The sequence below is a fragment of the Pseudomonas sp. LABIM340 genome (assembly GCF_040017195.2).
Classification (GTDB): domain Bacteria; phylum Pseudomonadota; class Gammaproteobacteria; order Pseudomonadales; family Pseudomonadaceae; genus Pseudomonas.
The window spans coordinates 4,907,980-5,015,351 of record NZ_CM200227.1; the positions used below are offsets into that span (position 1 = coordinate 4,907,980).

The 107,372-nt window shown below is 64.6% G+C and carries 117 protein-coding genes, 4 tRNA genes and 2 pseudogenes (2 of these 123 only partly in view); 53 read left to right on the plus strand and 70 right to left on the minus strand.

Going from position 1 to position 107,372, the window contains the following annotated elements:
* The 9 genes from ABKS89_RS22440 to ABKS89_RS22480 form a co-directional block, all read right to left on the minus strand.
* Positions 1-110, minus strand: partial view of an SDR family oxidoreductase gene (locus ABKS89_RS22440; RefSeq protein WP_348587132.1) — the 5' portion only. It extends 703 nt beyond the left edge of the window; the window shows 110 of its 813 coding nt (coding positions 1-110); the start codon lies at positions 108-110; its stop codon lies off the left edge, out of view.
* 167 nt (positions 111-277) lie between these two features.
* Positions 278-577, minus strand: coding sequence for a hypothetical protein (locus tag ABKS89_RS22445; RefSeq protein WP_138215221.1), 300 nt, complete (start codon positions 575-577; stop codon positions 278-280).
* A 198-nt stretch (positions 578-775) separates the two neighbouring features.
* On the minus strand, positions 776-934 hold the full coding sequence (locus ABKS89_RS22450; protein WP_138215222.1) for a DUF3309 family protein: 159 nt from the start codon (positions 932-934) through the stop codon (positions 776-778).
* Positions 935-1,068: 134 nt separating this feature from the next.
* The gene (locus ABKS89_RS22455) at positions 1,069-1,695 is read right to left on the minus strand and encodes a 3'-5' exonuclease (protein ID WP_138215223.1); all 627 of its coding nucleotides are present in this window, start codon (positions 1,693-1,695) and stop codon (positions 1,069-1,071) included.
* A complete protein-coding gene (locus ABKS89_RS22460; protein ID WP_348587134.1) occupies positions 1,692-3,482 on the minus strand; it encodes a DUF294 nucleotidyltransferase-like domain-containing protein in 1,791 nt (596 codons plus the stop codon). Before ABKS89_RS22460 ends, ABKS89_RS22455 begins: the two co-directional genes overlap by 4 nt.
* A 75-nt stretch (positions 3,483-3,557) precedes the next feature.
* Complete coding sequence (locus ABKS89_RS22465) at positions 3,558-5,213, minus strand: cation acetate symporter (RefSeq protein WP_138215225.1); 1,656 nt, start codon at positions 5,211-5,213, stop codon at positions 3,558-3,560.
* Positions 5,210-5,521: a DUF485 domain-containing protein gene (locus ABKS89_RS22470; protein WP_045210285.1), complete on the minus strand. Its 312-nt coding sequence runs from the start codon at positions 5,519-5,521 to the stop codon at positions 5,210-5,212. The genes ABKS89_RS22465 and ABKS89_RS22470 overlap by 4 nt, the downstream gene beginning before the upstream one ends.
* Before the next feature lie 213 nt (positions 5,522-5,734).
* Positions 5,735-6,676 (minus strand): WaaS/CpsH family glycosyltransferase, encoded by a 942-nt coding sequence (locus ABKS89_RS22475; RefSeq protein ID WP_138215226.1) that lies wholly within the window; start codon positions 6,674-6,676, stop codon positions 5,735-5,737.
* Positions 6,677-6,954: 278 nt separating this feature from the next.
* Complete coding sequence (locus tag ABKS89_RS22480; RefSeq protein ID WP_138215227.1) at positions 6,955-7,809, minus strand: glycine betaine ABC transporter substrate-binding protein; 855 nt, start codon at positions 7,807-7,809, stop codon at positions 6,955-6,957.
* A 284-nt stretch (positions 7,810-8,093) separates the two neighbouring features.
* Here ABKS89_RS22480 and ABKS89_RS22485 point away from each other — a divergent pair, with 284 nt between their 5' ends.
* Together ABKS89_RS22485 and ABKS89_RS22490 are read left to right on the plus strand one after the other, a co-directional pair.
* A complete protein-coding gene (locus ABKS89_RS22485) occupies positions 8,094-8,315 on the plus strand; it encodes a DUF2061 domain-containing protein (protein WP_348587135.1) in 222 nt (73 codons plus the stop codon).
* 74 nt (positions 8,316-8,389) lie between these two features.
* Positions 8,390-9,949 carry a glycoside hydrolase family 17 protein gene (locus tag ABKS89_RS22490; RefSeq protein ID WP_348587137.1) on the plus strand — a complete coding sequence of 520 codons (1,560 nt, stop codon included), beginning with the start codon at positions 8,390-8,392 and terminating at the stop codon, positions 9,947-9,949.
* Between the two features lies 1 nt (position 9,950).
* Here the strand turns inward: ABKS89_RS22490 and ABKS89_RS22495 are convergent, their stop codons facing one another.
* Positions 9,951-10,316, minus strand: a complete 366-nt coding sequence (locus tag ABKS89_RS22495) for a hypothetical protein (RefSeq protein ID WP_348587138.1) — start codon at positions 10,314-10,316, stop codon at positions 9,951-9,953.
* 110 nt (positions 10,317-10,426) lie between these two features.
* Here ABKS89_RS22495 and ABKS89_RS22500 point away from each other — a divergent pair, with 110 nt between their 5' ends.
* The 5 genes from ABKS89_RS22500 to ABKS89_RS22520 all read left to right on the plus strand — a co-directional run bounded on the left by ABKS89_RS22500 (position 10,427) and on the right by ABKS89_RS22520 (position 14,801).
* The gene (locus tag ABKS89_RS22500; protein WP_348587139.1) at positions 10,427-10,993 is read left to right on the plus strand and encodes a hypothetical protein; all 567 of its coding nucleotides are present in this window, start codon (positions 10,427-10,429) and stop codon (positions 10,991-10,993) included.
* Between the two features lie 69 nt (positions 10,994-11,062).
* Positions 11,063-11,548 (plus strand): GNAT family N-acetyltransferase, encoded by a 486-nt coding sequence (locus ABKS89_RS22505; protein WP_138215232.1) that lies wholly within the window; start codon positions 11,063-11,065, stop codon positions 11,546-11,548.
* A gap of 85 nt (positions 11,549-11,633) precedes the next feature.
* The gene (mlaY, locus tag ABKS89_RS22510) at positions 11,634-12,983 is read left to right on the plus strand and encodes a lipid asymmetry maintenance lipase MlaY (RefSeq protein WP_348587141.1); all 1,350 of its coding nucleotides are present in this window, start codon (positions 11,634-11,636) and stop codon (positions 12,981-12,983) included.
* Positions 12,984-12,987: 4 nt separating this feature from the next.
* Positions 12,988-13,800, plus strand: coding sequence for an MlaA family lipoprotein (locus ABKS89_RS22515; RefSeq protein WP_138215234.1), 813 nt, complete (start codon positions 12,988-12,990; stop codon positions 13,798-13,800).
* A 140-nt stretch (positions 13,801-13,940) separates the two neighbouring features.
* Positions 13,941-14,801: a pirin family protein gene (locus ABKS89_RS22520; RefSeq protein ID WP_348587142.1), complete on the plus strand. Its 861-nt coding sequence runs from the start codon at positions 13,941-13,943 to the stop codon at positions 14,799-14,801.
* 216 nt (positions 14,802-15,017) lie between these two features.
* Here the strand turns inward: ABKS89_RS22520 and ABKS89_RS22525 are convergent, their stop codons facing one another.
* Positions 15,018-16,166, minus strand: coding sequence for a patatin-like phospholipase family protein (locus ABKS89_RS22525; protein ID WP_138215471.1), 1,149 nt, complete (start codon positions 16,164-16,166; stop codon positions 15,018-15,020).
* Between the two features lie 94 nt (positions 16,167-16,260).
* Complete coding sequence (locus tag ABKS89_RS22530) at positions 16,261-17,193, minus strand: lipid A biosynthesis lauroyl acyltransferase (protein WP_138215236.1); 933 nt, start codon at positions 17,191-17,193, stop codon at positions 16,261-16,263.
* Positions 17,194-17,337: 144 nt separating this feature from the next.
* Between ABKS89_RS22530 and minC the strand changes: the two genes are divergently transcribed.
* The 5 genes from minC (at position 17,338) to ABKS89_RS22555 (ending at position 21,530) form a co-directional block, all read left to right on the plus strand.
* The gene (minC, locus tag ABKS89_RS22535; protein WP_348587144.1) at positions 17,338-18,285 is read left to right on the plus strand and encodes a septum site-determining protein MinC; all 948 of its coding nucleotides are present in this window, start codon (positions 17,338-17,340) and stop codon (positions 18,283-18,285) included.
* A 61-nt stretch (positions 18,286-18,346) separates the two neighbouring features.
* The gene (minD, locus tag ABKS89_RS22540) at positions 18,347-19,162 is read left to right on the plus strand and encodes a septum site-determining protein MinD (protein WP_017522034.1); all 816 of its coding nucleotides are present in this window, start codon (positions 18,347-18,349) and stop codon (positions 19,160-19,162) included.
* Complete coding sequence (minE, locus tag ABKS89_RS22545; RefSeq protein ID WP_045210300.1) at positions 19,159-19,413, plus strand: cell division topological specificity factor MinE; 255 nt, start codon at positions 19,159-19,161, stop codon at positions 19,411-19,413. The genes minD and minE overlap by 4 nt, the downstream gene beginning before the upstream one ends.
* Positions 19,414-19,490: 77 nt before the next feature.
* Complete coding sequence (locus ABKS89_RS22550) at positions 19,491-20,126, plus strand: RluA family pseudouridine synthase (RefSeq protein WP_192430442.1); 636 nt, start codon at positions 19,491-19,493, stop codon at positions 20,124-20,126.
* 114 nt (positions 20,127-20,240) lie between these two features.
* Positions 20,241-21,530: a M18 family aminopeptidase gene (locus ABKS89_RS22555; protein WP_348587145.1), complete on the plus strand. Its 1,290-nt coding sequence runs from the start codon at positions 20,241-20,243 to the stop codon at positions 21,528-21,530.
* 54 nt (positions 21,531-21,584) lie between these two features.
* Here ABKS89_RS22555 and ABKS89_RS22560 read toward each other — a convergent pair whose 3' ends face one another.
* A complete protein-coding gene (locus ABKS89_RS22560; RefSeq protein WP_138215239.1) occupies positions 21,585-22,301 on the minus strand; it encodes a UTRA domain-containing protein in 717 nt (238 codons plus the stop codon).
* A 329-nt stretch (positions 22,302-22,630) separates the two neighbouring features.
* Here ABKS89_RS22560 and ABKS89_RS22565 point away from each other — a divergent pair, with 329 nt between their 5' ends.
* The 6 genes from ABKS89_RS22565 to ABKS89_RS22590 are packed head-to-tail and all read left to right on the plus strand — an operon-like array spanning position 22,631 to position 27,827.
* Positions 22,631-23,689 (plus strand): ABC transporter substrate-binding protein, encoded by a 1,059-nt coding sequence (locus ABKS89_RS22565; RefSeq protein WP_348587146.1) that lies wholly within the window; start codon positions 22,631-22,633, stop codon positions 23,687-23,689.
* A gap of 57 nt (positions 23,690-23,746) precedes the next feature.
* A complete protein-coding gene (locus ABKS89_RS22570) occupies positions 23,747-24,556 on the plus strand; it encodes an alkaline phosphatase family protein (protein WP_138215241.1) in 810 nt (269 codons plus the stop codon).
* On the plus strand, positions 24,553-25,395 hold the full coding sequence (locus ABKS89_RS22575) for an ABC transporter permease (RefSeq protein ID WP_348587148.1): 843 nt from the start codon (positions 24,553-24,555) through the stop codon (positions 25,393-25,395). Before ABKS89_RS22570 ends, ABKS89_RS22575 begins: the two co-directional genes overlap by 4 nt.
* Positions 25,379-26,182 carry an ABC transporter permease gene (locus ABKS89_RS22580; protein WP_138215243.1) on the plus strand — a complete coding sequence of 268 codons (804 nt, stop codon included), beginning with the start codon at positions 25,379-25,381 and terminating at the stop codon, positions 26,180-26,182. The genes ABKS89_RS22575 and ABKS89_RS22580 overlap by 17 nt, the downstream gene beginning before the upstream one ends.
* Entirely contained in the window at positions 26,179-27,174 is a 996-nt protein-coding gene (locus ABKS89_RS22585; protein WP_348587149.1) for an ABC transporter ATP-binding protein, read from the plus strand. The genes ABKS89_RS22580 and ABKS89_RS22585 overlap by 4 nt, the downstream gene beginning before the upstream one ends.
* Positions 27,174-27,827, plus strand: a complete 654-nt coding sequence (locus ABKS89_RS22590) for an HAD family hydrolase (protein WP_348587151.1) — start codon at positions 27,174-27,176, stop codon at positions 27,825-27,827. The genes ABKS89_RS22585 and ABKS89_RS22590 overlap by 1 nt, the downstream gene beginning before the upstream one ends.
* Positions 27,828-27,854: 27 nt before the next feature.
* Here the strand turns inward: ABKS89_RS22590 and ABKS89_RS22595 are convergent, their stop codons facing one another.
* Together ABKS89_RS22595 and ABKS89_RS22600 are read right to left on the minus strand one after the other, a co-directional pair.
* The gene (locus ABKS89_RS22595) at positions 27,855-29,006 is read right to left on the minus strand and encodes a site-2 protease family protein (RefSeq protein WP_348587152.1); all 1,152 of its coding nucleotides are present in this window, start codon (positions 29,004-29,006) and stop codon (positions 27,855-27,857) included.
* A gap of 40 nt (positions 29,007-29,046) precedes the next feature.
* Positions 29,047-30,009 (minus strand): NAD(P)H-quinone oxidoreductase, encoded by a 963-nt coding sequence (locus ABKS89_RS22600; RefSeq protein ID WP_138215247.1) that lies wholly within the window; start codon positions 30,007-30,009, stop codon positions 29,047-29,049.
* A gap of 138 nt (positions 30,010-30,147) precedes the next feature.
* On the opposite strand from ABKS89_RS22600, the gene ABKS89_RS22605 reads away from it, so the two are divergent.
* Positions 30,148-32,226: a carboxy terminal-processing peptidase gene (locus ABKS89_RS22605; RefSeq protein WP_348587154.1), complete on the plus strand. Its 2,079-nt coding sequence runs from the start codon at positions 30,148-30,150 to the stop codon at positions 32,224-32,226.
* 91 nt (positions 32,227-32,317) lie between these two features.
* Positions 32,318-34,066, plus strand: a complete 1,749-nt coding sequence (locus ABKS89_RS22610; protein WP_138215249.1) for a bifunctional diguanylate cyclase/phosphodiesterase — start codon at positions 32,318-32,320, stop codon at positions 34,064-34,066.
* 1 nt (position 34,067) lies between these two features.
* Here the strand turns inward: ABKS89_RS22610 and ABKS89_RS22615 are convergent, their stop codons facing one another.
* The 3 genes from ABKS89_RS22615 to ABKS89_RS22625 form a co-directional block, all read right to left on the minus strand.
* Entirely contained in the window at positions 34,068-34,484 is a 417-nt protein-coding gene (locus ABKS89_RS22615; RefSeq protein ID WP_242015393.1) for an SEL1-like repeat protein, read from the minus strand.
* A gap of 70 nt (positions 34,485-34,554) precedes the next feature.
* Positions 34,555-34,920 carry a hypothetical protein gene (locus ABKS89_RS22620; protein ID WP_081520209.1) on the minus strand — a complete coding sequence of 122 codons (366 nt, stop codon included), beginning with the start codon at positions 34,918-34,920 and terminating at the stop codon, positions 34,555-34,557.
* Complete coding sequence (locus ABKS89_RS22625) at positions 34,917-35,234, minus strand: helix-turn-helix domain-containing protein (RefSeq protein ID WP_138215250.1); 318 nt, start codon at positions 35,232-35,234, stop codon at positions 34,917-34,919. The genes ABKS89_RS22620 and ABKS89_RS22625 overlap by 4 nt, the downstream gene beginning before the upstream one ends.
* 85 nt (positions 35,235-35,319) lie before the next feature.
* On the opposite strand from ABKS89_RS22625, the gene ABKS89_RS22630 reads away from it, so the two are divergent.
* On the plus strand, positions 35,320-36,078 hold the full coding sequence (locus ABKS89_RS22630; RefSeq protein WP_518300961.1) for a substrate-binding periplasmic protein: 759 nt from the start codon (positions 35,320-35,322) through the stop codon (positions 36,076-36,078).
* Here the strand turns inward: ABKS89_RS22630 and ABKS89_RS22635 are convergent.
* From ABKS89_RS22635 to ABKS89_RS22650, 4 genes are all read right to left on the minus strand, one after another.
* Positions 36,066-36,491, minus strand: a complete 426-nt coding sequence (locus ABKS89_RS22635; protein ID WP_045210318.1) for a YkvA family protein — start codon at positions 36,489-36,491, stop codon at positions 36,066-36,068. The genes ABKS89_RS22630 and ABKS89_RS22635 overlap by 13 nt on opposite strands.
* 374 nt (positions 36,492-36,865) lie before the next feature.
* Positions 36,866-37,612: an FKBP-type peptidyl-prolyl cis-trans isomerase gene (locus tag ABKS89_RS22640; protein ID WP_081520206.1), complete on the minus strand. Its 747-nt coding sequence runs from the start codon at positions 37,610-37,612 to the stop codon at positions 36,866-36,868.
* 285 nt (positions 37,613-37,897) lie between these two features.
* Positions 37,898-37,974: transfer RNA gene (locus ABKS89_RS22645), tRNA-Asp, on the minus strand.
* A gap of 13 nt (positions 37,975-37,987) precedes the next feature.
* Positions 37,988-38,063 (minus strand) — tRNA-Val (locus tag ABKS89_RS22650).
* Positions 38,064-38,240: 177 nt separating this feature from the next.
* Between ABKS89_RS22650 and rdgC the strand changes: the two genes are divergently transcribed.
* From rdgC to ABKS89_RS22670, 4 genes are all read left to right on the plus strand, one after another.
* Positions 38,241-39,161, plus strand: a complete 921-nt coding sequence (gene rdgC / locus ABKS89_RS22655; protein ID WP_348587157.1) for a recombination-associated protein RdgC — start codon at positions 38,241-38,243, stop codon at positions 39,159-39,161.
* 71 nt (positions 39,162-39,232) lie between these two features.
* The gene (locus ABKS89_RS22660) at positions 39,233-40,189 is read left to right on the plus strand and encodes a bile acid:sodium symporter family protein (RefSeq protein ID WP_348587159.1); all 957 of its coding nucleotides are present in this window, start codon (positions 39,233-39,235) and stop codon (positions 40,187-40,189) included.
* A gap of 134 nt (positions 40,190-40,323) precedes the next feature.
* Entirely contained in the window at positions 40,324-40,638 is a 315-nt protein-coding gene (gene sugE, locus ABKS89_RS22665; RefSeq protein WP_017522056.1) for a quaternary ammonium compound efflux SMR transporter SugE, read from the plus strand.
* Between the two features lie 205 nt (positions 40,639-40,843).
* Positions 40,844-41,053, plus strand: a complete 210-nt coding sequence (locus ABKS89_RS22670; protein WP_138215253.1) for a cold-shock protein — start codon at positions 40,844-40,846, stop codon at positions 41,051-41,053.
* Between the two features lie 63 nt (positions 41,054-41,116).
* On the opposite strand, the gene ABKS89_RS22675 is transcribed toward ABKS89_RS22670, so the two are convergent.
* The 4 genes and pseudogenes from ABKS89_RS22675 to ABKS89_RS22690 form a co-directional block, all read right to left on the minus strand.
* Positions 41,117-42,991 carry an MFS transporter gene (locus tag ABKS89_RS22675; protein ID WP_348587161.1) on the minus strand — a complete coding sequence of 625 codons (1,875 nt, stop codon included), beginning with the start codon at positions 42,989-42,991 and terminating at the stop codon, positions 41,117-41,119.
* Between the two features lie 168 nt (positions 42,992-43,159).
* Entirely contained in the window at positions 43,160-45,331 is a 2,172-nt protein-coding gene (locus tag ABKS89_RS22680) for a TonB-dependent receptor family protein (RefSeq protein WP_348587162.1), read from the minus strand.
* A gap of 205 nt (positions 45,332-45,536) precedes the next feature.
* Positions 45,537-46,388: a helix-turn-helix transcriptional regulator gene (locus ABKS89_RS22685; RefSeq protein WP_348587164.1), complete on the minus strand. Its 852-nt coding sequence runs from the start codon at positions 46,386-46,388 to the stop codon at positions 45,537-45,539.
* Between the two features lie 206 nt (positions 46,389-46,594).
* Positions 46,595-47,196, minus strand: a pseudogene (locus ABKS89_RS22690) (GNAT family N-acetyltransferase).
* A gap of 229 nt (positions 47,197-47,425) precedes the next feature.
* Here ABKS89_RS22690 and ABKS89_RS22695 point away from each other — a divergent pair.
* Positions 47,426-50,902 carry a PAS domain-containing hybrid sensor histidine kinase/response regulator gene (locus tag ABKS89_RS22695; protein ID WP_348587166.1) on the plus strand — a complete coding sequence of 1,159 codons (3,477 nt, stop codon included), beginning with the start codon at positions 47,426-47,428 and terminating at the stop codon, positions 50,900-50,902.
* A gap of 94 nt (positions 50,903-50,996) precedes the next feature.
* Here ABKS89_RS22695 and ABKS89_RS22700 read toward each other — a convergent pair whose 3' ends face one another.
* Positions 50,997-51,455, minus strand: a complete 459-nt coding sequence (locus tag ABKS89_RS22700; RefSeq protein WP_138215259.1) for a DMT family transporter — start codon at positions 51,453-51,455, stop codon at positions 50,997-50,999.
* Positions 51,456-51,537: 82 nt separating this feature from the next.
* On the opposite strand from ABKS89_RS22700, the gene ABKS89_RS22705 reads away from it, so the two are divergent.
* A complete protein-coding gene (locus ABKS89_RS22705) occupies positions 51,538-52,452 on the plus strand; it encodes a LysR family transcriptional regulator (protein ID WP_348587614.1) in 915 nt (304 codons plus the stop codon).
* Positions 52,453-52,456: 4 nt separating this feature from the next.
* On the opposite strand, the gene ABKS89_RS22710 is transcribed toward ABKS89_RS22705, so the two are convergent.
* Entirely contained in the window at positions 52,457-53,155 is a 699-nt protein-coding gene (locus ABKS89_RS22710) for a MerR family transcriptional regulator (RefSeq protein ID WP_242015394.1), read from the minus strand.
* A 392-nt stretch (positions 53,156-53,547) separates the two neighbouring features.
* Between ABKS89_RS22710 and ABKS89_RS22715 the strand changes: the two genes are divergently transcribed.
* The 4 genes from ABKS89_RS22715 to ABKS89_RS22730 all read left to right on the plus strand — a co-directional run bounded on the left by ABKS89_RS22715 (position 53,548) and on the right by ABKS89_RS22730 (position 58,535).
* Positions 53,548-54,432: a M24 family metallopeptidase gene (locus tag ABKS89_RS22715; protein ID WP_348587167.1), complete on the plus strand. Its 885-nt coding sequence runs from the start codon at positions 53,548-53,550 to the stop codon at positions 54,430-54,432.
* Positions 54,429-56,201 carry an SDR family oxidoreductase gene (locus ABKS89_RS22720; RefSeq protein WP_348587168.1) on the plus strand — a complete coding sequence of 591 codons (1,773 nt, stop codon included), beginning with the start codon at positions 54,429-54,431 and terminating at the stop codon, positions 56,199-56,201. Before ABKS89_RS22715 ends, ABKS89_RS22720 begins: the two co-directional genes overlap by 4 nt.
* An 8-nt stretch (positions 56,202-56,209) precedes the next feature.
* Positions 56,210-57,100: a metal-dependent hydrolase gene (locus ABKS89_RS22725; RefSeq protein ID WP_138215262.1), complete on the plus strand. Its 891-nt coding sequence runs from the start codon at positions 56,210-56,212 to the stop codon at positions 57,098-57,100.
* Between the two features lie 88 nt (positions 57,101-57,188).
* Entirely contained in the window at positions 57,189-58,535 is a 1,347-nt protein-coding gene (locus ABKS89_RS22730; RefSeq protein ID WP_138215263.1) for an NAD(P)/FAD-dependent oxidoreductase, read from the plus strand.
* A gap of 123 nt (positions 58,536-58,658) precedes the next feature.
* Here ABKS89_RS22730 and ABKS89_RS22735 read toward each other — a convergent pair whose 3' ends face one another.
* From ABKS89_RS22735 to ABKS89_RS22750, 4 genes are all read right to left on the minus strand, one after another.
* Positions 58,659-60,023: a DNA recombination protein RmuC gene (locus ABKS89_RS22735; RefSeq protein ID WP_171039433.1), complete on the minus strand. Its 1,365-nt coding sequence runs from the start codon at positions 60,021-60,023 to the stop codon at positions 58,659-58,661.
* Between the two features lie 569 nt (positions 60,024-60,592).
* Positions 60,593-60,802, minus strand: coding sequence for a hypothetical protein (locus tag ABKS89_RS22740; protein WP_139791670.1), 210 nt, complete (start codon positions 60,800-60,802; stop codon positions 60,593-60,595).
* Positions 60,803-60,879: 77 nt separating this feature from the next.
* The gene (locus ABKS89_RS22745) at positions 60,880-61,644 is read right to left on the minus strand and encodes an RES family NAD+ phosphorylase (RefSeq protein ID WP_138215266.1); all 765 of its coding nucleotides are present in this window, start codon (positions 61,642-61,644) and stop codon (positions 60,880-60,882) included.
* Positions 61,645-62,013 (minus strand): MbcA/ParS/Xre antitoxin family protein, encoded by a 369-nt coding sequence (locus ABKS89_RS22750; RefSeq protein ID WP_138215267.1) that lies wholly within the window; start codon positions 62,011-62,013, stop codon positions 61,645-61,647.
* A 265-nt stretch (positions 62,014-62,278) separates the two neighbouring features.
* On the opposite strand from ABKS89_RS22750, the gene ABKS89_RS22755 reads away from it, so the two are divergent.
* Entirely contained in the window at positions 62,279-62,731 is a 453-nt protein-coding gene (locus tag ABKS89_RS22755; RefSeq protein WP_138215268.1) for an RcnB family protein, read from the plus strand.
* 6 nt (positions 62,732-62,737) lie between these two features.
* On the opposite strand, the gene ABKS89_RS22760 is transcribed toward ABKS89_RS22755, so the two are convergent.
* On the minus strand, positions 62,738-63,181 hold the full coding sequence (locus tag ABKS89_RS22760; protein ID WP_348587169.1) for a hypothetical protein: 444 nt from the start codon (positions 63,179-63,181) through the stop codon (positions 62,738-62,740).
* Between the two features lie 124 nt (positions 63,182-63,305).
* Here ABKS89_RS22760 and ABKS89_RS22765 point away from each other — a divergent pair, with 124 nt between their 5' ends.
* The 3 genes from ABKS89_RS22765 to ABKS89_RS22775 all read left to right on the plus strand — a co-directional run bounded on the left by ABKS89_RS22765 (position 63,306) and on the right by ABKS89_RS22775 (position 64,742).
* Positions 63,306-63,788 carry a GreA/GreB family elongation factor gene (locus tag ABKS89_RS22765; protein ID WP_348587170.1) on the plus strand — a complete coding sequence of 161 codons (483 nt, stop codon included), beginning with the start codon at positions 63,306-63,308 and terminating at the stop codon, positions 63,786-63,788.
* A gap of 139 nt (positions 63,789-63,927) precedes the next feature.
* Positions 63,928-64,275 carry a carboxymuconolactone decarboxylase family protein gene (locus ABKS89_RS22770; protein WP_017522075.1) on the plus strand — a complete coding sequence of 116 codons (348 nt, stop codon included), beginning with the start codon at positions 63,928-63,930 and terminating at the stop codon, positions 64,273-64,275.
* A 98-nt stretch (positions 64,276-64,373) separates the two neighbouring features.
* Complete coding sequence (locus ABKS89_RS22775; protein WP_348587172.1) at positions 64,374-64,742, plus strand: hypothetical protein; 369 nt, start codon at positions 64,374-64,376, stop codon at positions 64,740-64,742.
* 43 nt (positions 64,743-64,785) lie between these two features.
* On the opposite strand, the gene ABKS89_RS22780 is transcribed toward ABKS89_RS22775, so the two are convergent.
* From ABKS89_RS22780 to dapA, 7 genes are all read right to left on the minus strand, one after another.
* Entirely contained in the window at positions 64,786-65,157 is a 372-nt protein-coding gene (locus tag ABKS89_RS22780; protein ID WP_348587173.1) for a HEAT repeat domain-containing protein, read from the minus strand.
* Positions 65,158-65,187: 30 nt separating this feature from the next.
* Positions 65,188-65,358, minus strand: a complete 171-nt coding sequence (locus ABKS89_RS22785) for a Com family DNA-binding transcriptional regulator (RefSeq protein ID WP_348587616.1) — start codon at positions 65,356-65,358, stop codon at positions 65,188-65,190.
* A gap of 303 nt (positions 65,359-65,661) precedes the next feature.
* A tRNA-Ser gene (locus ABKS89_RS22790) sits at positions 65,662-65,751 on the minus strand.
* 95 nt (positions 65,752-65,846) lie between these two features.
* Complete coding sequence (purC, locus tag ABKS89_RS22795) at positions 65,847-66,557, minus strand: phosphoribosylaminoimidazolesuccinocarboxamide synthase (RefSeq protein ID WP_045210340.1); 711 nt, start codon at positions 66,555-66,557, stop codon at positions 65,847-65,849.
* A 29-nt stretch (positions 66,558-66,586) separates the two neighbouring features.
* The gene (locus tag ABKS89_RS22800; RefSeq protein WP_081520173.1) at positions 66,587-67,345 is read right to left on the minus strand and encodes an MBL fold metallo-hydrolase; all 759 of its coding nucleotides are present in this window, start codon (positions 67,343-67,345) and stop codon (positions 66,587-66,589) included.
* Positions 67,284-68,474: an NlpB/DapX family lipoprotein gene (gene bamC / locus ABKS89_RS22805; protein WP_081520172.1), complete on the minus strand. Its 1,191-nt coding sequence runs from the start codon at positions 68,472-68,474 to the stop codon at positions 67,284-67,286. Before bamC ends, ABKS89_RS22800 begins: the two co-directional genes overlap by 62 nt.
* Positions 68,475-68,487: 13 nt before the next feature.
* Entirely contained in the window at positions 68,488-69,366 is an 879-nt protein-coding gene (gene dapA / locus ABKS89_RS22810; protein WP_045210343.1) for a 4-hydroxy-tetrahydrodipicolinate synthase, read from the minus strand.
* A 171-nt stretch (positions 69,367-69,537) separates the two neighbouring features.
* Here dapA and ABKS89_RS22815 point away from each other — a divergent pair, with 171 nt between their 5' ends.
* The gene (locus ABKS89_RS22815) at positions 69,538-70,095 is read left to right on the plus strand and encodes a glycine cleavage system transcriptional repressor (RefSeq protein WP_138215279.1); all 558 of its coding nucleotides are present in this window, start codon (positions 69,538-69,540) and stop codon (positions 70,093-70,095) included.
* A 25-nt stretch (positions 70,096-70,120) separates the two neighbouring features.
* Positions 70,121-70,591 carry a peroxiredoxin gene (locus tag ABKS89_RS22820; RefSeq protein WP_348587174.1) on the plus strand — a complete coding sequence of 157 codons (471 nt, stop codon included), beginning with the start codon at positions 70,121-70,123 and terminating at the stop codon, positions 70,589-70,591.
* A gap of 51 nt (positions 70,592-70,642) precedes the next feature.
* Here the strand turns inward: ABKS89_RS22820 and ABKS89_RS22825 are convergent, their stop codons facing one another.
* Together ABKS89_RS22825 and ABKS89_RS22830 are read right to left on the minus strand one after the other, a co-directional pair.
* Entirely contained in the window at positions 70,643-71,722 is a 1,080-nt protein-coding gene (locus ABKS89_RS22825) for an AI-2E family transporter (RefSeq protein ID WP_138215281.1), read from the minus strand.
* Between the two features lie 54 nt (positions 71,723-71,776).
* On the minus strand, positions 71,777-72,028 hold the full coding sequence (locus tag ABKS89_RS22830) for a sulfurtransferase TusA family protein (RefSeq protein ID WP_017522093.1): 252 nt from the start codon (positions 72,026-72,028) through the stop codon (positions 71,777-71,779).
* Positions 72,029-72,254: 226 nt separating this feature from the next.
* On the opposite strand from ABKS89_RS22830, the gene ABKS89_RS22835 reads away from it, so the two are divergent.
* Positions 72,255-73,691: a M48 family metalloprotease gene (locus ABKS89_RS22835; protein WP_138215282.1), complete on the plus strand. Its 1,437-nt coding sequence runs from the start codon at positions 72,255-72,257 to the stop codon at positions 73,689-73,691.
* A 62-nt stretch (positions 73,692-73,753) separates the two neighbouring features.
* Here the strand turns inward: ABKS89_RS22835 and nadA are convergent, their stop codons facing one another.
* From nadA to queE, 4 genes are all read right to left on the minus strand, one after another.
* Positions 73,754-74,812: a quinolinate synthase NadA gene (gene nadA / locus ABKS89_RS22840; RefSeq protein WP_138215283.1), complete on the minus strand. Its 1,059-nt coding sequence runs from the start codon at positions 74,810-74,812 to the stop codon at positions 73,754-73,756.
* A gap of 158 nt (positions 74,813-74,970) precedes the next feature.
* Positions 74,971-75,046 (minus strand) — tRNA-Lys (locus ABKS89_RS22845).
* A 59-nt stretch (positions 75,047-75,105) separates the two neighbouring features.
* Positions 75,106-75,780 (minus strand): 7-cyano-7-deazaguanine synthase QueC, encoded by a 675-nt coding sequence (gene queC, locus ABKS89_RS22850; RefSeq protein ID WP_348587618.1) that lies wholly within the window; start codon positions 75,778-75,780, stop codon positions 75,106-75,108.
* 37 nt (positions 75,781-75,817) lie between these two features.
* Complete coding sequence (gene queE, locus ABKS89_RS22855) at positions 75,818-76,465, minus strand: 7-carboxy-7-deazaguanine synthase QueE (RefSeq protein WP_348587176.1); 648 nt, start codon at positions 76,463-76,465, stop codon at positions 75,818-75,820.
* A gap of 324 nt (positions 76,466-76,789) precedes the next feature.
* Between queE and ABKS89_RS22860 the strand changes: the two genes are divergently transcribed.
* Complete coding sequence (locus ABKS89_RS22860) at positions 76,790-77,011, plus strand: YegP family protein (protein WP_348587178.1); 222 nt, start codon at positions 76,790-76,792, stop codon at positions 77,009-77,011.
* A gap of 62 nt (positions 77,012-77,073) precedes the next feature.
* Here ABKS89_RS22860 and ybgF read toward each other — a convergent pair whose 3' ends face one another.
* The 13 genes from ybgF to ABKS89_RS22925 all read right to left on the minus strand — a co-directional run bounded on the left by ybgF (position 77,074) and on the right by ABKS89_RS22925 (position 87,772).
* Positions 77,074-77,916, minus strand: coding sequence for a tol-pal system protein YbgF (gene ybgF, locus ABKS89_RS22865; RefSeq protein ID WP_138215286.1), 843 nt, complete (start codon positions 77,914-77,916; stop codon positions 77,074-77,076).
* Positions 77,917-77,919: 3 nt separating this feature from the next.
* On the minus strand, positions 77,920-78,426 hold the full coding sequence (gene pal, locus ABKS89_RS22870) for a peptidoglycan-associated lipoprotein Pal (RefSeq protein WP_017522099.1): 507 nt from the start codon (positions 78,424-78,426) through the stop codon (positions 77,920-77,922).
* 52 nt (positions 78,427-78,478) lie between these two features.
* Positions 78,479-79,777 (minus strand): Tol-Pal system beta propeller repeat protein TolB, encoded by a 1,299-nt coding sequence (gene tolB / locus ABKS89_RS22875; RefSeq protein WP_138215287.1) that lies wholly within the window; start codon positions 79,775-79,777, stop codon positions 78,479-78,481.
* A complete protein-coding gene (gene tolA / locus ABKS89_RS22880) occupies positions 79,774-80,829 on the minus strand; it encodes a cell envelope integrity protein TolA (RefSeq protein WP_348587179.1) in 1,056 nt (351 codons plus the stop codon). Before tolA ends, tolB begins: the two co-directional genes overlap by 4 nt.
* On the minus strand, positions 80,826-81,290 hold the full coding sequence (gene tolR, locus ABKS89_RS22885; protein ID WP_081520162.1) for a protein TolR: 465 nt from the start codon (positions 81,288-81,290) through the stop codon (positions 80,826-80,828). The genes tolA and tolR overlap by 4 nt, the downstream gene beginning before the upstream one ends.
* A gap of 24 nt (positions 81,291-81,314) precedes the next feature.
* Positions 81,315-82,010, minus strand: coding sequence for a protein TolQ (gene tolQ, locus ABKS89_RS22890; RefSeq protein WP_045210353.1), 696 nt, complete (start codon positions 82,008-82,010; stop codon positions 81,315-81,317).
* Position 82,011: 1 nt separating this feature from the next.
* Positions 82,012-82,458 carry a tol-pal system-associated acyl-CoA thioesterase gene (gene ybgC / locus ABKS89_RS22895; RefSeq protein ID WP_081520161.1) on the minus strand — a complete coding sequence of 149 codons (447 nt, stop codon included), beginning with the start codon at positions 82,456-82,458 and terminating at the stop codon, positions 82,012-82,014.
* A 52-nt stretch (positions 82,459-82,510) separates the two neighbouring features.
* Positions 82,511-83,569, minus strand: coding sequence for a Holliday junction branch migration DNA helicase RuvB (gene ruvB, locus ABKS89_RS22900; protein ID WP_138215289.1), 1,059 nt, complete (start codon positions 83,567-83,569; stop codon positions 82,511-82,513).
* A gap of 10 nt (positions 83,570-83,579) precedes the next feature.
* Positions 83,580-84,185: a Holliday junction branch migration protein RuvA gene (gene ruvA / locus ABKS89_RS22905; protein ID WP_081520159.1), complete on the minus strand. Its 606-nt coding sequence runs from the start codon at positions 84,183-84,185 to the stop codon at positions 83,580-83,582.
* A gap of 34 nt (positions 84,186-84,219) precedes the next feature.
* Positions 84,220-84,744 (minus strand): crossover junction endodeoxyribonuclease RuvC, encoded by a 525-nt coding sequence (gene ruvC / locus ABKS89_RS22910; RefSeq protein WP_081520158.1) that lies wholly within the window; start codon positions 84,742-84,744, stop codon positions 84,220-84,222.
* 116 nt (positions 84,745-84,860) lie between these two features.
* A complete protein-coding gene (locus tag ABKS89_RS22915; RefSeq protein WP_192291378.1) occupies positions 84,861-85,607 on the minus strand; it encodes a YebC/PmpR family DNA-binding transcriptional regulator in 747 nt (248 codons plus the stop codon).
* Between the two features lie 73 nt (positions 85,608-85,680).
* Positions 85,681-87,459 carry an aspartate--tRNA ligase gene (aspS, locus tag ABKS89_RS22920; RefSeq protein WP_301532370.1) on the minus strand — a complete coding sequence of 593 codons (1,779 nt, stop codon included), beginning with the start codon at positions 87,457-87,459 and terminating at the stop codon, positions 85,681-85,683.
* Positions 87,460-87,502: 43 nt separating this feature from the next.
* Positions 87,503-87,772 (minus strand): FmdB family zinc ribbon protein, encoded by a 270-nt coding sequence (locus ABKS89_RS22925; RefSeq protein ID WP_348587181.1) that lies wholly within the window; start codon positions 87,770-87,772, stop codon positions 87,503-87,505.
* Positions 87,773-88,015: 243 nt separating this feature from the next.
* Here ABKS89_RS22925 and ABKS89_RS22930 point away from each other — a divergent pair, with 243 nt between their 5' ends.
* From ABKS89_RS22930 to ABKS89_RS22940, 3 genes and pseudogenes are all read left to right on the plus strand, one after another.
* Entirely contained in the window at positions 88,016-88,486 is a 471-nt protein-coding gene (locus tag ABKS89_RS22930; protein WP_301532368.1) for a Dps family protein, read from the plus strand.
* Positions 88,487-88,703: 217 nt separating this feature from the next.
* Positions 88,704-88,967: pseudogene (locus ABKS89_RS22935) on the plus strand (cold shock domain-containing protein membrane protein); the annotation flags it as partial.
* Positions 88,968-89,060: 93 nt separating this feature from the next.
* Entirely contained in the window at positions 89,061-89,300 is a 240-nt protein-coding gene (locus ABKS89_RS22940; RefSeq protein WP_192430913.1) for a cold-shock protein, read from the plus strand.
* Positions 89,301-89,369: 69 nt separating this feature from the next.
* On the opposite strand, the gene ABKS89_RS22945 is transcribed toward ABKS89_RS22940, so the two are convergent.
* Positions 89,370-89,576 (minus strand): SlyX family protein, encoded by a 207-nt coding sequence (locus tag ABKS89_RS22945; protein ID WP_045210356.1) that lies wholly within the window; start codon positions 89,574-89,576, stop codon positions 89,370-89,372.
* 3 nt (positions 89,577-89,579) lie between these two features.
* Positions 89,580-90,005, minus strand: coding sequence for an HIT family protein (locus tag ABKS89_RS22950; protein ID WP_138215296.1), 426 nt, complete (start codon positions 90,003-90,005; stop codon positions 89,580-89,582).
* A gap of 716 nt (positions 90,006-90,721) precedes the next feature.
* Between ABKS89_RS22950 and ABKS89_RS22955 the strand changes: the two genes are divergently transcribed.
* Positions 90,722-92,044, plus strand: a complete 1,323-nt coding sequence (locus ABKS89_RS22955; RefSeq protein ID WP_138215297.1) for an OprD family porin — start codon at positions 90,722-90,724, stop codon at positions 92,042-92,044.
* 85 nt (positions 92,045-92,129) lie between these two features.
* Here the strand turns inward: ABKS89_RS22955 and ABKS89_RS22960 are convergent, their stop codons facing one another.
* Positions 92,130-92,537, minus strand: a complete 408-nt coding sequence (locus ABKS89_RS22960) for a PaaI family thioesterase (RefSeq protein WP_138215478.1) — start codon at positions 92,535-92,537, stop codon at positions 92,130-92,132.
* Positions 92,538-92,648: 111 nt separating this feature from the next.
* On the opposite strand from ABKS89_RS22960, the gene ABKS89_RS22965 reads away from it, so the two are divergent.
* Together ABKS89_RS22965 and ABKS89_RS22970 are read left to right on the plus strand one after the other, a co-directional pair.
* Positions 92,649-94,364 (plus strand): proline--tRNA ligase, encoded by a 1,716-nt coding sequence (locus ABKS89_RS22965; RefSeq protein ID WP_348587182.1) that lies wholly within the window; start codon positions 92,649-92,651, stop codon positions 94,362-94,364.
* Between the two features lie 8 nt (positions 94,365-94,372).
* On the plus strand, positions 94,373-95,329 hold the full coding sequence (locus tag ABKS89_RS22970) for a YceB family lipoprotein (protein WP_138215299.1): 957 nt from the start codon (positions 94,373-94,375) through the stop codon (positions 95,327-95,329).
* Positions 95,330-95,332: 3 nt separating this feature from the next.
* On the opposite strand, the gene ABKS89_RS22975 is transcribed toward ABKS89_RS22970, so the two are convergent.
* Positions 95,333-95,608, minus strand: coding sequence for an acylphosphatase (locus tag ABKS89_RS22975; RefSeq protein ID WP_138215300.1), 276 nt, complete (start codon positions 95,606-95,608; stop codon positions 95,333-95,335).
* Positions 95,608-96,078, minus strand: a complete 471-nt coding sequence (locus ABKS89_RS22980) for a TlpA disulfide reductase family protein (protein ID WP_348587183.1) — start codon at positions 96,076-96,078, stop codon at positions 95,608-95,610. The genes ABKS89_RS22975 and ABKS89_RS22980 overlap by 1 nt, the downstream gene beginning before the upstream one ends.
* Positions 96,079-96,108: 30 nt before the next feature.
* Between ABKS89_RS22980 and ABKS89_RS22985 the strand changes: the two genes are divergently transcribed.
* Positions 96,109-97,518, plus strand: a complete 1,410-nt coding sequence (locus ABKS89_RS22985) for a PilZ domain-containing protein (protein ID WP_348587185.1) — start codon at positions 96,109-96,111, stop codon at positions 97,516-97,518.
* Between the two features lie 185 nt (positions 97,519-97,703).
* On the plus strand, positions 97,704-98,099 hold the full coding sequence (locus tag ABKS89_RS22990; RefSeq protein ID WP_138215303.1) for a hypothetical protein: 396 nt from the start codon (positions 97,704-97,706) through the stop codon (positions 98,097-98,099).
* A gap of 4 nt (positions 98,100-98,103) precedes the next feature.
* Here ABKS89_RS22990 and ABKS89_RS22995 read toward each other — a convergent pair whose 3' ends face one another.
* Positions 98,104-98,301, minus strand: coding sequence for a hypothetical protein (locus ABKS89_RS22995; RefSeq protein WP_138215304.1), 198 nt, complete (start codon positions 98,299-98,301; stop codon positions 98,104-98,106).
* 157 nt (positions 98,302-98,458) lie between these two features.
* On the minus strand, positions 98,459-99,688 hold the full coding sequence (locus ABKS89_RS23000) for a YihY family inner membrane protein (RefSeq protein ID WP_045210367.1): 1,230 nt from the start codon (positions 99,686-99,688) through the stop codon (positions 98,459-98,461).
* A 125-nt stretch (positions 99,689-99,813) separates the two neighbouring features.
* Between ABKS89_RS23000 and arsC the strand changes: the two genes are divergently transcribed.
* Genes arsC through ABKS89_RS23015 form a run of 3 tightly spaced genes read left to right on the plus strand, consistent with a single transcriptional unit; the run spans position 99,814 to position 101,210 of the window.
* A complete protein-coding gene (arsC, locus tag ABKS89_RS23005; RefSeq protein WP_138215305.1) occupies positions 99,814-100,167 on the plus strand; it encodes an arsenate reductase (glutaredoxin) in 354 nt (117 codons plus the stop codon).
* Complete coding sequence (gene wrbA, locus ABKS89_RS23010; RefSeq protein WP_138215306.1) at positions 100,164-100,760, plus strand: NAD(P)H:quinone oxidoreductase; 597 nt, start codon at positions 100,164-100,166, stop codon at positions 100,758-100,760. Before arsC ends, wrbA begins: the two co-directional genes overlap by 4 nt.
* Positions 100,761-101,210, plus strand: coding sequence for a DUF2069 domain-containing protein (locus tag ABKS89_RS23015; protein WP_151187994.1), 450 nt, complete (start codon positions 100,761-100,763; stop codon positions 101,208-101,210).
* 30 nt (positions 101,211-101,240) lie between these two features.
* Here the strand turns inward: ABKS89_RS23015 and hda are convergent, their stop codons facing one another.
* A complete protein-coding gene (hda, locus tag ABKS89_RS23020) occupies positions 101,241-101,945 on the minus strand; it encodes a DnaA regulatory inactivator Hda (protein ID WP_024764559.1) in 705 nt (234 codons plus the stop codon).
* A gap of 143 nt (positions 101,946-102,088) precedes the next feature.
* Positions 102,089-103,129: a DUF2066 domain-containing protein gene (locus ABKS89_RS23025; RefSeq protein WP_348587187.1), complete on the minus strand. Its 1,041-nt coding sequence runs from the start codon at positions 103,127-103,129 to the stop codon at positions 102,089-102,091.
* A 212-nt stretch (positions 103,130-103,341) separates the two neighbouring features.
* Between ABKS89_RS23025 and purM the strand changes: the two genes are divergently transcribed.
* The 3 genes from purM to ABKS89_RS23040 are packed head-to-tail and all read left to right on the plus strand — an operon-like array spanning position 103,342 to position 105,780.
* Positions 103,342-104,403, plus strand: coding sequence for a phosphoribosylformylglycinamidine cyclo-ligase (purM, locus tag ABKS89_RS23030; RefSeq protein ID WP_138215309.1), 1,062 nt, complete (start codon positions 103,342-103,344; stop codon positions 104,401-104,403).
* Positions 104,403-105,053, plus strand: coding sequence for a phosphoribosylglycinamide formyltransferase (gene purN / locus ABKS89_RS23035; RefSeq protein WP_348587188.1), 651 nt, complete (start codon positions 104,403-104,405; stop codon positions 105,051-105,053). The genes purM and purN overlap by 1 nt, the downstream gene beginning before the upstream one ends.
* A 10-nt stretch (positions 105,054-105,063) precedes the next feature.
* Positions 105,064-105,780, plus strand: coding sequence for a DUF3108 domain-containing protein (locus tag ABKS89_RS23040; protein ID WP_138215311.1), 717 nt, complete (start codon positions 105,064-105,066; stop codon positions 105,778-105,780).
* Between the two features lie 69 nt (positions 105,781-105,849).
* Here the strand turns inward: ABKS89_RS23040 and ABKS89_RS23045 are convergent, their stop codons facing one another.
* Both ABKS89_RS23045 and ABKS89_RS23050 read right to left on the minus strand, forming a co-directional pair.
* Entirely contained in the window at positions 105,850-106,788 is a 939-nt protein-coding gene (locus tag ABKS89_RS23045; RefSeq protein WP_138215312.1) for a DUF2167 domain-containing protein, read from the minus strand.
* A gap of 170 nt (positions 106,789-106,958) precedes the next feature.
* Positions 106,959-107,372, minus strand: the 3' portion of a protein-coding gene (locus ABKS89_RS23050; RefSeq protein WP_348587189.1) for a glutathione peroxidase. It continues 144 nt past the right edge of the window; only the last 414 of its 558 coding nucleotides appear in the window; its start codon lies beyond the right edge, outside the window; its stop codon occupies positions 106,959-106,961.

Consider the following 107,372-nt stretch of genomic DNA (forward strand, 5'->3'; position numbering starts at 1 on the left):
GCTTCGTTGACGTCGGCCAGCGCCAGCTTCCAGCCCTCGCGGGCCCAGCGCAGGGCGATTTCGCGTCCGAGGCCGGAACCGGCGCCGGTGATCATGATGCGATTTTGCATAGGGGAGGTCTGCCTTTTCTTGTCTTGTTCGGGACGGGTGATCGACAGGGTTTGTCGACGACTGTGGCCCGAAGTGTAACCAAGGCTTTCCGCTATCAGCGGCGAAATCAGGGCGCTGAATGCCCCTGGCAAACCGCCGGCGCACTAGCGCTTCGCGGGTTGCACGATCAGGCCTGGAGGAGCACGCAGAGCTTGCCCAGCACCAGGGCGATGCCGGCGGAGACAAGAAGGTGGGCAGCGCAGTTGATGCGCTCGCGCTTGAGCTGGGCGAATTGCCTGACGCGGTAGCGCAACAGGAAGATGCCCAGCGCCACGGGAAGGGCCGGGCCGAGGAAGGCGAACTGCCAATAGCGGTCCGGATTGACCACCGGGTCCAGGGTCATGGCTTCGGCCAACGGCGGCAGGCCCAGCCCGCACTGGACGAGCAACCACACCACGCCGAGCACAACCAGTACAACGCCCAGCATCCCTACATCCCCCTGATGGCAAAGGCCCAGTATGTTAGTACAGGTGCCCCACGAGGGCTGTGCGACGAATCACCCTGTGGCGTATCGGCGCTGTGACGAAAGCCGAGGGAATCGGGTTTTCCCCATGCCTCGACGCCAGGGTTTCCCCCCAGCCCCCGGCTCTCACCCTGAGGGCCGGGGGCTGGGGTTGCAACGGGTTCAGATCCGTCCGAGCAACAGCAATACCAGCAGCACGACCAGCACCACGCCGATCACACCGGACGGGCCGTAGCCCCAGCTGCGCGAGTGAGGGAAAACCGGCAGGCCGCCGATCAGCATCAAGATCAGGATGATCAACAGGATGGTCCCGAGTCCCATATCGTCTCTCCTCTTTCAGTCGACGAGGGGCGATGGCTCGCGGGTTGCGATTGGCCAGCGCTTGTAATTTCCGACCGGGAGGGTGCGCGGAAGATTCAAAGAATCTGCGTGCGCCAGGCTCAGCTCATTTCAGGTCAGCTCAGGTCGCGGGGCAGCGAGCCCTTGCGCAGGCGCAGGAACATCAGCGCGGCGGTGCGCGCATCGCCGATGGCGGTATGACGGCCTTCGATGGGGATATCCAGATTGCGCGCCAGGGTGTCGAAGCGCAGGTCCAGGTGCAGGTCGGGAAAGCGCCGGCTCATCTTGCGGTGGTAGATCTCCGAGACCTCCACGCGGGGGTTGTCCAGCCGTGCATCGAATTGCTCGCGCAGATGCCGGCGCAGCACCGCGACGTCGAACGACAGGTAGTAGCCCAGCAGTGGCCGCTCACCGATGAACGCCTGCACCTGGCGCAGCGCCTCCACCAGCGGCAACTGGCCTTCGAGGTCGGTGCGGCGCAGCTTGTGGATGCGGATCGATTCGCCGTCCAGCGACGGCGGCGGCTCCACCAGCAGTTCCAGGCGCTCGCCGAGAATCAGCTTGCCACGCCGGATCACCACCGCGCCGATACTGAGGATGTCGGCCTTGCGCGGATCGAGGCTGGTGGTCTCCAGGTCCAGCGACACCAGCTCTTCCGCCTCCGCCGGATCGTGCCGCCACCAGTAGAGGCGGCGGCGCCAGGCGGACCAGTGCGGATCGGGGGCAACGACGCAGGCGTTCATCGGGTCTCCAGGTGGAATTGGCGGGTCAGGCTCTGCTTGAACTTCTTCACCGTGTGCAACCCGAAGCGCAGCAGGTCGCGCTCGTGGCGGCTCAGGCGGGAAACATCGAGCCCCTGTTCGCGGCCGTCGCGCTGGCCGTCCAGCTGCTGGCGCAGGCGCAGCTGGAGGAACAGCTCGAAGGCTTCGGCCAGGTTGTCGACCAGCGATTCATCCAGCACGCCAAGCGCCTTCAGCGCGGCGAGGCGGCCGAGTGTGCCGCGCTCGTCCAGCCCTTCGCGCACGGCCAGCACGCGGGCGCCGTGGACGATGGGGAAGATGCCGCCACGCTTCACGTCCAGCTGCGCGTCCTGGGTTTTCAGTTGGCCGAGGTAGGTCAGCGGCGTGTCGAATTGCAGCGCCGGCAGGGCCAGGTCGCTCATCCAGCGGCTGCTGTCGCCAGCCAGCTCGTACAGGCATTCGCGCAGGCTGTCGAACAGCCTCCGGTTGCCCGCCACCGGCCAGGCATCGGCGAGGATCGACAGGCGCATCAGTTGTTCGGGGCGGCCTTGCAGCGGCAGCTCGCGCAACTCGCGCTGCCACTCGGACAAGGGTTTGCACCACTCCGGCCGACTGGCCATCACGCCGCCGGGACACGGCGGGTAACCGAACTCCAGCAACGCGGCGGAGAAGCGCTGCATCAGCAGCAGGCCCTGCTCCACCGGCAGGCCGTCGTCGAGGATCAGTGCGTTGTCCTGATCAGTCTTGAGCAGTTGCTCCGCGCGCCCTTCGCTGCCCATCACCAGCAGACAGCAACGGCCACGCAGCACCGGCGGCACCTGCAGTTCGAACAGGCGCTCGAGCAGTTGTTCGTTGAGCGCGCTGACCAGTTGCATGATGAAGCGCAGGCGGATGCCATTGCCCGCCAGGGTCGCGATCAGCGTGTGCAAGGTTTCCGCCGCTGCCCGCAGCTCGGCCTCGCTTTCAGCGCGGGCGATGCGCAGCGCCAGCACGTGGGAATGGGTGGAGAACAGGCTGAGCACCTGGGTCAGGTGCAACAGGCCGACCACCTTGCCCTCCTCGCACACCGCCACGCGTTCGATGCGCTGGCGGGTCATGAGAATCATCGCGTCGAAGAGGAAATCGCCCAGCTCGACATGGCTCAGCGGACGGTGCGCCAGCGGGCCGATGGGTTGCGCCTCGCTGAAGCCGTCGCGGAAGTGCGCGGTCATCAGGTCGGTGCGGGTGACGATGCCCAGCGCCCCATCCTCGCGCACCAGCAGCGCGTCCGCGCCACGGCTGAGTTGCAGGCGCGCTGCATCGCCCAGCGGCAGGCCGGGCTCGACTTCGATGGCGGGCAACAGGTGTTCTGGGGCGATGCGGGTGAGGATGAATTCGGCGAGGTTCTGCCCATCACGGCGCTCCAGCTGGCGTTTGCTGGCCAGGTCCGCGCGGAAGAAGCGGGCGAACTGCGGGTTGTCCGTGCACAGCTGATGGAACACCGCCGCCGGCAGTTCGTAGACGATGCTCTCTTCCACCGCCTGGTAGCGGTGCTTGCTGCTGCCGGAGAACAGCCCGCGCACGTCGAACAGGTCCTCGGCGCCGTACTGGGCGAACAGCTTGCCGTCCTCGCCGCGCTCCTCGATCACGCCCTTCATCAGCACGAAGAGGCAGGGCACCGGCGCGCCGGCTTCGAGCAGCACTTCGTCGACCGTGTAGTAACCCACGCTCAGCGCGTCGCGCAGTTGCTCGCGCTCCAGCGGGCGAAGCTGATCGAAGGGTGGCGAGGCGAAGTTGAAATCGTCGGACATCGGTCATCCATCCCTGTCAAAAAAGCGGGGCCGGAGGTGTTTCCACCCCCGGCCCCGGCAGGTTAGCTCAGGCTATCAGTGGGCAGCTGCGCCACTGGCACCCAGGCCGGTCTGCGAACGGATGAATTGCGGGAAGAAGCGCGCGCGCTCTTCGTCGGCAGCGGCCGACTTGTCGGTGATGGAGAAGAACCAGATACCGATGAAGGCCACGGCCATGGAGAACAGCGCCGGGTACTCGTACGGGTAGATGGCTTTCTCGTGGCCGAGGATCTGTACCCAGATGGTCGGGCCGAGGATCATCAGGGTCACGGCGGTGATCAGGCCGAGCCAGCCGCCGATCTTCGCGCCACGGGTGGTCAGCTTCTTCCAGTACATGGAGAGCAGCAGCACCGGGAAGTTGCAGCTGGCGGCGATGGAGAAGGCCAGGCCGACCATGAAGGCGATGTTCTGCTTCTCGAACAGGATGCCGAGCACGATCGCGACCACGCCCAGGCAGACGGTGGTGATCTTCGAGACGCGCAGCTCATCCTTCTCGTTGGCCTTGCCGCCCTTCAGCACGCTGGCGTACAGGTCGTGGGACACGGCCGAGGCACCGGCCAGGGTCAGGCCGGCAACCACCGCGAGGATGGTGGCGAAGGCTACGGCGGAGATGAAGCCCAGGAACAGGCTGCCGCCGACGGCATCGGCCAGGTGCACGGCCGCCATGTTGTTGCCACCCAGCAGGGCGCCGGTGGCGTCCTTGAAGTCCGGGTTGGTGCTGACCAGCAGGATCGCGCCGAAGCCGATGATGAAGGTCAGGATGTAGAAGTAGCCGATGAAGCCAGTGGCGAAGAACACCGACTTGCGGGCTTCCTTGGCGTCACTGACGGTGAAGAAGCGCATCAGGATGTGCGGCAGGCCAGCGGTGCCGAACATCAGCGCGAAGCCCAGGGAGAACGCGGAGATCGGGTCCTTCACCAGGCCGCCGGGGCTCATGATGGCCTCGCCCTTGGGATGGACCTTGATGGCTTCGGAGAACAGGGTGCTGATGTCGAAGTTGACGTGCTTGAGCACCATGATCGCCATGAAGGTGGCGCCCGAGAGCAGCAGCACTGCCTTGATGATCTGTACCCAGGTGGTGGCGAGCATGCCACCGAACAGTACGTACAGGACCATCAGGATGCCGACCAGCACGACCGCGACGTGGTAGTTCAGGCCGAACAGCAGCTCGATCAGCTTGCCGGCGCCGACCATCTGCGCGATCAGGTAGAAAGCCACGACCACCAGCGAACCGCAGGCGGACAGGGTGCGGATGTCCTTCTGCTTGAGGCGGTAGGACGCCACGTCGGCGAAGGTGTACTTGCCGAGGTTGCGCAGGCGTTCGGCGATCAGGAAGAGAATGATCGGCCAGCCGACGAGGAAGCCGATGGAGTAGATCAGGCCGTCGTAGCCCGAGGTGAACACCAGCGCGGAAATGCCGAGGAAGGACGCGGCGGACATGTAGTCGCCGGCAATTGCCAGGCCATTCTGGAAGCCGGTGATGCTGCCGCCGGCGGTGTAGAAGTCAGCAGCGGACTTGCTGCGCTTGGAGGCCCAGTAGGTAATGCACAGGGTCAGGCCGACGAAAGCGACGAACATGACGATGGCGGAGACGTTCAGCGGCTGGCGCTGTACCTCGCCAGTGAGGGCGTCAGCCCAGAGAGACGGTGCGAACGCGGCCAGAGCGAGGGCCGCAGAAATTCGGCCTTTCATTGCTGGGCCTCCTTGAGGATTTCCTGGTTCATACGGTCGAATTCACCGTTCGCGCGGCGCACGTAGATGCCGGTGAGCACGAAGGCCGAGAGGATCAGCCCGACGCCCATGGGGATGCCCCAGGTGACGGACGAATCGGCACTGATCTTCGCGCCGAGCAACTGCGGCTGGAAGGCGATGAGCAGGATGAAGAGCACGTACAGGCCCAACATGATCAGGGAGAGCAGCCAGGCGAAGCGCTCGCGCTTGGCCACCAGCTCTTTGAAGCGCGGATTGGTATCAATCCGCTGGTAGATGCTGTCGTTCATTTTGTTCTTGTCCTCACAGCGGGGATGACGCGGATGTCGTCGATCCCTAATTTATTTGAGCGCTGCAAGGGCTCCAGACGACTTTAGTCGTAGCGTTTAGCCAGACTTCGCGGACAAGCCCGGAATAGACGCTTTAAAATAAAAAAATCCCCCGCAAACCCGACAGTTCACGGAGGATTTTTCTACATCAGAACAGGCGATTCGGGGCTGGCGTCAGCGCTCGGCCACCAGGCGCTCCACCATTGCAGCAGGGGTGTAGCGGTACAGGGTTTCGGCGCTCACCGGTGCCGGACGGGCCTCAAGGAAGCGCGGTAGGTCGTCCGGCGAATCGACGCCCCAGATGAAGAAACGGCCCGGGTCGTAGAACGACTCCTGCTTCACCCGCGCGTTGGTGGTCAACAGCTTCTTGTCGAAGAACAGGGTCTCCAGCACCCGCAGGGTGTAGCCAGCCTGGCCGGTCTGGTTGACCTCCACCAGCACGTCGGCGCCCAGGGTCATCCGCAGGCTGTCGCGGTAGGGGTAGATGGCGCTGACGTGATACGGCGAAGCAACCTGGGTGGACTTGTCGCGCACGATGTGGAAATCAAGCTCGCAGCCCTGCTTGCGCAGAGCCTCGGCGATGGCCAGTACGGTAGCTGAACGCCCCTTGTCGCGGCCGAGGAACGTGCAGGTACGGCCGGTGCCAGTGCTGTTCGAGCTGCTTGCCAGCTGCCTCGCCGCCGCCTCATTGAAGGGGAAGAACTGGTCAAGCCGTTCGACGTCCAGCAGAGAACACTGCTCGGGATCGAAGCTGTAGACGCGGTCGAAGAGGCCGCGCACCGAATCGATGAACTGGCGGTCCACCAGGTCGCGTACCAGCAACACCTTGTGGCCATTGAAGGTGCTTGCGATGCCGGCGTTGATACCGTGCAGCAGCTCTCCTTCGTTGCAGACCAGGATGTCTCCGGGGCGTTCACCATGCCGAGCGTTGACCCTCCGGCCCAGCCACTCCAGCGGCATCGGCACCGGCAGGCGCTTGCCCAGTGATCGGAACAACCGATAGATGCGCCGAACGTAGCCGGGCACCTGGACGATACGGACGTCGAAGCTGTCCTTCAGCGACTCGATCATCGCCCGCTCGTACTCGGCCTTCCAGCCCAGGAAGAAGATTTTCACTCGATCAGAACACACGCACTGCAATACCCGTGGAAAGCGACGCAGGGCAACATCAAACCGACAGCCCAACGGGATGCCGACCACTTGCACCAGCGATCGAGGCTCGACGCGAGCCAGTCAAAGGAAGAGGTCGATTATCCCCCAGGAACCACAGCCGTGGAAACCAGGCGTCGCCCCCGTGCATGGCCACCGCGAAGGACGCGCAAAAAGAAAATCCCCCGCAGTCGCAATGCCTGCGGGGGATTGTCCCGTATAGCGCGAGGGTGCGACCTAGGCGATCACAGCCATTCCTTCACGCGATCGGGGTGCGCCTCGACCCATTTCTTGGCGGCCACTTCCGGTTTCTCGCCGTTCTGCACGGCGAGCATGACTTCGCCGATTTCCTGGCCGTCCTTCCACTGGAATTTCTTCAGGAAGGCCCAGACTTCCGGTGCCTTTTTCTCCAGCGCCGGGTTGGCGACGCTGTCGACGTGCTCCTCGTCGCCGTAGACCTTTTTCGGGTCTTCGAGGAACTTCAGTTTCCACTTGGCGAACATCCAGTGCGGAATCCAGCCGGTCACCGCCACGGCCTTCTTGTCGTTCTCCGCGCGGGTCAGCTCGGAGATCATGCCGCTGCCGGAACTGGCCACCAGCTTGTAGTCCAGGCCGTAGTCCTTGATCGCCTGGTCGGTCTTGAGCATCACCCCGGCGCCGGCGTCGATGCCGACGATGCGGCCGCCGAAGTCATCCTTCTGCGCCTTGAGGTCTTCGATGCTGTTGGCTTTCACGTACTCCGGGACGATCAGGCCGATCTTCGCGCCCGGGTAGTTCACGCCCAGGTTGACCACCTTGTCCTTCATCTTCTCGTAGTAGGCGCCGTGGGTGACCGGCAGCCAGGCCGAGAGCATGGCGTCGAGCTTGCCGCGCGCCACACCCTGCCACATGATCCCGGCGGCGACCGGCATCAGCTTGACCTGGTAGCCGAGCTTCTCGCGCATGATCTCGGCGGCGACGTGCGTGGTCGCCACGCTGTCCGACCAGCCGTCCACGTAACCGATGGTGATTTCCGGCTTGGCCGCCGCACCGGCCAGCCCGGCTGCCGCCGACAGCACCAGCCCTGCGCCCAGGCCCAACAGGCGTCGCATCATTCGCATGGTTTTCTCCCCGTGATTTTATCGGCGCGTCGGAGTGGAACCCGGCGCATTTCGCGGTCTTGGCCGCCCCTTCATGATCGGCGCACCCTGATGGCGAACTGCTCTGAGAGCGACGCCAAACGGTCCGATCCGCGACAGAACCCGTCCATCCACGACCGCGCCATTCCAACCACGACCCCGCTGCCGGCCTATCGCCTTCATACAGAGGCTCGATTACGCGACGGGGTTCCCCCGCAGTAGTCTTTCCGCAACGGAGAATCATTCTCGACTGGAGGATCGCCACCATGCTCAAGACCGTCACCTTCACCCTGATGCACTTCATGATCGCCTTCAGCGTCGCCTACGCGCTGACCGGCAGCATCACCGTGGGCGGGCTGGTCGCGGTGGTCGAGCCGCTGTGCAACGCGGTGGGCTTCCACTTCCACGAGAAGTTCTGGAAGCGCATCGAGGGCAGCACCGCAGGCGATTCGGCGCCGACGCCCCACTGGATTCACCGCCACGCCTGAGTCCCCCGCGCGGGCACTGACGGCGGCCGACGGCGTTGCTAAGATGCGCGCCTCGCCACGGTTCGCGTGCTCCCATGCCACAGTCCTCGCGCTTTCCGCTCCTCCCCTATTGCCTCGCCCTGCTGCTTGCCCTGATCGCCCTCTGCGGGCTCTGGTATGGCCTGGGCAAACCGCTGGTCCTGCCCGATGCGGCCACGCCCACGCACAAGCTGCAGTGCGCGTCCTACAGCCCGTTCGCCAAGGACCAGTCGCCCTTCGACCAGCCGTTCGTGCTGCGCCCGGAGCAGATGGACGCCGACCTGGCCCTGCTGGCGACGCGCTTCGACTGCGTGCGCACCTATTCCATGACCGGCCTGGAAGGCATCCCGGCGCTGGCCCGCAAGCACGGCCTGAAGCTGATGCTCGGCGCCTGGGTCAACGCCAACCCGGTGGACACCGAGCGTGAAGTCGAGGCGCTGATCAAGGCCGCCAACCAGTACCCGGACGTGGTGCAGGCGGTGATCGTCGGCAACGAGACCCTGCTGCGCAAGGAAGTCACCGGGCGCTACCTCGCCGGACTTATCCACAAGGTGAAGGCCCAGGTGCGCCAGCCGGTGACCTACGCCGACGTCTGGGAGTTCTGGCACCAGCACCCGGAAATCGCCCCGGCGGTGGACTTCGTCACCATCCACCTGCTGCCCTACTGGGAAGACAACCCCAGCGGCATCGACGATGCCCTCGCCCATGTGGCGAAGATCCGCGAGGACTTCGGTCGCGAGTTCGCCCCCAAGGACATCCTCATCGGCGAGACCGGCTGGCCCAGCGAAGGTCGTCAGCGCGAGACCGCCCTGCCCAGCCGGATCAACGAGGCGCGGTTCATCCGTGGCTTCGTGCACATGGCCGAGGAGAAAGGCTGGCACTACAACCTGATCGAAGCCTTCGACCAGCCCTGGAAGCGCCAGAGCGAAGGCGCGGTGGGCGGTTACTGGGGTCTGTTCAGCGCCGACCGCGAGGAAAAAGGCGTGCTCGCCGGGCCGGTCAGCAACCTGCCGGGCTGGCCGCTGTGGCTGGGGCTTTCCAGCGTGATCCTGCTCGGCGCGTTGCTGGTGGGCGGCCGCCCGGCCTCTCCCCGCAGTGCTTTCCTGCTGCCACTGGCCGGCGCGCTGGGTGCCGGCTGCATCGGCCTGTGGCTGGAGCTGTCGGTGATCACCAGCCGCTTCTGGGGCGAATGGCTCTGGGCGGCGGCGCTGGCCGGCCTCAACCTGCTGGTGCTGCTGCACATCAGCCTGGCGCTGTCGGCCCGCACGGGTTGGCGCTCGCAGGCATTCGACGCCCTGCAACGCCGCGCCGGCCTGTGGCTGGCGGCCGCCGGTTTCGCCGGCGCGGTGCTGATGCTCGGGATGGTCTTCGATGCGCGCTATCGCAGCTTCCCCAGCGCGGCCCTGCTGTTCCCGGCGCTGGCCTACCTGTGCCGCCCGGTTGCCGCCCCGCGCCGCGAAGCGCTGCTGCTGGCACTGATCATCGCCGTCGGGATTCCCGCACAGCTGGCACTGGAAGGTCTGAGCAATCTTCAGGCACTGGGCTGGGCGGCGGTAAGCCTGCTCCTGCTGGGCGCACTGTGGCGCGGGCGATGCCCGGCCGAACGAAAGGCCTGACTCAGCGGGCCGGCGCGCGCACCAGGCGCAGCCCGGCCAGCACCACGGCGAAGACGGCGAGCCCGGCGTTGTAGAGCACCAGCGCCGGCAGCGTGACCAGCATGGCCAGTACCGCCAGCCACCAGCCTGCCTGGCGCGGCACGAAGAAGGCCAGCAGCGAAAGCCCCAGCGCCAGCTTGCCGAACACCCCGAAATGAATCGCCCAGCCCAGTTGCGAGCGTGCGCTGCACTCCCAGCGCGTGGCTTCGTCGGCGCAGATACCCACCCAGCGACTGTCCTCCATCAGCCCGAAACGCAAGCCATAGCTGGCGGCCAGCCAGAGCGCCAGGGCGAGCAGCAGGAGGATCAAGGGCAAACGACGGGACATGGCGCCACTACTCCGGGAGGCGGGAAATCGGCGCCCAGCATAACCAGCGCCGGGGCCGATGCAAGAGGGGCCAAAGCCTGCTTAAACTTCCTTCACCCACGGAGCCTTCGATGAAGCGATCGACCCTGTTCCTGCTGGTCTGCGCGGCCTCCAGCTTCTGGTGGCTGTGGCCGACCGACCGCCCCCACGCACCGCAGCAGCACAGCCAGGCCCTGTCCGCTGGCGGCTTCCGCGTCGAGCGCTATTCCATCTATCCGCTACAGGACTTCAGCATCGAGGCCCGCGTGCTCGGCCGCGAGGATTACCGCCTGGGCCGCGAGGCCGAACTGTCGCCCACCGATCTCGCCCTCGGATGGGGACCGATGGATGATCCGCGGGTACTCGCCGAAATCCGCATCAGCCAGGGCAACCGCTGGTTCTACTGGCATGCCGACAAGCTGCCGATTCCCCGCCGCGAGCTGGAAACCCATGCCGCCAACATGCACATGATCCCGGCCAATGACGGCGTGGCGCGCACCCTGGCCCAGGTCAGCGCCGGGGAGCACGTGCGCCTGTCCGGCAAGCTGGTGCGGGTGGAAGGCGACGACGGCTGGCGCTGGGTCAGCTCGCTGACCCGCGAGGACACCGGCGCCGGCGCCTGCGAGCTGATCTGGCTGGAGAGTCTGGAGCGCTATTGAAGCGCATTGTTGCCAGCGGCACGGGGCTTTGGGCATGCTCCTGAGCATTCGCAGCACAAGGATATTTTCATGCCCCGCGTTACCCTGCGCCCCGCCGCCCCCGACGACATCCCGCTGATCCTCGAGCTGATCCGCGAACTGGCCGACTACGAAAAGCTGGTCCACGAAGTGAAGGCCGACGCCCAGCGCATGCACGATCACCTGTTCGGCCCGCGCCCCTATGCCGAGGTGCTGATCGGCGAAGTGGACGGCGAGCCCCAGGGCTTCGCGCTGTTCTTCCACAACTATTCCACCTGGCTGAGCCAGCCCGGCATCTACCTCGAAGACCTCTACGTGCGCCCCGCCGCCCGTGGCGCCGGCCTGGGCAAGGCATTGCTGACTGAACTGGCGCGACTGGCTGTGGAGCGCGACTGCGGACGCCTGGAGTGGTCGGTACTGGACTGGAACGAACCCGCCATCGGTTTCTACCGCAGCCTGGGCGCGCGCCCACAGGACGAATGGACCGTCTATCGTCTAACCGGCGATGCCCTGCGTGACCTGGCGCGCAAGGGCTGAAACGCATATCGCACTTGTAGGAAATGTGCTGGTCTTAATGCCCGGTCACCCTAGAGTTGGCCTCCTCTTGAAAGGACTCCGAACCATGACATTTCTTCGCCGCGTGGCCGCCCTGATCGGCGGCCTCGCACTGGGGCTCGCCGGGCCCGCTTTCGCCCGCGATGTGGATCAGGCCAGCTACGGCTATCCGTTGCTCAACCCGTTCGAGGCGACCATCGCCACCACCCCGCCGGAGCTGCGCCCGGAGTTGCCGACGGATGACGACATCCGCCAGTCGGACTACGCACTCAAGCTGCGCCCGGAGCGCGAGCATGAGCTGCCGAGCAACTTCTGGCCGGTGAAGAAACTGCACTACCGCCTGGCCTGGCAGAACCACGAAGCACCACTGGTGTTCATCATCGCCGGCACCGGCGCCAACTACTCCAGCACCACGCCGGAGTACCTCAAGCGCCTGTTCTACAACGCCGGCTACCACGTGGTGCAACTGTCCTCGCCGACCAGCTGGGACTTCATGGTCGGCGCCTCCCGCGTCGCCACGCCCGGCTACACACCCGACGACGCCGATGACCTGTACCGGGTGATGCAGGCCGTGCGCGCGCAGCATCCGGACCTGCCCGTCAGCGACTACTACCTGACCGGCTACAGCCTCGGCGCGCTGCACGCGGCCTTCGTCAGCAAGCTCGACGAAACCCGCCGCAGCTTCAACTTCAAGCGCGTGCTGCTGCTCAACCCGCCGGTGAACCTCTATACCTCGGTGAGCAACCTCGACAAGCTGGTGCAGACCCACGTCAAGGGCATCAACGACACCAACACCTTCTACCAGGTGGTCCTCGCCAAGCTGACCCGCTACTTCGAGCAGAAGGGCTATGTCGACCTCAACGACGCCTTCCTCTTCGACCTGCAACAGTCCAAGCAGCACCTCTCCAACGAAGAGATGGCCATGCTGATCGGCGCGGTATTCCGCTTCTCCTCCGCCGACATCGCCTTCACCTCGGACCTGATCAACCGCCGCGGCCTGATCACCCCGCCCAAGTACCCGATCACCGAAGGCACCAGCCTGACGCCCTTCTTCAAGCGCGCCATGCAGTGCGACTTCGAGTGCTACATGACCGACCAGCTGATGCCGCTGTGGCGCGCCAAGTACGACGGCGGCAGCCTGCCGCAGCTGATCGACCAGGTCAGCCTGTACGGCGTCCAGGATTACCTGAAGGAGAGCCCGAAGATCGCCGTCATGCACAACGCCGACGACGTCATCCTCGGCCCGGGCGACATCGGCTTCCTGCGCCGCACCTTCGGCGACCGCCTGACGCTCTACCCGCGCGGCGGCCACTGCGGCAACCTCAACTACCGCGTGAACGCCCAGGACATGCTCGACTTCTTCAAGGGACAGGATGCCACGGCTACCGGCATCGCCACCGCGCAGACAGGGAACTGACTCCATGCCACTTCGCCATTCCTGGACTCTCGCCCTGCTGCTGGCCTGCGGCCTCGCCCAGGCCGAGACGCCGCAACCCATAAAGACTCCGACCTCCACCGCCTTCGACATGGCGCCGGACGAAGACGGCTTCAAGCACCCGCTGGACGCGCTGAAGTTCAACCCCGGCCTCGACCAGCGCGAGTTCGAGCGCGCCACCTTCGACGCCCTCAACGTCTACGACCCCTGGGAGTCGTGGAACCGCCGGGTCTATCACTTCAACTACCGCTTCGACGAGTGGGTGTTCCTACCCGTGGTGAACGGCTACGAGTACGTCACCCCGCGCTTCGTGCGCAGCGGCGTGAGCAACTTCTTCAGCAACCTCGGCGAGGTGCCGACCCTGCTCAACAGCGTCGCCCAGCTCAAACCCGAGCGCGCGGCGAACAGCACGGCGCGACTGCTGTTCAACACCATCCTCGGCATCGGCGGCCTGTGGGACCCGGCCACGGCCATGGGCCTGCCCAAGGTCAGCGAGGACTTCGGCCAGACCCTGGGCTACTGGGGCGTGCCGGACGGCCCGTACCTGATGCTGCCGATCCTCGGCCCGTCCAACCTGCGCGACACCGGCGGCCTGGTCACCGACTTCATCGCCGCTCGCGAAGTGAACTACCTCGACTACTCCGACATCAGCCGCGAGTACTGGGAACTGCCGGTGCTGGAGATCGTCAACAAGCGCTACAGCAACAGCTTCCGCTACGGGCAGATGAACACGCCCTTCGAGTACGAGAAGCTGCGCTACTTCTACACCGAGGCCCGGCGCCTGCAGATTCAGGAGTAAGCAGGCACCGCCGCCTTCGGGCGGCGGTTTTCTTTCCGAAAAGCCATCGAATTCATCGATAGTTAGACTGAAAAACTCGCAACCATTTATCCATCAATTGGGACTAGGATGATCTCCATTCACAGATCAAGGAGGTCCCCATGACCCGCTTACGTACCGTGATCGACCAGCACATCGGCCACCCGGCCAGCGACGGCGCCGGCGTGCGCCTGACCCGCGTGATCGGCGGCGCCGGCATCGAACGCTTCGATCCGTTCCTGATGCTCGACCAGTTCGATACGCAGAATCCTGACGACTACATCGCCGGTTTCCCGGCCCACCCGCACCGTGGCTTCGAGACCGTCACCTACATGCTCGAAGGGCGCATGCGCCACGAAGACCACCTGGGCAATACCGGCCTGCTCAAGCCCGGCGGCGTGCAGTGGATGACCGCCGCCCACGGCATCATCCACAGCGAGATGCCCGAGCAGGTGGAAGGCGCCATGCGTGGTTTCCAGCTGTGGCTGAACCTGCCGGCGAAGGACAAGCTGTCCCCGGCTGGCTACCGCGACATCGAACCCGAAGACGTGCCCCGCGTGACCACCGCGCAAGGCGTTGGCGTGACCGTGATCGCCGGGCGCTTCGACGATGGCCAGACCGCCATCGAGGGTGCCGTGCAGCGTCCGGGCACCGAGCCGCACTACTACGACCTGGTGCTGCCGGCAGGCGCCTCCGTGACTCCGCACATTCCGGCGGGCCATCGGGTGATGCTGTACGTCTACGAAGGTTCGCTCAAGGTGCCTGGTGAGCGCGGTGACGAAACCGTCGCCACCAACCGCCTGGTGCGCCTCGGCCAGGGCGACGAGATCCAGCTGTCCAGCGACAAGGGCGCGCGCGTCCTGTTGCTGGCCGGCAAACCGCTCAATGAGCCCATCGTGCAGTACGGCCCGTTCGTGATGAACAGCCGCGACGAGATCGAGCAGGCCCTGCGCGATTACCGCGATGGTGTCTTCGCCGTCTAACCGCCGCGCTGGCCCTTATGTGGTATTTCAGCGCCAGGCCCAGCCCTCACCCTCTCCCAGGGGGAGAGGGGACCGTTCGGTGCAGGATGAAACCATGGCGTCAGCCGGCACAATCTGCCCCCTCTCCCTGAGGAGCGGGGCGCGCAGCCAGGGCTGGGGTGAGGGGGAAAGCGCAAAAACGGGACTTCGCGGGGAAAACAGACGGGAGCCTGCGGTCTACAGCGACCAGTCTTCCATCCCCAGAAAGCGCGCGATTTCCGCGCGCTTTTCCATGGCGTCGCGATACCCCAGTTCGATCAGAGCGTTGCAGTAGCCCGGCTCGAACAGCAGGTAGCTGAGCACACCCGCCCCGCTCGCCTTGGTCGCTCCCGGCCCACGCAGGAACAGGCGTAGCGGCTTGGGCAGTTCATGGCGGTACTGCGCGGCAATCTCGTCCAGCGGCCGACTCGGTGAAATCAGCAGCACATCCACTGGCGCCAGCCCCAGCGTTGCGCGGCGCGCCTCCTCGGGCACCAGCGAGCTGAGGAAGTTAATCCGGTGCAGCAGTTCGATATCACCTTCGAGGCTGTCGATGAAGGTGCTGTTCAACAGGTGAATGCCAACCTGCGCCAGGCTCGGCGGCTGGCCCGTCCGGTAGTTCGCTACCTGCTCGTTGGCGCTGCCCACCGTGGGGTTGCCGCTGACACCGATCACCAGCACACGATTGGCACCCAGGTGCAGCGCCGGGCTGATCGGCGCCTGCTGGCGTACCGCACCGTCGCCGAAGAACTCGCGGAGAATCTTCACCGGCCGGAACAGCAGTGGTATCGCCGAGCTGGCCAGCAGATGTTCGATCTGCAGCCGCGTCGGCACGCCGATGCGGCGGTGGCGCAGCCAGGGATCGATGGTCGCGCGACCCTGGTAGAAGGTCACTGCCTGGCCGGATTCATAGCCGAACGCGGTCACCGCCACTGCGCGCAGGTTACGCCGGCGCACGGCGGCGGCGATGCCGGAGAGATCCAGTTCACGCTCGAGGAGATAACGCAGCGGCGTGCTGTCCAGCAGCGCCACCGGCTCGCGCTTGCCCAGCCCCAGCAGGCTGTGGCCGAGGAACTTGAAGGCCTGGCTGAACACGCCGGGCCAGTCGGCGCGGTACACCTGCCCGGTGCGAAAACCCTTCCAGACCTTGGTCAGCCGCTCTACCGCGCCGGTGAAGGACAAAGCCCCGCAGGCCAGCCCGACGGCATTGATGGCGCCGGCAGAGGTGCCGACGATGACCGGAAAGGGATTCTCCGCGCCCTCGGGCAGCAGCTCGGCGATGGCGGCCAGCACGCCGACCTGGTAGGCCGCCCGCGCGCCGCCGCCGGAGAGAATCAGGCCGGTGATGGCATCCGATCTGGGGAGAGTGACGGGGGGAATGGCGGAGTCGGTCACGGCAGAAGTCCTTGTCGCGTCGTTTCCAGCGTAGCCCGCCGGAGCGTTACTTCTTCTTGTCGTAGAGCTTGGGCTCGCCCTCGGGGCGGCTCTTGAAGCGGCGGTGTGCCCAGAGGTACTGCTCGGGCTGGCGACGAATCTCGCTCTCGACCCACTGGTTGATGCGGATGCAGTCAGCCTCCTCGCTCTCGCCGGGGAAGTCTTCCAGCGGCGGGTGGATGGTCAGGCGGTAGCCGGAACCGTCGGCCAGACGCGACTGGGTGAACGGCAACACCAGCGCGCGGCCCAGGCGGGCGAACTTGGTGGTGGCGGTCACTGTGGCCGCCTGGATGCCGAACAGCGGCACGAACAGGCTCTGCTTGGCGCCATAGTCCTGGTCCGGCGCGTACCAGATGGCGCGACCGGCGCGCAGCACCTTGAGCATGGCGCGCACATCTTCGCGCTCGATGGCGGTGGCGTCGGCGTTATGCCGCTCGCGGCCGGTCCGCTGGACGAAATCGAACACCGGGTTGTCGTGCTCACGGTACATGCCGTCGATGGTCTGCACCTGGCCGAGCAATGCCGCGCCGATCTCCAGGGTGGTGAAGTGCATGGCCATGAGGATCACGCCCTTGCCGTCGGCCTCGGCCTTCTTCAGGTGCTCGATGCCTTCGATGTGGGCCAGTTTCGCCAGACGGGCCTGCGGCCACCACCAGCTCATGGCCATCTCGAAGAAGGCGATGCCGGTGGAAGCGAAATTCGCCTTGAGCAGGCGCTTGCGCTCGGCGGCGGAGAGTTCCGGGAAGCACAGCTGCAGATTGCGCGCGGCAATTGCCCGACGGCTGCCGACCACGCGATACATCAGCGCGCCCAGCGCACGGCCCAGAGTCAGCAGCGCCGGATACGGCAGCTGCACCACCAGCCAGAGCACGCCGAGGCCGAGCCAGAGCGGCCAATGGCGGGGATGGAGGAACTCACGGCGAAAGGTGGGGCGGTCCATGGAACTTTCCGGTCACGATCAAAGCCCGACATTCTACCTTGCCGACACGTCCTGTGCCTGCCGTGAGGCCTAGCAATCGGCCACGCTTGCGGCTGCCGGGGCGGTCCGCTATAAGTCCAACCATTTTGATGACGCAGTCCGACCATGAGCCAAGCTGACCTTCTCGACCACGATCCCGTATTCCAGCTCAAGGGCAGCATGCTGGCCGTCACCGTTCTGGAACTGGCCCACAATGACCTGCCGCGCCTGGACCGCCAGCTCGCCGACAAGGTCGCCCAGGCGCCCAACTTCTTCCGCGACACCCCTCTGGTGCTGGCGCTGGACAAGTTGCCCGACGGCGAAGGCCAGCTCGATCTGCAAGGCGTGCTGGACATCTGCCGCCGCCACGGCCTGCGCACCCTGGCCATCCGCGCCAGCCGCGAGGAAGACATCCGCCTGGCCACCATGTTCGACATCCCCGTGCTGCCGCCGTCGGGCTCCTCCCGCGAGCGTGCGGTCGAGCCAAAGGATGCCGTCCCGCAGGTGACTGGCGCCGCGCCAGTACGTCGCCCGCGTGGCGAGAAGCTCTCCGAGAAAGTCGTCGAGCAGGCCGCCGGCGCTGGCGTGCAGACCGACAAAAGCGTGGAGAAGCCGGCTGAGCAACCCGCCGAGGCCAAAACCGAGAAGCCGGTCGACGCCGCTGCCGAGGCAACCGCCGAAGCACAGGAAGCCGCAGCAGAAGCTGCCCCGGAAAAGCCTGCCGAGCCGCCGGCGCCGGTCGTCCGCCCGACCAAGCTGGTGACCACCCCGGTACGCGGCGGCGTGCAGATCTATGCCGCCGGCGGTGACCTGATCGTGCTCGCTCCCGTCAGCCCGGGTGCGGAACTTCTCGCCGACGGAAATATCCATGTGTACGGTCCGATGCGCGGTCGTGCCCTGGCCGGTGTCAAGGGCGACACCAGCGCGCGGATTTTCTGCCAGCAACTGGCCGCGGAACTCGTGTCCATCGCTGGTAATTACAAGGTCGCCGAAGACCTTCGACGCAGTCCGCAATGGGGGCAGGCGGTGCACGTCAGCCTGTCGGGTGACGTGTTGAACATCACCCGCCTTTAACGGATACTGCCGCGACTTTCAGGGACCAGAATTCTTCGTTTTTTCTTTGGGGTGAATCACCTTGGCCAAGATCCTCGTAGTCACTTCCGGTAAGGGTGGCGTCGGTAAAACCACCACCAGCGCAGCCATCGGCACCGGCCTGGCCCTGCGCGGCCACAAGACCGTCATCGTCGACTTCGACGTAGGCCTGCGTAACCTCGACCTGATCATGGGCTGCGAACGCCGCGTGGTTTACGACTTCGTCAACGTCATCAACGGCGAAGCGACCCTCACCCAGGCCCTGATCAAGGACAAGCGCCTCGAGAACCTGTTCGTGCTGGCCGCCAGCCAGACCCGCGACAAGGACGCACTCACCCAGGAAGGCGTCGGCAAGGTCATCGAAGAACTCAAGCAGTCCTTCGACTACGTGATCTGCGACTCCCCGGCCGGCATCGAGAAAGGTGCCCACCTGGCCATGTACTACGCCGATGAGGCGATCGTCGTGACCAACCCGGAAGTTTCCTCGGTCCGCGACTCCGACCGCATGCTCGGCCTGCTGGCCAGCAAATCCGCCCGCGCCGAGAAAGGCGAGGACGCGATCAAGGAACACCTGCTGCTGACCCGCTACAACCCCGAGCGTGTCACCAAGGGCGAAATGCTCGGCGTCGAAGACGTCGAGGAAATCCTGGCCATCCGTCTGCTCGGCGTGATCCCGGAATCCCAGGCGGTGCTCAAGGCATCCAACCAGGGCGTACCGGTCATCCTCGACGAAGAAAGTGATGCCGGCCAGGCGTACAGCGACGCCGTCGAGCGACTGCTGGGCAAAGAAATGCCCCACCGTTTCCTCGACGTGCAGAAGAAAGGATTCCTGCAACGACTGTTCGGAGGACGTGAATGAGCCTTTTAGATTTCTTCCGCAGCCGGAAGGCGCAAAACAGCGCATCCATCGCGAAAGAAAGACTCCAGATCATCGTCGCCCACGAGCGCGGCAACCGTTCGCAACCGGACTACCTCCCGCAGCTGCAGAAAGACCTGCTGGAAGTGATCCGCAAATACGTGCCCATCGACCAGGAACAAGTCCAGGTCGAGCTGGCCAACCAGGGCAGCTGTTCGATCCTGGAACTCAACATCACCCTGCCGGAGCGTTGATCCGGCCCGGGTGAATCTGCGGCGGCTTCGGCCGCCGCAGTCGTTTCTGTCTCACTTACTTTCGCGTACGAGCTTCCATGCCGCTTTCCCAGATCGAATTCGTCCATGAGGACGCCGCCCTCCTGGTGGTGAACAAGCCCACCCTGCTGCTCTCCGTGCCCGGCCGCGCGGACGACAACAAGGACTGCCTGATCACCCGCCTGCAGGAGAACGGCTACCCGGAAGCGCGCATCGTCCACCGCCTAGACTGGGAAACCTCCGGCCTGATCGTGCTGGCCCGCGACGCCGACAGCCACCGCGAGCTGTCCCGCCAGTTCCACGACCGCGAGACCGAGAAGGCCTACACCGCGTTGTGCTGGGGCGAACCTGCGCTGGACAGCGGCCGCATCGAAGCACCGCTGCGCTACGACCCTCCGACCAAGCCGCGCCACGTGGTGGACTTCGAGCAGGGCCGCCATGCGCTGACCTTCTGGCGCGTCATGGAGCGCCACGGCAACTGGAGCCGCGTCGAACTCACGCCGATTACCGGCCGTTCTCATCAGCTCCGCGTGCACATGCTGACCATCGGCCACCCGCTGCTGGGTGACCGTCTGTATGCCGAAGGCGAAGCCCTGGAACTGCGCGATCGTCTGTGCCTGCACGCCAGCATGCTGGCCCTGACCCACCCGCAGACCGGCGAGCGCCTGCGCTTCGAGTCGCCTGCGCCGTTCTGACCGCTTCTGATCGGCGTGCAACCGTGAACGGTTGTACGCCCGACACCCCGCCCCCAGGCCGCAGATTCGCGCATTTACGTTAAACTTCCGGCCATTCGCTGTCCGGAGTTACCCATGCGTACAGAACTCAACCAGGGCCTGATCGATTTCCTCGCGGCCTCCCCCACCCCCTTCCACGCCACCCAGGCCCTCGCCCTTCGTCTCGAAGAGGCCGGCTACCAGCGCCTGGACGAGCGCGACGCCTGGCGCACCGAAGCCGGTGGTCGCTATTACGTCACCCGCAACGACTCCTCGCTGATCGCCTTCAAGCTGGGCACAGCGCCCTTGCTGGAGAACGGCCTGCGCCTGGTCGGCGCGCACACCGACAGCCCCTGCCTGCGCGTCAAGCCGAACCCCGAGCTGGTGCGCAACGGCTACTGGCAGCTGGGCGTCGAAGTCTATGGCGGCGCGCTGTTCGCTCCCTGGTTCGACCGCGACCTGTCCCTGGCCGGCCGCGTCACCTTCCGCCTGGCCGGCAAGGTCGAGAGCAAGCTGATCGATTTCAAAGCGCCCATCGCGGTGATCCCGAACCTGGCGATCCACCTCAACCGCGAAGCCAACATGGGCTGGTCGATCAACGCGCAGACCGAACTGCCGCCGATCCTCGCCCAGGTCGCCGCTGGCGAGACCCGCGACTTCCGTGACCTGCTCGGCGAACAGCTGCAGCTGGAGCACGGCATCACCGCCGACGCCATCCTCGACTACGAGCTGAGCTTCTACGACACCCAGCGCGCCGCCGTGATCGGCCTCGACCAGGCCTTCATCGCTGGCGCCCGCCTGGACAACCTGCTGTCCTGCTTCGCCGGCTTGCAGGCCCTGCTGGGCAGCAGCGACGAGCAGAGCGGCGTGCTGGTCTGCACCGATCACGAAGAAGTGGGTTCCTGCTCCGCCTGCGGCGCCGACGGCCCATTCCTGGAGCAGGTGCTGCGCCGCCTGCTGCCCGAGGGCGATGCCTTCACCCGCACCGTGCAGCGCTCACTGCTGGTCTCCGCCGACAACGCCCACGGCGTGCACCCGAACTACGCCGACAAGCACGACGGCAACCACGGCCCGAAGCTCAACGGCGGCCCGGTGATCAAGATCAACAGCAACCAGCGCTACGCCACCAACAGCGAGACCGCCGGTTTCTTCCGCCACCTGTGCCTGGAAAACGAAGTGCCGGTGCAGAGCTTCGTGACCCGCAGCGACATGGGTTGCGGCTCGACCATCGGCCCGATCACCGCCAGCCAGATCGGCGTGCGCACGGTCGACATCGGCCTGCCAACCTTCGCCATGCACTCGATCCGCGAGCTGGCCGGCAGCCAGGACCTGCACTACCTGGCCAAGGTACTCAGCGCCTTCTACGACAGCGCCGACCTGCCCTGACCCGAACGCCCGGCAAAAGCCGGGCGTTTTTCTTCCAGCACTTCGCTCCTGTAATCAATCCGGCACTTCCACGCTAACGTGGATGGCATCGTGCCGCCAGAACTCCAGGTCGCAATCGATGATGCGCCCGTGCTGGTCGCCGTTGATGCGGGTGATGCGCAGCGCCGGGCTGCCCTCGGCGACGCGCAGCACGCTGGCCGCCTCGCCGTGCAGGGCAGTGGGCACCATGTCGAAGCGCACGCGGCCGTAGCGGATGTCATAGCGGCTGGCGTAAAGCTCAGTGAGCGAGCAGGTCAGGTCGCTGTCGAGGATGCCGGGGAAGTACGCCGGGTTGAGGTAATGCTCGACGTAGAGCACCAACCGCCCATCCACTCGCCGCAGCCGGCGAATCTGGTAGACGCTGGACAGCGCCGGCAGCTCCAGCAGCTCGCAGATCGCCGCGCTGGCCGGAATCTGCCGGGCCGACAGCACCTCGGTCGCCGGCACCCGGCCCTGCCCTTCCACCATGGCGTGGTAGTGGCTGCGCACCAGCGGGTTGTACAGCAGGCGCGGCGGCGAGACGAACCAGCCGCGGCGCTCCTCGCGGTAGATCAGCCCCTGGGCCTCCAGTTGCCCCAGCGCCTCGCGCAGGGTGATCCGCGTCGTGTCGAACAGTTCGCTCAGCTTGCGCTCGGCCGGCAGCTTGCCGCCGGCGCTGAGCAGCCCGCTGTCGATCTGCTCGATGAGTGCGCGGCAGATAGCCGTGACCGTGGGTAGCGCCGTATCGCGCATTCGATTCCCTCTTTTGGACTAGTCCAGCCCCAGAACAGGGCATTTCTTTCCCCCGACGGGGTGCGGTCATCCTAGGAAAGCCCGATGACCGTCCCGTGACAATGCCTTTGCAAGCAGCGCCCATGCCAGTTAACGACACCAGCGTAGACCAGGCGGATCAAGGCATTGGCGATGGTCTACGCTTTTCCCCGACGACCCGCCGGCAGCTCGAGGCCAGGCCGGCGCGCCTGGGGCTTACATCAAACTGTCATCCGCCCCGCTTAGATTGGCCTGCGTCTTGCTGATCTAGACCACGCTGAAAAACCGAACTTCATCCGAAGGAGCACCGAATGAAACGCTTGCTTGCTTCACTGCTGGGATCGGCCATTGCCTTGGGCAGCGGCCTCGCCATGGCGGCCAACGCCGATCTGCAATCGCTGGAAGCCGCCGCCCGCAAGGAAGGCCAGGTCAACAGCGTGGGCATGCCCGACAGCTGGGCGAACTGGAAGGACACCTGGAAGGACCTGGAAAGCAAGTACGGCCTCAAGCACATGGACACCGACATGAGCTCGGCCCAGGAACTGGCCAAGTTCAAGGCCGAGAAGGAAAACGCCAGCGCCGACATCGGCGACGTCGGCGCCGCCTTCGGCCCTATCGCCCAGCAGATGGACGTCAGCCAGCCCTACAAGCCCAGCACCTGGGACCAGGTCCCGGAATGGGCGAAGGACAAGGACGGCCACTGGGCGCTCGCCTACACCGGCACCATCGCCTTCATCGTCAACAAGCAGCTGGTGAAGGACGTGCCGCACAGCTGGGCCGACCTGCTCAAGGGCAAGTACAAGGTCACCATCGGTGACGTCAGCGCCGCGGCCCAGGCCGTGAACGGCGTACTGGCCGCGAGCATCGCCAACGGCGGCGACGAGAAGAACATCAAGCCGGGCCTGGAGTTCTTCGCCCAGTTGGCCAAGCAGGGTCGCCTGTCGCTGACCAACCCGGTGATCAACACCCTGGAAAAGGGTGAAGTGGAAGTCGGCATCGTCTGGGACTTCAACGGCCTGAGCTACCGCGACCAGATCGACCCGACTCGCTTCGAGGTACTGATCCCCTCCGATGGCTCGGTGATCTCCGGCTACACCACCATCATCAACAAATACGCGAAGAACCCGAGCGCCGCCAAGCTGGCTCGCGAGTACATCTTCAGCGACGCCGGGCAGATCAACCTGGCCAAGGGCAATGCCCGTCCGATCCGCGCCGAGCACCTGACCCTGCCGGATGACGTGAAGGCCAAGCTGCTGCCCAACGAGCAGTACGCCAAGGCCCAGCCGATCAAGGACCCCAAGGCCTGGGAAGAGACCTCCAAGCGTCTGCCGCGCCTGTGGCAGGAAAACGTCATCATCAACATGCAATGACGCCCAGCCGCCCCGGTTCGCGCCGGGGCGGCCGCGTTTCAACGAAGGCCCCGCCCCATGCGCCACGACGTCATCCTGGTCGTCCTCGACGGCCTCAACTACAGCGTCGCCCATGACTGCATGGGCCACCTGCAGGCCCTGTGCAACGCCGGCCGCGGCCAGCTCTATAGGCTCGAATGTGAGCTGCCTTCGCTGTCGCGCCCGTTGTACGAATGCATCCTCACCGGCGTGCGCCCCATCGACAGCGGCATCCTGCACAACGACGTGTCGCGCCTGTCCAACCAGCGCAGCCTGTTCCACTACGCCCGCGATGCCGGCCTGACGACCGCCGCAGCGGCCTACAACTGGGTCAGCGAGCTGTACAACCGCACGCCGTTCGACCCGGCGCGCGACCGTCACACCGACGACGAATCCCTGCCGATCCAGCACGGCCACTTCTACTGGACGGACCATTACCCCGACTCGCACCTGTTCACCGATGCCGAGTCGCTGCGCCGCCGGCATGCGCCGAACTGCCTGCTGGTGCACCCGATGAACATCGACGACGCCGGCCACAAGCACGGACTGGGCACGCCGCAGTACCGCAACAGCGCACGGCACGTCGACATCATCCTCTCCGAGTACCTGCACCAGTGGCTGGCCGCCGGCTACCAGGTGATGGTCACCGCCGACCACGGCATGAACGACGACCGCAGCCACGGCGGCATCCTCCCCGAGGAGCGCGAAGTGCCACTGTTCGTCTTTGGCGAGGCGTTCAGCCTCGATGACCAGGCGCGCCCGCGCCAGATCGAACTCTGCGGCACGCTGTGCGAGATCCTCGGCGCCACCCACGACAAACCGGTCTGCCGGGAGTTGCTCAAGGCATGAGATCGAACAGCGGAAAACTCTTCGCCCTGCTCTGCCTGCTGCCCTTCGCGCTGTTCTTCTTCGCCTTCCAGCTCGCACCATTGCTGTGGGTGATGATCAACAGCGTGCGCACCGGCGACGGCTGGGGCCTGGCCAATTTCAGCGAAATCTTCGGTTCGCCGTTCTACCTGCAGGCGATCCGCTACAGCCTGGAGATTTCTGTCTGGTCGAGCCTGATCGGGCTGACCATCGCCATCCTTGGCAGCTACTCGCTGCGCCAGGTGGACAGCAAGCTGCGCGACTTCGTGATGGCCTTCGCCAACATGACCAGCAACTTCGCCGGGGTGCCGCTGGCCTTCGCCTTCATCATCATCCTCGGCTTCAACGGCGCCATCACGCTGCTGCTGAAACAGGCGGGGCTGATCCAGGACTTCAACCTCTATTCGAAGACAGGCCTGATCATCCTCTACACCTACTTCCAGATTCCCCTGGGGGTGATGCTGCTCTACCCGGCCTTCGACGCCCTGCGCGAGGACTGGCGCGAGTCCGCCGCGCTGCTGGGCGCCAGCCAGTGGGCGTTCTGGCGGCACATCGGTATCCCGGTGCTGACGCCTGCGCTGCTGGGCACCTTCGTCATCCTGCTGGCCAACGCACTGGGCGCCTACGCCACGGTCTACTCGCTGACCACCGGCAACTTCAACGTGGTGCCGATCCGCATCGCCGGGCTGGTCTCGGGCGACGTGTTCCTCGACCCGAACATGGCCAGTGCGCTGGCGATGGTGCTGGTCGGCCTGATGAGCATCATTACCCTGGCCCACCAGTGGCTGCTGCGCCGGAGCTACCATGTCGAGAAACGCTAGCCCGCTGTACCACCGCGTGGTGGTCTATGCGCTGTTCCTGATCCTGCTGGTGCCACTGGCCGCCACCCTGCTCTACTCGCTGGCCACTTCGTGGAGCGCCAGCGTGCTGCCGGACGGGCTGACCCTGAAGTGGTTCCTGACCCTGTGGAGCGACCCGCGCTTCCTCGTCGCCTTCGGCCAGTCGCTGCTGGTGTGCTTCGGCGCGCTGATCCTCAGCGTGGTGCTGGTGCTGCCGCTGATGTTCGTCATCCACTACTACTTCCCGCGCCTGGACGCGCTGATGAACGTGCTGATCCTGCTGCCCTTCGCGGTACCACCGGTGGTGTCCTCGGTCGGCCTGCTGCAGCTCTACGCCTCGGGCCCGGTGCCTATCGTGGGCACGCCATGGATCCTCATCGGCTGCTACTTCACCATCGCCCTGCCCTTCATGTACCGGGCGATCAGCAACAACCTGCAGGCGATCAATCTGCACGACCTGATGGACGCCGCCCACCTGCTCGGCGCCAGCACCTGGCAGGCCGCCCTGCTGGTAGTGCTGCCGAACCTGCGCAAGGGTCTGATGGTGGCGCTGTTCCTGTCCTTCAGCTTCCTCATCGGCGAGTTCGTCTTCGCCAACCTGCTGGTGGGCACCCGCTACGAGACGCTGCAGGTGTTCCTCAACAACATGCGCAACAGCAGTGGCCACTACACCAGCGCGGTGGTGGTCTCCTACTTCCTCTTCGTCCTGCTGCTCACCTGGGCGGCGAATAGACTTGGCTCTGATAGCGAAAAGAAGGACAAGACATGAGCTTCCTCAGCGTCGAGACACTGAACAAGAGCTACGGCAGCACCACGGTATTCCAGGACATCGACTTTGCCGCCGAGCGCGGCGAATTCGTCACCCTGCTCGGCCCCAGCGGCTGCGGCAAGTCCACCCTGCTGCGCTGCATCGCCGGCCTCACTGCGGTGGACAGCGGGCGTATCCTGCTGGACGGCGAAGACATCGTGCCGAAAAGCCCGCAGAAGCGCGGCATCGCCATGGTGTTCCAGAGCTACGCGCTGTTCCCCAACATGACCGTGGAGCAGAACGTTGCCTTCGGCCTGCGCATGCAGAAGGTGCCCGCAGCAGAGTCCGCCCAGCGCGTGCGTGAAGCACTGGAAATGGTCGAGCTCGGCCCGCTGGCGGCGCGCTATCCGCACCAGCTGTCCGGCGGCCAGTGCCAGCGCGTCGCCCTCGCCCGCTCCCTGGTCACCCGCCCGCGCCTGCTGCTGCTCGACGAACCTCTGTCGGCGCTGGACGCGCGCATCCGCAAACACCTGCGTGAGCAGATCCGCCGCATCCAGCAGGAGCTGAAACTGACCACGGTGTTCGTCACCCACGACCAGGAAGAAGCCCTGACATTGTCCGACCGCATCGTGCTGATGAACGCCGGGCGCATCGTCCAGAGCGGCGACGCCGAGACGCTCTACACCGCGCCGGAGAACGCCTTCGCCGCCGGCTTCATCGGCAACTACAACCTGCTCGATGCGGCCCAGGCGACGAAGCTGCTGGACCGCCCGTTCCGCCAGCAGGTGGCGATTCGCCCCGAGTCCCTGCGCCTGAGCGTGGAGCCGGGCGAAGGCATCCCGGTTCGGGTACTCTCCCACAGCCTGCTGGGCAACGTGATCCGCTACCGGGTCGACGCCAGTGGCGTCGAGCTGACCGTGGACGTCCTCAATCGCAGCGCCGAGCGCCTGTACCCGGCCGGCACCCAGCTTGGCCTGCAAATCGACCTTGAAAGCATTCGGGAGGTGGCCTGATGGCCCTGGTGATATTCGACCTCGACGACACCCTGATCGACGGCGACTGCGCGAGCCTGTGGAGCCAGCGCATGGCCGATCTGGGCTGGGTGGACGCGGAGTCGTTCCTCAAGCGTGACGCCGAACTGATGGCGCAGTACGCGCTGGGCAAACTGCCCATGGAGGACTACATGGCCTTCGCCCTGGAGCCGATGGCCGGGCGCAGCGTGGATGAGATCGAGCGGGAAGTCGGAACCTTCGTCGAGGACGTGATCGAGCCCCTGATCCACACCGACGCCTGCGCCACCCTCGCCCGCCACCGCGAGGCCGGCGACCGCCCGCTGGTGATCTCCGCCTCGGGCGTGCACCTGGTCCAGCCCATCGCCGAACGCATCGGCATTGACGAAGTGCTGGCCATCGACCTGGAAGTTCTCAACGGCCACTACACCGGCCGCACCGAGGGCGTGCTGACCTACCGCGAAGGCAAGGTGCTGCGCCTGCTCGACCTGCTGGAGGGCGACGACAGCCCGCTGGCCGAAGCACACTTCTACTCCGACTCGCGCAACGACCTGCCGCTGCTCAAGCTGGTGGGCAAGCCGCACGTGGTGAACGCTGATCCGGTGCTGCTGGAGCACGCGCAGAAGATGGGTTGGGACGTTCTGAACTGGAAGTGAGCCCGACGTGCCGGCCTGCCTGAATCGTCAGGCCGGCAACAGCTCCAGCAGATGCTGCTGCATGCGCAGCTCTTCGGTCTCCTGGGAGAGGTCCGGTGATTGCCGGGCAAACGCTACCGCGAGATCGAGCTGGCGGCGAAACTCCTGCTGATCTCCCGTCGCCGCGGCGCGCATCGCCAGGCAGCGCGCCCAGATGCTCGTGTACTCGCGCTGCAGGCGCTGCGGCAGCAACTCGTCGAACAGCCCGAGGGCACTTCGGGACGCCACGGCCTGAGCGAACGCCAGCTCGGCGCCGATCAACCTGAGCATGTCGTACAGCACCTTCTGCAGCGCTTCAGGAAGTGCGTTGCGCTGTGTCTGGAAGGATGAATCCAGCGCAGCAGCTTCCTGCCAGCGGCCCTGGATCTGCAGCGCGCGCAGGCGGATGTACAGCGCCACCAGCGGCATCGGTGATTCCTGGGATTCCAGCAGCTGCAGGTCCGCCTCGGGCACCTGATCCGCGCACAGCCCCGAGCAGGACAGCCCCATCAAGCGGGCAAAGGCCAGTTGCGGGTGTGCCGCATCCATCCCGCGCCACCAGCGCAGCAGCCACAAGCCATCGCTGACCTGCTTGAGCTTGCCCTGTACCGGCAACAGATTGGCGACGCCCATGCAGGCATTGGTCGCCGCCACCGCGAGCAGGAGACCCTGCACCGGGCCGTCCTCCAGCGTCAGCGAAAGCAGTCCCGCGAGCCCTGCCACCAGCTGGTTCGCCAACGGCCCGCCAGCATTGAACCAGACATGCTGGCGCCGCCAGGGACCCCGCGGGTCGGCGAACGCCATCACATAGCCTGCGAGCTTCTGCGGGTGCTTCGGCTGCCGGCTGACAATCCAGCCCCGGCGCCGCATGCGGAAATCCCAGCGGCCGACGCGCAGGCGCATCACCGTCATCCCCCCCAGGCGCGCGCCCAGGAGATGCCCGAATTCATGCACGAAGATCGACTGGTAGATGGCCACGAAGCCGAGCAGCAGGCCGGGGACGATCCACACCGGCTCGGCGGGCATCGAGAGCATGCTCAGGGCTATGCCCAGCGCGCCTGTCGCGCCGCCGAGGAAGATCGTCAGCATCCGCAGTGGCGTGTTGAGCCACTCCGGCAGTGACCAGAGGCCGGCAGCATTGCCGATTCTGCTTTGCGACATCCCTGTCTCGCTCATGGCCGCTCCTGCGCCCAGCGCCTGATCAGCTCAGGCTTTCGTCGATCAGCACCACCACCTTGCCCTGCACCTGGTTGCTGGCCAGGGCGTCGAACGCGCTCTGCGCGTCGCGGACCGGGAAGGTGCGCTCCAGTTGCGGGCTGAGTTTGCCGGACTCGAACAGCGGCCAGACCTTCTGTCCCAGCTCGGCGATCAGCTGCGCCTTGTAGTCGGCGTCACGCGAACGCAGGGTCGAGCCGATCAGCTGGATGCGCTTGCCCAGCAGCAGGGCAAGGTCCAGTTCGGCCTTGCGACCGCCCATCAGGCCAATGACCACCCATCGACCGTCACGGCCGAGAATTTCCAGGTCCAGCTTGGCGTAGTTCGCGCCCACCGGATCGAGGATCACATCGTAGGGAGCGAAATCCCGAAGCGATTCGAGGCTCTCGCCACGTAGGGCGCCACCCTCGGCGCCAAGGCCCTCGCAATAGGCAAGACGGTCGGCCGAACCGACGCTCACCCAGCACGGGCTGCCGAAGGCCTTGCACAGCTGGATGCCGGCCGAGCCAACGCCGCTGGCGCCCGCGTGCAGCAGGACTTTCTCACCGGGCTGCAGCGCACCGAGCATGAACAGGTTCAGCCATGCCGTGGCGTAAACCTCGGGCAGCGCGGCGGCTTCGGCCAGGCTCAGGCCGGCGGGCACCGGCAGCGCATGGCGTTCGTCCACCACCACTTCCTCGGCCATGCCGCCACCGGCCAGCAGCGCACAGACGCGGTCGCCCACCTGCCAGGTACTGCCGGCGCCGACCTCGGTCACCACGCCGGAACATTCCAGGCCGATGATGTCGCTCGCCCCCGGCGGCGGCGGGTAGAGACCGGCCACCTGCAACAGGTCGGCGCGGTTGAGTCCCGCGGCGGCGACCTGGATTCGGATCTGTCCCTGTGCGCAAGTCGGGTTCGGGCGCTCGGCCCACTCCACTCGCCCTTCGATGCCTTGCAATGCGTTCACGCTGCCTCCATAGTGACTTCGCAGGGCCCGATCCGTAAGGTCGGGCCCTTTCTTCGCGCCGAATTCACCTGCGATTGAACCCGGCGCCGCCAATTAAGGCCTAATATGCGTCATAACTCCGCGATCAGTCGAATCAGCATGAAGCGATTTTTGCCCCGTACCGCCCTGTTGTTCATCCTCGGCGCAACCGCCTTTTCCTCGTTCGCGGCGACCACCAGCCCGAACGTCTGGGATGGCCTGCAGCCCGACCGTGATCAGGTGATCGCCAGCCTCAACATCGTTGAGCTGCTCAAGCGCCATCACTACAACAAGCCGCCGCTGAACGACGAGCGCTCGGCGAAAATCTACGACAGCTACCTGAAGACTCTCGATCCGGCGCGCATGTACTTCACCGCCGCCGACATCGACCAGTTCGCGCCCTGGCGCACCCAGTTCGACGACTTCCTGAAAAGCGGCGAACTGGAGCCCGGCTTCACCATCTACAAGCGCCACCTCGACCGCCTGAAGGAGCGCCTGGACTTCGCCCTGGCCACCCTGAACAAGGGCGTCGACAAGATGGACTTCAACACCGACGAATCGCTGGAAATCGACCGCGAGAAATCGCCCTGGGCGAAAGACAGCGCCGCGCTCGACGACCTCTGGCGCAAGAAGGTGAAGGACGAAGTCCTGCGCCTGAAGATCGCCGGCAAGGACAACAAGGCCATCCAGGAACAGCTGACCAAGCGCTACAAGAATCAGCTGATGCGCCTGGAGCAGACTCGCAGCGAAGACATCTTCCAGGCCTACATCAACGCCTTCGCCCAGACCTACGATCCGCACACCCAGTACCTGTCGCCGGACAGCGCGGAAAACTTCGACATCAACATGAGCCTCTCGCTGGAGGGCATCGGCGCCGTACTGCAGAGCGACAACGACTACGTGAAAGTCGTGCGCCTGGTACCGGCCGGCCCCGCCGAGAAGAGCAAGCAGATCGCCACTTCCGACAAGATCATCGGCGTCGCCCAGGGCAAGGGCGAGATGGTCGACGTGGTCGGCTGGCGTCTGGATGAAGTGGTCAAGCTGATCCGCGGTCCGAAAGGCTCGCAGGTCCGCCTGGAAGTGATCCCGTCCACCAACGCGCCGAACGACCAGACCAGCAAGATCGTCACCATCACCCGCGAGGCGGTGAAGCTGGAAGATCAGGCGGCGAAGAAGTCGGAAATCACCATCGACCACGAAGGCAAGAACTACAAGCTGGGCATCATCGACGTGCCCGCGTTCTACCTCGACTTCAAGGCCTACCGTGCGGGCGACCCGGACTACAAGTCCACGACCCGCGACGTGAAGAAGCTCATCGCCGAACTGCAGAAGGACAAGGTCGACGGTATCGTCATCGATCTGCGCAACAACGGCGGCGGCTCCCTGCAGGAAGCCACCGAGCTGACCGGTCTGTTCATCGACCAGGGCCCGACCGTGCTGGTACGCAACAGCGACGGCCGTGTCGACGTGCTCAACGATGACGAAGGCAAGGCCTTCTACAACGGCCCGATGACCGTGCTGGTCAACCGTCTGTCCGCCTCGGCTTCGGAGATCTTTGCTGGTGCCATGCAGGACTACCACCGCGCGCTCATCGTCGGCGGCCAGACCTTCGGCAAGGGCACCGTGCAGACCATTCAGCCGCTGAACCATGGCGAACTGAAGCTGACCCTGGCCAAGTTCTACCGCGTCTCCGGTCAGAGCACCCAGCACCAGGGCGTGATCCCGGACATCGCCTACCCGTCCATCGTCGACGACAAGGAAATCGGCGAGAGCGCCCTGCCCGACTCCATGCCGTGGGACACCATCAAGCCCGCGCTGAAGGCCCAGGCCGATCCGTTCAAGCCGTTCCTCGACCAGCTGCGCACCCGTCACGACGCGCGCACCGAGCACAACGCGGACTTCGTCTATGCCCGCGAGCGTCTCGCCCTGGCCCAGGAGCTGATGAAGGAGAAGACCGTCAGCCTCAACGAAGCCAAGCGTCGCGCCCAGCAGACCAGCATCGAGAACCGCCAGCTGGCCATGGAGAATGCCCTGCGCAAATCCAAGGGCCAGGAGCCGCTCAAGGAGCTGAAGAAGGAAGACGAGAACGCCCTGCCGGAAGAGGACAAGACCAAGCCGCAGGACGACGCCTACCTCACCGAGTCCGGGCACATCCTGATCGACTACCTGAATCTGGACTCCCAGGTCGCCAAACACTGATCGGATGTAATCAAACAGTCATGACGCTGTCGTGAAATGCACAGGGCCGGGAAACCGGCCCTTTTGCTTTTTACAGCCACCGAGAACCGTCATGACCGTCACCGAGCAGTTGAGCGCGCTGGACCAGATCCTCGCTCACGGCGACCTGCACTGCCTGTTCCAGCCCATCCTGTCGCTTTCGGAAAGGCGTCTGGTGGGCTATGAAGCCCTCACGCGCGGCCCGTCCAACGGTCCCCTGCACTCGCCCCTGCCACTGTTCAGCATCGCCCGCAGCAGCGGCCGCCTCAGCCAGCTGGAACTACTGTGCCGGCGCAAGGCCTGCGCGCGTTTCCGCGACCTGAAGCTGGAGGGCAAGCTGTTCCTCAACGTGTCCCCGGAATCCCTGCTGGAACCGACCCACCAGCCCGGTCGCACGTTGCAGTTGCTGCAGACCTTCGGCATTTCGCCCAGTGACGTGGTGATCGAGCTGACCGAGCAGACGCCCATCGAGGACTTCAGCCTCCTCGACACCGCGCTGCACCACTACCGTGCCATGGGCTTCTCCATCGCCCTGGACGACCTGGGCGCCGGCTATTCCAGCCTGCGCCTGTGGTCCGAGCTGCGCCCCGACTACGTGAAGATCGACCGCCACTTCATCGAGGGCATTCACCTGGATGCGGTGAAGCGCGAGTTCGTCGGCTCGATCCTGAAGATGGCCCACGCCTCTCGCGCCCAGGTGATCGCCGAAGGCATCGAGATTCCGGAAGAGCTGGCCGTGCTCTCGGAGATGGGCGTGGACCTGGTGCAGGGCTACCTGCTCGGCCGCCCCAACGAAACGCCGCCGCGTGACGCCCGCGGCCTGCTTCCGGAAGTCGACAACGCCGGCACCCTGCTTGCCGAGGATCAATCCGACCTCGAGCCGCTGCTGCTGGAGCAACCGGCCGTGCGCGACAGCACGCCCATCGGCGATGTACTGGAAGCCTTCCGCGCCCAGGCCAACCTCAACTCCCTGGCCGTACTCGACAGCCACGAGCAGCCGGTAGGCATCGTCCATCGGCACGCGCTGTCCGACGCCTTGCTCAAGCCCTTCGCGCCGGAGCTGTATGCGCGCAAGCCGATCAGCCGGTTGATGAGCGACGACTTCCTCGCGGTAGAGCGCAGCCAGTCGCTGCAGCAGGTCAGCCGCCTGCTCACCAGCCGCGCGCGGCAGCGCATCGAGGAAGACTTCATCATCACCCTGAACGGCCGCTACCTCGGCCTGGGCCGGGTGATCGACGTGCTCAAGCTGATCACCGAGCAGAAGATCCGCCAGGCCCGCCACGCCAACCCGCTGACCCTGCTGCCGGGCAACGTGCCCATCCAGCAGTGCCTGTCGCGCCTGCTGCAGCAAGGCCGCGAAGCCGTGGTGTGCTACGTCGACATCGACAGCTTCAAGCCCTTCAACGATCTCTACGGCTATGCGCGCGGCGATGAGGTACTGCTCTGCCTGGCGCAGTGCCTGGGCGAGCGCGTGGACCCGACGCGGGACTTCGTCGGCCACATCGGCGGCGACGACTTCATGCTGGTGCTGGGGACGCAGGACTGGCGCGAACGCCTCAATCACCTGCTGGAGGATTTCCAGGGGCAGTGCCGGCGCTTCTACAGCCGCGAGCACCTGGACGCGGGCTGCTTCGTCGCGCACAACCGCCAGGGGCGACGCGAGGAATATCCGCTGCTGTCACTGTCGATCGGCGTCGTGCACGTGAAGAGTGGCGCCGGGCAGCGCCTGGATGCCAGCCAGTTGGCCGGGCTGGCATCGGAGGCCAAGCGCCACGCGAAGAACATGCCGGGCTACAGCCTGCACATCCTCACCGCCGAATGAGTCAGAGGCCCAGCTGGCGAGCGCGTGCTTCGTAGCGCTCGGCCAGGGCTTCATCGGCCTCCAGGCCTGGGCCGCCGCTGCGATACAGCTCGCCGAGCTTGCGCGCCGCCAGCGGGTGGCCCGCCTCGGCTGCCTGGCCCCAGTAGCGCGCGGCTTCCTGCGCATCACCGGCATGGCGGGTATCGCCCTTGAGTGCCTGCACGCCCACCTGGTACGCCGCCTTGTGGTCCCCCGCCGAAGCAGCCAGACGCAGCAGACGCAGGCCTTCCTCGCGAGCGCCGAAACCCTGTCCGCGGAACAGCAGCAGGTGCCCGTAGAAGCTCTGCGCCCCTACATCTCCGAGCGCTGCCATGCGCGAAAACTGGCCCTGCATCCAGGCCCAGGAACGCGGCTGGCGAACCATCCACGGCCAGCCCATCAGGCGTCGCGCCACGGCGTAACTCAACCGCGCACGCTGGCGCCAGAACAGCTCGCGGGGTGTCGCCACGTCAGAGCTCCTCGGGGTACTCGAACTCGAAGACACGCGCCACTTCCGCCGCATGCCAGCCGGCGGCGGCGGGGCCATCCGGCGCGCCGGAGAAGCGGCCCAGGCGCTCGACGTACTCGAAGAAACCGGTTCGCGGCAGGCGGCTGGCGCCCTGGCTGATCACCAGCGAGCTGCGCAGCGGACGACCACCCCGGGCATCCAGCGCCGCCAGGTGTTCCAGCGCGGCGGTCAGCACGGTCATCGCCGGGGTCGGCAGTTGCAGGCGCTCGATCAGCGCGCGGTAGGTGAGCAGATGGCGTTGGCGGCGAGCGTCTTCCAGCTCGCCGAGCAGGCCTTCCCAATGCTTGCGACTGATCTGCACGCTCAAGAAGCGGACTCCCCAGTGCCCAGGGCACGACGCAGGCCATGCTGGATGGCGTCGCTGGCTTCGCGCTCGCCGTTCTCGATCAGTTCCAGGTAGGACGGGCTGATACCCACCGAACGCGCGAGCGTTTCAAGGGATAGGCCACGGGCTTCACGCAGTGTTTTCCAGTCCGGCTTCTCGTCGAGTGCCGGGGCGGCAACGGGCTTGACGACCTGGGCGACGCCACGGCCGGCGGCAGCCAGCAGGGCCTGGTATTCAGCCCAGGGAACCACGGCGTACTCCGCTTCGCCGTCACGCATGATGACTTGAACGTTCATGACAACACTCCTTGCAGGCGGCCATCTTAACAGCCTGATGCGCGCCTGTGCCGGCTATACTGCGCACCGCCTCTCGCCACCAGACATGGGGACCGACTTGCCGCGCTTCCTTCCGCTCTGCCTCTGCCTGGCCAGCGCCCTGTGTGGTGCCGAGGAACTGCGCTGGGGCTATTCGCCAAGCAACGGCATGCCCTACGCAGAAAGTATCGACCATGAATTGGCACCTGGCTTCATCCGCGATCTGGGCGAAAGCGTCGGACAGCGTCTGGGGCTCGAGGTTCGCTTCGTGGAAACGCCGGACAAGCGCGCAGAACCGGCCCTCGCCCAGGGCGCGATCCACCTGCTGTGCATCAACAATCCGCAGTGGATGAAGGCGCCGGAAAAGCTGCACTGGTCGCCGAGCCTGTTCGAGGAAGAGGACGCCCTGGCCCAGCGTGCGGACGCGCCACCGGTGGAGAATCTCGCGCAGCTGCACGACATCCGCATCGGCACCAGCCTGGGCTACGTCTACCCCGCGCCGCTGATGCAAGCCTTCGCCGAAGGCCGTGTGAAGCGCGCCGACGTGCGCGACCTGGATACCCGCCTGCACATGCTCGAAGCCCATCGCCTGGACGCACTGATCGAGATGCGCCGCCCGCTGGAGTTCCTCCTCGCGCAGCACCATGAACTGCCCGTGGCGATCAACAGCAGCAATGTGCAGCGCTACTCCATCCACTGCTCGTACGGTCCGGCGCTACCGCTCCCCGCCGAACGACTGGACGCCGTGCTGCAGGCCATGGTGAACGATGGCTCGATCCAGCGCCTGCTTGGCGAACAGACTGCACGGCTGAGTCAGAGACGCTGAATCGCTTCCGGCGGCGGTAGTTGCTTCAGGGCTTCGCGGGTTTCCACGCCTTGCGCATCGCGCCAGACCTTGAAGGCATCGATCTCCGATTGCCAGCGACGAATCACCCAGGCCAGCACCGCCAGGTCGTCGAGAAAACCGACGCCCAGTAGCCAGTCGGGGACCAGGTCCACCGGTGAGAGGAAGTACAACAGCGCCGCCACCACCGAGACCAGCGCCTGGGAACTGATGCCGCGGTAATCGCCACGCACCCAGGCCACCAGCAACTCCTGCAGCAGCTTCAGATCGGTCTTGGCCAGCTTGACCCGGCCACTCTTGCGCGACACCGCAAACAGCAGCGCCGGCAATCTCCCGCCAGCGATGAAACGGCTGGCGAGCTTCAGGAAACGGTCAAATCCCGGAGGCTTTTTCATCGATTCACCTCGATAGGAAAGTTCGTACAAAGCAGGTTCAGGTTATCCACCTTTCCTGTGGATAACTCTGTTGAAAGCCACCCTCGATATCGCCCAAACGCCCGAGCCATGAGGGCTGCAGACAGATCGGCGATTTTTTGTTCAGCCCTGTAAATGCGTTAAAAATCATGCAGTTGCGGCTAAGCGATGGGCTCATCAATGTCAAGGGGAGGACATTGTTTCATCTGCGTCAAATATGTGCATAAGGGTAACACCGGTCCCAAGGTTACTCCCTTTCAGACCCGGCGGTCAGCGCAGCGTTCCAGAGCGCTTCCCGCACAAATGAAAACGCCCCGTGGGTAACGGGGCGTTTTCTCTGGTACGAAGGTACTCAGTTATTGCTTGGGCGCTTCCGCGGCCGGCGCAGGAGCTTCGGCTTCAGGCTGGTTCGGGTCCTTGATGGCCAGCAGCTCCAGGTCGAACACCAGGACCGAGTTGGCCGGGATGGTCGGGCTCGGGCTCTGGGCGCCGTAGGCCAGCTCGCTCGGGATGAAGAGCTTGATCTTCTCGCCGACGTGCATCAGTTGCAGGGCTTCGACCCAACCCGGAATCACGCCGCCAACCGGCAGGTCGATCGGGCTGCCACGCTGGATGGAGCTGTCGAAGACCGTACCATCGACCAGCTTGCCTTCGTAGTGAACGGTGACGACGTCGGTGGCCTTGGGCTGCGCGCCGTCGGCTTTCTTCACGACTTCATACTGCAGGCCGGACTTGGTGGTGACCACGCCCTCACGCTTGCCGTTTTCCTCGAGGAATTTCTTACCGGCTTCCAGGGCCTCGGAATTCTTCTTGGCGACCTGCTCTTCAGCGCGCTTCTGCAGGGCAGTGAAGGCTTCGGTCAGCTCTTCGTCGGTCAGCTTCTGCTTCTGCTTGCCGACGGCGTCTTCGATACCCAGGGCGACGGCTTTCGAATCCAGGTCATTCATGCCTTCCTGGGCGAGGCTCTTGCCCATGTTCAGGCCGATGCCGTAGGAGGCTTTCTGCGCAGGAGTCTTGAGTTCCACTTCGGCGGCCTGTTTGTCGCAGCCCGCGAGAACCAGGCCGACCAGCGCGATCGCTGCCGCCAACCGATGTTGTTTCATGCTGAATCCTTGTCTTTGCGCCGTCATGGCTGAAGTAATGAAGCCGCGAGCTTATCAGGCGCTCGTGGCCAGTGGCTATGGGCAATAGGAACCACTACCGGGGGAGAAGTTCCCACAGCAAACTTATAAGAAAATTAACAGGATAAGTCAGACGGCCAGCACGGAATCGCTGTGATCGAAACGAGCAACTTTCGACGGGAAGCTTCGCAGGAAAGCCCGTTGCCGATAAAAAGGCAGGCAAAGAAAAAGCCCTCAGGTATTGCTACCTGAGGGCTTTTCGAATTGTGGCGCAGCGGACGGGACTCGAACCCGCGACCCCCGGCGTGACAGGCCGGTATTCTAACCGACTGAACTACCGCTGCGTCGGACCTCGAGTGGTGGGTGATGACGGGATCGAACCGCCGACCCTCTGCTTGTAAGGCAGATGCTCTCCCGGCTGAGCTAATCACCCTTCGTCTCGAAGTGGGGCGCATTCTACGGAGGACATTGATACCTGGCAAGCCCCCGGATGAAAAAAATTTTCAGATGTTCCAAAGGCTTAGATGAAGAGAGCGAATGACGAAACGGGGTTGGCCTGAACCGCGCCGAACGGAATAATGCATCCTTTGTGTCCAGGAGTTAGCCCCTCATGTGGTTCCGCAACCTGCTCGTATACCGACTCACCCAGGATCTGCAGATCGACGCCGATGCCCTGGAGAAAGCCCTGGCCAGCAAGCCGGCGCGCTCCTGCGCCAGCCAGGAACTGACTACCTACGGTTTCTCCGCGCCTTTCGGCAAGGGCCCGGACGCCCCGCTGGTGCACGCCAGCGAAGGCTTCGTCCTGGTCAGCGCACGCAAGGAAGAGCGCATTCTCCCAGGCAGCGTCGTGCGTGACGCGCTCAAGGAGAAGGTCGACGAGATCGAAGCCACGCAGATGCGCAAGGTCTACAAGAAGGAACGCGACCAGATCAAGGACGAGATCGTCCAGACCCTGCTGCCGCGCGCCTTCATCCGTCGTTCGGTGACTTTCGCCGCCATCGCCCCGAGCCTCGGCCTGATCCTGGTCGATACCTCAAGCGCGAAGAAGGCCGAAGATCTGCTGTCGACCCTGCGCGAAGCTCTGGGCTCGCTGCCGGTTCGCCCGCTGACCGTGAAGACCGCACCGACCGCCACCCTGACCGACTGGGTGAAGACCCAGGAAGCCGCCGGCGACTTCTTCGTCCTCGACGAGTGCGAGCTGCGTGATACCCACGAAGACGGCGGTGTGGTGCGTTGCAAGCGCCAGGACCTGACCAGCGAGGAAATCCAGCTGCACCTGACCTCCGGCAAGCTGGTCACCCAGCTGTCCCTGGCCTGGTCGGACAAGCTGTCCTTCGTCCTCGACGACAAGGTCGCGATCAAGCGCCTGCGTTTCGAAGACATGCTGCAGGAAAAGGCAGAGCAGGACGGCGGCGAAGACGCCCTCGGCCAGCTCGACGCCAGCTTCACCCTGATGATGCTGACCTTCGCCGAGTTCATCCCGGCGCTGATCGAAGCACTCGGCGGCGAAGCGATGCCCGAAGGCATCTGATGCCCCTTCAGGCGCCGCGTTCGCGCGGCGCCTGACACCATAAAAGGCCCACATAAAAAGAAGGACGGCCCATGCGTGCTCTCATCCTGCTCAGCCGCTTCATGGGCAACACCTTCGCCCTCTGGGTGCTGCTCTTCGCCATCCTGGCGTTCTTCGTTCCCTCCCTGTTCACCCCGCTCACCGTCGCCATCGTGCCCATGCTCGGCGTGGTGATGTTCGGCATGGGCCTGACGCTCAAGGTCGAGGACTTCGCCGAAGTCGCCCGGCATCCCTGGCGCGTCACCCTCGGCGTGATCGCCCATTTCGTCATCATGCCCGGCATGGCCTGGCTGCTCTGTCAGCTGATGCACCTGCCGCCGGAAATCGCCGTGGGCGTCATCCTGGTCGGCTGCTGCCCCAGCGGCACCGCCTCCAATGTGATGACCTGGCTGTCGCGCGGCGACCTGGCGCTGTCGGTGGCCATCGCGGGCGTAACCACCCTCCTCGCCCCGCTGCTCACCCCGGCGCTGATCTGGCTGCTGGCCTCGGCGTGGCTGCCGGTGTCCTTCGGTGCACTGTTCTGGTCGATCCTGCAGGTCGTCGTGGTGCCCATCGTCCTCGGCCTCGCTGCCCAGCGCCTGCTCGGCGCGCGGGTGCGCCATGTGGTGGAGGTGCTGCCGCTGATTTCGGTGATCTCCATCGTGATCATCGTCGCCGCGGTGGTCGCCGCCAGCCAGGCGAAGATCGCCGAATCCGGCCTGCTGATCATGGCCGTGGTGATCCTGCACAACGGCTTCGGTTTCCTGCTCGGCTACTTCACCGCCAAGGTCTTCGGCCTGCCGCTGGCGCAGCGCAAGTCACTGGCGCTGGAAGTCGGCATGCAGAACTCCGGCCTTGGCGCGGCCCTGGCCAGCGCGCACTTCTCGCCGCTGGCGGCAGTGCCCAGCGCGCTGTTCAGCGTCTGGCACAACATCTCCGGCGCCACGCTTTCCACCTGGTTCCGCCGAATGACCGACGAGCCATCGGTCCGGGAAAAGGCCCCGCAATAGGGCAGGAAACCGGCGCCGGCTTGCCCGGCGCACCGGTTTTGTGCAAAATACTGCACATTGTGAGGACGACCTCACCACCTTCCGGTGCTCCAGCGGGGACGGCCCTCCATACCTTCCACCGTCTGGAGAGTTCCATGTCCTGGATCATTCTGTTCGTCGCCGGCCTGTTCGAAGTCGCCTGGGCCGTCGGATTGAAATACACCGAAGGTTTCACCCGTCCGATACCGACCGCTCTGACCGTGCTGGCGATCATCACCAGCATGGGCCTGCTTGGCCTGGCCATGAGAAATCTGCCGCTGGGCACCGCCTACGCCATCTGGACCGGCGTTGGCGCGGTGGGCACCGTCATCGTCGGCATCGTGCTGTTCGGCGAGTCCATGGCGCCGGTACGCCTGCTCAGCGTCGCGCTGATCCTGTGCGGACTGGTCGGACTGAAATTGAGCCACTGACGCTGTATCGGTTCTCGATACCGGCGGGCTGTCGCTTTCCCGAAAATTTGTCGGTATGCTGCGGGCCACTGTGTTTGCTTGGGTCACTGTGGCTCGTGACCAGGTGGGGCCACGCCCCGCCAACCGGCTTCGACTGCACCTTGCAACTCAGGACGAGCGCGGACTTTTCCGCAAAACAATATTCAATTGTTCAAGGTGTATTTCCATGTCGAATCGTCAGACCGGCACCGTCAAGTGGTTCAATGACGCCAAGGGCTTCGGCTTCATCACTCCGGAAAGCGGCAACGATGTCTTCGTTCACTTCCGCTCCATCCAGGGCAACGGCTTCAAATCGCTGCAGGAAGGCCAGAAGGTCTCCTTCGTAGTAGTTGAAGGCCAGAAGGGCCTGCAGGCTGACGAAGTTCAGGTTATCTGAACCGCGACACGCCCATGAAAAAGCCCCGGCATTGCCGGGGCTTTTTCTTTGCCGCAAGAATAGTCAGCGCGCCGCACCACGCAGCACGGCGACCTGCTCCTGCAGCGCCAGGCGCTTGGCCTCCTCCGGCGCCACCGGCTGACCGGCCACCAGGCAGACCCGCGACCACAGGCGGCGCAGGAAGCCCTTGTTCGGATCGCGACTGAAGAAGCTGCCCCACAGCCCTTGCAACGCCATCGGGATCACCGGCACCGGGGTCTCCTCGATGATGCGTTCCACGCCACCGCGGAACTCGTTCATCTCGCCGTCCAGGGTCAGCATGCCTTCGGGGAAGATGCATACCAGCTCCCCTTCTCGCAGGTACTCGGCGACCTTGGCGAAAGCCTTCTCGTAGGTCGCGGCATCTTCGTTACGCCCGGCGATGGGTACCGCGCCCGCGGTGCGGAAGATGAAGTTCAGTACCGGGATGCGGAAGATCTTGTAGTACATGACGAAGCGCACCGGACGGCGCACGGAACCGGCGATCAGCAGCGCGTCGACGAAGGACACGTGGTTGCACACCAGCACGGCCGGGCCTTCGTCGGGGATGGCTTCGAGGTTGCGATGGTCGACCCGGTACATCGAATGGGTCAGCAGCCACACCAGGAAGCGCATGGTGAACTCGGGCACGATCTTGAAGATGTACACGTTCACCGCGACGTTCATCAGCGAGAGCACGAGGAACAGCTCGGGGATCGTCAGCTTCGCCACCGACAGCAGCAGGATCGAGACGATCGCCGCGACCACCATGAACAGCGCGTTGAGGATGTTGTTGGCGGCGATCACCCGGGCGCGCTTGTCCTCCTCGGTACGCGCCTGGATCAGCGCGTACAGCGGCACGATATAGAAGCCACCGAAGATGCCGATGCCGAGGATATCCGCCAGCACCGCCCAGGACTGCGAGTGCTCCAGCACCGCCAGCCAGTTGTAGGGCTGCTCGCCCTGCGGGAAGCCACCCGAATGCCACCACAGCAGGATGCCGAACAGGCTCAGGCCAATGGAGCCGAAGGGCACCAGGCCGATCTCGACCTTCTTGCCGGAGAGCTTTTCGCAAAGCATCGAGCCCAGCGCGATGCCCACCGAGAACACGGTGAGGATCAGCGTCACCACGCTCTCGTCGCCGTGCAGCAGTTCTTTGGCATAGGTCGGGATCTGCGTCAGGTAGACCGCGCCGAGGAACCAGAACCAGGAGTTGCCCACCAGCGAGCGCGACACTGCCGGACGCTGGCGCAGGCCGAGCAGGAGGATGCTCCAGGACTGACGGAAGATGTTCCAGTCGACCTTCAGGTCCGGCAGCGCGGCGGCGGCGCGAGGAATCTTGCGGCTGGCGAGGAAGCCGCAGACGGCCACCAGCACCACGGCAATGCCGACGCCGGCGGCATAGTCCTGCCGCGACATCAGCACGCCTGCGCCGATCGTCCCGCAGAGGATGGCGAGGAAAGTGCCCATTTCCACCAGGGCGTTGCCGCCGACCAGCTCGTCCTCGCGCAGGTGCTGCGGCAGGATCGAGTACTTCACCGGGCCGAACAGCGCCGAGTGGGTGCCCATGGCGAACAGTGCAAGGAACAGCAGCGGCAGGCTGCCGAACACGAAGCCCGCGGCGCCCACCGCCATGATCACGATCTCGGCCAGCTTCAGCGCGCGCATCAGCGCGTCCTTGTTGAACTTCTCGCCGAACTGTCCGCCGAGGGCGGAGAACAGGAAGAACGGCAGGATGAACAGCAACGCGCAGAGGTTGACCAGCAGGTTGCGGTCACCGCCGACGGTGAGGTGGTAGAGGATCGCCAGGATCAGCGACTGCTTGAAGATGTTGTCGTTGAAGGCACCCAGCAGCTGGGTGATGAAGAAGGGCAGGAATCGCTTGGTGCCCAGCAGGGCGAATTGCGAGTGTTGAGACATCGTCCTTGTATACCTGCGTAGCGGCCTTGAGCCGGAATGACAGCACGGATATGACGGCAACAGCGTGAAGAAAAGCCACATTTCCCGCACAAATCCATTCGAACAGTGCAATCGGTGCATGAAAAAGCCCGTCGCGAAGGACGGGCTTTTCACCGAGCCGGGAAGACGTCAGAAGCCGACGCTGCCCTGCACGTAGAAGGTGCGCGGCTCGCCGAGGTAGATACCGGCGTTGTTGTCGCTGGAGCGGGTGTAGTTCATCTGGTCGAAGATGTTCTTCACTCCGGCGGCGACCTTCAGGTTCGACGCCTGCGGGCCGAAGTCGTAGCCCACGCGGGCGTTCCACAGCACGTAGCCGGGGATGTTGCCGTACTGGCCGTCGGCAGTTGGCTCGGTGATGTAGTCGCCGGTGAAGCTGCCGTTGGAGTTGGTGGTCGGGCCGGGCGCACGCTGCTTCGACTGGGCGAAGCCGTCGAAGTTGTAGGTCCAGCGGTCATGCTCGTAGCGCAGGCCGATGGTCGCCACCTGGCGCGAGTAGAGCGGCAGGTCACGGCCCTTGAAGCCGGGGATCTCGCCTTCGTAGGTCGCGCGGGTGTAGGTCAGGGTGCCGTAGGCGGTCAGGCCGGCAAGGACCGGGTCGAGCGCAGCCATGTCGTAGTGCGCCGAGGTCTCGATGCCCTGATGCTTGGTGGCGCCCAGGTTGGTCCAGCCCACGTCGTTGCTGATGTACTGCAACTCGTCGTCGAAGTCGATGTAGAACAGCGTGACCTCGCCACCCCAGGTGCCGTTGTCGTAGCGGGTGCCCACTTCGTAGGTCTTCGCCTTCTCCGGCTGCAGGCCGCTGGCAGTGTCGTTGCCGCTGCCGCCCTGGCCGAGCTGGAAGTACTGCAGGCTGCCGAAGGAGGTCTCGTAGTTGGCGAACAGCTTCCACTCGTCCGACAGGTGATACATCACCGCCAGCGCCGGCAGCGGCTCGTTGTAGTCCTTGCTGCGGTTCTTTTCCTGGACCGGCTTGCCCTTGTTGTCGATCACCGGGCGCTCGTGCCAGTCGGTGGAGATGCGCTCGAAGCGGATCCCCGGGGTGACGGTCCAGTTGCCCACGTCGATCTTGTCGTCGAGGTAGATGGAGTTCGCCTCGGTGCCGCCGGTGCGGTCCTGGTAGGTGTGCCCGTCGCCGCCGGGAGTCGGCAGTGTGGTCGGGATGTTGTTGATCAGGGCAACCTGGCTGGCGCGCTCGTGCATCGCTTCCTTCAGGTAGCGGTAGCCGATGCTCGCTTCCTGGGTGGTCGGGCCGACCATGAAGATCTTCGACACGCGCGGCTCGATACCGAAGGTGTGGTAGTCGCGCGGGTACGACGCCAGGGTCTTGAGGTCGCGGTTGGCGATGGTGCTGCCGCGGAAGCTGTCGCTGTAGTAGGTCAGCACTTCGACCTGGGTGAGGTCGTCGATCTGCCGCTTGTACTTGAACGAGAAATCCTTGCGACGGCCGGTGAAGTTGTCATAGTCGCGCACCGACTGGTACGGGTCCTTGTCGAACTGCGCCTGGGTCAGGCCGCCGGGCATGTCGGCGCTGCCGTCGTAGTAGTGGAAGTTGGCGGAGAACTCGTCGGCGTCGGTGGGTGCCCAGTGGGTCTTGAACATCACGTCGTCGATATCGGTGGCGTCGTTGCTGTCGCGGTAGCCCGCGCCTTTCACGCCCGAGTACAGCAGCGCAGCGCCCATGCCGTTGTCGGCGGTGCCGCCGAGGAAGGCGTTGTAGAGCTTCTTCCAGCCGCCGTGGGAAGCGGTTTCCACGGTGCTGCCGACATCGCCGGAGAATTCCTTGGGAATCGCGCGGGTGACGAAGTTGATCACCCCGCCGACGTTCTGCGGTCCATAGCGCACGGAACCGGCGCCACGCACGACGTCGACGCTGTCGAGGTTGCCCACCGACAGCGGGAACATCGACAGCTGCGGCTGGCCGTAGGGTGCCACGGCGGCGGGGACGCCATCGATGAGCACGGTGGAGCGCGGCGACAGGCGCGAGGTCAGGCCGCGCACGCCGACGTTGAGGGAAACATCGCTGCCGCCGGTGCCGTTGTTGTTCTGCACCTGCACGCCGGGAATGCCGCGCAGCACGTCGCGCACGTTCTGCGCGCCTTCCTCGATCATCTGCTCGCGACGCACCACGGTGCGTGCGCCGGGGTGGTTCTGCACCACCTGCTGATCGGCCTCGCCGAGCCAGTCACCGACCACGGTGACGGTCTCCAGCTCCTTGGTCTCTTCCTCGGCCTGCGCTGGCAGCAGCGGCGTGGCCAGGGCTACGGCGATCGCCAGGCGCGACCACGAACGAACGTGCGACATGCTTCCCCCTCCCCGGGTACTTCGTGAAGGGGCGGGAAATTAGAACTGATTGTAAATTTTGTAAATGCAAATGTATCGCAAATGACAAAATATTCCGGTTGACTCAGATTCTCTTTTCGGCATCTCGAACGACTGTTCATCAGCCACGGCAATAGGCCAGCAGCCCTTCGGTGGCGGGCTCTGGCCGATAACGACGCCGGAAAAATCAGACGGGACGGAAAGACCGCGCACAGGCCTGACGGTATTCGCCGGGGCCGACGCCATAGGCCTGCTTGAACTGCCGGCTGAGGTGACTCTGGTCGGCGAAGCCCAGCTGCATCGCCACGTTCACCGGCATGCAGCCCTGCTTGAGCAACGCCCTCGCCTGCTCCAGCCGGCGCTGCTTGAGCCAGGCATGGGGCGGCAAGCCGGTGGCCTTGCGGAACACGCGGGCGAAGTGGAAGGGCGACAGCCCGACGGCGGCGGCCAGTTCTTCCAGCGACGGCGGCTCCATCAATCGCGAGCCGAGCAGCTCGCGGGCGCGAGCCACAGCCACGGGCTCTTTGCCCGCTGGCGGTGCCTCGGGAATCCGCGCATGGCGCTGGAACAGCAGCAACAGCGCCTCGCGCCAGCAGGTCTGGCGCTGCAGCACGGTGGCGTCGGAATCCACCAGGCGGTGGGCGGCGAACAGCGCCTGCACCAGCTCCGGGTCGAACACCACGCTGGCATCGAACGACGGCGTACCGCCTCCGCCGAGCTCCAGCTCCTCCAGCACACCGGAAACCTGCGCCAGCTCCGGGTAGAAGCCGCGGTAGCGCCAGCCGGCCTCGTCGGCCTTGGAACCGGTGTGGACTTCGTCGGGATTGATCAACACCACGCTGCCGGCCGGGGCGAAGTGCTCGGCGCCGCGATGGTGGAAGCGCTGCGCGCCCTGCTCGATCATGACGAAAGCGAAGCCTTCATGGACGTGGGGCGAGAACACCTGCTCGATGTAGCACGCGTGCAGCAGCTCGACGCCGCCCAGCTCCTGGGCGCGCCAGAAGCGGGTGCGTTCGCCGCTCGCGTTGTGTTCTGCCATGCACTACTCCGCCCTGGAATGATCTAAACGCCGAGCCATTGCTGGCACCTCTGTGCCTGTGCTTGCCCTCACCCCAGTCCTCTCCCAGGGGGAGAGGGGTCAATCCGTGCCGGCTGACATAACGGTTTCATCCTGCGCCGATCGGTCCCCTCTCCCCTGGGGAGAGGGTTAGGGTGAGGGGTCTTGAGCCGCGAACAGAGTATCACTCAGCCGTTGAAACCGGCTTCCAGCGCGGCCTTCACCTGCGGCCATTCCTGGTCGGTGATGCTGTAGAGGATGGTGTCGTCCAGCCGCCCGCCGGCCAAGCGCCGGTGGTTACGCAGTACGCCCTCGCGCACCGCGCCGAGCTTCTCGATGGCGCGCTGGGAGCGCTCGTTGCTGGCGGCGGTCTTGAACTGCACGCGGACCATCTTCCAGCTGTCGAAGGCGTGGCGCAGCATCAGGTACTTCATCGTGGCGTTGAGGCCGCTGCCGTGCTGGGCCTGATCCAGCCAGGTGGCGCCAATCTCGCAGGCCGGCAGCGCCGGGAGAAAATCCATGAAGCGCGTGGTGCCGACGATCTGGTTGCCCAGGCGTACCACCAGCGGCAGGGCGCGGCCCTCGCGCTGGTCCGCCAGGCCCTGGCGGTACCAGTCCGGGCGCCCCGGCGCACTCATGAACTGCAGGACGTCGCGGTTCTGTTCCGCCAGCGTCACCAGGTCCGGCACGTCGGCCTCCACCATCGGCTCCAGGCGCAGGGCCCCGCGCTGCAAGGTGATGGGTAACGGTCTGAACATGGCGCCCTCCTCGAAACTCGACGCGAAATCATCGCTCACATCAGAGCGTAGCGGCCCGCTGAAGTGCCGCGCGCCGGCAGGCGCACGACAGACGGACCGCGAAAAGGCCGGCAAGCTACCAGCCCGGCGCTCCGCCCTCAAGTGTGAGCCGCGACACAGCACCACTGAGACATTGGTAGCAGGCGTCTGACAGTTCCGGACTTTGGTGCGAAACTGCTGCCAGTGCTCCTGCGGGGGAGCCAGTTCACTTCCGGAGTCAGCATGTCGTTGTCCAGTGGGTTGATCGCAACGGTCGCCCTGCTCTACATGGCGGTCCTGTTCGCCATCGCGTTCTATGGCGACCGCCGTCGCGCCCCACTTTCGCCGCGCGTCCGCGCCTGGGTCTACAGCCTGTCCCTGGCGGTCTACTGCACCAGCTGGACCTTCTTCGGCGCCGTCGGCCAGGCCGCCGACCAGCTGTGGTCCTTCCTGCCGATCTATGTCGGCCCCGTGCTGCTGATGCTCTTCGCGCCGTGGGTGCTGCAGAAGATGATCATGATCAGCAAGCAGGAGAACATCACCTCCATCGCCGACTTCATCGCCGCGCGCTACGGCAAGTCCCAGGCGCTGGCGGTCGTGGTGGCGCTGATCTGCGTGGTCTGCGTGCTGCCCTACATCGCCCTGCAGCTCAAGGGCATAGTCCTCGGCGTCAACCTGCTGATCGGCGCCGGCCCCGACTCCAGCGGCATCCGCGCCCAGGACACGGCGCTGATCGTGTCGCTGATCCTCGCGCTGTTCACCATCGTCTTCGGTACCCGCAACCTGGACGTCACCGAGCACCACCGCGGCATGGTGCTGGCCATCGCCTTCGAGTCGCTGGTCAAGCTCACCGCCTTCATCGCCGTCGGCATCTTCGTCACCTACGGCCTCTACGACGGCTTCGGCGACCTGGTCGACAAGGCCCGCGTCGCCCCGCAGCTCAACGAGTACTGGAAGGAGACCGTGCACTGGCCGGCGATGCTGCTGCAGACCGGCGTGGCGATGACCGCGATCATGTGCCTGCCGCGTCAGTTCCACGTGCTGGTGGTGGAGAACATCGAGCCGCGCGACCTCAACCTGGCGCGCTGGGTGTTCCCGATCTACCTGGTGCTGGCCGCGCTGTTCGTGGTGCCCATCGCCCTCGCCGGGCAGATGCACCTGCCCGCCGGCGTGATGCCCGACTCCTTCGTGATCAGCCTGCCGCTGGCCGAGGCGCATCCGGCGCTGGCCCTGCTGGCCTTCATCGGTGGCGCTTCGGCGGCCACCGGCATGGTGATCGTGGCCAGCGTGGCCCTGTCCACCATGGTCTCCAACGACATGCTGCTGCCCTGGCTGCTGCGCCGCAAAGGCGAAGCCGAGCAGCCCTTCGAGGTGTTCCGCCACTGGCTGCTGACCGTGCGCCGGGTGAGCATCGCGCTGATCCTCCTGCTGGCCTACGTCAGCTACCGCCTGCTGGGCTCCACCGCGAGCCTCGCCACCATCGGCCAGATCGCCTTCGCCGCTATCGCCCAGCTGGGCCCGGCGATGATCGGCGCGCTGTACTGGAAGCAGGCCAACCGCCGCGGCGTGTTCGCCGGCCTCGCCGCCGGCTCGCTGCTTTGGGCCTACACCCTGGTGCTGCCGGTGGTCGCCAAGGGCCTGGGCTGGCCGCTGGAAACCTTTCCCGGCCTGGCGTGGCTCGCCGGCCGCCCGTTCGGCCTGTCCATCGAGCCGCTGACCCTCGGCGTGCTGCTCTCGCTGATCGGCAACTTCGCGCTGTTCGGGCTGGTCTCGGTGTTCTCCCGCACCCGCGTCTCCGAACACTGGCAGGCCAGCCGCTTCATCGGCCAGGAGATCTCCCAGAAGCTCAGCTCGCGCTCGATGCTCGCGGTGCAGCTGGAAGACCTGCTGATGCTCGCCGCCCGCTTCGTCGGCGAAGAGCGTGCACGGCAGAGCTTCATCCGCTTCGCCTATCGCCAGGGCAAGGGCTTCACCCCCAGCCAGAACGCCAACGACGAGTGGATCGCCCACACCGAACGCCTCCTCGCCGGCGTACTCGGCGCCTCCTCCGCGCGCGCCGTGGTGAAGGCCGCCATCGAAGGCCGCGAGATGCAGGTGGAGGACGTGGTGAAGATCGCCGACGAAGCCTCCGAGGTGCTGCAGTTCAACCGCGCACTGCTGCAGGGCGCCATCGAGAACATCACCCAGGGCATCAGCGTGGTCGACCAGTCGCTGCGCCTGGTGGCCTGGAACCACCGCTACATCGAGTTGTTCGAGTACCCGGACGGGCTGATCTACGTCGGCCGCCCGATCGCCGACATCATCCGCTACAACGCCGAGCGCAACCTCTGCGGACCGGGCGACCCGGACCTGCACGTCGCCAAGCGCCTGTACTGGATGCGCCAGGGCACGCCGCACACTTCCGAGCGGCTGTTCCCCAACGGCCGGGTGATCGAGCTGATCGGCAACCCCATGCCCGGCGGCGGCTTCGTCATGAGCTTTACCGACATCACCAACTACCGCGACGCCGAACAGGGCCTGAAGGACGCCAACGAAGGCCTCGAGCAGCGCGTGCAGGAACGCACCTTCGAGCTGTCGCAGCTCAACCAGGCGCTCACCGAGGCCAAGGGCACGGCCGAGGCGGCGAACCAGTCGAAATCACGTTTCCTCGCTGCGGTCAGCCACGACCTGATGCAACCGCTGAACGCCGCGCGGCTGTTCTCCGCCGCCCTCGCTCACCAGGAAAAACTGCCCGAGGAGGCCACCGAACTGGTGCGCCACCTGGACTCGTCGCTGCGCTCGGCAGAGGACCTGATCACCGACCTGCTGGATATCTCGCGTCTTGAGGGAGGGCGCGTCAGCGCCGACGTCGCGGCCTTCCCGCTGAGCAACCTGTACGACACCCTCGGCGTGGAATTCCGCGTCCTGGCCCAGGAACACGGCATCGACTTCCATGTGCGCGGCAGCAAGCTGCGCGTGGAAAGCGACATCAAGCTGCTGCGCCGCGTGCTGCAGAACTTCCTCACCAACGCCTTCCGCTACGCCAAGGGCCACGTGCTGCTCGGCGTGCGCCGCGAGGCCGGGCACCTGCGCCTGGAAGTCTGGGACCACGGTCCGGGCATCCCGCCGGACAAGCTCCAGGTGATCTTCGAGGAGTTCAAACGCCTGGACAGCCACCAGACTCGCGCCGAGAAGGGCCTGGGCCTCGGCCTGGCGATTGCCGACCGGCTGTGCAAGGTGCTCGGCCACCGCCTGGAAGTACGCTCCTGGCCGGGCAAGGGCAGCGTGTTCAGCGTCAGCGTGCCGCTGGCGCGCCAGCCGGCTCCGGCACCGCTCAACGGGCACAAGGTGGAAACCCCGGAACAGCTCAATGGCGCGCAGGTGCTCTGCGTCGACAACGAAGACAGCATCCTCACCGGCATGAACAGCCTGCTGACCCGCTGGGGCTGCCGCGTGCTCACCGCGCGTAGCCGAGAGGAATGCCAAGCGTTGCTCGAAGGCGATGCACGCCCGCAACTGGCACTGATCGACTACCACCTGGACGACGGCGAGTTGGGCACCGACCTCATGGCCTGGCTGCGCACCCGCCTGGGTGAACCGGTGCCGGGCGTAGTGATCAGCGCGGACGCGCGCCCCGAACTGGTGGCGCAGATCCACGCGGCGGGGCTGGACTTCCTGCCCAAACCGGTGAAGCCGGCGGCGCTGCGGGCGCTGTTGAGTCGGCATTTGAGTTTGCGCTGATGCTTCTCAGCGGGGGCTTGGTACCCTCTTTCTAACCCTCTCCCTGAAGGGAGAGGACTGGGGAGAGGGTCCTCCAGGCGACTCCGCCCCCGACTCAAGCCACCCTCCCCCGCCACTGCAACAACACCACCCCGGCGATGATCAGCCCGACGGCCAGCAGGCCCTCGGGCGACAGCCGCCGCACCGGGAAGCCGGCCCAGCCGAACTGGTCGCACAACGCCGACATCAGCATCTGCCCCGCCACCACGCAGGCCAGGAAAGTCGCCGCACCCAGCTGCGGCGCCAGCATCACCGCGACCGTCAGGTAGGCCGCGCCGAACAGCCCGCCCAGCCAGCCCCACCAGGGCGTGGTGGCGATGCCCGCCGCCGGTGGAAGCGGCACGCGGAAGGCCAGCAGCGCGATGATCACCGCCGCCAGGCTTACGCCCAGGGACGTCAGGCTGGCGCTCAGTGGGTGTCCCAACTGGCGGCCGAGCAGGGAATTGCTGCCGGCCTGCAGGGCGACCAGCGCACCTACACCGATGGCGGGCAGCAGAAGAAGCAGTTTCGACATCGACTTTCCTCCGTTTCTTGTCGATGCCTTCAGCTTCTGCTATCCATCCCGCGCATGGAAATGAATGATCGGTACAGCACAGATGCACTCGATTCATGACTTGCGCCGCATCGACCTCAACCTGCTGGTGATCCTCGATGCGCTGCTGGACGAGCGCCACGTCTCCCGCGCGGCCGAGCGGCTGGCGATGACACAGCCGGCGGTGAGCCATGCGCTCAACCGTCTGCGCGACCTGCTCGACGACCCGTTGCTGGTGCGCGCCGGCAACCAGATGCAACTGACCCGCCGCGCGTTCGAGCTGGCCGGGCCGCTGCGGGAAATCCTCGGCGGCGTGCGCCGGCTGGTACTGGGCGACGATTTCGACCCGGCCAGCGCCGAGTTGGAGTTGCGCCTGGGCATGTCCGACTACGGCACCTGGGTGGTACTGCCGGTCCTGCTGCCGCTCCTGCGCCGCGAAGCGCCGGGCATTCACCTGGACGTGCGCCAGGCCTCGCGTGTGGGCATGGCCGAGCAGGTGGCGAGCGGCGAGCTGGATGGTGCAATCGGGGTCTTCCCGATGCTGCCCGAAGGGCTGCGTGTGCAGCAGTTGTTCGAGGAACGCTTCGTCTGCCTGTGCTCGAGGGAAACCCTGGGCAAAAGACAGCGCCTGGACCTGGACGACTACCTCGCCGCCCCGCACCTGCGGGTCGCCCTGCAACAGAGCCCGGCGGAAGAGATCGACAGTCACCTGGAAAAACTCGGCCGGCGCCGTCAGGTGGCCGCCACCGTACCGCACTTCAGCGTCGCTCCCAGCCTGTTGGTGGGCACCGACCTGGTGCTGACCATCGCCGCGCGAATGCTCCCGGATGATCTCGAAAGCCAAGGCCTGGCGAGCTTCGAGCCGCCGCTGAAACTGGCACCGTTCGACTTCGTGCAGATCTGGTCGGAAACCAGCGAGGACGAGCCCGCGCGGCGCTGGCTACGTGGAAAACTGGCCGAGGTGGCCGGCCGGACCTGAGGCGTTACTCCGGCGTTTCCAGCCGGCGGAGGATTTCCCCGACACGCTCGCCGAGCATCTCGTTGGCCGAGCGTTTCAGGCCGCGCGCCAGCTCCACCAGCACCACCTGCTCGGCCACTGGCCGCAGGCGCTGGAAGACTTCGGCAAGGCGTTCGAGGTCCGCCGCGCCGGGCAGCAGGTCGGCGCCGGGCTTGTCCACCAGATGGGTCACCACCAGCCGCACGATGCCGGCGGCCAGGTGTTCGGTGTCGGTCCGCAGCACCGCCAGATGATCCAGCAGCGACGCCAGTGGAATCCCGGCGCGGTACAGTTCGACGCCGGCATTGAACAGGCGCGGGCTTGGAATGCTGATGCGTTCGCCATCGAAAGCCAGCAGGCCCTGCGCCAGCGCCTGGTCGATCACCGCATCATTCAACTCATCGCCGAACAGCGCCTGCAGCTCGCTGAACTCGATGCTGCCAGCGGACTCCAGGTTCCACGGCCCGACGATGGCTTCGTCGAGGCCGAGCACATGGTCCAGGTCGTGGCCATGCTCCCAGCTCTGCAGCAATTCCTTGATGTTGGCGATGTTGTAGCCGCGCTCCAGCAGGCGGTTGATCAGCCGCAGCCGGCGCAGGTGGCTGGCGAAATACACCCCGGCGCGGCCGCGGCGCTCGGGCGGCGGCAGCAGGCCGCGATCCTGATACGCGCGCAGGTTGCGCACCGTGGTGCCGCCTTCGCGGGCCAGCTCATCCACCGTGTACTCGCGCTCGTCCTCCACCGTGGAGGGCGCATCGTCCGGGCGTTGCAGCAGGCGCTGCAGCAGATTCAGGGGTGTGCTCATGGCGCGGATGATAGTCACCGTTGCGCCCTCAGAACAATCGAAAGCACTAGTCCCAAAGTGATCCGCCGCACAGCCCGGCAGCCCAACCAAAGACGGGAACTGCATCCGCCACAAATCCCCCGCCCCTCCACAACCCGCGCCGCCAGCGGCTCCGCGCCCCGGTAACACTCAGGGCCCGGCGCGCACGGCATGGCGCAACGCCCGCCGATGGGTCAGCATCGATCGTGACATTGCTCAATGTCACGATAACAATAACCAGCCTGGAGAAAGTCATGTCCCAAGGCGCCTGGGTGCCCACCCACGAAGACCTGCGGCACTTCCGCGAGACTCAGCAACTGGCCTACCGCTGCTGCGAAACCATTGCCGGCGAACTGCGTCCGGGCATCAGCGAGCGCGAGACCGCCGCCCTGATGAAAACCTGGCTGCTCGATCACGGCGTGCGCGACTGGTTCCACCAGCCCTTCGCCTGGTTCGGCCCGCGTACTTCGTTCAAGGGCTTCGACGGCCTGCGCCACCTGGGCGGCTTCAACCTGGCCTTCTACCCCGGCAAGCAGCGCCTGGAGGAAGGCATGCCGTTCATTCTCGACTGCGCGCCGACCCTGGGCGCCTACACCGCCGACGTCGGCTACTCCGGCGCGCTGGGCCACAACCTGCTGGTGGAGCGCCTGATGGACGACCTGCTGGCGCACCGCAACCTGATCGTCGAAAAGGTGCGCCAGCGCCTGCCCCTGGCCGAAGTCAGCCAGTCGGTGGACCGCCTCTGCCAGCGGCAGGGCACCCTGCCGCGGCACAAGGCCTACCCCTTCGAAGTGCTGGCCCACCGCGTGGAAAAACTCGGCGCGCGGGACAGCGGCCCGTCGCTGGCGCGCTTCGGCGTACGCAACATCGCCACGCTGATGAAGAACGCCCTGATCACCGGCCGCCGCGAAGGCTGGTCGCCGCTGTGGTCGAGCAACGACCGCTCGCAACACGCGCCGACACCCGGCCTCTGGGCGGTCGAGCCGCATCTGGGCCTGCGCGGTGTCGGCGCCAAGTTCGAGGAGCTGCTGGTGGTCACCGAAGACGACGCCTACTGGCTGGACGACGACCTGCCCCACGTGCGCCGCTGGATCGCCCGCGGCCTGATCAGCGCCCCGGCGCGGCGGGAGGTGGCATGAACGCGATGCTGGAGAAAGCGCTGCCAACGCCGGAGCGCCTCGACGTGCAATCGGGTAACGTGCGCCTGGCTGTATGGCGCTGGGGTGAGCCGCACCTGCCGATGGTGCTGTTCGTCCATGGCTATCCGGACAACCATGAAGTCTGGCTGCCGCTGATCCGTCGGCTGTCCGGGCGTTACCAGTTGGTCGCCTACGATGTGCGTGGCGCGGGCGAATCGGACAAGCCGCGCAAGACCCGCGACTACCGCCTGGAGCTGCTCAGCCAGGACCTCAAGGCCGTGCTCGATGCGGTCAGCCCGCAGCGCGCGGTGCACCTGGTGGCACACGACTGGGGCTCGATCCAGACCTGGGAGAGCGTCACCGATCCGCAGCTGCGCGCCCGAATCGCCTCCTACACCAGCGTCTCCGGCCCCTGCCTGGACCACGTCGGCTTCTGGATGCGCGACCGCCTGCGCCGCAAGACGCCACGCGCGTTGCTACAGATGATCAGCCAGCTGCTGCACTCCTGGTACATCTACTATTTCCACCTGCCGCTGCTGCCGTCGCTGTCGTGGCGCTTCGGCGCGGCGAAGGCCTGGCCGCAGTACCTGCGCAAGGTCGAAGGCATCCGCAACCCGGCACGCAACCCGCACCAGGCCAGCGACGGCGAGCACGGCGTGAAGCTCTACCGGGCCAACTTCATCACCTCGATCTTCAAGCCGCGCAAGCGCCATACCGAGGTGCCGGTACAACTCATCGTGCCGACCCGCGACCGCTACGTCGGCCAGCAACTGTTCCAGCAACTCTCGCTGTGGGCGCCGCGCCTGTGGCGCCGTGACGTCACTGCCGGGCACTGGCAGCTGCTCGCCGAACCGACCCGCCTGGGCGGCTGGATCGACGAATTCGTCAGCCACATCGAGGGCGGCGAAGCCACACCGGAACTGCAGCGCGCCGCACTGAAACCCGGCGCCGGCCCGTTCGCCGGCAAGCTGGTGGTGGTCACCGGTGCCGGCGGCGGCATAGGCCGTTCGACCCTGCTGAGCTTCGCCGAACGCGGCGCCAGCGTGCTGGCCGCGGACATCGACCCAGCCGCCGCCGAGCGCAGCGCCGAACTCGCCCGCGCGGTGGGCGCCAGCGCCTACAGCTATTGCGTGGACGTGGGCGACAGCGCCGCCATGGAGCGCTTCTCGCAGTGGGTGAAGAGCAGCCTCGGCGTGCCCGACGTAGTGGTCAGCAATGCCGGTATCGGCATGGCCGGACCGATGCTCAAGACCACTCCCGAGGAATGGGAGCGCCTGCTGCGCATCAACCTGTGGAGCGTGATCGACGGCTGCCGGCTGTTCGGCAAGCAGATGGTCGACAGCGGCAAGCCGGGGCACCTGGTCAACGTCGCTTCCGGCGTGGCCTTCGCGCCGTCGCGCAACTACCCGGCCTACGCCACCAGCAAGGCGGCGGTGCTGATGCTCAGCGAGTGCCTGCGCGCCGAGCTGGCGGGCAATGGCATCGGCGTCAGCGCGGCGTGTCCGGGCTTCGTCGATACCGGCATCGTCCAGGCCACCCGCTTCGCCGGACTGGATGACGAACAACAGGCGAAACACCGCGCGAAGGTGCAGCGCTTCTACCGTCGGCGCCGGCTCAGCCCGGACACCGTCGGCGAACGCATTACCCGCGCGGTGGAGCGCAACCAGCCGGTGGTGAAGGTTGGCAGCGAAGTGCATCTGGGCGCCCTGCAATGGCGCTTCATGCCCTGGCTGTCGCGCCTGTTCGCCCGCCTCAACCTGACTGCCTGAGAATCCCCATGAACGACCCTCATCACAAGCTGGTGCAACGCAAGGTGCAGTTCGACTACAGCGACTCGCCCCTGCACTGGATTCCCGGCGAGGCCGAGGCTTCGCACGTGGTCAACGTCATCCACATGATGCTGCCGGCCGGCGAGCTGTGGTTCTGCCGGCTGTACAACAAGGCCCTGCCCTTCGTGAAGGAAGGCAACCTGCGCGACGACGTGCAGGGTTTCATCCGCCAGGAAGCGATGCATGCCCGCGCCCACAACGGCGCATTGGAGCGCTACCTGAGCCATCACGGTATCGACTCGACGCGCTACCTGAAGGTCATGGACTACCTGTTCGAGCAGTTGCTCAGCGATACGCCGCTGGGCCTTACGCTGTTCAATCGCACGGCCTGGCTCAAGCGCTGGTGGATCGGCCAGCGCTGCGCCATCGTCGCGGCGGTGGAGCACTTCACCTGCGTACTCGGCAAGTGGATCCTGGAGGCCGATGCGCTGGACCGCGCCAAGGCCGACCCGGTGCTGCTGGACCTGTTCCGCTGGCACGGCGCCGAAGAAGTGGAGCATCGCAATGTCGCCCACGACCTGCACGTGCACCTGGGCGGCACCTTCGTCAGCCGCCAGCTGTGGATGTTCGTGGTCTGGCCGCTGATCATCTACCTGTTCGCCTTCGGCACCCGCACCCTGTCGCGCCAGGACCCGAGCATCGCCCGGCCACGCTCCTTTGCGGCGATCTGGCGCGACGGCTCGAAGTCCGGCGTGCTGCCGAAGATCAGCTCGGTGGCCACCAGCTTCCTGCGCTACTTCAAGCCCTGGTACCACCCCGACCACGAGGCCAATACCCAGGAAGCGCTGGACTACCTGGCCCGTTCGCCGGCCGCCAGCCGGGCCGCGCGCGCCTCGTAAGGCCTGCCGGCGCGCCCGCGCAGTGGATGCGCGGCGCGCGCCGATCGCATACTGCGGCATCCGTTACTCGATTCAGGGATGCCGCCGTATGCCGATGGGAACCTATCCGCTTCACCCCGCCCTTTCCTCCCGCGTGGAGCGCCTGCCGGAGCAGGTGGACGTGGTCATCGCCGGCAGCGGCATCATGGGTTGCGCCACCGCCTGGCAGCTCGCCGGCCTTGGCCTGAGCGTGCTGGTGCTGGACAAGGCCGGCCTCGCCAGCCAGCAGTCCACCCGCGCCTGGGGCTTCGTCCGCCAGCAGGCGCGCGACCCGGCGGAAGTGCCGCTGATGATGGCCGCCATCCCGCTGTGGGAACGTCTTGAAGAGCAGCTGCAACTACCGCTGGAATGGCGCCAGGGTGGCTGTCTGTACCTGGCTGAAACGCCGGAGCAGCAGCACAAGTACGAGGACTGGCTGAAGGTCGCCGCCAACTTCGGACTCGATACCCGGCTGCTGGGCCGCGCGGAAGTCGCGCAGCTGATTCCGGCGCTGAGCGATCCCGCACTCGGCGCGCTCTACACCGCCAACGACGGCCAGGCCGAGCCGCGCCGCGTCGCTCCGGGTTATGCACTACGCGCCATCGAGCGTGGCGCCGTGTTCGTCGAAGGCTGCGGCGTCACCGGCATCGACCGCGCCGCCGGCGCCATCTGCGGCGTGCAGACCGAGCGCGGCTATGTGAAGACCCGGCAATTGCTGGTCTGCGCCGGCGCCAGCAGTTGGCGCCTGGTGCAGAGCCTCGGGCTGACATTGCCGCAACAGGCCGTGCGCTGCACCGTCTCGCGCACCAGCCCCGGCCCGGATGTCGGCGCGCAGAGCTTCATCGGCCACGGCATCGGCTTCCGCCAGCGGGCGGATGGCAGCTTCAACCTCGCCGACGAAACCCAGGCCGATATCGACCTGAACCTCGGCTATCTGCGCGGTGCCAGACATTACCTGCCGCACCTGCCGGAACACCGTGCGGGCTTCTCCTTCAAGCTCAATGGCGCGCTGTTCCACGACCTGCGCCAGCGCCTGCCCGGCTCGGAAAGAAGTGTGAACGGCCCGGTCCTCGGTGAGCGTGATCCACAGGTGAAGGCGAATACCTCGCGCGTCTTCCAGGCACAGACAAATCTCGCCAAGGCATTCCCGGCGCTGCGCGATGTGAAGGTGGTGGAAAGCTGGGCCGGCCTGATCGACGTGCTGCCCGACGGCATCCCTGTACTCGATGCCCCGCCGGAAGTACCTGGCCTGCTGATCGCCACCGGGTTCTGCGGCCACGGTTTCGCCATGGGGCCTATCGTCGGTCAGTTGATGAGCCAGTGGATTCACCAGGGCGAGTCCGGCATGGACCTGCATGCCTTCCGGCTGCGGCGCTTCACCGACGGGACGGCGGGCAAGCCCTATTCGCTGTTCTGAGGGGCTGCCTGCGGCGGATATTCGCGACCGGCTTTCCCTGTAGGAGCGCGCCATGCGCGCGATCGCGGGCATGGCCCGCTCCTACAGGGGAGTCAGGTGTTCAGGCGATAACGCAGGCCCGCGTTACTCGCCCTCTTCCACCACCGGCGAATCATCGCTCAGTGCGCGTTCCAGCCAATCCGTCGGCAGGTTCTTGCTGGCCCGCGCGCCCAGCAGCTTCACCTGCTCGGCGCGGCTGATCAGGTTGCCGCGCCCTTCGCAGAGTTTGTTGCGCGCCGCCGCATAAGTCTTGTCCAACTGCTGCAGGCGCGTGCCCATCTCGTCCAGGTCTTGCACGAAGAGCACGAACTTGTCGTACAGCGCGCCGGCACGCTCGGCGATCTCGCGGGCGTTCTGGTTCTGCCGTTCCTGGCGCCACAGACTGTCGATCACCCGCAGGGTCGCCAGCAGGGTGGTCGGGCTGACGATCACGATGTTGCGCTCGAAGGCCTCCTGGAACAGGTTCGGCTCGGCCTGCAGCGCCGCCGAGAAGGCCGCTTCGATCGGCATGAACAGCAGCACGAAGTCGAGGCTGTGCAGGCCTTCGAGACGGCGGTAATCCTTGTCGGACAGACCCTTCACATGGCTGCGCAACGAAAGCACGTGCGCCTTGAGTGCCTGCTGGCGGATCACCTCGTCGTCAGCTGCGATGAACTGCTGGTAGGCAGTCAGGCTGACCTTGGCATCCACCACCACCTGCTTGTCGCCGGGCAGACGGATCAGCACGTCCGGCTGGAAGCGCTCGCCGTCCGGCGCGCGCAGGCTGACCTGAGTTTCGTATTCGCGGCCCTTCTCCAGGCCGGCATGTTCCAGCACACGCTCAAGCACCAGTTCGCCCCAGTTGCCCTGGGTCTTCTGGCCCTTCAGCGCGCGGGTCAGGTTGGTGGCCTCCTCGCCCAGGCGCAGGTTCAGCTGCTGCAGGCGTTCCAGCTCCCTGGTCAGCGAGAAACGCTCACGGGCCTCGGCCTGGTAGCTCTCCTCCACGCGCTTCTCGAAGGACTGGATGCGCTCCTTCAGTGGGTCGAGCAGTTGCCCGAGGCGCTGCTGGCTGGACTCGGCAAAGCGCTGCTCGCGCTCGTCGAAGATCTTCCCGGCCAGCTCGGCGAACTGCGCACGCAGGTCATCCTTCGCCGCTTGCAGGTCGCCCAGGCGCTGCTGGTGATTCTCCTGCTGCTCTCGCAGCTCGGCCGAGAGCGCTGCATGTTCGGCGGAGAGCCGGCGCAGTTCGACTTCCTTGTCGGCGCGCTCGGCCTGCCAGTCCTGCTCGGCGTTACCCAGGCGCGCGCGCTCGTCCTTGCCCAGTTCGACCTCACGACGCAATGCCGCTGCCTCGGCGGAGAGCTCACCATGCCGGCCGCTCAAGCGCTGGAAGGCTTCGCGGTCCGCGTCGGCCTGGGCGGACAGCCCGTCCTGCGCCAGTTGCGCCGTGGCCAGGCGCTCGCGCAGCAGGGTTGCCTCCTGTTCCACCTCCACCCTGCGCGCCTGCAGGCGCCAGGCGAGCGCCGCCATGGGCAGCAATCCGGCGAGCGCACCGAACAACAGGGCGGAAAGATCGAGGGGCATGCAGGACTCCGGGGTGTGGCAATGGATCGCGCCAGTCTAACAGTCGCCCGCGCGATGAGCCCTCGTCCGCTGTAAGGGCCCTGGAACAAGGCTCCTGAGCAAGCGCTCGGGACAATCCACAGAAGCTGTGGATAACTCAGTGGAGAACTTGCTTAAAACAGCCCATACCCCCAGTGAACTGGGGCCGTGTGACAGATTGGTGATTTTTTCACCAATAGAAATTTCCTTTATTTTTCAATAAGTTAAAAAACGCAAGGAAATTCACCGGGTGGCCAAGTGCAATGTTTCGGGGACTTGACAGAGTGCGTCAGCATTGTGCACAAGTGCGCGCCGCGCAGCAGCCGACCGCCCCGTTTCAGGGCAGTGGATAGGAAGTGTTCTCAGGCAGACAGTGCATTCAACACAGGCGATGCGCGCCGGAAGCTCCGTCTTCCGACGCCGTTACCCGGAGAATTTCATGCGATCTGAACCTGCCGGCGCGGCAGTCGCTGCGGCCGGACGATGCGGGGTGGTTCGGGAAGCTGAATCGACTGACGCTCGGCGGCGCTGACCCGCGCATAAATGCGCTCGGCAGCACTGCGGCTGTTGCAGTCGTAGAAGAACTGGTTGAGGTACACGCGCCAGCGACGATCGTCGCTGGGATGGACGGCTATCCGTATATCCATGGTCTGGCGCTCCCTGCTTGGCCATCCCGAAACATACACCGCTCACCATGACGCGACAGTGGCAAAACGATGAACGGTCAGGCCGGATGCGGCAGCCTGCCATCCACCAGATACTGCTCGCGCCGGTAGAGTCGCGGGCTGTCGGGCACCTGGGCATGCTTGAAGGCGACGTACTCGGAAGTCGTCTCGCACAGCCACGGCATCAGGTTGCGCGGGCGCTTCTCCGTGAAGGCCGCAGGAACGAACAATGCCACGTTCACGCCACCTTGCGGGCAGCGTGCCGAACGGTACTCAAAGGCCTCCACACCCGCCTCGCGCATCGCGCTACCCAGCCCCTGGGTCACGCTGTAATCCTGCGGATCGAGCAGTGCTTCGTGTTCCCGGAAAGGCGGCAGGTGAAGGCGCACGCCCTTCTGCACCTGGAAACGCGCCTCGAACGAAGCATGCTCGGAAAGGATTCGCCCGCTGGGCGGCGGCGTCGCCATCCCCTCCCAGAGCACGAAGCGGTAAAAGGCCGACTCCGCCATGGCCGTTTCCAGCTTGAGCGCGCCGTAGAACAGGCTCGGCTCATGCCGCCGGCCGAAGCGCGAGCCCCAGCGCAGCGGCGGATAGCGGAACGGTGTCTTCAATAGATAGTGCAGCGGCTCGGCGGGTGGCGGCATGCACGGCTTGCTGGTCTCCAGCAACTCCTCGAGCAGCGCCTGCTCCTCCAGGGTGTCCACCAGCTGTAGCGTCGCCACCTGGCCCTGGCTTTCCACCAGACGCACCAGGCGTCCACGAATGGGGGCGATGACCGAATCCTCATACTTCGCCCAGAGACGGGCACCGGCTGAGAAGGACATTCAGACCTTGCCCCGGATGGCGTCCAGATACTCGACCACAGCGACCAGCCCCTGAATCTGCTCCATCAACTGCAACGGCACGCCGCCCAGGTGGCGATTCTCGGTGCGCAGGAAGTGGCGCATGTCTTCATGGTTGCCGCCGAACAGCGCGAACAACGCGCGGTAGATGCGCACCAGCAGCAGCGCCAGCTCGCCGGTCTTGCTGTCCACGCGCAGGCCGTTCTGCTTCCAGCGACTCACCGCGCTGCGGTCGACGCCGACGATGGAAGCCAGTTCCTGCTGGGTCATTGCCAGGTGTTCGCGGGCAGTCAGCACTGCCTTCGCCAGGACGGCGTCGGCGACCGGGTTTTCCTTCAGCAGAGCGCTCATGGCGGAACTCCATCCAGTGCATTTGCTGCAAAGATACCATCAAATGCTGAATGCGCACAAAGACGAAAGGACGCAGCCCACCTCCCGGCAGCTCATGCCCGGCTTTGTATCCACAAGCTGACAAACTGGAAAAACTCTTTACCAGACATTTACTTAGCCTTGTCATTCATTGACGCAGCATTGCGGTCAGATGAAGTACCCGGATCGTCCGGGACGATGAAAGTGGAAATACGCACCGCCCTAGCGGTTGCGCCAGGAGAACACCATGAAGAAGTCCGTCGCCCTGTTCTGTGCCGCCTTGATGCTTGGCAGCCCGCTGGCCAGTTTCGCCCAGCCCGGCCCTGGTCCGGACAATGGCCCGAACCGGCAGGACAACCGCGGGCCGCAACAACAGCAGTACCAGCAGCCGCAGCATCAGCCGCAACGCGCGCCACAGGGCGGCCACAACCAGCAGGCACGCCCCGGCCAGAACAACGCCCATGCCTATCGCAACCCGGACTTCCGTCCGCAGGCCGGCATGCCGGTACCCCATCGTGATTGGCGCCGCGGCGTGGTCGTGGAGCCGAACTATCGCGGCGACCGCTACTGGGTCACCGACTGGCACGCTCGCCACCTGTACGCCCCGCCGCGCGACCATCGCTGGCTGTACGTCAACGGCGACTACATCCTGGTCGCCATTGCCAGCGGCGTGATCGTCAACATCCTCAGCGGTTACTGATTCACTTCAGGCGCTGTCGCTGACCATCGAACCGCTGCCGCTGCCGCCTCCCCGGCGGATCGCCTCGGCCAGCGCCGCAGCAGTCTGCTGCATGGCGGCGCTGGTGCTGGCGATGCGGCTCTGCAGCGCCATCAGCGCGGCGGTCCGCTCGGCCTCCGAGGAGTAATGACGCCGCTGCGCCTCGGCCAGCTCGCGCTGCTCCTGCTGCAACTGCTTCTGCAATTCCTTCAGGCGCTTCTGCAATTGCTCGACCGTCGTGCTGGAGCTTCCGGAACTGCCGGAACTCTTGCTGCTCTTGCCGCTCGGTGCTGTACCGCCGGCCTGCAGACGCGGGCTGTCGGCATTGCTGCCGGCGCTTTCATTGGCAGTTCCAGCCGATGCACTGGCATCGCTCGCCACGCGAAGCTGGGTGGCAAAAGTCTGGATGGCGGGGGTGATGGAAAGGCTCATGCCGGATGTCCTTTGTTCCGGGAATTCAGCCGTTCTATCGGCCACGTCAGGAAAATCTTGAAAGCTCCTTCGCACGGCCTGGCAAAGACCCTAGGATAGGCGCCTTTATTTCCAGCCTGTCGCCATGGACAAGAAACGCGCCTACCAACTGATCCTCACCCGCCTCGCCGAAGACCTGGAGATCGCAGTGCGCGCCGCACAGACGGCCCACGAAACCGCGACCCACGAGGAGAACATCGCCGAGAACAAGTACGACACCCTCGGCCTGGAAGCGGCCTACCTCGCCGCCGGCCAGTCGCGCCGCGTGGAAGAGATCCGCCACGCCCTGGTACTGTTCGAGAACCTGCAACTGCGCGACTTCGACGAAGAACAGGGCATACAGACCTGTGCCCTGGTGCAACTGGTCAACGAGCACGACCAGCAGCGCTGGGTCTTCATCGGCCCGGACGGCGCCGGACTCAAGGTGCAACTCGAAGGCAGCGAAATCCTCGTCATCACTACCCGCGCCCCGCTGGGTAGCGCCCTGCTCCATCGCCACCCCGGCGACGAAGTGGAAGTGGGCACCGGCAGCGCCCGCCAGCGCTACGAAATCCTCGACGCCCGCTGACAGGTCATGCGCCCGGCTGCAGCAAGGCAGTCGAGCGCATCGATGAAAAATCTGAGCGGAACAGACAATACCCCGCACGCTGGCTGACGCAGACTAAGCTTCAAGGCCACACCCCCTCCCGGCCTCAAGGAGAAGCACCATGCTGTTCAACTGGTCCGAGTACGTCCCCGCCGTGAAAAAAGCCTTCGGCGCCCTGGGCAAGAAACACCCGAAGATGATCGCCGCCTACCAGGCCCTGGAAGCTGCCGCCGCTGACGGTGACGCCCTGGACGCCAAGACCCGCGAACTGATCGCCATCGCCGTGGCCATCACCACCCGCTGCGACGGCTGCATCGGCGTGCATGCCGAAGCCGCGCGCAAGGCCGGCGCCACCGAAGCCGAGATCGCCCAGACGCTGGCCACCGCCATTTCCCTCAATGCCGGCGCCGCTTATATCTACTCGCTGCGCGCACTCGAAGCCTACGAGTCCGCCGCCGCTCCGAAGTGAGCCCCCGCCCGCGACGCCCCGGCGCCGCGGGCCTGCCTCTTTCCCTTCAGAGCTCGAATGAGTTATCAGTGGGGCCTAGCCAACCGAAGCCTCAACCCATGTCGCAGCCCACTCTCGGATTCTGGAAACTCACCCTCGCCATAGCCACCGGCATCTGGCTCGGCTGCCTGGCCGTCGTCGCGACCGCGTGGCTGATCTGGCCTGACCTGCTGCCCACCGTTGTGACCCGCCTCACGCAACCACCCGCAGCAACTCCCGCCAATCCCCCACCAACGCGCGGCAATGAAGAAATGTTCCAGCAGTACCTGCAACGCCAGCAGGCCACACAGGAACAGCAGAATCGACAAATTGAGAAATCGGAGCAGGAAAAGCGCTTCAACAGCGCGCCGTGCCAGTTCTGGCGACAGCAGTACCAGGCGAATCCCACGCAGGGGAATCGAGAGAAGATGGATAGGTATTGCGGGTGATGCTTGATGAAAAGAGGCCCGGCGTTACCGCCGGGCCAGCGTATTACTGATTTTGCAGAGCGAGAATCAGGGAGTTGACGGCGATGCTCTTGAAGATCGGCGACGACTCCGCAGCGATGGCGTCGAAGAGGAAATCCACCACAAATGGCTCACCGGTGACTGCCAGCGCCTGATAAGCGCCCGTTCGCGTGGCGTCGACGTCGCTGGTCGCGAACTCTTGCAGACGCGCCACAGCCAACTGGCCGCCGATCCGCCCCAGCGCCGGCATCACGGCATCGACTCGCGCCGGTACATAGGACTGCTCCAGCAGATAATTCAGCGCCAAGTCGCCACCTACAGCAGCCAATCCCGCGAAGGCTTGCGGATAGTAACCATCCTGAGCCAGTTGAATCAGTTTTTCAGTTACGGTCGTCATTACGAATTCACCTGAGAAGAAACGAAGAGGTTATTGAGCAGCTGATGCTGCAGTCGTTTCGCTCAAAGGCGATGGGTGGAGGCTCGAGGCCTTCAGATGGTTTAGCGCGCCGCAACGGGAACACTTCACTTGTATTTGGGTGTATTCCCCCACACGCGCAAGCAATCTGCTGCAGTTGCCACAGCGAAAGTCATTCAGCATCTCTGCCCCCGGCTCCTGAACCATGATCCGATTCTCCGGCAGCTCCGAAGGCACATCAATGCAACGATCTGGATGTGCGGTCAATACGCGGAAATAAGGGGGCAATGCACGGGCATCGCAACGCCGGACAACAGAACTCGAAGCAGGACCGGCTTATGGGGAAGTTAGGGTGGCGATGAAAGAATGGCGCCGCAGGTCAGACCCGAGCAAACAAGAATTGTGGCTGCGGCTAGCCGATCGCTAACCCAGAAAAGACAAAACCCCTGAAACGCTAGGCATTTCAGGGGTTCTGGCCATATGTAATGGCGGAGAGATAGGGATTTGAACCCTAGGAACTGTTGCCAGTTCAACGGATTTCGAATCCGTCCCGTTCGGCCACTCCGGCATCTCTCCGTGCGGCGCGCATGATACCAGCTTGAAGCCCGAAGGCGAAGCCCTTATTCAGGATTTTTTCGCGTGGTATCAGACGCTTGCGTGCACTGGTCGGATCAGAGCGGTACGCCTAGGCGGTGGGCCACTTCTTCGTAAGCTTCGATCACGTCGCCCAGACCCTGGCGGAAGCGGTCCTTGTCCATCTTCTTGCGGGTCTCTTTGTCCCACAGGCGGCAGCCGTCCGGGCTGAATTCGTCGCCGAGGACGATCTTGCCGTGGAACAGGCCGAACTCGAGCTTGAAGTCCACCAGCAGCAGGCCGGCGTCGTCGAATAGCTTGTTCAGCACTTCGTTGACCTTGAAGGAATAGGCCTTCATTTCGGCCAGTTGCTCCAGGGTCGCCCAGCCGAAGGCCTGGACGTGGGACTCGTTGATGAACGGGTCACCCAGGGCGTCGTTCTTCAGGAACAGTTCGAAGGTCGGCGGAGTGAGCTGCAGGCCCTCTTCCACGCCCAGGCGGCGCACCAGGCTGCCGGCGGCGTAGTTACGCACGACGCACTCGACCGGGATCATGGCGAGCTTCTTGACCAGCACTTCGTTGTCCGACAGCAGGGCGTCGAACTGGGTCGGGATGCCGGCAGCTTCGAGCTTCTGCATGATGAAGGCGTTGAACTTGTTGTTCACCATGCCCTTGCGATCGAGTTGCTCGATGCGCTTGCCGTCGAACGCCGAGGTGTCGTTGCGGAACAGCAGGACGAGGCGGTCGGCGTCATCGGTGGTGTAAACCGACTTGGCCTTGCCGCGATAGAGTTCTTCGCGTTTTTCCATGATGGGCTCCGCTTGCTTAGGGGGTGGGCTCAGGCGATGGTGCGCCAGTCGAGTCCAGAATGCTGATCGGCTACCTGCAGCCAGTCCGGGTCGCACCCAAGGGTGTCGACGAAGCTTTGCCGGGCCAGCTGCGGCGAGTTGTTCTTTTCGCTGAGATGCGCCAGCACCAGGTGCTGCAAGCTTTCCCAGCCCAGCTGGGCCACGAGTTCAGCGGCCTGCCGGTTGTTCAAATGTCCCCACTGGCCGCCTACACGGACCTTGAGTGGGTAGGGATACGGACCGCGGGCCAGCATGTCGGTATCGTGATTCGCCTCGATGATCAACGCATCGAGGCCACGATAGCATTCCAGCACCTGCGCCGTGGCAGCCCCCAGATCGGTGAGCTGGCCAAAGCGCTTCCGGCCATCGGAAAACACGTACTGCAGGGGCTCTCGCGCATCGTGGGAGACGCTCACCGCAGTGACTTCCAGGTCTTTCAGTACCAGGCGGTCGCCGCATTTGAGCAGCCCCGCCGGTGTCACCGGCTTGCGCATTCCCTGCAGGGTGCCGGCGCTGAGGTACACGGGTATTCGATGGTGCCGGGCCAGCAGTTCGACGCCGTTGATGTGATCGGAGTGCTCGTGCGTGACCAGTACCGCGTCCAGCTGCCCGGGCTCTACGCCCAGGCGCGCCAGACGGCGGATGGTTTCACGCAGCGGGAAGCCGCAATCGATCAGTATCCGGGTGTCAGAACTGCTCACCAAGGCCGAATTGCCCCGGCTTCCGCTCCCCAGGACCGCGAAGTGCATTCCGCATACTCTCCTGGAGTTTTTCCAACACGCCCTGCGCCACGTCAGCCGGTGCGGAGGTGTTGATGTCTTTGTCGACGGTGATCTGGACGGTGTTGCTCACGCTGGTCAGGCGAACCTGGTAGCGCTGGGCCTTGGCGTCCTCTTCTTCCTTGGTCTTCTCGCCACCGCCGAACAGGCGGCTGAAGAAGCCAGGCTTGTCTTCGTCCTTCTTCTTCGCGCCTTCGGCGATGTTGACGTAGTACACGCCCAGGCTGCGGTTGAGGTCGTCGACACGGATGTCGGCACGATCCAGCGCCCGGCCGACGCTGACCCAGGCACGGTCGAAATCGGAGTCGACGGTCAGCACCGGGTTGCCGCTGCCGTCCTTGTTCAGCTGGACGGCGCCGGGGGTGTCGTAGTCCGAGTGCGCGGCGAGCAGGGAGACGGAGCCGCCCTTCTCGGCGCTGGTGGCCATGCTGGCGATCATTTCGTCGAGCAGGGCAGCGTCCAGGCTCGGCACGGCCGGCTTGGTCGGCCAATCGCCAGTGGCGGTGCTGCCGGCCGGGCGGGTTTCGCTCAGCACGTAGACTTCACTGGTGTTGGTCTGCACGCCCGGCTCGATGCGTACGCGAACGCGCGCTTCGCTGTCAGGCTCGACGCCCGACACACGGCTGCTCAGGCGACGCGCCAGGGGCGCGGAGAGCTGCGACAGCGGCTGCCAGTTGGTGCTGAATTCGCCAGTCTGCGGACGCTCGTTGGCGATGGAGAAGCCGTTGTCCTGGAAGAACTGGTGAGCGACCGGCCAGACTTCGGCCGGTGGGCGCTGGGCAACCAGCCAGCGCGAGTCGCCGCTCTTCTGCAGGCTGAAGTCGCTGACTTCGCCGGCGCCGGACAGCGGCTGCGGACGCGGCACTTCGAACTCGCCTTCCTTCTCGGTGCTGGTGGCGACGTTCATCGGGATCGGCAGCAGCGGGTCGAGCTGCTTGCTCTGCATGCCTTCGGGCACCTTCATCGGTGCGGTTTCGCGGGCGTTGAGGTAATCGTCACCACGGTCGCGGAAGTAGCCTTCCGGGCCCCACAGCCAGCCGCAGCCGGAGGTGTTGCCGATAACCAGGGCGAGCGCAGTCAGTCCTGCCAGTCGCTTCATGCGAGGGAGCTCCTTAAGCCAGGACGCCGGTCTGGCGCATGGCCTGACGCAGCGGTTCGTGGCAGCGCGGGCTGAGCCAGGTCAGAGGCAGGCGAATGCCCTCTGGAATCAGCCCCATTTCGTGCAGGGCGAACTTGACCGGGATGGGGTTGGATTCGATGAACAGCGACTTGTGCAGCGGCATCAGGCGATCGTTGATGGCGCGGGCAGCGGCGGCATCGCCACGCATGGCGGCGGCGCAGAGGTCGCTCATGGCGCGCGGAGCGACGTTGGCGGTCACCGAGATGTTGCCCTTGCCGCCCATCAGCATCAGCTCGACGGCGGTGGCGTCGTCACCGGAGTAGACGAGGAAGTCCTTGCCGACGCGGTCCAATACTTCCTTGCCGCGCTGCAGGTCGCCGGTGGCTTCCTTGATGCCGACGATGTTCGGCACCTTGGACAAGCGCTCGACGGTCTCGGGCAGCATGTCGCAGGCGGTACGGCCCGGCACGTTGTAGAGGATCTGCGGGATGGCCACGGCTTCGGCGATGTGGCGGAAGTGCTGGTACAGGCCTTCCTGGGTCGGCTTGTTGTAGTACGGGGTCACCAGCAGGCAGGCGTCGGCACCGCCGGACTTGGCAGCCTCGGTCAGCTCGACGGCTTCGCGGGTGGAGTTGGCGCCGGTGCCGGCGATGACCGGGATACGGCCGTTGACCTGGTCGACGACGCGACGGATGACGTCCAGGTGTTCGTTCACGTCCAGAGTGGCCGATTCACCCGTGGTGCCGACCGCTACGATGGCATTGGTGCCTTCCTGCAGGTGGAAGTCCACCAGCTTGGCGAGGCTGTCCCAATCCAGTCGACCCTGAGCATCGAAGGGGGTGACCAGCGCCACCATACTGCCCGCAATCATGCAACCGCTCCTGCCGGAAAAAGAAAGCCGTAATGGTACTGTCGCCACCGGCCACGCACAAGGTGACGCAGCGACCCGCGAGCGGTCAGACATTCCCCTCATCGGCGCTTTTCGCTACCCTTTCTCCTTTGTCGATGCGGCCCGCTTGGCCGCCACTCCCAGGAAAGCTGCATGTCCGCCTCTCACCCTCGTGAACAATTCCTTCTGATCAGTGCTCTGGGCCCGAACCCGATGGAGTTGACCAGCGTGCTGTGCCGCACCTGCGTCGACAACCGCTGCTCGGTGGTCAGCAGCCGCCTGACCCGTCACGGCGAGTTCAGCGCGCTGATCCTGCAGATCTCCGGCAGCTGGGATGCACTGGCCCGCCTGGAAGGCGGTCTGCCGCCCCTGGCCAAGCGCCACGGTTTCACCCTCAGCGTCACCCGCAGCAATGTCCACGTCACCCGCGCCCAGGCCCTGCCCTACGTGGCCTATGTCAGCGCCGTCTATCGACCGGACATCCTCAACGAGCTGTGCCAGTTCTTCGTCGATCACAACATCGAGCTGGAAAACCTCACCTGCGACACCTACCAGGCGCCGCACACCAACACCAGCATGCTCAACGCCACCATTACCGTGACGCTGCCGGCCGGCACCCAGATCAGCTGGCTGCGCGATCAGTTCCTCGACTTCGCCGATGCGCTGAACCTGGACGCGCTGATCGAACCCTGGCGTCCGCAGCATCCGTAAGGATGCTCCCAAGGAGAAAATTCCCATGGCAGTCGAACTGAACAAACCCGTCGCCGATTTCCAGGCCCCGGCCACCAGCGGCGTCGAATTCCGCCCGTCCGAACTCAAGGGCAAGCAGATCGTCCTGTACTTCTACCCCAAGGACAGCACCCCCGGCTGCACCACCGAAGGCCAGGGCTTCCGCGACAAGATCGAGGACTTCGCCAAGGCCAACACCCTGGTGTTCGGCGTCTCCCGCGATGGCATCAAGTCCCACGAGAACTTCAAGGCCAAGCAGTGTTTCCCCTTCGAGCTGATCAGCGACAAGGACGAGGCCGTCTGCCAGCTGTTCGACGTGATCAAGCTGAAGAAGCTCTACGGCAAGGAATACATGGGCGTAGACCGCAGCACCTTCCTGATCGACGCCACGGGCGTCCTGCGCCAGGAATGGCGCGGCGTGAAAGTGCCCGGGCATGTGGACGCCGTGCTCGCCGCCGCTCAAGCGCTGAACCAGTAAGCCGTAGGGCTTGCTCCATGAAAAAGGCCGCTGATCAGCGGCCTTTTTCGTTTACATCATCGGGCTGACTTGCGGCTCCAATGGTGGCTGTCGCGGCCAGGCATCCAGCACGGCCTTCACCAGCGTCGCCAGCGGGATAGCGAAGAACACGCCCCAGAAGCCCCACAAGCCGCCGAACAGCAGCACCGCACAGATAATCGCCACCGGGTGCAGGTTCACCGCTTCGGAGAACAGCAGCGGCACCAGCACGTTACCGTCCAGCGCCTGGATGATCGCGTGGGCGGCCATCAGGTAGATGAACTGGTCGCTCCAGCCCCACTGGAACAGCGCGATCATTGCCACTGGCACGGTAACCACCACCGCGCCGATGTAAGGCACCACCACCGACAATCCGACAAGCAGCGCGAGCAGCGCCGCGTAGTTGAGCCCCAGCACCGCGAAGGCGATGTAGGTGGTCACGCCGGTGATGAAGATCTCGATGACCTTGCCACGGATGTAGTTGGCAATCTGCTGGTTCATCTCGTTCCACACCTGCTTCATCAGCCCGCGCTCGCGTGGCAGGTAGCGACGGAACCAGTGGTAGAAACGGCGGCGGTCCTTGAGGAAGAAGAACACCAGGATCGGCACCAGCACCAGGTAGATCATGATGTTGACTACCACCGGCAGGCCCGACAGGGAGAAGGTCAGCGCCCACTGGCCGAGCTGGCCCAGCTCGCTGCGCGCCGCCTCGACGGTGTGCAGCACCTGCTCCTCGGTGACCATGTCCGGGTAGCGCTCGGGCAGCATCAGCAGCGTCGCCTGCCACTCGCCGAGCATGCCGGGCAGCTCGTTGAACAGGGTGAACAACTGCTTCCACAGCAGCGGTACCAGCACCAGCAGGAACACCGCCAGCAGCCCGAGAAACAGCGAGTACACCAGCCACACCGCGAACAGGTGTGGCACGCGCAGGCGCTCCAGCACGCCGACCATGCCCTGGATCAGGAAGGCAATGACCATCGCCGCCAGCACCGGCGCGAGCATCCCGCCAAAGGCCAGGATGACGGTGAATCCCAGTCCGAGAATGACCGCCAGCACTATCGCCTCCTCGTCGGAGAAATAGCGCTGCATCCAGTCCTGCAAAACCTTGAGCATCAATGAAACCTGCGAAACGAATGGGGTAACGTCGCGGCTACCCGCGATCGGGGGCTACTTCTTGCGCAGCCAGTAGCGATAGACGCCGGCTTCGACCTCTTCATGCAGCAGCGAGTGCCCGGCAAGATCGGCGAAAACGCGGAAGTCGCGCTGCGAGCCAGCATCGGTGGCGATCACCTTGAGCACCGCTCCGCTGGGAAGGCGGTTCAGCTCGAGCTTGGCCTTGAGCAACGGCAACGGACAATTGAGACCGCTGGCGTCCAGCTCCGCGTCACAGGCGGGGACGGACGGCGTGGAATCGGACATCGAAACGAACTCCGGTCAGGGCGCCCAAGAATACCGAAAGCGTTGGAAAAGTAACCAGGCCCGGCCAAGACGCCGATCATTAATCAAGCCGTCAGCCTCGCGGGTTAAAACGGCAGCGAAGCGGAAATACCCGTTTCGAATTGCGCCGCACTTCCGCCCTGCAAACTAGGCATAGGCGTTAGCGTGCGGCTAAAGTAGAGCCTTTCTCGGAACGAGCCTCGTGTACATGAAAGTACTCCGCCCCGCCCTGCTGTCGCTCGCTATCGCCTTCGCCATGCCGGCCCTGGCGGACGACCTGCCTTCCCTGGGGGACGCCAGCTCGTCCATCGTCTCCCCGGAGCAGGAATTCCAGCTCGGCCGCGCCTGGCTGAGCATGCTGCGCAACCAGGTCGACACGCTCAACGATCCGCAACTCAAGGACTATGTCGAGTCCAGCGTCTACCGCCTGGCGGAGTCCAGCGAACTGCAGGACCACCGCCTGGCCTTCATCCTGATCCGCGACAAGCAGATCAACGCCTTCGCAGCCCCCGGCGGCGTGGTCGGCGTCAACGGCGGTCTGTTCATCTACGCCCAGACTGAAGGCGAATACATCGCGGTACTGGCACACGAACTCGGCCACCTGAGCCAACGTCACTTCGCCCGCGGCATCGAAGCCCAGCAACGCATGCAGATTCCGGTGATGGCCGCCATGTTGGCCGGCATCATCGCCGCAGCCGCCGGCGCCGGCGACGCCGGCATTGCTGCCATCGCCGGCACCCAGGCCGCGGCCATCCAGAACCAGCTGCGCTTCTCCCGGCAGAACGAGCAGGAAGCCGACCGCGTCGGCGTCGCCACCATGGTCCGCGCCGGCTACGACCCGCGCTCCATGCCCAACATGTTCGAGCGTCTGGCTCGCCAGTACCGCTATGAAGGCAAGCCGCCGGAATTTCTGCTGACTCACCCGGTCACCGAATCGCGTATCGCCGACACCCGTAACCGCGCCGAGCAGTACCCCAAGGGCGGCAAGGAAGACTCGCTGCGCTACGAGCTGATGCGCGCCCGCGTCCAGCAGATGTTCGAAGACACCCCGGGCATGGCCAGCAAGCAGTTCCGCGCGCAACTCGACGAAGACCCGAAGAACGACGCCGCGCGCTACGGCCTTGCGCTGTCGCAGACCAAGATCGGCCAGTTGAACGAAGCCCGCAGCAACCTCCAGCAACTGCTGGCGAAGGCGCCAAACGACATCAGCTACAACCTGGCCATGTCCGATCTCGACATCACCGCCAACAAGCTGCCCGACGCCCAGGCGCGGGTGCAGAAGATGCTCGGCCAGTACCCGGACAGCTACCCGCTGATCCAGGCCAATGCCGATCTGATGATGAAGACCAACCGCGCGGCGGACGCCGAGAAGACGCTGTTCAAACTGTCCCAGCGCCGCCCGTTGGACCCGGACGTGTGGAACCGCCTGGCAGACGCCTGCACCCTGAGCGGCAACGCCATTGGCGTGTACCAGGCCCGTGCGGAGTACTACGCGCTCACCGGCGACTACAAGCAGGCGATCGAGCAGCTGGACTTCGCCAAGCGTCGCGCCGGCGGCAACTTCACCCTGGCCGCACGCCTGGATGCCCGCCAGCAGGAGTTCCGCGACCAGGAACGCATCCTCAAGGAAATGATGGGCCGCTGAGTCTTTCTCCCGCCCAGAAAAAAGCCCGGCATCTGCCGGGCTTTTTCATTCACGCTACCTGATCAGGCATTGCCCGCCAGCTTCAGCTTCGCCGCCTGGGTGAAGTCGAGCATGCGCTTGAGCGGCTTGATCGCCTTGGGAATCAGCGCCGGGTCGACGAAGATTTCGCCCGAGCCTTCCTTCAGGCACGCCAGGGTGCGCTCCAGGGTGTTCATGGCCATCCACGGGCAGTGCGCACAGCTACGGCAGGCCGCGCCGTTGCCGGCAGTGGGCGCCTCGATGAACTCCTTGTCCGGGCACAGCTGCTGCATCTTGTAGAAGATGCCGCGGTCGGTGGCGACGATGAAGCGCTTGTTCGGCAGCGTCTGCGCGGCCTTGATCAGCTGGCTGGTGGAGCCGACGGCATCGGCCAGGTCCACCACCGCTTCCGGCGACTCCGGGTGCACCAGGATCGCGGCGTCCGGGTAGATCGCCTTGAGGTCTTCCAGTTGCTTGGCCTTGAACTCCTCGTGAACGATGCAGGCACCGTCCCAGAGCAGCATGTCGGCGCCGGTCTCGCGCTGGATATAGCGACCCAGGTGCTGGTCCGGCGCCCAGAGGATCGGCTCGCCGTTGTCCATCAGGTGCTCGACGATCTCCACGGCGCAACTGGAGGTCACTACCCAGTCTGCGCGCGCCTTCACGGCTGCCGAGGTGTTCGCGTAGACCACCACGGTGCGCTCGGGATGCTGGTCGCAGAAAGCGGAGAACTCTTCCACCGGGCAGCCCAGGTCCAGCGAGCAGGTTGCCTCCAGGGTCGGCATCAGCACGCGCTTTTCCGGGTTGAGGATCTTCGCGGTCTCGCCCATGAAGCGAACACCGGCGACCACCACGGTCTGCGCCGAATGCTGGTTACCAAAACGGGCCATTTCCAGCGAGTCGGAAACGCAGCCGCCAGTCTCTTCGGCCAGCGCCTGGATCACCGGGTCGCAGTAGTAGTGTGCGACGAGCACGGCGTTCTGTGCCTTCAGCTCGGCGGCGATAGCCGCACGGTAGTCGGCCTCTTCCTGCACGCTCAGCACCCGCGGCTGCTTCGCCGCCAGATGGGCCTGGACCAGCAGGCGTTCGGAAATCTGGGACATCGTGTGAAAACCTCAACAGGCACGGTCTGATTATGCCGGCGATTTTATCACCACCGTCCTACGACGCGATGCACCATGGATGGCCATACGGCGGACTTTTTCCGGCACATGGCAAAAGCCCCGTGACCTTTCGATCACGGGGCTTTTGTCTTACATGTTGGTGGGTCGTGTGGGATTCGAACCTACGACCAATTGGTTAAAAGCCAACTGCTCTACCGACTGAGCTAACGACCCAACGTGGGGCGTATAATACTGATTTCTAACGCAAAAACAACACCCTTCAAAAACTTTTTTCAGAAATATCGCGTCGGGTCGGAAATTCCCGCGGCGAAAAAGCCCTCGGAACGCAGTCGGCAGCTGTCGCATTTACCGCACGCACGCCCGTCATCATCGGCCTGATAGCAGGAAACGGTCAGGCTGTAATCCACGCCCTGGGCGATACCCGCCTCGATGATCTGCGCCTTGGAAAGGAACTGCAGCGGCGCCTGAATGCGGAAGCCTTCGCCTTCCACGCCCGCCTTGGTCGCCAGGTTGGCCATGCGCTCGAAGGCCTCGACGAACTCCGGGCGGCAATCCGGATAGCCGGAGTAATCCACCGCGTTCACACCGATGAAGATGTCCCGTGCACCCAGCACCTCCGCCCACCCCAGGGCGAGCGAAAGGAACACAGTATTGCGCGCCGGCACGTAGGTCACCGGGATGCCTTCGCTGGGAGCCTCGGGCACATCGATGCTGCTGTCGGTCAGGGCAGAGCCGCCGATGCCGTTCAGGTTCAGGCCGATCACCTTGTGCTCGATCACACCCTGCTGGCGAGCGACCCGCTCGGCAGCCTGCAGCTCGGCACGGTGACGCTGGCCATAGTCGAAGCTCATGGTGTAGCAGGCGTAGCCTTGGGCCTTGGCAATGGCGACTACGGTCGCGGAGTCCAGGCCGCCGGAGAGCAGGATCACGGCTTTCTTGTCGTTCAGGGATGGCTTGATGGACATGAGAAGGTCTCCTCCGCGCTCAATGGCCCGGCTCGTCGTTCCAGAGAATCTTGTGCAGCTGCAGCTGCAGGCGTACCGGCAGGTTGTCGCTGACGATCCAGTCGGCCAGCGCACGCGCACTGACTTCGCGGTGGCTGGGCGAGAACAGCACCTCGCCGGCGCGTTGCTCCAGGCGGTACTCGATCAGCTTGGATACCGCCCAGTCATAGTCCTCGCGGGAACAGATGACGAACTTCACCTGATCGTTGGAAGTCAGCTCACCAATGTTCTCGTAGCGATTACGCGCCACTTCTCCGGAGCCGGGAGTCTTCAGGTCGAGGATGCGGCTGACACGGCGGTCGGTGGCGGAGATGTCCAGCGCGCCACTGGTTTCCAGCGAGACGTCGTAGCCGGCATCGCACAGGCGCTCGAGCAGCGGGATGCAATTGGGCTGGGCCAAGGGCTCGCCGCCAGTCACGCAGACGTAGCGCGGGCGGTACTGGGCAACCTGGTCAAGGATAGCGTCGAGAGACTGGATTTCACCGCCGCTGAAGGCATAGGCGGTATCGCAGTAATTGCAGCGCAGGGGACAGCCGGTCAGGCGAACGAACACAGTCGGCAATCCGGCGGTGCGCGTCTCCCCCTGCAACGAGTAGAAAATCTCGGTAATGCGCAGGGTCTGTTGCATATCAGCCACGGGCGTGACGGCTACACAGACCATCCGCCTCCGTTGCGTTGGAGTCGTGGGCGCGCTCGCGGCGCTCCCGGAGAGCCTCGGAGCGAAGCAGACATCAGCCGAGCTGAAACCACCCCTATCCCCCGAGGGCGGCAGCGATTCTAACAGAAGTCTGCCCCGCCGAGCCGACAGATGAATACGCAAGAAACAGGAGACCAGGCGTGGGCGCTTTCAGTTATGGGTATCGGACTCGATACTCTCCCACTTCCACGCGCCGCTACGCTGGTAGCGTCAGTGAGCCGATCAAACAGACGGCCACTCACAAGGGAGACAGATATGCAGCTCGCGCATTATCACGTTTACAAGGACGCCAAGAGCGAATGGCGCTGGCGCTTCGTTGCCAAGAACTCGAAGATCATCGCGGTGAGTTCCGAGAGCTACCACCACCTTACGGATTGCGAGCACTCCATCGAACTGGTCCGGCAGGGCGCCACCTCGCCGGTCAGGGGAGACGAGCACTTCACGCAGCTGCGCAAGCAGCGACAACTCAATCCATAAAGCCAAAGCCCAACAAAAAGCCCGCGATAATCGCGGGCTTTTCAGTATTTCAGCGCCAGAGCTTACTTGAGGTTCTTCAGGTCGCGCTGGGACAGCTGGGCGGCAGATGTGCCCGGATACTGGGCCACGACCTGCTGCAGGATGCCCCGAGCCTTGTCGGTATTGCCCAGACGACGCTCGACGTCGGCGAGCTTGTACAGCGAGTCCGGCACCTTGGCGCTGCTCGGGTAGGCCTGGCTGACGCGAGCGAAGGCCTGGCCGGCGCCCTGCAGATCACCCTTGGCGAGGTTCACTTCACCCAGCCAGTACTGCGCATTGCCAGCGTACTGGCTGCTCGGGTACTTGCGCAGGAAGGCGCCGAAGGCCTGGCTGGCCTTGTCGAAGTCCTTGGCCTTGATCAGGTCGAAGGCGGCGTCGTAGTACAGCTTCTCTTTTGCCGGGTCACCCGGCTCGCTGCTGGCAGCGGGCTGCTGTTGCTGGGCGGCGGCGACGCCTGCTCCGGCGGCAGCTCCGGCACTGGCGCCGGCAGCGGGGGAATTGGGCTGAACAGCAGCACCGGCCGCTCCTGCACCTGCACCGCTGGAAAGGCGGCTGTCGATGTCCTGGAAGCGTTCCTGGTTTTCCTGCTTCATTTGCTGGATCTGGTTCTGCTGCTCTTCGAGCATCCCGCGCAGACGGGACATCTCGTCCTGCATCTGCTGCAGCTGCATGAACAGCTGAGCCTGACCGGAGACGGGAGTAGTCATCCCGCCTCCGGCGTAGGCGCCATCAGCGCCTGCGGTGCCATAACCCGAGGGCGGAGTGCTGGCATAGCCACCATTGCCGTCCTGTACCGGAACCGCGGCTGCCGCCATGAGGGGCAGTCCGCATACGATCAAGGTCAGAAAACGCAGGCGCATCGGCATCTCTTACTTCTTCAGCTCAACGCGACGGTTCTGAGCCCAGGACTGCTCGTCGTGGCCAGTGGCAACCGGACGCTCTTTGCCGTAGGAAACCAGTTCCAGCTGAGCCGGGGAAACGCCCTGCAGTACCAGGTAGCGCTGAACGGCCTTGGCACGACGCTCGCCCAGAGCCATGTTGTACTCGCGGGTGCCGCGCTCGTCAGTGTGACCTTCCAGGACTACGCGCTGGCCGGAACCTTTCAGGTCCTTGGCGTGTACGTCCAGGGCACGCATGGCTTCCGGCTTCAGGTCGGAGCTGTCGTACTCGAAGTAGAAGGTGGTGATAGCGCGCAGAGCGGCTTCGTCGCTCAGGGAGCCGTCAACGGCACCGCTGTTGGCGCCGTAGCCAGCGTTCGGATCAACGCCGCCATTGGCGCCTTCACCAGTAGCATCGCCTTTCTTGGACGAGCAGCCTACGGCAACAGCCATGGCGAGGGCGATAACGGCAAATTTGCCGAATTTCAGCATTTCCATCATGTAACTCCTAATGAACCCCAGTGTATAAATTTGAAACAGTTGGCAACCGTCAGTTCAGGTAAGGGGACCAGGAAGGCTCGCGCACGTCGCCTTGAGCGGTGGGTAGCGGTAACCGAACACGTCCGTTGATGCTCACGAGCATCAACACGCCCCGGTCCTGCTGGCGGGTGGCATATATTAGCATCGTGCCATTTGGCGCAACAGTGGGCGAATCATCCAGGTTGGTGTTGGAAAGTACCCGGAGATTACCGCGCTGAAGGTCCTGAGCTGCAATCTGGAAGTTGGTGAAACCGTCCTGGCGGTGAACCATGACCAGGGTCTTCTCGTCCGCCGACAGTTTCGGGTTGGCGTTGTAGTTGCCGATGAAGGTCACACGGTCGGTAGCGCCCGAGTTCACATTCATCTTGTAGATCTGCGGCTTGCCGCCACGGTCCGAGGTGAAGTACAGGGTCGAGCCGTCCGCACCCCAGAAGGGCTCGGTGTCGATCGCCGAGTTGTTGGTCAGGCGACGCAGCTGGCGGCTGCCTAGGTCCATCACGTAGATCTCCGGGTTGCCGTCGCGCGACAGCACGAACGCCAGGCGGTTGCCGTCCGGCGAGAAGGCCGGGGCGCCGTTGAGGCCTTCGAAGTTGGAGATCTGCTCGCGGCGACCGGTATCGACGTACTGCATGAAGATGCGCGGACGCTTCTGCTCGAAGGACACGTAGGCGATGCGACGGCCATCAGGCGAGAAGCGCGGCGAGAGGATCGGCTCGCGCGACTGCAGCAGGGTCACCGGGCGGGCGCCGTCGTAGTCGGAGCGCTGCAGGGTGTAGCGGGTGTTGTCCACCGAGAAGCGCTCCGCAGTCACGTAGAGCAGACGGGTGGAGAACGCACCCTTGATGCCGGTGAGCTTCTCGAACGACTGGTCGGCGATGTAGTGCGACATGTCGCGCAGCTGGTCAGTGGTGCCGCCCACGCTGCCGGTCAGGACTTGCTCCTGGGTCGCCACGTTGAGCAGGGCGTACTGGATCTGCAGGCGGCCGCCGTTGGGCACGATGCTGCCAACCAGCACGTACTGCGCGCCGAGGGCCTGCCAGTCGCGGTAGATCACTTCGCTGGCCTGGGCCGGCTGGCTGATCATGTTCTGGCGCGGGATCGGCTCGAAGTAACCGGAGTTGCGCAGGTCGTTGCCGATGATGTTCGACATGTCTTCGGGCAGGACGTTGCCGCCCTGCCAGCCGAACGGAACCACGGCGATCGGGACGGCCGAGTCACGACCACTGGAGATCACCAGCGGGTCGGCGGCCTGCGCTGCGCCGGCCACCAGGGCCAGGGCGAAGAGCGCAAAGCGAATCAGGGTACTCACAGATCTAAATCCTCCGGTTTGAAGACCATTCGGCGCTGACGATACAGGCTATCGAAAGTGGCGCGATCCAGTTTTTGCAGTTCGGGAATACGGCCCACGTTTTTGACCGCGGCCACCGCCGAATCGTCGAACGGCTTGTCACCACTGGAGCGGGTCACGCTCACGTTAGTGATGGCGCCGCTCGGCAGCATCTGAATCAGCACTTCTACGCTCATTCCGTTACGAGCTGAAGGAGGACGGCTCCACTGCTGGCTTACCAGGCTGACGATCAGATCGTCGAAGTTGCCCGCCACCTCGTTACCTTGCTCGTCGGCCAGGGCCTGTTGCCGCTGCGTGTCATCCGACAGCAGTTCGGCCAACGCCTGGGCCTTCTTGTCTTCCGTTGCCTTGCGGGCCGCGGCAGCGGCTGCAGCGGCAGCCTTCTTCTTCGCAGCCTCGACCGCGGCTGCCTTCTTCTTGGCATCGTCCGCGGCGGCTTTTTTCTTCGCGTCCTCGGCGGCCTTCTTCTTGGCCTCCTCGGCAGCTTTCTTCTTCGCCTCGTCAGCGGCCTCTTTCTTGGCCTCCTCCTCGGCTTTCTTCTTGGCTATATCCGCCTGCTGTTTCTGCTCGGCAGCCTTGGCCTCAGCCGCTTTCTTGGCGGCTGCGGCGGCATCGGCCACCTTCTTGGCGTCGTCAGCCTTCTTGGCTTCAGCCGCTTTCTCAGCAGCATCTGCAGCCTTTTGAGCCGCATCAGCCTTCTTTTGTTCCTCGGCTTTCGCAGCAGCCAATGCCTGCTGCTCAGCCTTTTTCTGCTCGAGCTGCTCCTGCTCGTATTGCTTGGCCGAAGTCTTCTTCGACTCGCCGGCTATCTTCTGGTTAGTCTGCTGGGTCGCCTGGCTCTTGGACTTCAGCTGGTACAGGGTAGCCTGGACGATCGGCCGCGAAGGCGGCAGTTCGGGCGTGCTGGCCCAGCTGACGAACAGCATGGCGAAGATCAGGACATGCAGGGCCACGGCCAGGACCGTGGGCCAGAAGTAGCCTTCCGATTGAGAGCGCTCGAGCTGGTGCATCAACTACCTGGTGCCTCGGTAATCAGACCGACGTTGCCGACTCCGGCTTTCTGCAGACCGCCCATGACGGCCATGACCGAGCCATAGTCGACTGCCTTGTCCCCACGGACGAAGACCTGGACTTTCTTACCCTGACTACTGTTTTGCGCCATGATCGCGGTAGCTGCGGTCACCAGCTGATCGAGGTCAACGGCAGTCTGACTAGCCTTGCCCTGGTCCGGATCCACTTCGGAGCCCATGTTCCAGTAGTAGGTCTTGTCGGCCTTGATGGAGATGGTGAGCACGCGGGAATCGTTATCCTGCGGCAGCGCTTCGCTGGAAACCTTGGGCAGGTCGACCTTGACGCCCTGGTTGAGCATGGGCGCGGTCACCATGAAAATGACCAGCAGTACCAACATCACGTCGATGTAGGGCACCACGTTCATTTCCGCGACCGGCTTGCGCTTGTGACGAACTCTTGCCATGACGGCTTACCTCTTGGTCGTCGATCAATCGTCGCTGGTGTGCACTTTGCGGTGCAGGATCGCCTGGAACTCGTCGGCGAAGGTGTAGTAGCGACCGATGAGCATTTCCGAGCGGGCGGCGAAACGGTTGTAGGCGATGACCGCGGGGATGGCCGCGAACAGGCCGATGGCGGTGGCGATCAGTGCTTCGGCAATACCCGGCGCCACGGTGGCAAGGGTGGCCTGCTGCACGGTGGCCAGGCCACGGAAGGAGTTCATGATGCCCCACACGGTGCCGAACAGACCGATGTACGGGCTGGTGGAACCAACAGTGGCGAGGAACGGCAGGCTGGTTTCCAGCTTCTCTTCCTCACGGGAAATGGCGACGCGCATGGCGCGGGAAACGCCTTCCATCACCGCATCCGGGTCAACGCCGGCCTGCTGGCGCAGACGGGAGAATTCCTTGAAGCCGGCACGGAAGATCTGCTCGACCCCCGAATCCGGATCGGGGTTGCTGCCCGCCTGACGATAGAGCTTGGACAGGTCAATGCCCGACCAGAAGCGCTCTTCGAAAGTTTCCAGGGCCTTCTTCGCCGAGCGCATCATGTTGCTGCGCTGGAAAATCATGATCCAGGAAGTGACCGATGCGGCCACCAGGGTCAGCATTACCAGCTGTACCACGACGCTGGCGTTACTGATCAAGCTCCACATGGAAGTATGGTCGACGACGTTCGGTTCCACGTTAATCTCCTGCTGAAAGGGTGTCCGGACTGCCGGCAAATGCCGCACGCAACACATCTGGGATAGCGCGGGGCTTCAGGTTGTCCGCCCGCACGCACGCCACCAGGAATCGCCCCTCGCAGAGCAAGGTCGAATCCGACGCCCGTCGAACCTGTTGACGGAACTTCAGGCTCGCACGGTTCAACTCCTCCACCTCGACGCTGACAAGCAGCTCGTCATCCAGGCGGGCCGGCGCGTGGTAGCGCGCTTCGGCCGAATGAACGACGAAAAGCAGGTTCTCCCCCGCCAGCTGTGACTGGGCGAAGCCCAGATCACGCAGCCGCTCGGTACGAGCCCGCTCCATGAACTTGAGGTAGTTGACGTAGTAGACGATGCCGCCGGCATCGGTGTCCTCGTAATAGACCCGATACCGCTGCTGGAACGGCTGACCCCCGTGTTGCGCGCGCATACTCTAGAACCAAGTAAAGACTTTGCCAATCGGCAATCGTCTACAAATGCAATTAATTACCATCTTCAGGGACGAACAGATCCGATGTCGTCCCCTCCCCCATCCGCTTCGGCACATTCAGGCCGAAATGCAGGTACGCATGCCGGGTTACTACACGTCCCCGAGGTGTGCGCATGATATAGCCTTGCTGGATCAGATAGGGCTCCAGCACGTCTTCAATCGTGTGTCTTTCTTCGCTGATGGCCGCCGCCAGGTTGTCGATGCCCACCGGGCCTCCGTCGAACTTGTCGATCATGGTCAACAGCAGGCGCCGATCCTGGTGATCGAAGCCCCTTTCATCCACGTCCAGCAGGTTCAGCGCCTTGTCGGCGATATCGCTGCTGATGTGCCCGGTGCCACGCACCTCGGCGAAATCCCGCACCCGCCGCAGCAGGCGGTTGGCGATCCGCGGCGTACCGCGTGCGCGTCGGGCGATCTCGTAGGCGCCCGCCGGCTCGATCTCCAGACCGAGAATGCCCGCCGAACGGGCGACGATGCTGGACAGGTCGTCCACACCGTAGAATTCGAGACGCTGCACGATACCGAAGCGGTCACGCAGCGGATTGGTCAGCATGCCGGCGCGAGTCGTCGCGCCGACCAGGGTGAAGGGCGGCAGGTCGAGCTTGATCGAACGCGCAGCCGGGCCCTCGCCGATCATGATGTCCAGCTGGAAGTCTTCCATGGCCGGATACAGCACTTCCTCGACGATGGGCGAGAGGCGGTGAATTTCGTCCACGAACAGCACATCGTTGGGTTCGAGGTTGGTCAGCAGCGCCGCCAGATCGCCAGGGCGCTCCAGCACCGGGCCGGAGGTGCTCTTGATCGAAACCCCCATCTCCTGGGCGATGATGTTCGCCAGGGTGGTCTTGCCCAGGCCGGGCGGGCCGAAGATCAGCGTGTGATCGAGCGCCTCCTGGCGCCCACGGGCCGCCTGGATGAACAGCTCCATCTGCTCGCGCACCACCGGCTGCCCGACATAGTCGGCCAGCTTCAGCGGGCGAATGGCGCGGTCGAGCTGCTCTTCGCGGTCACGACCGGTTACAGAGGAGATCAGGCGATCGGCTTCGATCATCGATGGCTACCTAAACCATGCCCTTGAGGGCACGACGGATGAGTTCTTCGCTGGACAAACCTTCCTCCTGCACGGCAGCCACGGCGCGGCTTGCCTCCTGGGGTTTGAAGCCCAGGGCGATCAGCGCGCTGACCGCATCGGACTCGGCGCTTGAGACTGCGGCAACCAGTCGGGGTTCCACCACCAGTGGCGCGATGGACGGAATATTTTCCCACGCCTTGAAGCGATCTTTCAGCTCCACCAGGAGGCGCTCGGCAGTCTTCTTGCCCACACCAGGGATCTTCACCAGGGTGGAAGTATCCTGCGCCTGCACGCAACGCACCAGCTCATCGACTTCCAGCCCCGACATCAGCGCCAGCGCCAGCTTCGGGCCCACGCCATTGAGGCGGATCAGCTCGCGGAACAGCTCGCGCTCGCGCTTCTCGGCAAAGCCGTAGAGCAGGTGGGCATCCTCGCGCACCACGAGGTGGGTGTGCAGGGTCACCGGCTCGCCCAGGCTCGGCAGGCGATACAGGGTGGTCATCGGCACTTCGAGCTCATAGCCCACGCCATTCACGTCGACGATCAGGTGCGGCGGTTGTTTTTCCGCCAGGGTGCCACGCAGGCGTCCAATCACGGGTGTTTGTCCTTGCTCAATGTTTTTCCGGATATCACAGGCGCAGGCGTCCGCCGCGCCGGCGGGCGCCTACCAGGCCGTGCGGCACCAGGCTCTGCCGGGTGTGCGCGTGGCACAGGGCGATGGCCAGTGCGTCGGAGGCGTCGATCTGCGGCTTCTGCACCAGCTTGAGCAGGTGCATGACCATCATCTGCACCTGCTGCTTGTCCGCGCCACCGGTACCGGCAATCGCCTGTTTGACCTGGCTCGCCGTGTACTCGGCGATCTGCAAGCCCTCTTCCGCCGCCGCGACTATCGCCGCACCCCGCGCCTGCCCCAGCTTCAGCGCCGAGTCGGCGTTGCGCGCCATGAATACCTGCTCGATGCCCATCATGGTCGGCTGATAGGTCTGGATGACCTCTCGCACGCCACGGAAGACGATCTGCAAGCGCTCGAACAGCTCGCCGTTGCCGGTACGGATGCAGCCCGAAGCCACGTACTCGCAGCCACGGCCGGTGTCGCGCACCACGCCGAAGCCGGTAATCCGTGAACCTGGGTCGATGCCAAGAATCAGGGTCATGTCCGTCCGATCAAACCTTGTCCGTAACCTGTACTTCAGATAACAAAAACCGGAAGCGGGAGGCGCCGCTGACGACCACTCCCGCTTCCGGCTTCAGACCAACGCCGGTGGTGGGATCAGCCCAGCTGGGCCATCACCTCGTCCGGAATATCCGCATTGGAGTAGACGTTCTGCACGTCGTCCAGGTCTTCGAGCATGTCGATCAGCTTGAGGACCTTCTGCGCGGTGTCCAGGTCCAGGGTCGCGGTGGTCGACGGGATCATGGTGATCTCGGCGTCATCGCCCTTGAAACCGGCTTCGGTCAGCGCTTCGTTGACCGAGATGAAGTCGGCGAAGGTGGTGAAGACGTCGATGGAACCATCATCATTGACCACCACGTCGTCGGCACCGGCTTCCAGCGCGGCATCCATCAGGGCTTCTTCGTTCACGCCCGGCGCATAGCTGATCTGGCCCTTGCGCTCGAACATGTAGGCCACCGAACCATCGGTACCCAGGTTGCCGCCGCACTTGCTGAAGGCATGACGCACTTCGGCCGCGGTGCGGTTGCGGTTGTCGGTCATCGCTTCGACGATGATCGCCACGCCGCTGGGTGCGTAACCTTCGTAGGTCAGCTCGGCCATATTGTCCGCTTCGCTGGAGCCCACGCCGCGCTGGATGGCGCGATCGATGGTGTCGCGGGTCATGTTGGCGGTCAGCGCCTTGTCCACGGCCAGGCGCAGACGCGGGTTATCCGCCGGGATCCCCCCGCCCTGCTTCGCAGCGACGGTCAGCTCACGGATGAGCTTGGTGAAGATCTTGCCCTTCTTGGCGTCCTGACGTTCCTTGCGGTGCTTGATGTTGGCCCATTTGGAATGACCAGCCATAACTCACTCCGTATCGCTTGTTTGCTTCGCTCGCGGCGCCCGGTTTGCGGGCGCAGCGGCAATCTGGATCGACTTACTCGGCGGCTTTCTGCTGCTCGCGCAAACGGATATTCAGCTCGCGCAGGGCTTTGGCATCCACAGTGCCCGGAGCCTGGGTCATGACGTCGCCGGCGCTCTGGGTTTTCGGGAAGGCGATGACTTCGCGGATAGAGGCCGCGCCGGTCATCAGCATCACCAGACGGTCCAGACCGAAGGCCAGGCCACCGTGCGGCGGTGCGCCGTACTTCAGGGCGTCCAGCAGGAAGCCGAACTTCTCTTCCTGCTCCGCATCGTCGATGCCCAGCACGCGGAATACCGCCTGCTGCATGGACTTGTCGTGGATACGGATGGAACCGCCGCCCAGCTCGGTGCCGTTGAGCACCATGTCGTAGGCACGGGACAGCTTGCCGGCCGGGTTGGCCTCGAGCTCTTCCGGGGTGCACTTGGGCGCGGTGAACGGGTGATGCAGGGAAGTCAGGCTGCCGTCGTCGTTCTCTTCGAACATCGGGAAGTCCACGACCCACATCGGAGCCCACTCCTTGGTGAGCAGGTTGAGGTCATGGCCGACCTTAATGCGCAGCGCACCCAGGGCGTCGCAGACGATCTTGGCCTTGTCGGCGCCGAAGAACACGATGTCGCCATCGACCGCACCAACGCGATCGAGGATCTCGTTCAGGTTCGGCTCGGCGATGTTCTTCACGATCGGCGACTGCAGGCCTTCCACGCCCTTGGCGCGCTCGTTGACCTTGATGTAGGCCAGACCCTTGGCGCCGTAGATGCCGACGAACTTGGTGTAGTCGTCGATCTGCTTGCGCGGCATGCTCGCACCGCCGGGAACGCGCAGGGCGGCAACGCGGCCCTTCGGATCGTTGGCCGGGCCGGAGAAGACCTTGAACTCGACATCCTTCAGCTGATCGGCCACGTCGACCAGTTCCAGCGGAATACGCAGGTCAGGCTTGTCCGAACCGTAGCGGCGCATGGCCTCTTCGAACGGCATGTGCGGGAATTCGTCGAACTCGACGTTCAGCACTTCCTTGAACAGCTGGCGCACCATCTTCTCGGTGATCTCGATGATGTCGCTTTCTTCGAGGAAGCTGGTCTCGATGTCGATCTGGGTGAATTCCGGCTGGCGGTCGGCACGCAGGTCTTCGTCGCGGAAGCACTTGGCGATCTGGTAGTAGCGGTCGAAGCCGGCCACCATCAGCAGTTGCTTGAACAGCTGGGGCGACTGCGGCAGGGCGAAGAAGTGACCCGGGTAGGTGCGGCTCGGCACCAGGTAGTCACGCGCGCCTTCCGGAGTCGGGCGGCCGAGGATCGGGGTTTCCACGTCGAGGAAACCGTTCTCGTCCAGGTAGCGGCGGATGCTGCTGGTGATGCGCGCGCGCAGCTTCAGCTTGGCGGCCATCTCCGGGCGACGCAGGTCGATGAAGCGATAGCGCAGGCGGGTTTCCTCGCCCACGTCGGAGTACTCGTCCAGCGGGAACGGCGGGGTTTCGGCCTGGTTCAGTACTTCCAGTTCATGACCCAGTACTTCGATGGCGCCGGAAGCCATGTTCGAGTTGCGCGCGCCTTCAGGGCGCAGGCGCACCTTGCCGGTGATCTTCACCACGTACTCGCTGCGCACGCGGTCGGCCTTGGCGAAGGTCTCGACGCGATCCGGGTCGAACACCACCTGGGCCAGGCCCTCGCGATCGCGCACGTCGAGGAAGATCACCCCGCCGTGGTCGCGGCGACGGTGTACCCAACCGCAAAGAGTGACTACCTGGCCGTCCAGGCTCTCGTTCAACTGGCCGCAATAGTGGCTGCGCATCATGGTGTGTTTCGCTTCTCGAAAGTCTTGAATTCTAGGGAACCGCTCATTCGCTGGCGGAGCTGCCGCCACCACCGCTAGCGGTGGCCGGGGAAGCCGTTGAGGCATCGCCGGAGGCCAGGTTCTTCTTCGCTCCGGTCTTGAAGTCGGTCTCGTACCAACCGCTGCCGCCCAGGCGGAAACCCGGCGCCGACAACATCTTCTTCAATTCGGGAGCCTTGCAGGCCGGACAATCGACCAACGGCGCATCACTGATCTTCTGCAGTGATTCCAGCTGATGCGCACAGGATTGGCACTGGTACTCGTAAATCGGCATGGGACACCTTGGCTCGTACACTGCCACGGGCCCGCATCCCGCGGCAAAGACGCGGATTATAGCCTGAAAAATCCGCAGGTTGCAGCCAGGCGGCAGTGACCGGAACGGCAGGCCAAGCGCACAGCTTTCTAATAGAAAGCTTCAATCGATTGCCTTGACATAGACCAAGAGCTTCGCACCCCGGCCGGTGATAGCCTCGATCCATACCTTTTGAATTCCCCTGGCAACGATGAGGAGATCACCATGGAAATCAACATCGGAATCGTCGAGCAGGATCGCGCCGCCATCGCCGAAGGCCTGTCCCGGCTGCTGGCCGACACCTACACCCTGTACCTGAAGACCCACAACTTCCACTGGAACGTCACCGGGCCGATGTTCAACACCCTGCACCTGATGTTCGAAGGGCAGTACACCGAACTGGCGCTGGCCGTGGACAGCATCGCCGAACGCATCCGCGCCCTGGGCTTCCCGGCGCCGGGGACCTACGCCGCCTACGCCCGCCTGTCCTCGATCAAGGAAGAAGAAGGCGTGCCGGACGCCCAGCAGATGATCCGCCTGCTGGTGCAGGGCCAGGAAGCCGTGGTGCGCACCGCGCGCAGCATCTTCCCGCTGGCGGACAAGGTTGCCGACGAGCCGACCGCCGACCTGCTGACCCAGCGCATGCAGGTCCACGAGAAGACTGCCTGGATGCTGCGCAGCCTGCTCGCCGAATAACCCTCTCCCTTTATAAGCAGCCGGCCAGAAAGCCGGCTGCTTCCCCCTACGAATGGCCTAAGCGGTTGATTTGAGAAGGCAAGTGGTTTGCGGTTAAATACCTGCCGTGCGTTTCTCGCATAGGCCGCCCGGCACGCTTTCATTTTTCCTTTCTGGCGTCGCACCCGGGGCTGGCTGCTTCTTTATATCGTTACCCGCTCAAGGTGAATCCGTAGCCATGTTGAAGATCGTCCATCTCGTGACGGGCGTCGCCGCACTCTTGCTGTCCTTGATCCCGAGTCTGCGTAGTGATGCCCTGCCCTACCTGCAACAGAGCGATGCCATCTACCTGGCACTGCTCGGTCTGACCAGCCTCCTGCTCGCCCCGAGCAGCCAACTGAAACACCCCTCCGCGCTGCAGAGCCTCGCCACCGCCCTGGTCGTGCTGGCCGTGGTCCTGCAGATCCTGATCCTGCTCGCCCCGCTGCCCTTCATCGGCGACCAGCCGGCCATCGTGCTGCCGCTGCTGAGCTTGGCCGGCGCCGTCGTCCTGCAATGGATCGCAAGCCTGAACAAACCGAGCACCAGCATCGCCATCGAAACCTTCGCCGGCGTCGACCGCGAAACCGGCACCGTGAAGTGGTTCAACACCTCCAAGGGCTTCGGCTTCATCTCCCGCGACTCGGGCGAGGACATCTTCGTCCACTTCCGCGCCATTCGCGGCGAGGGCCACCGCATCCTGATCGAAGGGCAGCGCGTGGAGTTCTCGGTGGTCCAGCGAGACAAGGGCCTGCAGGCGGAGGATGTGATCGCCGCCCTGCCCAACCGCCGCTGATTCACAGCTCCATGAAAAAGCCCGCCAATCGGCGGGCTTCTTCATTTCTGCACCTATTAACAGCGCGGCTTAATAGTGCGGCGGCGGAGCATCATCTTCCGCTACACCAACCTGGCCCTGCAGGTCTTCCAGGCGCTTGAGCAGCGCCTGCATCTGCAGACGGGTGCGTTCGATCACCCGCTCCTGCTCGTAGACCACGTCGCTCAAGGTCTGCAATGCGTCATCCTGGAAGGCCAGTCGGCTCTCCAGGTCCATCACTCGAGTTTCCAGATCCATCATTCACTCCTGACTGAAGCGAAAGCCATCGCCCAGCGCCATACGCAGCTTCTCGCGCACCCGCGCCAGCTCTTCTTCTTTATAAGGAACCGCCGGATGCTTGCCCCAGACCGGCCCCGGCCAGGCGACATCATCCTGCTTGCGCACGATCACATGCACATGCAGTTGGCTGACAACGTTGCCAAGATTGGCCACGTTCATCTTGTCCGCATCGAAAGTGTCCTTGAGCACTTCCGCCAGTTGAGTCGCTTCGCGCCACAACTGTTGCTGATCGGCGGAATCCAGCTGGAAGATTTCACTGACATCTTCACGGCGCGGAACCAGGATGAACCACGGGTACTGCGAGTCGTTCATCAACAGCAGGCTGCTCAGCGGGAAATCACCCAGCGCAACGGTGTCCTGCTGGAGGCGGGAATCCAGGGCGAACATAAGACCTCTCCTGTTCGACGAGCCTTGTTTAAGCCTAGCTCCACAGGGGAGCCGAAGGGCGCGAAGAATACTAGAGAGCCCTTCCGGCGAAAATGCCCGACCGACGCATCGTGCCGGAGCACGCCCCTTGCAGCGCTGCACCAGGATCGCGCATGGCGCGGATTGGCATATCCCGACAACAGGCGCGTGCAGGAATCTGCACGGCAATCACGGCAATCAGCAGCGAAAAATCGTTTAAACAGCTACAACTACGGGATGCCAGAAAACGACATGCGTGCTCGTGGATGTTGCAAATCCCCAACGGAAGCCGTGAAATGCGTCAACGCGTCGCAAGACGAACACTGTGAAGGCGGCTCCGGGCATTTGTGCACGGTTGTTGCTAGAGGCAAGGACAGTGCACCGACGGCCACCCCTTTGGGAGAAGTGGACGCGGAGGCGGGAGAACTTAAGAAGTGGTCAATGGAATAGAGAACCACAAGGGCTGAAGCATCAATGAAGCAATCAGGGGGCAATCTCTTTTTGCAACATGGGAACTGCTTGAATGCGACATGCGTCATGCAGCTTTGCGACAGTCCCGTAAAGATTTTGTGTGTTCATTTGGGCAACTATCGCCAACTGAACACGCGTGCTATAAGTTAGCGCCGACAAAAAAAGAAAGAGCCGTCACCGCGGCATTAGTGATGGCGAATAATTTCAAAACCAAAGGAGCAATCACAATGAAAGTGATGAAGTGGAGCGCCATCGCCCTGGCCGTTTCTGCAGGCAGCACACAACTGGCAATGGCCGAGCCCTTCGTAGGCAATCAGGCTGACGCTAAAGGCTTTGTCGAAGACAGCAGCCTGAACTTCCTGGTTCGCAACTACTACTTCAATCGCAACAAGAAAGACGGCGCCACCGATGCCCGTGACTGGACTCAAGGTTTCTGGGCCAATTACAACTCCGGCTTCACCCAAGGCACCGTTGGTTTCGGCGTTGACGCTTTCGGCTACCTGGGTCTGAAACTCGACGGTGGCAGCGGCTACGGCGGCACCGGCAACCTGCCGGTCCACGATGACGGCGACAAGGCTGACGACTTCGGCAAAGCCGGCGCAGCGGTCAAAGTCCGCATCTCCAAGACCGAGCTGAAATTCGGCGACATGCAGCCCACCGCTCCGGTGTTCGCTGTAGGCGGCACCCGCCTGCTGCCGCAAACCGCCAGCGGCTTCAGCCTGATGAGCAGCGAAATCGACGGCCTGGATCTGGAAGGCGGTCACTTCTACTCCGGTACCGGCCAGGACACCACCAACCGTGATGGTGAGATCTGGTCCCAGTACGGCGGCGTAACCGCCAACAGCGCTGACTTCCTGGGTGGCAAATACGCCATCAACGACCAGCTCTCGGCTTCCCTGTACGGCGCCAAGGTCGAAGACCTGTGGAACCAGTACTACGTCAACCTGAACTACACCCTGCCGATCGCTGACAATCAGTCCCTCGGCCTGGACTTCAACTACTACCGCACTACCGATGCTGGCTCCGCCAAGCTGGGTGACATCAGCAACAACACCTTCTCGCTGGCCGCTGCTTACACCATCAGCGCGCACACCCTGACCCTGGCCTTCCAGAAAGTGAACGGCAACACTCCGTTCGACTACATCGGCATCGGCGACAACAACGCCGGCGGCGACTCGATCTTCCTCGCCAACTCCGTTCAGTACTCCGACTTCAACGGCCCGGGTGAAAAATCCCTGCAAGGCCGTTACGACCTGAACATGGCCGAGTACGGTGTTCCGGGCCTGACCTTCATGGGCCGCTACATCTACGGTAAGGACATCGACGGCGACAAGATCGATCCAACCAGCCCCTACGCCAACTACGGCTATGGTCCGGACGGCAAACATCGCGAGACCAACCTGGAAGCCAAATACGTTATCCAGAGCGGCCCGGCAAAAGACCTGTCCTTCCGTGCTCGTCAGGCTTGGCACCGCGCCAACGCCGACCAGGCTGAAGGCAACGTTGATGAATTCCGCCTGATCATCGACTACCCGCTGTCCGTTCTGTAATCCAGAACGAACTGCAGGTAACTAAAAAGCCCGGCTTCTGCCGGGCTTTTTTATTGCAACTTACCTACAACTTCGAACGTATCTGTTACATCGGCAATACATAAGTGCCGGTGACATGGGCGACCAACTCCTGCGGATTGCTGACCGAGTAGACAGCTACTTCGCAAACCACCTGCCGCCGCCCCAGTTTCAATATCTTCGCCTCGGCCAACAGGTCTTCCGGCTTCGGCTTGCTGAGAAAGTTGATATTCAGGTTGGAAGTAACGGCCATCTCGACGTTATCCAGCTGCGCCAGGATCACCGCGTACATTGCCGCGTCCGCCAGCGCCATGATGGTCGGCCCGGACATCGTCCCGCCCGGCCGCACCAGCTTTCCATGGAAGGGAATCCGCGCGAACGCGCTGCGCCCTTCCAGTGCATCGATGCGGAAATCCATCTCGTCCGCCATGGGCAATCCCGCGCGGATGAACGCCTGTACCTGGGCTGCATTCAATCGACTCACGCCACTCCTCCGTCTCCGCCCGCCGCGCCCTGTACGCAGCCAGACCTGCACCGTACAATGCCCAGCCTATATTCCCCTTCGCAACCGACAAAACGGCCAAAGATGCGTACCAGTCAGTACCTGCTGTCCACCCTGAAAGAAACCCCTTCCGATGCGGTCGTCATCAGCCATCAGCTGATGCTGCGCGCCGGCATGATCCGCAAGCTGGCGTCTGGTCTCTACACCTGGCTGCCAATGGGTCTGCGGGTACTGCGCAAGGTGGAGACCATCGTTCGCGAAGAAATGAACGCCGCCGGTGCCCTGGAAGTGCTGATGCCCGCCATCCAGCCCGCCGAACTGTGGCAGGAATCCGGCCGCTGGCAGCAGTACGGCCCCGAGCTGCTGCGCCTGAAGGATCGCCATGACCGCGACTTCTGCGTCGGCCCGACCCACGAGGAAGTGATCACCGACCTCGCGCGCAACGAGCTGAACAGCTACAAACAGCTGCCGATCAACATGTACCAGATCCAGACCAAGTTCCGTGACGAGATCCGTCCGCGCTTCGGCCTGATGCGCGGCCGCGAGTTCATCATGAAGGACGCCTACTCCTTCCACGCCAGCCAGGACTCGCTGCAGGCGACCTACGACGTCATGTACGGCGCGTACAGCAAGATCTTCACCCGCCTGGGCCTGGACTTCCGCGCCGTGCAGGCCGACAACGGCTCCATCGGCGGCAGCGGCTCCCACGAATTCCACGTGCTGGCCGGCTCCGGCGAGGACGACATCGTCTTCGGCGAATCCACCGACTACGCCGCCAACATCGAGAAGGCCGAAGCCCTGCCGCGCGAAACCGCTCGTGGCGCGGCCAGCGAAGAGCTGCGCCTGGTCGATACCCCCGAGACCAAGACCATCGCCGCCCTGGTGGAGAAGTTCGGCCTGCCGATCGAGAAGACCATCAAGACCCTGGTGGTGCATGCCGCCGAGGAAGGCAAGCTGATTGCCCTGATCGTCCGTGGCGACCACGAACTCAACGAGATCAAGGCCGGCAACCATCCGCTGGTGGCCAGCCCCCTGCAGATGGCCAGCGAAGCGGACATCAAGGCCGCCATCGGCGCCACCCCCGGCTCGCTCGGCCCGCTGAACCTGCCGCTGCCCTGCATCATCGACCGTTCCGTCGCCCTGATGAGCGACTTCGCCGCCGGCGCCAACGTCGACGACAAGCACTACTTCGGCGTGAACTGGGAACGCGACCTGCCGGTACCGGAAGTCGCCGACCTGCGTAACGTCGTCGAGGGCGACCCGAGCCCGGACGGCAAGGGCACGCTGATCATCCGTCGCGGCATCGAAGTCGGTCACATCTTCCAGCTCGGCACCAAGTACAGCGAAGCCATGAAGCTCTCCGTACTGGGCGAGAGCGGCAAGCCGGTCACCCTGATCATGGGCTGCTACGGCATCGGCGTATCCCGCGTGGTCGCCGCCGCCATCGAGCAGAACTACGACGACCGCGGCATCCTCTGGCCGGCCGCCCTGGCGCCCTTCCAGATCGCCATCGTGCCGATGAAGTACGAGAACGAAGCCGTGCGCGCCGCCACCGACAAGCTCTACGCAGACCTCACCGCCGCTGGCTTCGAAGTGCTGCTGGACGACCGCGACAAGAAGACCAGCCCCGGCGTGAAGTTCGCCGACATGGAGCTGATCGGTATCCCGCACCGCATCGTCGTCAGCGAGCGCGGCCTGGACGAAGGCGCCCTGGAATACAAGGGCCGCCGTGACGCCGAGTCGCAGCCTGTCGCCCTGTCCGACCTGCAAGCCTTCATCACGGCCAAGATCCGCAACTGAGCAGAGCGATGTCCACCGGAAGTACCACAAGCCTCGCGGCTGCCGCCCTGTGCGGCAGCCTCCTGCTGAGCGGCTGCGCCAACCAGCTGTCGCAACGCAGCGAGCATGAAGAGCGAGTCGAGCGAAAACTGCTCGACCATAGCCTGCAGATCGACGTGGGCACGCCGGGCACCCTGGAACTGCCGCAGCGCCGCATTCGCGTGCAGGAACAGAAGACCTTCGAAGTCACCGAGTTCGAGGTCACCCGTCGCTACGACCGCTACACGCCGTACCAGGGCTGGCGCAAGGTGTACGAGATGCCGCTGGGCATCGTCGCCTTCGTCGGCGGCATCGGTGCCAACGTGGTCAACGTGTTCGCTCTCGGCAACCTGCCCGAGAGCGTCACCCGCGGCTGGATTCGCTACGGCATTGACGGCATGAACCCGTTCATGAACGTCGAATCCAACGGCCGCGCCGAGCAGAACCTGGCATCGATCGACGAGAAGCAGCGCGACAAGCGTACCGAGTACTCCAGCCTGCCCTGGTCGGAGCGCCCGGTGACCGTCACCGCCGGCAAGAACTCCCAGGAGCTGCTCACCGACCGCCACGGCGTGCTGCGCCTGAACCTGCTGGAAGGCCCCTTCAGCGACGACGAAGTCAGCCGCATCGGCCGCCTGCAGTTCAGTGTCCAGGACCCTTCGGACGACACCCGCGCCGACGCCAGCCTGCTGGTCAGCCGCTCCCTGCGCGGCAAGCTGCAGGAAGCCCACGCGCTGATCTACGACGACCTGGAAGGTGACGACGTGCACCACTGGGTACACCGGGTGAAGCGCCTCTCCGACCTCGGCCTGGAAGAGGAAGCGAGCGAACTGGAACAGAGCCTGATCGAGCTGACCCGCAACGATCCGGAGCTGCAGAAGGAATTCCTCCACAGCCTGATGACCGACGCCGGTCGCCTGGCAGCGGACCCCGGCGTCAGCAACTGACGCCTAGCGGCGAACGATGAAGCCGGTGATGCCCTGGGGTGTCATCGGCTGCAGTTCCACCGCCGTCACCCTGGCCTTCACCGGGCCGCGCGCCAGCCACTTCTCCAGCTCGCGCACCGCATCTTCCTCACCTTCGATCAACAGCTCGACGCGTTCGTCCGCAAGGTTGCGAATCCAGCCGTCGATGTCCAGGCGCTCGGCCTGCTCCTGGGTGCTCTGGCGGTAATAGACGCCCTGTACCTTGCCGCTGATGTAGCCATGCAGACAGATCCTCGCCATCACTGCTTCTCCTCGCGCAAGGCGCTCAGGCGCGCCTGCAGGCCGGCAGCGGTCTGCTCACCGAGCAACTGCTCGCGCATCTTGCCCTCAGGGTCGATGATGTAGGTTACAGGCAGCGCTTCGCTGCGCGGCAGGCTGTAGCGCGGCGCAGGGTCGTCGGCCAACACGGTGTACTGCACGCCCAGGTCGTGCGAGGCCTTCGCCAGGTCCGCGTCGCGCAGGCCGTCGAAGTTCACCCCCAGCACCCGAAAGCCCTTCGCCTTGCCCTCTTGCGCCAGATGATTCAGCTCGGGAATCTCCTTGCGACACGGCGCACACCATTCCGCCCAGTAATTAATAACTAGCCACTGGCCATCTACACTCGCAGCGGGTACTTTCTGTCCATGCTGATCGGTGCCATAGTCCGCCGAGCAGCCGGCCAGGATCAGGCCGGCCATCAAGCCAATCACAATACGGAGCCGCACTCCCATGCCTTCAATCCTCGTGTATGCGGGGTGGTCATGATGCTCGATGCCCTGCGCCTGGAGGTGCCGGACATCCTCGAAGAAGATGCCGAGGCAATGAGCAACCTGGCGGTCAGGCTCCAGGAATCGCGGCAACAGCCCCTGCAGGAAGGTCTGCAGAAGGCGCTGGGCACGCTGTTCCGCCTCAACCGATGCGCGCTGACCTTACTGGAAAGACAGCGCGCCCTGCAAAGCCTCAGCGAAGAATACCGGCATTACGAACGGCTGATCCGCCAGGAAAAGTCGCCGCCGGCGCTCTTCGTGCACTTCTGCAGCGAACTCGCCGCCGGCTTCAAGCGCCTGCTGCTGCAGATCCTGCACGGCCGCAAGCCGTCGCGGCCGCACATGGCCTGGTGCCTGTACATGGCTCAGCACTTCCTCGCCCAGGCCTTGCTGCGTCACTACCAGCAGTATCAGCAGCCACCGGGCAGCCTGTGGCGCGACAGCCACCTGCTGTACTGGATCGGTGAGCACCAGGAGTGCCTGGACGAACCGGTAGCAGCGGCTTTCGACCCGATTCCTGCCGGCACCTTGCGCGGGCTGTACCAGCAGATACTGCTGCTGGCCCTGAGCAACCCGTTCCACCTGACCGAGGGCGAAGCCCCCCAGCTGTTCTCGGCCTTGGCGCCGCTGGCCGCGCTGGGCCGCCTGCTGCCCTGGGACGATGAGGAACAGGAAGGCTTCGTCGTCGCCCTCGGCTCGGACGAGCCCTGCCTGGCAGTCGAACAGGCTGCTGACGCTCCGGCCGATCAACTGCGCCGACTGGAACTGGGCGCCCTGCTGATTGCCCTGCACGACCCGGCGCCCCTGCGCCGCCTGGACCAGGGCGTGCTGCTGGAGCGCGTCCGCCACCACTGGCTTGGACACCAGACACGCCGCCATGAGCGTGCCGAACAGAAGGGTACCTGCCGGGTAGTCGTCGGCCTTCCGGCTATTCAGCAGCACCTGCTGGACAGTTCGACCAGCCCCTGCCGGGAAGCGACGCTGATGGACGCCAGCGCGGGCGGTGCCCGCATCCTCTGCACCGGCCAACAGGCCGGGCAGCTGCCGGTCGGCCAGTTGCTGCTGATTCCTGGCAACGGCGGCACGCCCACCCTCGCCGTGGTGCGCTGGCGACACCTCAACAACGACGGGCTACACCTCGGCCTGCGTTACCTGAAGGGACTTCCCCGCCCGGTCTGGCTGCGTCGCGCACCTGACGCACAGCGTCACCCCGGCGTCCTGCAGAGTACGCCGGAACCGGGCAACGGCTGGTATCACGGGCTCTGGGTCGCCCAGGGACAGTTCGTCGAAGGCGAGAATCTGTGGCTGCAACTGGCCAGCTTCGACAACCAGACCATCCTGCCGCTGCCCGTCGCCAACCTCAGTACGCCATTGGTAGCTCGCCACCCACTGCGCCTGGCCTGATTGTCGAATTTGGGAGAGATGTCACAGGCAAGATCGGCAGTAAGCCCGGAATGCCTGGAAGCCTCCTCCCTATAATTCGAACGTTCGTCCTGACTCTCGGGACGACTCTCGCTCGCCGATCACTCAGCGGCCTTCAGAATGCGACTGGCGCCATGTACGCCAGCCTCCATCGACAGGACAGCCCGATGCAGCCTACAGACCAGCTTGTCAGCAAGGTTCCCAGCCATATTGTCGCCAGCGCGCGGCCGGCCAATGCGGCCAACGGGGGACGGCTGGCCGACTTCAATGTCGCGGTCTGGTTACACTTGCCCGGCGTGGCGGAACTGCCGGTGACGCTGCTGCTCAGCTACCGCGATGGCGAGCGCAGCCGGGAAGTGGTGATCGACCATGGCACGGTCAACAAGCAGAGCCGCATCCTGCTGTCAGGCGTAGCGCGCCTGGTGTTCTCCCAGCGGATCGAGGATGCGCAGATCAAGCTGCGCGCGGCCGTTCCCCTGTCGCGGGTGATCGCCGAGGAAGTCTTCATGCAGGCGGTGGAACAGCAGGCCGGCGCAACGCGTCCGGTAGCCACCAGCCTGTGAAGATTCAGCCCAGCTGACGTACCAGCGTGTCGTCGTCCGACGACTCGGCTGCAGCGGGTTCGGCGGCCTCTTGCGAGACGGACGGCAGGAGCGACTCGGGCCAGCTGCTGAACTGCAGACCAGTGATTCTATTCAACCGCTCCAGGGCGCTCGACAGATCGCGCTGATGCAGGTGCACTACGTTGTTCTGGTCTTTTTTCATGGATTCGCTGGCCTTGGAGGAACTTCTAAAGGACTCCTGTGTCCTGAATCCTCCATAGCCAGAACTGTGCCAATTCTGAAATAGCCAGAAATGGCGCATTTCTGAAGTGGTACAAAGGCGTCAAAGCATCAGATTCGCCGCAAACTGACGTTTTGCGTCACTCGGAATGTGACGGCTTCAACCATTTCGCCAGACTGTCACCGAACAGCTCCTGGCGATCCGCCTGGTAGCGCGCCAGCGTTTCCCGCAATTCCGGGTACCAGGGCTCATCCAGCTCCGCCGGCAGTGCTTCCAGGCAAGGCAACGGCCAGGGGCTGCGGTTGAGCAGGTGATGCAGGCTGTAGCTGCCCAGGTCACGACACAGCACCCAGGCGGCGGTGGTCGAGCCTGCACGGCAGACCAGTTGCTCGCCCTCGAGGAAATCCAGCACCTCTTCCCACTCATCTTCGGGCAGCAGCCAACCGGCGCGGTGCAGATGCACCAGGCGCGTCGGCAGGCCATGGCGCTGACGGTCGAAGAACACCCGCAGCACGCCGAGGATCACCAGCAGGCGCGGCAGGGCGCGCCGGCGCCAGAGCCGGGTCGAGGACAGGTTGCAGACCAGCTCGGCACCAAACAGCACGATCAGCCAGGACAGGTACACCCAGAGCAGGAACAGCGGCACGGTGGCGAAGGCGCCGTAGATCAGCTTGTAGCCAGGGAAAAAGCTCACATAGAAGCCGAATAGCGACTTGGCCGCCTCGAACAGGATCGAGGTGAAGACCCCACCCGCCAGCGCGTGCAGGAACGGCACCCGCGCATTGGGTACCGCCGCGTAGATCAGGGTGAAGGCCGCCACGCTGGCCAGCAGCGGCATGAATTTCAGCAGCATCGCCGCGCCCGGCAGCGCATGGGGGCCGGAGAGCAGCGACAGCGAGGTGATGTAGGTGGACACGGCGAAACCGGTGCCCAGCAACAGCGGGCCCAGGCTGAGGATCGCCCAGTACAGCAGGAAGCGGGTCACGCCCCGGCGCGGCTGGCGTACGCGCCAGATGGCATTGAAGGCCTTCTCGATGGTCACCAGCATGGTGAAGGCGGTGACCGCCAGGAAAGCCACGCCCAGCCACGTCAGATGCCGCGCCTGCACGGTGAAGTTGCGCAGGTAGGCCTCGACCGCCTCGCCGGTGGACGGCACGAAGTTGCGGAACACGAAGAGCTGGATGCGCTCCCCCATGCCCTCGAAGGCCGGAACGGCCGAGAGCATGGCGAAGGTCACGGTCATCATCGGGACGACCGCGAACAGCGTGGTGTAGGTCAGGGCCGCAGCGCTGTTGGGCGCCTTGTCGGCCAGGAAGCGCTGGACCAGATAGCGGCCGAATTCGACCAGGCCCTGCAAGCGTTCGTGCATGAAGTGTCCTTTGGCTGCACTGAAAAAACCGTCCTCGTAGATCGCGGCGAACGACAGCGGTTCAGTCCAGTCCGAGGAGGCGGTTAGAATAGCCGCCACTTCATCGGCCTTGCGAGTCCCGGCACATGAGCCAGATTTCAATTTTTCACAATCCGCGCTGCTCCAAATCCCGTGGCGCCCTCGAATTGCTCGAAGAGCGCGGTCTCCAGCCGACCATCGTGCGCTACCTGGAAACCCCGCCCAGCGCCGCCGAACTCAAGGCGCTGCTCGGCAAGCTGGGCATTGGCGCGCGCCAGCTGCTGCGCAGCGGCGAGGACGAATACAAGGAACTGGACCTGGCCAACCCGGCACTGGGCGATGACCAGCTGATCGCGGCGATGGCCAGCCATCCCAAGCTGATCGAGCGTCCGATTGTCATCGTCGGCGACAAGGCAGTGATTGGCCGTCCGCCGGAGAAGGTACTGGAGATCCTGCCTTGAGCGCTCCCTATATCCTGGTCCTGTACTACAGCCGCCACGGCGCCACCGCCGAAATGGCGCGGCAGATCGCCCGTGGCGTCGAGCAGGCCGGACTGGAAGCGCGCGTGCGCACAGTGCCGGCGGTTTCCACCGAGTGCGAAGCCGTCGCCCCGGACATCCCGGCCGAAGGCGCGCTCTACGCCACCCTGGAGGACCTGAAGGACTGCTCCGGCCTCGTCCTCGGCAGCCCGACCCGCTTCGGCAACATGGCCGCACCGCTCAAGTACTTCCTCGACGGCACCAGCAGCCTTTGGCTGACCGGTGGTCTGGTGGGTAAACCAGCGGCGGTCTTCACCTCCACCGCCAGCCTGCACGGCGGCCAGGAGACGACCCAGCTGTCGATGATGCTGCCGTTGCTGCACCACGGCATGATCATTACCGGCATCCCCTACAGCGAGCCCGCCCTGCTGGAAACCCGAGGCGGCGGCACGCCCTACGGCGCCAGCCACTTCGCCACTGCCGACGGCAAGCGCAGCCTGGACGAACACGAAATCACCCTGTGCCGCGCGCTGGGCAAGCGCCTGGCCGAAGTTGCCCGCAAACTGGAGAGCTGAATGGCCCGCAAGAACAAACCGCTGCCGCCCATGGAATGGCTAAAACCCCGGCTGGCCGCCAGCCGCGCGGTCGCCCTCGGCAGCTTCATCGGGCTGATCCTGCTCATCGTCATCTGGGACGTGCTGTTTGCCGACGCCCATGGCGGCGCGCACTGGGTGCCGTGGGCCTTCCTCGGCTTCAAGCTACTGCCGCTGCTGGTGGTAGCGCCGGGCATCCTGATCGGCAGCGCGCGTGGCCACGCCTGGGCGTGCTACGTGATCAACCTGTACTTCATCCTCGGCGTGCTCAACGCCTTCGATCCCAACCACGCCATCTTCGGCTGGGCAGAGATCATCCTCAGCGTGTCGCTGTTCTGTTCGGCGCTGATGTACACGCGCTGGCGCTTCCAGTACGACCGCAAGCTCGCTGGCGAAGGTCAGGAGCCACAACAGGAAGCGACGAGCGCCTGATCGGACACCGCGAATCGGGGAAACCGGGGCTTACCAGCCCATGGTTTCCTTGAGGAAGGGAATGGTCAGCTTGCGCTGGGCCTGCAACGAGGCCTTGTCCAGTTCGTCCAGCAGGTCGAAGAGGAACTGCATGCTGCGCGCGCCGCGAGTGAGGATGAAGCGCCCCACTTCGTCGGTCAGGTGCAGACCCCGGCGCGAAGCGCGCAGCTGAAGGGCGCGCAGCTTTTCGTCGTCGGTCAGCGGGTGCAGCTGGAAGATCAGCGAGAGGGTCAGGCGGGATTTCAGGTCCGGTAGCTTCACCCCCAACTCACGCGGCGACACCGAGGCCGACAGCAGTAGCTTGCGACCGGAATCGCGCAGGCGGTTGAACAGGTGGAACAGCGCCTCTTCCCATTCGCGCTTGCCGGCCAGGGCGTCGAGATCATCCAGACACACCAGCTCGCGCTGTTCGAGGTTATCGAAGATTTCCGGACCGTAGGCCACCAGGTCGGCCATCGGCAGGTAGACCGACGGCTCACCCAGTTGTTCGGAACGAATGCAGGCGGCCTGCAGCAGGTGGCTGCGACCCACGCCTTCGGCGCCCCAGAGATAAATCAGGCTTTCCGTCCACCCCGCCTCGGGCTCGCACAGACGCTCGACATAGCCGAGCGCCGCGGCGTTGGCACCGGGGTAGTAGTTGGCGAACGTTGCGTCATCGCGCAGACGTACGCTGAGTGGGAGCTGCATAGGAGTCATGCCGGGCCGGCGTTTCTTCAATCGCTTGGGGTGGGCCTTGGTGACTGAAAGTTTATCCAAATCAGAAGGATAACGCAGCTACCACGTGCGACTCAGAGCCACCGGCGGCGGGAAGCGGGACTTTGCCCGCCCCGTAGCGCTCGTCACCAGTGGAAGCGCAGGGTGTTCTGGGCCGGAACGGCCGCGTTCGGCACCGGTTGGCCGTTGGCGTCGACCGCCGGTTGCGCCGGCTCGGCCGGGGCTTCCTGCAGGCGGGCCAGCGCCAGTTGCGCGCGCAGTTGTTCGGTGCTGGCGGTCACGCGGTAGACGAGCTTGTTACCCTGGACCTCCACCAGCTTGGCGCCCATCGGCTCCAGCAGGCGCGAGACTTCGGCGTAACGGGCCAGGTCGGCGCCCTCGATCTGCAGGACCTGGGCCGAAGCCGAGCCAGCCGAACCGACGAAACGCTGCGACAGGCGCTGCGAAACACCGAGCATCACCGCATCGGCCAGCGCGTCCGGGGTATCGCCCTGGGCCTGGCCCTGTTCACGGTTGTCGCCCATCCACACGCGCCAGGTGGCGGTCCACTTGCCGTCGGCTTCCTTGGCGTCCACCGCCAGCAGGGCATCGGCGCCGTAGCGCTCGGAGGCAGCTTTCAGAGCGTCCGGCTGGGCGGCGCTGAGGTTCTCGGCAGTGCCGACCTGCTGTTCGCTGAGATCAGCCATCGGCAGGCGCAGCGGCAGGCCGCGGCGTTGGGCCGCACGGTTCAGCGGGGCGGAGGCTTCCTGGCTGTCGCCGACCAGGCTGCTGCCGTTGGCGCTTTCGTTCAGCCACCAGGCCAGCACGCTCGGCCGGCTCGCCCCCCAGACCGGCAGGCCGGCCTGGCGCAGGGCGTTGTCGGTGGCGGTCGGATCGAAGTCCACGACCAGTGCCATGGGCGGACCGTTCTCGAAGCCGTACTGGCTGATCAGCTGCTGCGGGTCCTTGAAGTAGCCAGCCAGCGCCGGGCTCTGCGCGGCGCTGGCGTTGCCGGTCAGGCGCAGGACCAGGGTCTGCAGGGCACGGGTCAGGCCGGCATTGCGCTCGTCCGGCTGCTGGGAAGCGACCGGTTCGTGCACCTGGTACAGGTTGCCCAACGTTTCAGCAAAGGACGGCAGGCTGAACAGCGACAGGCAGAGGATCAACAGGCGGGCGGTCAGGCGCATGGCGGGCTCTCGCGGCAAAAACGAAGATGCCAGCGTGCAACGAGCTGGCAAGGAAGGCCTATACCTTAAACAGCCGTCCGGCCAGCGGCAACAGCGCGAGATGGCCGCTGCCGGGCAAGCCTGATAAAATCCCGCGCCTCCCGCGCAGGCCGGGAAGCGCGAACGGCGCACCCGGCGGCAAGACGAATCATCCCTTCTATAGGCCTGGATTTATGAGCAACAAGCAACCCTCGTTGAGCTACAAGGACGCCGGTGTGGACATCGACGCCGGCGAAGCCCTGGTCGAACGCATCAAAGGCGTCGCCAAGCGCACCGCGCGTCCGGAAGTCATGGGCGGCCTGGGTGGCTTTGGCGCTCTTTGCGAAATCCCGGCCGGTTACAAGCAGCCCGTACTGGTCTCCGGTACCGACGGCGTCGGCACCAAACTGCGCCTGGCGCTGAACCTGAACAAGCACGACAGCATCGGCCAGGACCTGGTCGCCATGTGCGTCAACGACCTGGTCGTGTGCGGCGCCGAGCCGCTGTTCTTCCTCGACTACTACGCCACCGGCAAGCTCAACGTCGACGTGGCCGCCACCGTGGTCACCGGCATCGGCGCCGGTTGCGAGCTGGCCGGTTGCTCCCTGGTCGGTGGTGAAACCGCCGAGATGCCGGGCATGTACGAAGGCGAAGACTACGACCTGGCCGGCTTCTGCGTCGGCGTGGTGGAGAAGTCCGAGATCATCGACGGCTCGAAAGTGGTTGCCGGCGACGCCCTGATCGCCCTGCCCTCCTCCGGCCCGCACTCCAACGGCTACTCGCTGATCCGCAAGATCATCGAAGTTTCCGGCGCCGACATCGAAGCCACCCAGCTGAACGGCCAGCCCCTGGCCGACCTGCTGATGGCCCCGACCCGCATCTACGTGAAGCCGCTGCTGCAGCTGATCAAAGACACCGGCGCGGTCAAGGCCATGGCCCACATCACTGGCGGCGGCCTGCTGGACAACATCCCGCGCGTCCTGCCGGACAACGCCCAGGCCGTGGTTGACGTGGCCAGCTGGCAGCGCCCGGCGGTCTTCGACTGGCTGCAGGAAAAAGGCAACGTCGACGAGACCGAGATGCACCGCGTGCTGAACTGCGGCGTGGGCATGGTCATCTGCGTTGCGCAGGATCAGGTCGAGGCTTCCCTCAAGGCCCTGCGTGACGCCGGCGAGCAGCCGTGGGTCATCGGCCGCATCGACGCTTGCGCCGCCGACGCCGAGCGCGTGGTCCTGAACAACCTGAAAGGCCACTGATGTCCACACCTTGCAATGTCGTGGTGCTGATTTCCGGCTCCGGCAGCAACCTGCAAGCCCTGATCGACAGTCTCGCCGGCGCTGATACGCCGGCGGTGATCCGCGCGGTGATCTCCAACCGCGCGGACGCCTATGGCCTGGAGCGTGCGCGCCAGGCCAACATCGAGACTCGCTTCCTCGACCACAAGTCCTACGCCGACCGCGAAAGCTTCGACGCCGCGCTGATCCAGGCCATCGACGGCTTCGGCGCCGACCTGGTGCTGCTCGCCGGCTTCATGCGCATCTTGAGCGCCGACTTCGTGCGTCACTACCAGGGTCGCCTGCTGAACATCCATCCGTCCCTGCTGCCCAATTACAAGGGCCTGCACACCCACCAGCGCGCGCTGGAGGCTGGCGACGCCGAGCACGGCTGCAGCGTGCACTTCGTCACCGAGGAACTTGATGGCGGTCCTCTGGTCGTACAGGCGGCAATCCCGGTAGAGTCTGACGACACGCCGGAAACGCTGGCGCAGCGCGTTCACGTGCAGGAACATGTGATCTATCCGCTGGCCATGCGCTGGTTCGCCGAAGGCCGAGTCAGGCTGGGTGAACATGGCGCCACGCTGGATGGGGAGCTTCTGCCCGCATCCGGCCATTCGTACCGAACCTAGGAGATTCGTGATGCGTAGAGCCCTGCTGTTCCTGATGGCTGTACTGACCCTGCCGGCCCAGGCTTTCGAGCTGAAGCCGTTCGAGGCCAGCTACACCGCCGACTGGAAACAGATGCCGATCAGCGGGACCGCCTCCCGCAGCCTCAAGCAAGGCGACGGCGGCCGCTGGGAACTGGATTTCAAGGCGTCCATGCTGCTTGCCAGCCTCACCGAGATCAGCACGTTCAAGGTCGAGAACGACACCTACCTGCCACTGACCTACCGCTGGGCCCGCGAAGGCCTGGGCAAGAACAAGCAGACCGAGCTCGATTTCGACTGGGCCGAGAAACAGGTGCTGGGCAGCGACCGTGGCGACCAGGTGCGCCAGCCGCTGAACAAGGGCCAGCTGGACAAGTCCACCTACCAGCTCGCGCTGCAGCATGACGTGGCCGTCGGCAAGAAGGCCATGAGCTACCAGGTGATCGAGGGTACCGATACCGATACCTACGACTTCCGTGTGCTCGGCGAAGAGAAGGTCCGCACCCAGGCCGGCCTGATCACCGCGATCAAGGTGGAGCGCGTGCGCGACCCCACCAAGAGCAACCGCAAGACCATCCTCTGGTTCGCCAAGGATTGGGACTTCCTCCTCGTGCGCCTGTACCAGCAGGAGTCCGACGGCAAGGAATACCAGATCATGCTCAAGGAAGGCACCGTGGGCGGCAAGGCCGTCCAGGGCGAGAAAGGCTGATCCTTCAGCGCAAAAGAAAAAGCCGGGCAATGCCCGGCTTTTTTATGCCTCGAAACCCGGGCCGGCGAATCAGCCCTCGTTCGACGGCTTGCGCTTGAAGCGACGAGCGATCCAGCCGATGGCCAGGGCCGGGACGATCCACAGCTTCTTCAGCAGGACCAGCAGGGTGGCGAACAGGCCGACCTTGGCGGCGACCTTGCCGGCGATCAGCGCACCCAGGCCATAGGCGGCGACCTTGTCGACGCTGGGGTTGAAGTCGACATAGCGGCTGCCCGGATTGAACTCGGTCATCGCCAGCACCTTGCTGACGTTCTTCTCGATTTCCGGCAGCTGCTCCATGCCCGCGACGAAGTTCAGCACCAGCACGCCTTTGCGGCCCAGCGCGCGGATGTTGTAGTTCAGCGTGTGTTCCTTGGCGTCGCCGAACTGCAGCTCCTTCGCCCAGTACAGCTTCTTCTCCGCGGCGTCATAGCGCGGCGGCGCGGCCCAGCCGATCAGCTGGATCGCCTCGAAGCCCTGCTGCTCGCGCTGCGGGTTGGCTTCCTTGAGGTCGTCCTGCATGTCCTTGAGCATCTCGGCGTAGTCGATCTTCGCCGCATCCTCGTCCGAGACGTAGCCGCTCTCCTCGTACTGCACGGTCACCGCCCAGGACTCGGCGTCGAAGGGCGACACGCCGGCCGGCATCAGCATGCCCAGCGGCGGCTCGTCGTTGGGTGGGTTGCCCCAGGCTTCGAGGACGCGCTCGGCATCCTTGCCGTCGAGGAAGACGAAATTGTCCGGCAGGTCGAAGGTCGCGAGGTTGTCGCCGACCACCACCTTGCCCTTCTGGAAGTGCAGGCTGGCGACGAAGGTCTCGGGCGACATCTCCTCGTCCGACTCGGCGGCGGCAGCGGGAGCAGCGGCAGCCGCGGGGGCTTCGCTCTGGTTGGAAGTGGCGGGAGCGGCGAACGCCGGGGCGGCGACGGCCTGTGCGAGCAAGGCAGCCAGGAAGAGGGCTTTGCCATCCATAGGGTGAATCTCCTGAATCGTATCCATGACATTGGCGGCCAATTGCTGAGCCGCCGGGCCCGAATTGTCGCACCCCAGCGCCGAACCTGTAACAGGAAATTTCACTTCCGCCCGCTCTGGCGCACAGAAAAGCCGGGCATGGGCCCGGCTTCATCCTGCGCGGCCACGCCTCAGGGCTGGCTGGCGATGGCCTTCTCGATCGCCGCCTGCAACTGCGGATCGTCCGGCTTGGTCAGGCTGGAAAACTGGGCCACCACCTTGCCCTGGCGGTCCACCACGTACTTGAAGAAGTTCCAGCGCGGCACCTGGTCGGCCTGCTGGGCGAGGTCCTTGAACAGCGGGATCGCCTCGTCGCCGCTGACGTGCTGCACCGAGGTCATGTTGAAGGTCACGCCGTAGTTGCCGTAACAGACCTTCGCGGTCTCGGCCGCATCGGCGTCTTCCTGCTTGAAGTCATCGGAGGGCACGCCGAGCACTTCCAGGCCCTGCCCCTTGTACTTCTGGTAGACCGCCTCGAGGCCCTTGAACTGCGGCGTGAAGCCGCAATGGCTGGCGGTATTCACCACCACCAGCGGCTTGCCGGC

What these genes read in the sequence shown, in the direction of transcription:
- ABKS89_RS22445 (WP_138215221.1), bottom strand. Translation starts at nt 577, where the DNA reads ATGCTGGGCGTTGTACTGGTTGTGCTCGGCGTGGTGTGGTTGCTCGTC.
- ABKS89_RS22450 (WP_138215222.1), bottom strand. Translation starts at nt 934, where the DNA reads ATGGGACTCGGGACCATCCTGTTGATCATCCTGATCTTGATGCTGATC.
- ABKS89_RS22455 (WP_138215223.1), bottom strand. Translation starts at nt 1,695, where the DNA reads ATGAACGCCTGCGTCGTTGCCCCCGATCCGCACTGGTCCGCCTGGCGC.
- ABKS89_RS22460 (WP_348587134.1), bottom strand. Translation starts at nt 3,482, where the DNA reads ATGTCCGACGATTTCAACTTCGCCTCGCCACCCTTCGATCAGCTTCGC.
- ABKS89_RS22465 (WP_138215225.1), bottom strand. Translation starts at nt 5,213, where the DNA reads ATGAAAGGCCGAATTTCTGCGGCCCTCGCTCTGGCCGCGTTCGCACCG.
- ABKS89_RS22470 (WP_045210285.1), bottom strand. Translation starts at nt 5,521, where the DNA reads ATGAACGACAGCATCTACCAGCGGATTGATACCAATCCGCGCTTCAAA.
- ABKS89_RS22480 (WP_138215227.1), bottom strand. Translation starts at nt 7,809, where the DNA reads ATGCGAATGATGCGACGCCTGTTGGGCCTGGGCGCAGGGCTGGTGCTG.
- ABKS89_RS22485 (WP_348587135.1), top strand. Translation starts at nt 8,094, where the DNA reads ATGCTCAAGACCGTCACCTTCACCCTGATGCACTTCATGATCGCCTTC.
- ABKS89_RS22490 (WP_348587137.1), top strand. Translation starts at nt 8,390, where the DNA reads ATGCCACAGTCCTCGCGCTTTCCGCTCCTCCCCTATTGCCTCGCCCTG.
- ABKS89_RS22495 (WP_348587138.1), bottom strand. Translation starts at nt 10,316, where the DNA reads ATGTCCCGTCGTTTGCCCTTGATCCTCCTGCTGCTCGCCCTGGCGCTC.
- ABKS89_RS22500 (WP_348587139.1), top strand. Translation starts at nt 10,427, where the DNA reads ATGAAGCGATCGACCCTGTTCCTGCTGGTCTGCGCGGCCTCCAGCTTC.
- ABKS89_RS22505 (WP_138215232.1), top strand. Translation starts at nt 11,063, where the DNA reads ATGCCCCGCGTTACCCTGCGCCCCGCCGCCCCCGACGACATCCCGCTG.
- mlaY (WP_348587141.1), top strand. Translation starts at nt 11,634, where the DNA reads ATGACATTTCTTCGCCGCGTGGCCGCCCTGATCGGCGGCCTCGCACTG.
- ABKS89_RS22515 (WP_138215234.1), top strand. Translation starts at nt 12,988, where the DNA reads ATGCCACTTCGCCATTCCTGGACTCTCGCCCTGCTGCTGGCCTGCGGC.
- ABKS89_RS22520 (WP_348587142.1), top strand. Translation starts at nt 13,941, where the DNA reads ATGACCCGCTTACGTACCGTGATCGACCAGCACATCGGCCACCCGGCC.
- ABKS89_RS22530 (WP_138215236.1), bottom strand. Translation starts at nt 17,193, where the DNA reads ATGGACCGCCCCACCTTTCGCCGTGAGTTCCTCCATCCCCGCCATTGG.
- minC (WP_348587144.1), top strand. Translation starts at nt 17,338, where the DNA reads ATGAGCCAAGCTGACCTTCTCGACCACGATCCCGTATTCCAGCTCAAG.
- minE (WP_045210300.1), top strand. Translation starts at nt 19,159, where the DNA reads ATGAGCCTTTTAGATTTCTTCCGCAGCCGGAAGGCGCAAAACAGCGCA.
- ABKS89_RS22550 (WP_192430442.1), top strand. Translation starts at nt 19,491, where the DNA reads ATGCCGCTTTCCCAGATCGAATTCGTCCATGAGGACGCCGCCCTCCTG.
- ABKS89_RS22555 (WP_348587145.1), top strand. Translation starts at nt 20,241, where the DNA reads ATGCGTACAGAACTCAACCAGGGCCTGATCGATTTCCTCGCGGCCTCC.
- ABKS89_RS22560 (WP_138215239.1), bottom strand. Translation starts at nt 22,301, where the DNA reads ATGCGCGATACGGCGCTACCCACGGTCACGGCTATCTGCCGCGCACTC.
- ABKS89_RS22565 (WP_348587146.1), top strand. Translation starts at nt 22,631, where the DNA reads ATGAAACGCTTGCTTGCTTCACTGCTGGGATCGGCCATTGCCTTGGGC.
- ABKS89_RS22570 (WP_138215241.1), top strand. Translation starts at nt 23,747, where the DNA reads ATGCGCCACGACGTCATCCTGGTCGTCCTCGACGGCCTCAACTACAGC.
- ABKS89_RS22575 (WP_348587148.1), top strand. Translation starts at nt 24,553, where the DNA reads ATGAGATCGAACAGCGGAAAACTCTTCGCCCTGCTCTGCCTGCTGCCC.
- ABKS89_RS22580 (WP_138215243.1), top strand. Translation starts at nt 25,379, where the DNA reads ATGTCGAGAAACGCTAGCCCGCTGTACCACCGCGTGGTGGTCTATGCG.
- ABKS89_RS22585 (WP_348587149.1), top strand. Translation starts at nt 26,179, where the DNA reads ATGAGCTTCCTCAGCGTCGAGACACTGAACAAGAGCTACGGCAGCACC.
- ABKS89_RS22590 (WP_348587151.1), top strand. Translation starts at nt 27,174, where the DNA reads ATGGCCCTGGTGATATTCGACCTCGACGACACCCTGATCGACGGCGAC.
- ABKS89_RS22595 (WP_348587152.1), bottom strand. Translation starts at nt 29,006, where the DNA reads ATGTCGCAAAGCAGAATCGGCAATGCTGCCGGCCTCTGGTCACTGCCG.
- ABKS89_RS22605 (WP_348587154.1), top strand. Translation starts at nt 30,148, where the DNA reads ATGAAGCGATTTTTGCCCCGTACCGCCCTGTTGTTCATCCTCGGCGCA.
- ABKS89_RS22610 (WP_138215249.1), top strand. Translation starts at nt 32,318, where the DNA reads ATGACCGTCACCGAGCAGTTGAGCGCGCTGGACCAGATCCTCGCTCAC.
- ABKS89_RS22615 (WP_242015393.1), bottom strand. Translation starts at nt 34,484, where the DNA reads ATGGGCTGGCCGTGGATGGTTCGCCAGCCGCGTTCCTGGGCCTGGATG.
- ABKS89_RS22625 (WP_138215250.1), bottom strand. Translation starts at nt 35,234, where the DNA reads ATGAACGTTCAAGTCATCATGCGTGACGGCGAAGCGGAGTACGCCGTG.
- ABKS89_RS22630 (WP_518300961.1), top strand. Translation starts at nt 35,320, where the DNA reads ATGGGGACCGACTTGCCGCGCTTCCTTCCGCTCTGCCTCTGCCTGGCC.
- ABKS89_RS22635 (WP_045210318.1), bottom strand. Translation starts at nt 36,491, where the DNA reads ATGAAAAAGCCTCCGGGATTTGACCGTTTCCTGAAGCTCGCCAGCCGT.
- ABKS89_RS22640 (WP_081520206.1), bottom strand. Translation starts at nt 37,612, where the DNA reads ATGAAACAACATCGGTTGGCGGCAGCGATCGCGCTGGTCGGCCTGGTT.
- rdgC (WP_348587157.1), top strand. Translation starts at nt 38,241, where the DNA reads ATGTGGTTCCGCAACCTGCTCGTATACCGACTCACCCAGGATCTGCAG.
- ABKS89_RS22660 (WP_348587159.1), top strand. Translation starts at nt 39,233, where the DNA reads ATGCGTGCTCTCATCCTGCTCAGCCGCTTCATGGGCAACACCTTCGCC.
- sugE (WP_017522056.1), top strand. Translation starts at nt 40,324, where the DNA reads ATGTCCTGGATCATTCTGTTCGTCGCCGGCCTGTTCGAAGTCGCCTGG.
- ABKS89_RS22670 (WP_138215253.1), top strand. Translation starts at nt 40,844, where the DNA reads ATGTCGAATCGTCAGACCGGCACCGTCAAGTGGTTCAATGACGCCAAG.
- ABKS89_RS22675 (WP_348587161.1), bottom strand. Translation starts at nt 42,991, where the DNA reads ATGTCTCAACACTCGCAATTCGCCCTGCTGGGCACCAAGCGATTCCTG.
- ABKS89_RS22680 (WP_348587162.1), bottom strand. Translation starts at nt 45,331, where the DNA reads ATGTCGCACGTTCGTTCGTGGTCGCGCCTGGCGATCGCCGTAGCCCTG.
- ABKS89_RS22685 (WP_348587164.1), bottom strand. Translation starts at nt 46,388, where the DNA reads ATGGCAGAACACAACGCGAGCGGCGAACGCACCCGCTTCTGGCGCGCC.
- ABKS89_RS22695 (WP_348587166.1), top strand. Translation starts at nt 47,426, where the DNA reads ATGTCGTTGTCCAGTGGGTTGATCGCAACGGTCGCCCTGCTCTACATG.
- ABKS89_RS22700 (WP_138215259.1), bottom strand. Translation starts at nt 51,455, where the DNA reads ATGTCGAAACTGCTTCTTCTGCTGCCCGCCATCGGTGTAGGTGCGCTG.
- ABKS89_RS22705 (WP_348587614.1), top strand. Translation starts at nt 51,538, where the DNA reads ATGCACTCGATTCATGACTTGCGCCGCATCGACCTCAACCTGCTGGTG.
- ABKS89_RS22715 (WP_348587167.1), top strand. Translation starts at nt 53,548, where the DNA reads ATGTCCCAAGGCGCCTGGGTGCCCACCCACGAAGACCTGCGGCACTTC.
- ABKS89_RS22720 (WP_348587168.1), top strand. Translation starts at nt 54,429, where the DNA reads ATGAACGCGATGCTGGAGAAAGCGCTGCCAACGCCGGAGCGCCTCGAC.
- ABKS89_RS22725 (WP_138215262.1), top strand. Translation starts at nt 56,210, where the DNA reads ATGAACGACCCTCATCACAAGCTGGTGCAACGCAAGGTGCAGTTCGAC.
- ABKS89_RS22730 (WP_138215263.1), top strand. Translation starts at nt 57,189, where the DNA reads ATGCCGATGGGAACCTATCCGCTTCACCCCGCCCTTTCCTCCCGCGTG.
- ABKS89_RS22740 (WP_139791670.1), bottom strand. Translation starts at nt 60,802, where the DNA reads ATGGATATACGGATAGCCGTCCATCCCAGCGACGATCGTCGCTGGCGC.
- ABKS89_RS22745 (WP_138215266.1), bottom strand. Translation starts at nt 61,644, where the DNA reads ATGTCCTTCTCAGCCGGTGCCCGTCTCTGGGCGAAGTATGAGGATTCG.
- ABKS89_RS22750 (WP_138215267.1), bottom strand. Translation starts at nt 62,013, where the DNA reads ATGAGCGCTCTGCTGAAGGAAAACCCGGTCGCCGACGCCGTCCTGGCG.
- ABKS89_RS22755 (WP_138215268.1), top strand. Translation starts at nt 62,279, where the DNA reads ATGAAGAAGTCCGTCGCCCTGTTCTGTGCCGCCTTGATGCTTGGCAGC.
- ABKS89_RS22760 (WP_348587169.1), bottom strand. Translation starts at nt 63,181, where the DNA reads ATGAGCCTTTCCATCACCCCCGCCATCCAGACTTTTGCCACCCAGCTT.
- ABKS89_RS22765 (WP_348587170.1), top strand. Translation starts at nt 63,306, where the DNA reads ATGGACAAGAAACGCGCCTACCAACTGATCCTCACCCGCCTCGCCGAA.
- ABKS89_RS22770 (WP_017522075.1), top strand. Translation starts at nt 63,928, where the DNA reads ATGCTGTTCAACTGGTCCGAGTACGTCCCCGCCGTGAAAAAAGCCTTC.
- ABKS89_RS22775 (WP_348587172.1), top strand. Translation starts at nt 64,374, where the DNA reads ATGTCGCAGCCCACTCTCGGATTCTGGAAACTCACCCTCGCCATAGCC.
- ABKS89_RS22780 (WP_348587173.1), bottom strand. Translation starts at nt 65,157, where the DNA reads ATGACGACCGTAACTGAAAAACTGATTCAACTGGCTCAGGATGGTTAC.
- ABKS89_RS22785 (WP_348587616.1), bottom strand. Translation starts at nt 65,358, where the DNA reads ATGCTGAATGACTTTCGCTGTGGCAACTGCAGCAGATTGCTTGCGCGT.
- purC (WP_045210340.1), bottom strand. Translation starts at nt 66,557, where the DNA reads ATGGAAAAACGCGAAGAACTCTATCGCGGCAAGGCCAAGTCGGTTTAC.
- ABKS89_RS22800 (WP_081520173.1), bottom strand. Translation starts at nt 67,345, where the DNA reads ATGCACTTCGCGGTCCTGGGGAGCGGAAGCCGGGGCAATTCGGCCTTG.
- bamC (WP_081520172.1), bottom strand. Translation starts at nt 68,474, where the DNA reads ATGAAGCGACTGGCAGGACTGACTGCGCTCGCCCTGGTTATCGGCAAC.
- dapA (WP_045210343.1), bottom strand. Translation starts at nt 69,366, where the DNA reads ATGATTGCGGGCAGTATGGTGGCGCTGGTCACCCCCTTCGATGCTCAG.
- ABKS89_RS22815 (WP_138215279.1), top strand. Translation starts at nt 69,538, where the DNA reads ATGTCCGCCTCTCACCCTCGTGAACAATTCCTTCTGATCAGTGCTCTG.
- ABKS89_RS22820 (WP_348587174.1), top strand. Translation starts at nt 70,121, where the DNA reads ATGGCAGTCGAACTGAACAAACCCGTCGCCGATTTCCAGGCCCCGGCC.
- ABKS89_RS22825 (WP_138215281.1), bottom strand. Translation starts at nt 71,722, where the DNA reads ATGCTCAAGGTTTTGCAGGACTGGATGCAGCGCTATTTCTCCGACGAG.
- ABKS89_RS22830 (WP_017522093.1), bottom strand. Translation starts at nt 72,028, where the DNA reads ATGTCCGATTCCACGCCGTCCGTCCCCGCCTGTGACGCGGAGCTGGAC.
- ABKS89_RS22835 (WP_138215282.1), top strand. Translation starts at nt 72,255, where the DNA reads ATGAAAGTACTCCGCCCCGCCCTGCTGTCGCTCGCTATCGCCTTCGCC.
- nadA (WP_138215283.1), bottom strand. Translation starts at nt 74,812, where the DNA reads ATGTCCCAGATTTCCGAACGCCTGCTGGTCCAGGCCCATCTGGCGGCG.
- queE (WP_348587176.1), bottom strand. Translation starts at nt 76,465, where the DNA reads ATGCAACAGACCCTGCGCATTACCGAGATTTTCTACTCGTTGCAGGGG.
- ABKS89_RS22860 (WP_348587178.1), top strand. Translation starts at nt 76,790, where the DNA reads ATGCAGCTCGCGCATTATCACGTTTACAAGGACGCCAAGAGCGAATGG.
- ybgF (WP_138215286.1), bottom strand. Translation starts at nt 77,916, where the DNA reads ATGCCGATGCGCCTGCGTTTTCTGACCTTGATCGTATGCGGACTGCCC.
- pal (WP_017522099.1), bottom strand. Translation starts at nt 78,426, where the DNA reads ATGGAAATGCTGAAATTCGGCAAATTTGCCGTTATCGCCCTCGCCATG.
- tolR (WP_081520162.1), bottom strand. Translation starts at nt 81,290, where the DNA reads ATGGCAAGAGTTCGTCACAAGCGCAAGCCGGTCGCGGAAATGAACGTG.
- ybgC (WP_081520161.1), bottom strand. Translation starts at nt 82,458, where the DNA reads ATGCGCGCGCAACACGGGGGTCAGCCGTTCCAGCAGCGGTATCGGGTC.
- ruvB (WP_138215289.1), bottom strand. Translation starts at nt 83,569, where the DNA reads ATGATCGAAGCCGATCGCCTGATCTCCTCTGTAACCGGTCGTGACCGC.
- ruvC (WP_081520158.1), bottom strand. Translation starts at nt 84,744, where the DNA reads ATGACCCTGATTCTTGGCATCGACCCAGGTTCACGGATTACCGGCTTC.
- ABKS89_RS22915 (WP_192291378.1), bottom strand. Translation starts at nt 85,607, where the DNA reads ATGGCTGGTCATTCCAAATGGGCCAACATCAAGCACCGCAAGGAACGT.
- aspS (WP_301532370.1), bottom strand. Translation starts at nt 87,459, where the DNA reads ATGATGCGCAGCCACTATTGCGGCCAGTTGAACGAGAGCCTGGACGGC.
- ABKS89_RS22925 (WP_348587181.1), bottom strand. Translation starts at nt 87,772, where the DNA reads ATGCCGATTTACGAGTACCAGTGCCAATCCTGTGCGCATCAGCTGGAA.
- ABKS89_RS22930 (WP_301532368.1), top strand. Translation starts at nt 88,016, where the DNA reads ATGGAAATCAACATCGGAATCGTCGAGCAGGATCGCGCCGCCATCGCC.
- ABKS89_RS22945 (WP_045210356.1), bottom strand. Translation starts at nt 89,576, where the DNA reads ATGGATCTGGAAACTCGAGTGATGGACCTGGAGAGCCGACTGGCCTTC.
- ABKS89_RS22950 (WP_138215296.1), bottom strand. Translation starts at nt 90,005, where the DNA reads ATGTTCGCCCTGGATTCCCGCCTCCAGCAGGACACCGTTGCGCTGGGT.
- ABKS89_RS22955 (WP_138215297.1), top strand. Translation starts at nt 90,722, where the DNA reads ATGAAAGTGATGAAGTGGAGCGCCATCGCCCTGGCCGTTTCTGCAGGC.
- ABKS89_RS22965 (WP_348587182.1), top strand. Translation starts at nt 92,649, where the DNA reads ATGCGTACCAGTCAGTACCTGCTGTCCACCCTGAAAGAAACCCCTTCC.
- ABKS89_RS22970 (WP_138215299.1), top strand. Translation starts at nt 94,373, where the DNA reads ATGTCCACCGGAAGTACCACAAGCCTCGCGGCTGCCGCCCTGTGCGGC.
- ABKS89_RS22975 (WP_138215300.1), bottom strand. Translation starts at nt 95,608, where the DNA reads ATGGCGAGGATCTGTCTGCATGGCTACATCAGCGGCAAGGTACAGGGC.
- ABKS89_RS22980 (WP_348587183.1), bottom strand. Translation starts at nt 96,078, where the DNA reads ATGGGAGTGCGGCTCCGTATTGTGATTGGCTTGATGGCCGGCCTGATC.
- ABKS89_RS22985 (WP_348587185.1), top strand. Translation starts at nt 96,109, where the DNA reads ATGATGCTCGATGCCCTGCGCCTGGAGGTGCCGGACATCCTCGAAGAA.
- ABKS89_RS22990 (WP_138215303.1), top strand. Translation starts at nt 97,704, where the DNA reads ATGCAGCCTACAGACCAGCTTGTCAGCAAGGTTCCCAGCCATATTGTC.
- ABKS89_RS22995 (WP_138215304.1), bottom strand. Translation starts at nt 98,301, where the DNA reads ATGAAAAAAGACCAGAACAACGTAGTGCACCTGCATCAGCGCGATCTG.
- ABKS89_RS23000 (WP_045210367.1), bottom strand. Translation starts at nt 99,688, where the DNA reads ATGCACGAACGCTTGCAGGGCCTGGTCGAATTCGGCCGCTATCTGGTC.
- arsC (WP_138215305.1), top strand. Translation starts at nt 99,814, where the DNA reads ATGAGCCAGATTTCAATTTTTCACAATCCGCGCTGCTCCAAATCCCGT.
- ABKS89_RS23015 (WP_151187994.1), top strand. Translation starts at nt 100,761, where the DNA reads ATGGCCCGCAAGAACAAACCGCTGCCGCCCATGGAATGGCTAAAACCC.
- hda (WP_024764559.1), bottom strand. Translation starts at nt 101,945, where the DNA reads ATGACTCCTATGCAGCTCCCACTCAGCGTACGTCTGCGCGATGACGCA.
- ABKS89_RS23025 (WP_348587187.1), bottom strand. Translation starts at nt 103,129, where the DNA reads ATGCGCCTGACCGCCCGCCTGTTGATCCTCTGCCTGTCGCTGTTCAGC.
- purM (WP_138215309.1), top strand. Translation starts at nt 103,342, where the DNA reads ATGAGCAACAAGCAACCCTCGTTGAGCTACAAGGACGCCGGTGTGGAC.
- purN (WP_348587188.1), top strand. Translation starts at nt 104,403, where the DNA reads ATGTCCACACCTTGCAATGTCGTGGTGCTGATTTCCGGCTCCGGCAGC.
- ABKS89_RS23040 (WP_138215311.1), top strand. Translation starts at nt 105,064, where the DNA reads ATGCGTAGAGCCCTGCTGTTCCTGATGGCTGTACTGACCCTGCCGGCC.
- ABKS89_RS23045 (WP_138215312.1), bottom strand. Translation starts at nt 106,788, where the DNA reads ATGGATGGCAAAGCCCTCTTCCTGGCTGCCTTGCTCGCACAGGCCGTC.